Below are 115343 nucleotides of genomic sequence, written 5' to 3'. Positions count from 1 at the left end.
GTGGAACCGATGGCGCACAGCTCAGTTTCAAGGGCTTACCCTGCCCAAACATCTTCGCTGGCGGCGTTAATTTCCACGGCCCTTATGAGTTTGTTTCTATTCAGGTCATGAAAAAGGCGGTCGAGGTTATTGTGAAGATTTGCGAGATAACGGCCCAATACAACGACTAACGCATTTCGTTTTGGCTGCAATCCAGCTTGATATATAAAACAAATCCATTGTAAGAAAGATAAAAACAATTCGATAAAAAGCGGTCTATAACACCCATCGTGTGCTATAGACCGCTTTTATTTATCCATCTTGTCAACGCTGCCGTCATGTTTGAACGTACAAAATTACGTTTCTGCGGCATACTGAAAGTAAGGTTTTATACTCTTAAATCCAGCGCAAATCCAAGATTATTTATTGATTTCAGTAAGATATCGCTCTGCCTCAAGGGCTGCCTGACAGCCTGTTCCCGCAGCTACGACAGCCTGACGATACACGGGATCAGCCACATCACCAGCCGCATACACACCGGGAATCTTCGTCTTTGGCGTACCAGGGATGGTCTTGATGTAACCTGCTTGATTGGTTTCAAGGAAGTCTTTGAACACAGACGAGTTGGGAGTGTGCCCAATAGCTAAGAAGAAACCATCGATAGGCAGGTCGTAATGCTCTTCGTTGGCCTCGCCCAAATGTTTAACCAGGTGAACGCCCTCAACGCCATTCTCGCCATAGAGCCCTGTGGCGTTGTGCTTATAGAGTATCTCTATCTTCTCGTTCTCTTCCACACGTTGTTGCATCACATCAGAGGCACGCAGATAATCTTTGCGCACAATCATGTACACCTTACTGCAAAGGCCAGCCAAATAGGTTGCTTCTTCGCAAGCTGTGTCGCCACCACCCACGACAGCCACCACCTTGCCGCGATAGAAAAATCCATCACAGGTGGCACAGGCACTCACACCTTGCCCCTTATACTTCTCCTCATCCTCCAAGCCAAGATACTTGGCAGATGCTCCTGTGGCAATAATCACGGTCTCTGCCTGAAGCTCATCGCCACTATCGGTGAACAGCTTGTAAGGCACTTTAGTCAAGTCAGCCTTGACAATCTCACCGTCTCGGATGTCCGTTCCATAGCGTTCGGCCTGCTGACGCAAATCCATCATCATTTGATTGCCGTCGACACCCTCGGGATAACCGGGAAAATTCTCCACCTCAGTGGTTTGAGTGAGCTGGCCGCCTGTCTGCAATCCGCAATAAAGAACGGGATTGAGATTGGCACGAGCCGCATAGATGGCAGCCGTATAGCCTGCCGGTCCGCTACCAACAATGAGGCAGCGGGTATATTGTTTCTGTTGTTCCATCATGTAAGATATGAAATAAGCGTCGTGAACGCTGTAACGAAAATTGGGAAAGATGAAACGAAAAAGGTGAAACACACATACGGATGCATGCGGGTTTCACCTATTTCATCTTTCATTATAACAGTTCCTCGATTTGCTGAGCGATGTGTTCTAACTTCTCTGTGGGTTCGAAGCGTGCGACAACCTGTCCCTGTTTGTTGATAAGGAACTTGGTGAAATTCCATTTGATGTCGGGCTTCTGCTCGTAATCGGGATCTTCTTTTGACAGGATGTCAACGAGGATCGGAGCGATGGGGTGACTCATATCCCAGCCTGCAAAGCCTTTCTGTTCTTTGAGGAACTTGTAAAGTGGGTCGGCATCGTCACCGTTTACTTTAATTTTCTTGAAGCGTGGGAATTCGGTACCGTATGTCAGTTTGCAGAACTCGTGGATGCTCTCGTCCGTTCCTGGTGCCTGCTGTCCAAATTGGTTGCAAGGGAAATCAAGAATCTCGAAACCTTTTGCATGGTATTTCTCGTAGAGCTTCTCCAGCTCTTCGTATTGAGGAGTGAAACCACATTTTGTCGCTGTGTTGACAATCAACAGCACTTCGTTGGCATACTCCTTGAGAGATACATCGTTACCTTTTCTGTCTTTTACTGAAAAATCATAAATTGTTTTCATTTTCTTCTGTTTATTATAAATGAATATGTTACAATGTCGTAGTTGTGTTGATGGTAAAGACAACTCAATCACCATTGACATCTCAGCCATCTTGCTCTCGCAAAGATAGCGAATAAAATCGACATTCCGACGGTACGGAATGCGAATAAATATTAATTTATAACCCAGAAGAAGGAAAACATCGAATCGAAGACGGCAAGAGGTGCATCATGAAACCATTTCGACTCACGCCTCCGCACAGTTCATGGGTCAACTTAAATTCATCAGCACCAGGCGCTCGACATATTTACAGAGGATGTCAATGCCCTTGAGATTCTCCCCTCCTTGCGGGATAATCACGTCGGCAAAACGCTTGGTGGGTTCGATAAATTGCTCGTGCATAGGCTTCAGCACGTCCAAATATCGCTGAACCACCATGTTAACATCCCGCCCCCGCTCGATGGTATCGCGCTGGATGTTGCGAATGAGCCGCTCGTCTGGATCGCAATCAACAAACACCTTCAGATCCATCATCTCACGCAGTCGCTTGTTGAGCAGCGTCATGATGCCCTCGATGATAATCACCGGCCGGGGTTCCACATGGATGGTTTCAGGCAGGCGGTTGCACTTTAAATAAGAATAGGTGGGCTGCTCGATGGGTTCACCCTCGCGCAATTCGTTCACCTGCTTGATGAGCAGCTTCCAATCAAAGGCATCGGGATGGTCAAAGTTGATGGCGTGGCGCTCCTCCTCGGTCATTTCAGAGGTATCGTTGTAATACGAGTCGAGCGGCACCACGGCCACATGATTAGGTGGCAGGGCCTCAACAATCTTCCTAACCACCGTGGTCTTTCCCGATCCGGTGCCGCCTGCGATGCCAATGACGGTCACTTCATGATTTCGTTCTTTATCTGTCATCATATTTGTTTGTTTTATTCAGTCTTTTTAGGGGGCAGTCCCAGCACGTCTTCGAACATCACCCGATAGCTTTCTGCCTTCTTCTCCAGCTTCATGGGATAGGCTCGCGAAGAGCTGGGCATGCGGTATAACCGCATCGGTCGACCGTCGAAACTGAACGTGACGTAGGCTCCCATCGCCGGCGCAGTGATGCCAAAATGGCTGGTGAAGATGGCCGTAGCCTTCTGACCGGCCGTGAGTATGGCTGTACAATGCGGCAAAGCCCGCAGCAACCCATCGAGATCGGCCGGCTCGATGATTTCCAAATCCTTGTCAGATGCGGTGTTTTTGGTTCGGTGTACACGCAGGGCAGTATCGAAAAGAGCCACACCTTTTTCTTCGAGAAAGGCTTTCAGTGCTTCTAAATGGAACGTTTTTTCCCGCTGATTCACAAAATGTTGCTTGTCACCGAAAAACAAATAACCGAAGATGCGCCACATGTCATTCTGGAAGTTGGGGTAATAAAACGGCATGCACCACCGCTTGGGGGCCGGCGGAAACGTGCCCAACATCAGCAGGGTGGCATTCTTGGGCAAGAATGGTTCAAAGGGATGAGTTTCTATCATTGTGGGTAGTGCAGCCTATCTCCCCAGAAAGCCTCCCCCAACCCCTCCAAAGGAGGGGAGATACAAGAGGGGAGAGAGGGGTTGATGGTTGTGCATGTATGAGTTGACAGGTTTAAAAGTTCAAAAGTTGACAAGTTCACAAGTTGACGAGTTCACAAGTTTATATGTTTACGAGTTTGAAATTTACATGTTTACGAGTTAATTGCTTTTATCTTCCCTCGTCAGCGGATTATTCCTATTAGATTTCCTATGAGGAAGCACACAAAATCATCCACCGTTCTAAACTCATTGACTTTGGGGTGCAAACTCATTGAGATTGGAGGGCAAACTCAATGACTTTGAAGGGGAAAGTCATTGAGATTAAAGCCTCTCCCCAGAAAGCCTCCCCCGTCCCCTCCTAAGGAGGGGAGAAACAAAGAGGGAGGGGAGTAGGTGGGGGTGCATGTATGAGTTGATTGGTTGATGAGTAGATGTGTTCACAAGTTCACAAATTGACGAGTTAATAGCTTTGCTAACCATAAAGTTCAAAGTTCAAACCTCAAAGTTCAACGTGCTAACCATAAAGTTCAAAGTTCAAACCTCAAAGTTCAAAGTTATCTCTGTTGTTGTTTCACCAAGTACACCACTACCGGTAGGTGGTCACTGTAACCATTGAGCCACACACCTCCGGCCGTCGTACGCTTGGGTGCACCCTTGTATTTGCCGGTGGTTTGGATGAGATAGTCGCGGTGTTGAATCTGGTGTTTCCAATATTTGAGTGACGAGAAGTCCTTTACACCTTTCTTATTTAGCATGTTCGGCGAGAGAACAATCTGGTCAAAAAGATTCCATGAGCCGTTATACATCAACGTTCCCTTACCCTGCTTGGCCAGTACGTTGTACCAAGGATTGTACATATCGCCATCCCCCACGTCGTCAATCTCGGCCTTGGCGGAAAGCACCTCGGCCATGCTCTTGTTCACGGGGTCATCGTTCATGTCACCCATGACCATGACTTTGGTGGCTGGGTCGAGATGCAAAAGCGAGTCCTTGATAGCTTTCACCTGTGCAGCAGCCACCTCCCGGTAAAACGACCCGCTGTAACGACTGGGCCAGTGGCACACGATGGCTGCCACACGGTCGCCACCCATCGTACCCGTGACGGTGAGGAATCCACGGGTGAAGAAGGCACTATCTTTTTCAAGCGGTTGAACATACGGCACCAGTTTGACAGACGCGGGTTTGAAGAGCTGCGGATTGTACAACACGGCGCAATCGATGCCACGTCTATCGGGCCCCTCTACGTGGATGTAACGATAGCCGCGGGCCGCCAAGGGCTCTTGGGCAACCAGCGCATCGAGCACCCGCGCGTTCTCCACTTCGCTTAGTCCGATGAGGGCGCAGCCTACGTTTGGCAGTACGTCCGTACCCATATCAGCCAAGGCACGCGCCATATTGCGCAGTTTGTGCGTGTACTTCAATCCATCCCATTTGTACGATCCGTTGGGCAGAAAGTCGTAATCGTTCTTTCCCTCGTCATGACAAGTGTCAAAGAGGTTTTCCTGATTGTAGAATCCCACGGCGTACACCGAATATTTGTCCTGCCCTGAAATAGCCATGAGGCCTACCATCAGCAGCCCCAGAAGCATGAATAGTTTTTTCATCTTAATATTCTTGTTTTTTACATGACGCATGTTATCTTTTGCAAAGATAAGTCATTTATTTCGAATAAAATAAGGTGGAAAGAGAAAAAATACGACATGAAAATTTCATTCATCAAAATATATTTTGTTACTTTGTAGCTGAAAATCATTCACACAGAAAATCTTCCATTATGCAGAATAAGCTAACGCTTGCCGTTCTTGCCTTGTGTTTCGCATCGTTGGTTCATGCCCAAAACGACAAAACCGACCAGCAGAAGGCGCCCCTCGTGGACGAATCGGCTTTCACTTTCACGGAAGCACAATTGGGCGAGGATGACAACATGACCCAAAACGTGACCATCCTCAACTCGAACACCAATGCCTATGCTTCCGGAGTAGGCTATCTATTCTCCCCCGTTCGCTTTCGTTACCGCGGACTGAATCAGAAGTACAATGACGTGTACATCAACGGTGCGCCAATGAACGACATGGAGTCGGGACAGTTCAGGTACTCCATGATTGGCGGGTTGAACCAACAAACCCGCAACGTTGACTTCGCCCTGCCGTTTGAAAGTAACAGCTTTGCGGTGAACGGCATGGCCGGCAGCAACAATTATGACTTCCGTGCGGGCAGCATGCCGGCTGGCCATCGCTTCTCGTTGGGTGCCGCCAACCGCAACTACACCGCGAGAGGCATGTACACCTACGCGTCGGGATTCGACGCTAAGGGATGGGCCGTGGCCGCCAACCTTACCTACCGATGGGCCAACAGAGGCTATGTGGAGGGCACGTTCTACAACGCACTCTCCTATTTCCTCGGCGTACAGAAGAAATGGAGCAACGGCCATTCGCTGGCATTGTCTACCTGGGGCAACCCCACCGAGCGTGCGTCGCAGGGCGCATCCACCGATGAGGCCTACTGGTTGGCTAACGACTATCTGTACAACCCGTACTGGGGATATCAGAATGGGAAGAAACGCAACTCGCGCGTGGTCAACGATTTCGCACCATCAGCACTGATGACTTGGGACTGGGACATCAACAAGGACATGCAGCTCACCACTTCTCTTTTCGGCAAATACAGCATGTACAAGAGCACCAAGCTGAACTACAGCAACGCAGAGAACCCACAGCCCGACTATTGGAAGAACTTTCCGAGTAACCACTACGATGTGTGGGGCGAAGATGCAGATCCACGGAACAGAAGTCATGAGGCTTTCTTAGACTGGAGCGATACGTACAATTACTGGACAGCCTCGAAGGCCAACCGACAAATTAACTGGGATCGACTGTACTGGTCCAACCGACAGGCTGGCGAGAGCGGTGCCGATGCCATGTATTATGTGCAGGCTCGACACAACGACAACTTGGTGATGAATCTGGCATCAACGTTCACTCAGAAGTTGAGCAAGGACCAAACATGGAACTTGGGACTTGTACTGGGACGCAACCAGGGCAGACATTATCAAACCATGGAAGACCTATTGGGTGCCAAGAGCTACCACAATATCAACACTTACGCACTGGGTAAATATCCTGCCGGCAGCGATGCGGTGCAGTATGACCTGAATACCATGGGGGCAGACCGTGCCGGAAGACTGGTTGGCAAAGGCGACAAGTTTGGCTACGACTACGACATCATCGTCAACAAAGCACAGGCTTGGACCAATTATTTGGCCACATTGGGACACTGGCACTTGATGGTGGCTGGAAAAATCGGCGCAACCGACATGCAACGAGAAGGCTATATGCGCAACGGCATGTTTGCCAACAACTCGTATGGCAAGAGCGGAAGGGCCAAATTCTTGGACGGTGGCGGTAAAGCCGGACTCACCTTAGATGCCGGCAGGGGCAACGTGCTGTCTATTGGAGCAGGATATGAATGGCGTGCACCCGTGGCACGCACCGCATTTGCTTCGCCCGAAATGAACAACGACTTTGTACAAGACTTGAAGAACGAGCGCATCTTCAGCAGCGAATTGGGCTATCAGTACCAAAACGCATGGCTGCATGCCAACGTAAATGCCTACTACAACAGGATGAATCACGTCACCGAATGGCAGAATTTCTACTTAGATGACATCAACTCGTTCTCGTACGTTTCCATGACAGGTATCGAGAAAGAGGCATACGGCATAGAGCTGGGCGCACGATTCAAGTTGGCATCGTACCTGGACCTGAAGACCATCGGTACCTGGAGCGAGGCCAAGAACATCAACAATGCTAAGGTACGCTACCTCAACTCAACGCGGGCAACCTATACCGACGACATCGTATTGAATAAGAACATGCGCGAAGCAGGAACACCCTTGACGGCCGCAAGCATCGGACTGAGCTATCACCAGAACGGATGGTACGTCGATTTGAATGGAAACTACTACGACCGAATCTACCTGTCCTACTCACCAAGCTCCCGATATAAGAACATACCACGCGAGAGAAAAAACATGGTCAACGAAAGTAATCACCTCGTTCCGGACCAAGCGAAAGGCAATGGTGGTTTCATGTTGGACGGCAGCATCGGCAAGAGTTTCCGCCTGAAGAAGGGACAGTTGAACTTCAACCTCATGGTGACCAACATCTTGAACAACCGGCGCATCGTCACAGGCGGCTACGAGCAGAGCCGGTCAAGCTTCTACACAACCGAAGATGGAAAAGACGTGAGAAGAACTTACAAGTTCCAACACAATCCCAAAAAGTATTACGCATACGGAACCAACGGCATGTTCCAGATTTCATACAGATTCTAACATAACGACAAAGACATGAAAGAGCTCAAACATATCATCATGGTGCTGGCTTGCACCCTCTTGGCTTCGTGCATGGGTGACGACTATGACGCCCCCAACCTAAATGAACCGCCCTACGGGAACAAGGAACTCACGGAGACCAACGTACTCACCATCAAACAGTTGAAAGCCAAGTACAACAGCACAATTGCATCGAACGGCATGGAAGAGATAACCGAAGACATGCAAATCAAAGGCTGGGTGACTGGCAATGACATCGAAGGAAACCTCTACAACCAGTTTGCTTTGCAGGATGAGACAGGGGCTATTATCATCTCTGTGGCACAAGGTGCCCTGTACGGCTACCTGCCCGTGGGCCAGGAAGTGCTCATTTCACTAAAAGGATTAAAGATAGGTGGCAATGGCAACCAAGGACAAATAGGCGGTGTATACACCAACAAGAGAACAGGACAACTGCAGGTAGGTCGCTTAAACCGCTATGTTTGGGAACGCCATTACAAGCTTATTGGCTCCGTTCAACCAGGTAAGATAGAGCCTACGGTGTTCGATGTCAGCAAGATCAGCAACAGGCAGTACATGGCAGAACACTGTGGAAAGCTCATGACCTTGAAAAACGTCAGGCTGAAAGAGGCAGACGGCAAGGCTGTCTTCGCACCCAATGACCGCAGTGCCGAAATAAGAGCCAATGCGGTGAACCGCACTCTGACTGGCATCAGCAGTTCAAAGATGGTAATACATACCAACACCTTTGCTGACTTTGCCAACCAGCCCATGCCAACAGGCTCCGTGGACATCACGGGCATCTTTACCAGATACCGTGACACCTGGCAAATCCTGCTGCGCTCGGCCAACGACATCAAGCCGATCAAATAGGCTAAGGCTACTGTCGGAGATTCGGAAACTAATGGCACTCTTGACTGAAAGCCAAGAACCAAAACCCAAAAGAACAACTATCAATAAAAGAAATAATGATGAAAAAGCTATTTTATTCATTCCTTTCGCTGGCCATTGCGGCACTGAGCCTTTCCAGCTGTGAGGACGTTCCCGCACCCTACGAATACCCCAAAGACAATGGCGGTGGCGAGATTGTCGCCCCAACCGACCCCAAGGGAACAGGAACACTGGAAGATCCATACAACGTAGCTGGTGCTATCAAAATGATCAAAGGTCTGAAAAAAGGCGCCAACTCGGCCGAAGTCTACGTCAAGGGCAAGATTGTCTCCATCAAGGAAATCAAAACAACCGATTACGGCAACGCCACCTATTATATATCTGACGATGGCACAAGCAAGGGACAGCTCTACATCTACCGCAGCTTAGGATTGGGAAATAAGAAGTTCACCTCAGAGAATATCAAAGTAGGCGACGAAGTTGTGGTTTGCGGACAGTTCACAAACTACATGGGGAACACGCCGGAAACCGTTACCAACAAGAGCTATCTCTACTCTGTTAATGGCAAGACGAGCGACAACTCGCAACCGCAGGAGCCAGGAACCTCCGTCAATCCCACCGGTGAGGGCACAGAGGCATCACCCTTCAACGTAGCATCAGCGATGAAAAAGGACAAGGTTGCCAAGGTTTTCGTCAAGGGATACATCGTAGGATTCATTCCTGGAAAGGACAGAAACGAGGCCAAGTTCACCGCAGAGGGCTGCGAAACGGAGACCAACCTCCTTATTGCCGACAAGGCCGATGAAACAAACATCGCCAACTGCATGCCTATACAACTGCCAAAAGGCAACATTAGGGCTGGACTCAACCTGAATCAAAACAAGGACTTGTACAAGAAAGAGATCAAGCTCTATGGAGACATAGAGACATACTTTACCATCACGGGACTGAAAAACGTATCGTATGCCTTGGTCGGCACAAAGAGTTTCGGGACAAAACCCGGTCAGCCAGTAACGCCTTCAACCGACATCTTGAACGAAACGTTCGCCGAGAGCCTGGGCTCCTTTACCATTGCCAACGAGAAAGACATGCCACAAGGTCTTAAATACGTATGGTTTGTGGACAAAAAACACCACCAGGTGAAGGCCAGTGCCTTTTTCCAGAGCAAAAAATACGAAACGGAGAGTTGGCTCATCTCACCCGCCCTCGACCTGAGCGGTAAGACTACTGTCACGCTTTCTGTTGAGCAAGCCGCAAACTTCTTCACCTCTCGGAAAGATGAGATTTTCATCAAGATATCTACGAACTACAAGAGCGGCAAGCCCTCAACAGCCACATGGGAGGTTCTTACGCCCAACAAATGGCCATTGAACGACTGGTTCTTCGTCAACTCAACCATTGACCTCAGCGCCTACGCAGGCAAGAAAGACGTAAGAATCGCCTTCCAGTACAAAAGCACAACACAGTCGGCCGGCACTTGGGAACTGAAGAACTTAGTCGTGAAATAACAAAAAAGCATTGATACGTTTGGCTGTTTGCGAAATTCTTCGTACTTTTGCAGCCCATATAGCTTAGTTAATTCAATTATATTCAATAAGAAATCAAAATGAAAAAAGGAATTCATCCAGAAAACTATCGCCCCGTCGTATTCAAGGATATGTCCAACGGCGATATGTTCCTTACAAAGTCTACATGCAAGAGTAACGAGACAGTAGAATTTGAAGGCGAAACTTACCCAGTGGTAAAAGTGGAAATCTCAAGTAGCTCACACCCTTTCTATACCGGTAAGAGCAAACTTGTTGACACGGCAGGTCGCGTAGACCGCTTCATGAACCGTTACGGTAAGATTCAGAAATAAGATACAAAACTTTTTTTGACGACAAGAAAGTGCGTTCGGGCGTAGTTGCATATACGGTCGGTCGCACTTTTTTCATTCCACCACACGCCGATGAACAAACTAAACCACTTTCTCTTCCCACTCTTCGCCATCCTCGCACTGGCATCATGCAGTGACGACAATGGTTCAAAAGAGTCTGCTGAAGCCAACGTCAACGCCAACCAATATATCGGCATGTCCACCGTTGGCAACCCCATGATGCCTCCTGAGGTCAGCCGTTTGGAGTTTCCAAAAGTGAAAGGAGGTAGCAGCATGATCATCGTGCACAAGGCTCTACTCAACAAACGCACAGGCGAACGTGGCGTGAACTTTTGCACCGAGTGGGACACCAGCAAGAAATCACTACGCTGGAGCTGCTACCAGATGTACCGAGGCATTCGCAAACCCCATACCAACCGCTACCGATCGGATACCAACCAATATCCACGCGACGAGAACATTCCCACAGCCTACCAATTTAACAGGGATCCTTTCTGGCGTACAGGCTACGACCACGGCCACATCTGTCCCTCGGCCGACCGTCTGGGATCAAGAGAAGCCAATATCCAGACCTTCTATCTCTCCAACATGATGCCACAAGTACATGCCTTCAATGATGGAGTTTGGAAGAACATGGAAGAACAAATAAGGTCATGGAATCAAGACAGTTTTCGTGACACCTTGTACGTCTGCAAAGGCGGAACCATAGACAATCCCAACCAAATACTGACCACCCTCGGTCAAGGGCTCATCGTACCCAAATACTTCTTCATGGCCGTGCTTTGCAAGAACAAGATGGGTTACAAAGCACTCGGCTTCTGGGTGGAACACGAGAACAATGGTGACACTTCGCTCAGCAAATACGTTGTCAACATCCACGAACTGGAACAGAAGACTGGCATCGACTTTTTCTGCAACCTACCCGACGCCATTGAGCGCCGAGTAGAAACATTACCAGTAGAGAAAGTGCAACGAGCCTGGGGGTTGCCATAATCATCAGCGATGGCAACCGGCCCTGACTCATCTTCATCACTCCTCAAAATCCATCATCACCTTCTTGGCATACGTATAGCGAGTGTAGGAAAACTCATCCGACTCACCAGTGCCAACCATCACGCCAGAGAACGTGTGATCATCGAGCTTCATGTCGTCAAAATCGATAATCATCTGGAATTTTTTCCCATTTTCACCATCATAGGTAATAATGATGTCTCCAGATCGAGAATCGATAGCCCAAGAGAACGTTCTATCGTAGGCCACTTCCCCATTGAAATAATCCACCTGGCGCCCACGACCATTGCGCGACTTAGAATCGTACATATCAAATTCTATGTCTGTGTCGTACACCTCTTCCCGCAATAGTCCATCGGGGTCTTTAAAACGAGCAGCCGTCTTTCCCGTCCAATGTCCACGCAGGGTCTGTGCCATCTCATACAGCACGTCCTGAGAGTTATCGTAAGGGTCTTCATAATAATAATCATTGTCGTCGCTACATGAGGTAACGCTGACTGTAAAGAGTGCCATTAACACGATTGGTAATAATTTCATCATCTTTTTCATCGTCGTATATTTTTAAGTTTCATAATTTTATCTATTGCAAATGTACACAATAGATCCAGTATACCTAAAGATGTTTTCACTATTGCTGCGTAGGGTTTTTCCTACCTTGTTGGGGGAAATACCCGTATATTCCACATCGCCTACCTGTAAATCATAGCGCCAGTTTGTTGAAAAGATGGCTCAATTCACACGGCTTTTTCATGAAACAAAGGTGCTTATTGTTTCTAAACAAACGGTACGTTTTTCAGTGATATCTCGTATGGCACAACGTTTTTTTAACACAAATGCCGGGCGTTTTTTCAACTAACATGTTCATACGTGGGAAATATGCTCATCGTGAAAGAGTGTTGTTATCTATTTGATTATTAGTATCTTATATGATTTTTAAGACTTAAACGAAATCAAAAAGCATCGTGTTTGGGTCAAAAGACCTCTTTTTTTGTGCGAAAAACGCCCTCTATATGATGTATATTGGGGCGCAAAAGCATGCATATTGAACTGCAAAAGCATGCTAATTGGCGATTTAACCCATGTGAATAGCGTACAAAATGATGAGTTTAAGGCAGACAACGCCTTAAAACACTCTCCATTATTTCTATTTTACAATTTTATTTTGTCAAAGAAAATGAACTGATTTAACAAACGAAAGGTTTGTTAACAAAAGCAAGTTCCATTGGTTTTCATCCACCACGATGTCCGCATCGTGGTGTAAATGGTAGTTTTATTCTTCATTCATGCAAAAGGTTATAATTGTCGGTTTACACCGAACAACCATCTTAAATGTGAGTTCCGTGGCCCAATAGACCAACCGAAAGGCAAGAATATATGCTTTTTTTATTATATTTGTAACCACAAAAAGAGAAGATGAAACAAAAGATTATCCTATCCACCCATTTGCAAGCTGACCTGTCCAAGGCGATTGCAGCATGCCAACCCGACCGCATGTTCGTCGTTGCGGACGACACGACCGCCGAACACTGTTGGCCGAAGATTCGCGAGTTTTACACGTTGATGGGTGCGCACCTCATCACCATCCCCGCTTCTGACGTTCACAAAGACTTGCGGTCGGTGGAAAAGATATGGGCGGCACTGCAAGAACATCGAGCTACCCGCCACTCATGCGTCATCAACCTGGGAGGCGGCATGGTGACAGACCTTGGGGGATTCGCCGCCTCCACCTTCAAACGCGGCATTCGCTTCATCAACATCCCCACCACCCTTCTGGCCATGGTCGACGCTTCCGTGGGTGGCAAGACGGGCATCAACTACGGGGGACTGAAGAATGAGATAGGGGTGTTCAATGACGCTAATTTCGTCATCCTGCACGCAGCATTCCTGCAAACGCTTGACCTGGAAAACCTGCGCAGCGGCTATGCGGAGATGTTGAAGCACGGCTTGATCAGCAACGACAAGATGATGGGCGAATTGCTGACGTTCGACTTGAGCGGCGACGTTGACATCCAACAGCTGCAAGGAATGATTGCTGCCTCGGTTGACGTGAAAGAAGAGGTGGTGACACGAGACCCTTTTGAGCAGAACATACGCAAGGCTTTGAACCTCGGACACACCTTCGGCCATGCGTTCGAGTCGTGGTCGCTGAAACGGAAACCTATACTACATGGTTATGCGGTGGCATGGGGCCTGGTTTGCGAGTTGTACCTGAGCTGCGTCAAGTGCAGCTTCCCAACGGAGAAGATGCGACAAACGGTCAGGTTCGTTAAAGAGTGGTATGGACAATTGCCGTTTACATGCGACGACTACGACGAACTCATCGCCTTGATGCGCCACGACAAGAAGAATCTTGGTGACGAGATAAACTTCACGTTGCTTGCCGACGTGGGCGACATCAAGATTAACCAGACGGCGACAATGGAGGAGATTAAAAACGCCTTCGACTTTTTTCGCGAAGGTGAGTAGCGCATATCAGTGGCGTGGCCGACCGCAACATCCTACTTGCCGTCGGCTGTTACCGCACTCATTCGTCATCCACCGCAAAGACGCGGCTGCAAGGTAAGTCAGGTTTCTCGGCCATTTGCTGAGCCAAAGCCCGATTGGGTTTCCCCGTTTCGGTCATCGGAATGCGGTCTACCGACAGATACAGGCGCGGCTCCCAATAACGAGGCAAGGCCCGATGCAGCAGTTTGTGGATGGCCCGCAGCATGGGCAACTCAGATTTTTCCTCAACGGTTGCTCCCTCGTCATCACCCTCTCTCTCCACCATCAGCACTACTATTTCGCCAAACTTCTCGCTCTTGCGCTTGGTCACCATGTAAGGCATGGTGAGGAAAGGCCGCATCAGGCGTTCCAACTCTTCCATCTGAATCTTCACGCCGCCACTGTTGATGACGTTGTCGCGGCGGCCAATGATGCGAAAAGCAAGGGTGTTTTGCCCCTCAGACGTGCTTGTCGATCGGATTTCGGCCATATCATTCGTCACAATCGGCGTGTCACAAAGCTTCGGAGCATCAATGACCAAACAGTCATCAGCATTCGTTGATACCTTTATTCCTTGTAGGGGCGTGTACCAACTCGAAGACTCGCAACCGTTCAATCTGCGTAAGGCAATGTGCGACAGGGTTTCAGTCATGCCGTATGTACTCCATACCGCATGAGGAAAGTCGTGCAGTTGGGCTGCCAAGACATCGTCAATAGCCCCTCCACCAATGATAAGATGTTTGATTTGGCGTAATTTTTCCCGTTCTTCGGGTACTTGCAGCGAGTTAAATACTTGCAGAGGAACCATGGCGGCAAAGGTAATTGGAACATCAACCGTTGCCAACGGATGACCGGAGGGGGCTACCTGTATCAAACGGAGTTGCCTGACAAGTGAACGAACCACCATCATCTTGGCGCCAATATAGTCGAGATTCATGCACAACAATGCGGTGTCACCCTGCTGTAATCCAAGGAAGTCACACGTCATCTTGGCACTTTCAATCATTCTGTCCTTCCGTACATTCATCTTCTTCGGTGCGCCTGTCGACCCACTGGTTTGCACATGGATGGTCTGTGCATTATTATTCCATTCGCTGATAAATTCTTGATAAGTCATTTTTTCATCCATTTAATGTCTTTGCGGGCATGAACCACAACCGATCTCCTCTCACTTCCAACGGCATAGGTACGTTGTCCGTAAACAGAAGTCCTGTTCCCAAGCCCTGCGGAAAGGTGACATGCGGTCCATAAAACTTTGCGGCAAGGTGTGCAATGGCGTTCAATCCCACATTACTCTCCAATGCACTGGTGAGCCACGAGTCTATGTTTCGTTGCCTTGCTAATGTTATCCATTCTTCTGTTCCACGCATGCCACCATGCAACGAAGGCTTCAAAATGATGTATTGTGGGCGTATGGCATTGAGCAACTCTTCTTTTTCATGTCGCTGGTTCACCCCAATGAGTTCTTCATCAAGTGCGATAGGAATGGGCGACTCACGGCACAAGCGTGCCATTTGCTGCCACTGATGTTGCTTGATGGGTTGCTCTATCGAATGAATGTCATACTTAGCCAACTGTTCCAACTTTGCAAGAGCCTCATCGGGTGCGAAACCACCATTGGCATCAAGGCGCAACTGAACTTGCTCTGAGGTGAAATGCGAACGGATAGCGCGTACCAGTTCTAATTCTTTCTCAAAGTTGATAGCTCCTATCTTCAACTTCACACAGCGAAAGCCTTGCTCCAATTTTTCCTGCATCCTACGCACCATTTCCTCGAATGTACCCATCCACACCAAGCCGTTGATGGTGATTCCCTCCTCTCCTCGTGCGAAAGGGGTGTTAAACAAGGCAGCACTTCCGTTTGCCTTTATTTGCGCTAACGCCGTTTCCAACCCAAAGAGTATTGACGGATAAGGTCGCAAACGCTCGTAGTTGATACGCCCCTCATGCGCCACCTCATGGCACGCTTCGGTTAAAATTTGCTCATAATCAGGACAAACGTCACAACTTAGATCAGGCAAGGTGGCACACTCGCCCACCCCTTTGATGGAAGGACGGTCTTCACGCCAAAGGGTTACATAGTAACTCGTGCGTGTTTGGTACACTCCCCGTGAGGTAGTGGCAGGATTTTTGAAGTGCAGTGTGCGCTTACAGATAGAATAACAATATTTCATTTGCGTGCTCTCAGGGAAACTGCGGATACTTGTCAAAGTCGGGCTTGCGTTTCTCCAAGAATGCTTTTCCACCCTCTTGTGCCTCGTCCATGGTGTAATACAGCATGGTAGCATCGCCTGCCAACTCCTGAATACCGGCTTGTCCGTCTAACTCGGCATTCAGTCCAGCCTTGATCATGCGTAACGCCAAGGGCGAACGTTGCATCATTGTCTCCGCCCATGACACGCATTCATCCTCCAATTCATCGAATGGCACCACCTTGTTCACCATGCCCATACGCTCTGCCTCGTGTGCCGAGTACTGCTTGCACATGAACCAAATCTCCCTGGCACGCTTCTGTCCCACCATTCGAGCTAAATACGAAGCGCCGAAACCTGCATCAAAAGACCCAACCTTTGGTCCCGTTTGGCCGAAGATGGCATTCTCACTGGCAATCGTCAGGTCACACATGACATGCAACACATGCCCTCCTCCGATAGCATAGCCATTCACCATGGCAATCACAGGTTTGGGTAAGCGCCGAATTTGCATCTGTACGTCCAGCACATTGAGCCGTGGCACGCCATCTGTTCCTACATATCCGCCTCGTCCTTTCACGTGCATGTCGCCCCCAGAGCAGAACGCTTTGTCTCCCGCTCCTGTGAGAATAACCACACGAATGCCCGCACACTCTCGGCAATAGGCAAAGGCTTGCGACATTTCCCATGTGGTGAGCGGCGTAAAAGCGTTGCGATAACGCTCACGATTGATTGTTATCTTCGCAATTCTGTTATACTCCTCGAAGAGGATTTCCTTAAAGTTGAAGCCGTCAATAGACTTCCATTGTCTTTTTTCCATATCAAATTAAACTTGTTTGTATTCGTTCATTGCCTGTTCATCTTGCTGTTGCGAGGTAAACACCTCAAAGACTACGGGGCGGTCAAAGTTGTCATTCACAAAGTGATTCATGTTATTTTCAAGTTCTTCCTCATCATGTGCCGAAAGATAAGCCACGTTGTTTTGCTGGCAAATCCCACAAGCCGATGTATGATGTTGGGCAGAAATCAATGTCTGATGAGCCGTACTATCTTTCAAACCTGGCAAACTTTGGAAGATAACCCCACCCCCATTGTTCAGCAACAGCACTCTGAAATTGCCCCCTAAGCTATGCCACAGGGCGTTTTGGTCGTAAAAGAAGCTCAAATCACCGATGACGCAATACACGTTTTGAGTTGTCACCAGCGAGCAACCTGCTGCCGTTGACAAACTCCCATCAATGCCGTTGACACCCCGATTGCAAAAAACATAATCGCTGGCAAAGTGGTTAACCAACCTAACGGACATGCTGTTGGCGGCATGCAGCAAATAATCAGACGAAAAAGAAAGATTGTGAAACAATGTTTTTACTGCCAAAAACTGCGAATAGGGCACGTTCATTTTACTGAAAGCCACTGCTGCCGACTGAATGCTTTGTTGCCAACGATGATAAAAATCTCGTTGAAAGTTCAGGCTCTCTTGTTGCTTCATGAGCTGAACGCGTGCATTGAGCTGCTGCAACAGATAGACAGGATTTCCCTCAACAACGCCTTGCAGATTTTGAAACGTATCGTACAATCGCCCTTCACTGCTCACTATCCATGTGTCGGCGTGCGTGCACCGGCGCAAAAACTGCTTGATTTTTTTGCTCACCAACGTACCTCCTATATAGATAATGGTATCGGGCATATAGTCAGACTCGTGGTCTTTGATGTGTTGCAACACCGTATCTATCTGTTGCGATTGCCCCACTGACAAACATTCGTGCAGCACTACCACCTCTATTTGCAACTGTTGGAGGGTGTTTCTCAGTATCTTAGCCACTTCATACGTCAGCTGTCCCACTACAATCATAGGGCGACGCGCCGCCATCAGTCTCTCTTCCAGACATCTACGGCAGGCCTCATCTTCGGTTGCCGCAACCTGTCGAATCACACGTTCGGTTGGCAACGCTGGTACATTGAATGTAAACAAGGGTTCTGAAATGGGTACATTCAAGTGTACCGGACTGCCGCCATGCCGCTGACAACAAAGTAATGCTTCGTTTACCAATCGATTACAGTACCACCGTTCATCATCAGTAGAAGGCTCGGGTAACGAGAACGCCTTACTGACAAAACGCCCTAAAGCATCCAACTGCGGCAAGGTTTGTCCATCTTGCTGGTCAATCCACATCGCAGGTCTGTCAGCCGAAATTACCACCAAAGGCACATGTTGATAATAAGCCTCTGCCGTAGCTGGCAAAAGATTGAGCAACGCTGTACCCGAGGTGACACAAACGGCAACAGGATGGCTTAAGATTTGAGCCATACCCAAGGCATAAAATCCAGCCGACCGCTCGTCTGTCACCGGGTGGCATGTGATGTTGGGGCATTCGTTGAGATTATGTACAATGGGTGCATTGCGCGAACCGGGACACACCACAGCGTGCCTAATGCCATGAGCCACCAGCAACGCCGTCAATATATTTACATTTTCTTTGTCTGAATACATCACTTTGTTTCCGCTATAAGGTGCTTCATGGTTTCCATTTTCGCCACAGTTTCTTCCCACTCCTGTTGCTCTACGCTGTCAAGGAGCAGTCCTCCACCGGCATAGAGCCGATAACTATTCTCTAAAATTTGCATACATCGAAGTGAAACATAAAGATGAGTTTCGCCATTTGGATTGAGTAAGCCTGCAAATCCACTATAATAACTGCGATCGGCATGCTCGTTCTCCAGAATGAACCGCTGCGCCTCAGCCTTTGGCAGTCCACACACAGCAGGTGTAGGATGCAAAGCCTCGAGTAGAGAACCCAAGGACTTGGTATCATGAAGACTGAACATAAAATCACTGCGCAGATGCACCAAGTCACCTGCCTGAACGGTATAAGGTCCTCGCTGGGTAAGTTGAGCGGCGAAAGGCGACAGACATTGTTGGATATAAGTCGCAACCAACTGCTGCTCGTGCTTGTTCTTAGCCGACCAATCACGCATGCCGTTGTCATCCACCCACGGCGTACTGGCAGAAGAGCAGTCAGCATCGGGTGCCAATTCTCTTGCTTTCATCGTGCCAGCCAAAGCCATGGTGCGCCATGTTTCTCCGTCACCGTCCAGCAACACCTCTGGTGTAGCCATGAGCCATGTGCCAGTCTGGGGCGTTGACACCAACATGATGCAGAGATGAGGATATACTCGGCAAGCTTCCATAAACAAAGTTTCCGCATCCACCAGTGCCGAGTGCGGCATTTCTTCACGACGAGCCAGCACGATTTTCGCCAACTTTTCGTCTTTCAACTGTTGATGAAAACAACGGAAAACCTCACCATACCGTTCCCTGTCATCAAAAGATGAATCCAATACCGCCGCGCCGCATCCATTGCGCAGCCTTGCAGAACATTTGCTGACACGCACCCTTTCTTTCTTTTCAGGATGAATCAACACGACAGGATGTGCCTTATCTATCTTGAAAGGAGCAAGCACGAAGCCCTCTTTTCCATTCAAATCTGTTAATGAAAAGTATGTCTTTGGCTCTCCATTCTTTTGGATAAGTTTTATAAAATGCCTTGCATCGGGCAGTCTATAATACGCAAAACTAATCATTCTTGGGCCTGTTCATCACATAATTGGTAACCTGTACGGTTGAGATGAGTTCTTCTTGCTCGTTTTTTATCTCGATGTGCCATTGGTGCAACGTTGCCCCTTGATGTTGTAGTCGGCCAAACGCCGTTACTGTTTCGCCCTCCATCACCGTTCGCACATGGTTGCCGCTCACGTTGATGCCTACGCAAATGTTGTCGGGGCAAAGAGCCATGCTCCCCACTCCAGCCAGATTTTCAGCCAAAGCCAAGGTGGCCCCACCACTTAGGAACCCAAATATTTGCTTGTTTTTGTCTGTCACTTTCATTCGCGCCATACAAGTATCTGGCTCGGGAGTGGACACAAACTCCATACCAAGCGTATTTGACAGTCCGTCGCGACACGCCATCATATCTTTCATTTTTTCTATATCCATGGTCGCATTCGTTTCTTATTTATTCCAAAATTACAAAAAATGACAGAGCTGACAAAATATCAGGCAACGTTTTTAACAAAAATGCTGCGCATTTTAGCAACGCCGCAACCTCATCAGCTAAAATATGGGAAGCATTTGAGCATTTTCTTATCTTCTTATCAATCAATTCGTTATAGTGAAAAGCCATAATAACACCTTCCCAAAATGAGCATAAAACACGACCTTTTTGATGCTCAAACCTCCATTTTTGGTGCAAATAAGCACGCAAAAGCATGTAGATAACACGGCAAACTCAATGCAATAACCGCTCTATTCCATTGACATAACACGACAAAGAGATAGAGATAAGCAGAAAAGGCTTTGTTTTTGCACCAAAACAGGCAACTTGTTTTTCTATTTTGAGAATTATTTTTGTAAAATAAAACGAATCTAATTAACATGTTTAAGAATTATTAACTGTACTTTTCTTTTAAGATCAAGACCCTATCGGTAAGCCACTTCTCGTTGCCAAATCTGCCTCTTTGCCTGTAAAAATTACAAGATATAATTTTTTCTTCCGACGCATTTCATTAACTTTGCAGAAACAACATTACAACTCTTACTTCTTATTATAAAAATCAATGGATATTACTAAGCGTAACGGCTCAACCGAGCAATATGACAAAGAGAAGATTGCTACGGCCATCAAGAAGAGCTTTATCAGTACGAAACACGAGATAGACGATGCCACTATCTACCAAATGGTACAATCGGTAGAAGATATTGTTTGTACCAATCATATCAAGCAAAATGTGGAGAGCATTCAGGATGAGGTGGAAAAGGCGCTGATGAAAAACGGTTATTACGCCGAAGCAAAGAGTTTTATCCTGTTCAGATGGCAGCGAACCGAGATACGTCGTACCTATAGGCGCATCGCCGAGGATTTGCAAGACGAACACATTACAGAGGTATTGAGACATATTGCCGCTGACTTTACAGACAAAGAATATAGTATATTGCTGCTCATCGACAAGTATGCCAGCTTCAGCAAAGCTGGTATGACTGCCACCGAACGCATGAACGCGCTTATCAAGGCAGCGGTGGAGCTTACCACGCAAGAGGCTCCCGAATGGGAATTCATCGCGGCCCGACTGCTCAATTACCAACTCAACAAACGCATCGCACGCTTTGAAGACAGCGAGGGACTGATGTCTCTGTATGACAAGCTGAAGTTCTTGACAGACAGGAATCTTTATGGCGCATATATCTTGCAACAATACAGCAAAGCCGAAATAGAACAAGCGGCAACATTTATGGATGCCAGTCGCAACCACTTGCTCAACTATTCGGGACTGGAACTGCTCATTAAACGCTATGTGATTCGTAATTTTGACAACAATCCCATTGAAAGTGTGCAAGAAATGTTCTTGGGAATAGCCTTGCATCTGGCAATGAACGAGCCACAAGACCGCATGATGTGGGTGCAACGCTTTTACAACATGCTGAGCAAGCTGCAAGTAACCATGGCAACCCCCACCCTTTCCAATGCGCGCAAGCCGTTTCACCAACTGTCAAGTTGTTTCATTGATACCGTTCCCGACAGTTTGGAAGGCATCTACCGAAGCATTGACAACTTTGCGCAAGTGAGCAAGTTTGGCGGTGGCATGGGACTCTACTTTGGTAAGGTGCGCGCTGCAGGCGGCAGGATAAGAGGCTTTAAGGGTGCTGCCGGTGGCGTTATTCGCTGGATGAAACTGGTAAACGACACGGCCGTTGCCGTCGATCAGTTAGGCGTTAGACAGGGTGCGGTGGCTGTATATCTGGATGTATGGCATAAGGATTTACCCGAATTCCTACAACTTCGCACCAACAATGGCGATGACAGGATGAAGGCACACGACATCTTTCCCGCCATCTGTTACCCCGACTTGTTTTGGAAAATGGCAGAAGAAAACCTCAACCAAGACTGGTATATGTTCTGTCCCAATGAGGTGATGACCGCTAAAGGGTATAACTTGGAAGACTATTATGGTGAGGAATGGGAGAAACGCTATTGGGATTGCGTGCATGACAGCAACATTTCACGAAGAGTTATGTCTATAAAAGAGATTGTCAGACTTATCCTTAAATCGGCTGTGGAGACGGGTACTCCCTTCACCTTTAACAGAGACACGGTGAACAGGGCCAACCCCAACCACCACAAAGGCATCATTTACTGCTCTAACCTCTGCACGGAGATAGCACAAAACATGTCGCAGATAGAGGAAGTGTCTAACGAGATACGCACCGAAGAGGGCGACACCGTAGTGGTAAGGACCGTGAAACCGGGCGACTTCGTGGTGTGCAACCTTGCCAGCTTGTCGTTGGGACACCTAAAACTGGAAGACGAAACAGAGATGAGAGAGGTGGTATCAAGCGTGGTAAGAGCCTTGGATAATGTGATAGACTTGAACTTTTACCCTCTTCCTTTCGCAAAAATCACCAACCGCACCTATCGAAGCATCGGCTTGGGCGTGAGTGGTTATCATCATGCACTGGCCATAAGGGGCATCAAATGGGAAAGCGAAGAGCATCTGTCGTTCGTAGACAAAGTGTTTGAGCGCATCAATCGTCTGGCTATTGAAGCCAGTTCGGACATTGCAAAACAAAAGGGAAGCTACAAATACTTTGAAGGTAGCGACTGGCAAACAGGCGAATACTTCACCAAGCGACAATATACATCGCCCCAATGGAAAGCACTTGCCAAGAAAGTAAGTCAGCAGGGCATGCGCAACGCCTACCTCTTAGCCATCGCACCAACCAGCAGCACAAGCATCATCGCAGCCACCACGGCAGGCGTAGACCCTGTAATGAAACGGTTCTTCTTGGAAGAAAAGAAAGGTGCCATGTTGCCCCGAGTAGCTCCAAGCCTATCAGATAAAACCTATTGGGTATACAAAAGCGCATACCTGATAGACCAATCGTGGAGCATGAGAGCCGCAGGAATAAGACAGAAGCATATTGACCAAGCACAAAGTGTCAACCTATACATCACCAATAATTATACCATGCGGCAACTGTTGGGACTGTACACCTTGGCATGGCACTGCGGTGTGAAAACCATCTACTATATCCGAAGCAAATCGTTAGAGGTGGAAGAGTGTGAAAGCTGCGCCTCATAAGGCCGAAAAAGATTGATGTGATGACAATTGGTGAGGTAAAAAGCAAGCCAAAACTCATAAACTAAAAAACTAAAAAACTCATAAACTAATAAAAACATGACACAATTAAAGCGCAATTCGCTATTTAATCCAAACGGAGATACAGACCTACGATTGAGAAGGATGATTGGGGGAAACACCACCAACCTCAATGATTTCAACAACATGAAATACCAATGGGCAAGCGACTGGTACAGGCAGGCGATGAACAACTTTTGGATTCCAGAAGAAATCAACCTCACCCAAGACACAAAAGACTATCCACGACTGGACAAAGCCGAGCGCACTGCCTACGACAAGATATTGAGTTTCCTCGTTTTTCTCGATTCCCTGCAAAGCAACAACCTGCCTTCACTGTGCGAATACATCACAGCCAACGAGGTAAACCTATGCCTGCACATACAGGCTTTTCAAGAGTGTGTGCACAGTCAGAGTTACAGTTACATGCTCGACACGATATGCAGCCCCGAGCAACGCAATGACATTCTGTATCAATGGAAGACAGATGAGCATCTGTTAAGGCGCAACACCTTCATCGGCAATTGCTATAATGAGTTTCATGAAAAGCAAGATTTGTATGCACTGATGAAGACCTGTATTGCTAATTTCATCTTGGAAGGCATCTACTTTTACAGTGGTTTTATGTTTTTCTACAATCTCAGTCGCAACGGAAAGATGTCTGGATCGGCACAAGAGATACGCTACATCAACCGTGACGAGAACACTCACCTGTGGTTGTTCAGAAACATTATCAAAGAATTGAAAAAAGAAGAGCCCGAAATGTTTACGCCCGAAAAGGTGAAAGTGTACGAAGAGATGATGCGAGAGGGCGTTCGTCAGGAGATTGCATGGGGACAATATGTGATTGGAAACGACATTCAAGGACTCAATGCGCAAATGGTGACAGACTACATTCATTATCTGGGCAACCTGCGTTGGCACAGCTTGGGCTTTGATTATCTGTATGAGGACAATCAAAAAGAACCCGAAGACATGAAATGGGTAGCGCAATATTCTGACCCGAACATGGTAAAGACCGACTTCTTTGAGGCGAAAAGTACGGCATACGCTAAGAGTACAGCCATTGAAGACGACCTATAAGTGCGAATAAACATGCTCAGTATTGCCGTTATTGGTGGTGGGGCAGCTGGCTTCATGGCTGCCATCACCGCCAAAAGACAAATGCCGAATGCCAACGTCTGCATCTTTGAGAAAGGGAAAAAGGTGTTGGCGAAAGTGGCTGTGACAGGTGGTGGGCGTTGCAACATCACAAACTCGTTCGCACAAGTAACCGACTTGAAGCAGGCATATCCACGTGGTGACAAACTCATGAAACGCTTGTTTAAGGTCTTTAGCTATCAAGATGCTTATCAATGGTTTGAGGATAATGGGGTTAAACTCACCACACAGGCTGACCAATGCGTGTTTCCACAATCACAAACATCACAATCTGTCATCGATTGCTTGGTGGGATTGGCGCATCAATGGGGCGTGAACATCTATACAGAGCATTGTGTAAAGAAGATTACTCCATTGGAAAATGGAGACATCAAGTTGTATTTCGCACGGCAAGAGCCATTGGTTTTTAACCGTGTAGCTATCACGGCAGGAGGCTCACCGCATGCGGAACAACTGCAATATCTGTCGGACATTGGACACAAAATAGAACCGCCATGTGCTTCACTGTTTACATTCAGCATTAAAGAGCAACGCCTTACAGAACTAATGGGAACCTGTGTAGCCCCCGTCTATCTATCCATTCCCGGCACAAAACTGCGAAGTGAAGGCACACTACTTATCACGCATTGGGGATTGAGCGGACCATCAACGCTCAAATTGTCGGCTTATGCCGCCCGAATACTCAACGAATGCGACTATCAGTTTCATGTTTCAGTAAACTGGATTCACACCACCAACACTCAAATTGTTGCAGACACGCTACGTCAAACCGCCATGGCGAATGCACAAAAGCAACTGAGCTCCGTCCGCCCTTACATGTTGTCCGCACGCTTGTGGAACTATTTGATTGAGCGAGCAGGATTCTCCGTTCAGCAAAAGTGGAATGAGTTGGGAAGCAAAAGTATCCATAAGTTGACTGAAACTCTCACCAACGACACATACACCGTAGCAGGAAAAGGTACTTGGAAAGAAGAGTTTGTTACCTGTGGCGGTATCAGTTTGAAGAGCATCAACCTTACTACGTTAGAGAGCAAGGCATGTCCAAATTTGTTTTTTGCAGGCGAAGTGGTTGATGTCGACGGCATCACGGGGGGATTTAACCTACAAGCGGCATGGACAATGGGCTATGTCGTGGGACTAAGTTTGGCGAAAGAGCCATCAAATCATCAAAACACATCAAATCATGTCTATTGAGAAATGGAAAACATTAAAGTCTGATTACATCATCAAGCGACCGTGGCTCACGGCTCGTCGAGACGAGGTAAAACTGCCAAACGGCATTATTCATGACGAATACTATGTGCTGGAATATCCCGATTGGGTAAATGTTATAGCAGAAGACAGCGAGGGAAACTTGATTATTGAACGCCAATGGCGACACGGATTGGGCATTGTGTCGAATGAAATTTGTGCTGGCGTGATAGAAAAAGACGAAGAACCGCTCAACGCTGCCAAGCGAGAACTGCAAGAAGAGACAGGCTTTGGTGGAGGAACATGGAGCAAACTCATGACCATCTCTCCCAATCCCAGCACCATGAACAACCTTTGCCACTGCTTTTTAGCAAAGGGTGTAGAACCAATCAGCAGCCAACACTTGGACAAGACCGAAGACATCGAGTTTCAGTTACTGCCTAAAACCAAAGTCTTCGAAATGCTCAAGAATGGCGATTTCATGCAGGCACTGATGATAGCTCCTTTGTGGAAATACTTTTCTGAACAATTGTAAGGAGCATTCATCTATCACATAGATGCGCTGCCCTCTATCTCTCTAAGTATCTTCACGCCCTCTTCAACACTCGAAACGTTGCTCACATGCAGCATTCGCCTGCCCTTCACCTCCTTTAAGTCGCAGCGACGGGCATGCTGGGCAATGTAGTTGAGCACGCTATCAAACGCCTTGCTCTTGTAATATGCACTCATGGGATTGCTGACAAACTGCAAAATCATTCTGCCTTGTTTTAGCATAAGCTTCTCACATCCCAAGCGTTTGCCCACGCGGCGCAAGGCAACAACATTCATGAGTTCTTCTCCTTCGTGGGGAATGGGACCAAAACGATCGATCAACCGCTGCCGATAGGCCGCCAGTTCGTTATCATCTTCAATACTATCCAACTCGCGATACAACAACATGCGCTCACTGCTTCCCGGCACATAACTATCGGGGAAATACATTTCCAAATCACTCTCCACGGCACAATCATCCACGAAATCGGCTCCCGATACCACTTCTCCACGTGCAATAGATTCTTCGTACAGATCGCTGAACTCGTCATTACGCAATTCGGTAACTGCTTGTGAGAGGATTTTTTGATACGTTTCGTACCCCAAATCCTCCATGAAACCGCTCTGTTCTGCTCCTAACAGATTTCCTGCCCCACGAATATCCAAGTCTTGCATGGCGATGTTGAACCCGCTACCCAATTCAGAAAACGTTTCCAAAGCTTCGAGTCGTCGGCGCGCTTCGGGCGTAAGAACCGATTTAGGAGGTGCCAACAGGTAGCAAAAGGCTTTGCGATTGCTTCGCCCCACACGTCCCCTCATTTGATGAAGGTCTGACAATCCGACGCGATGAGCATTGTTGATGATGATGGTATTGGCATTACTGATGTCAATACCATTCTCGATAATAGAGGTTGAGAGCAACACATCGTAATCATGATTCATGAAATCTATCAAGATATTCTCCAACTGTTCGGGCGGCATCTGTCCATGCCCAATCGCCACGCGGCAATCGGGTACATATTTTAGAATCATCTTCTCAATCTCGGACAGCGTAGAGATGCGGTCGTTCACAAAATACACTTGTCCGTTTCGGCTCATCTCAAAGTTGATGGCATCGGTGATGATTTCGTGTCCAAACGTACCTATCTCCGTGTGAATGGGATAGCGATTGGGAGGCGGCGTGCGCATAATACTCATGTCGCGCGCACCCATTAACGAGAATTGCAGGGTGCGAGGAATGGGCGTTGCCGACATGGTAAGCGTGTCAACGTTGGTCTTCAGCTTGCGAAGTTTCTCCTTTGTGGACACTCCGAACTTCTGTTCTTCATCGATGATGAGCAGACCTAAATCGTGCCACTTCACCGACTTGCCCAACAACTTATGCGTTCCGATGATGATGTCGATGCGCCCTGCCGCCAAATCCTCCAACACCCGATGAGACTGTTTCGCCGTTCGAGCACGGGAAAGATAGTCCACATTCACGGGCATGCCCTGTAATCGTTCCTTGAAAGTCTTATAGTGTTGGAAAGCAAGCACCGTGGTTGGCACCAGCACTGCCACCTGCTTGGAGTCGCAAGCTGCCTTGAACGCCGCACGAATGGCAACCTCTGTCTTGCCAAACCCTACGTCGCCACACACCAAACGGTCCATGGGACGTGCTTTCTCCATGTCGCCTTTCACCTCTGCCGTTGCCTTCACTTGGTCTGGAGTTTCCTCGTATAAGAAGCTGGCTTCCAATTCTTGTTGCATAAAGGTATCCGCACTAAACGAAAAACCCTTTTCATGTCGACGCTTAGCGTAGAGCTTGATGAGGTCGCGCGCGATGTCCTTGATGCGCTTCTTCGCCTTCTCTTTGAGCCGTTCCCACGCACCCGTTCCCAATGTAGACAAGCGAGGAGGTTCGCCAGTGTCGCTACGACGATACTTGGAGATTTTGTACAGCGAGTGGATGGACACGTCTACGATGTCATTGCGCTGATAGATGATGCGAATCATCTCTTGATACGTATTGCCTGTAGGAACTCTCACCAAACCTCCAAACTTACCAATACCAAAGTCAACATGCACGATGAAGTCGCCCGGCTGCATCTCCTGAAGCTCCTTGAGCGTGAGTGCCATCTTGCCAGCCCGCGCCTTGTCCGACTTGAGGTTGTACTTATGGAAGCGTTCAAATATCTGGTGATCAGTGAAACAGCATATCTTCAGGTTGTTATCTACAAACCCTTCGTGCAGCGAGGCATCGCCCGTGCCCTTCAAGGAGAGCGGTTCTTGGAGCCGCGATGATGCTCTTGGGGCGCCATTGTCGTCACGCAGGGCAGCATCGGATGTGGCTTCCAGAATCTCGCGAAGACGCTCCACCTGCTTCTTGCTATCGGCAAAGATGTACAAAACATACCCTTGGAGCGCATAGTCTTCAAAAGTTTTGCGCAGTAAGTCAAAATTCTTATGAAACAAGGGTTGCGGCGTGATGCTGAAGGTGATGGTGGCCTGTGGCGCAATGGATGGCTGCGTCCCGAACTGGATACATTGAAAGCCAGCCACATCGTGTGCGAATTGTCGTGCCGTAATCAGTTGCTGTTCTCTTCGCAGCGTGCGAATAATCTCCTGCTGCTCCACCTCTGTGGCTCCTTCCATGCGCTCTTGAACCACCTGCGATGCGAAACCTTCATTGTAAACGCGGTCGATAGTGTCATGAACGTAGGTGAAATCTTTCATCACCAACAGCGCGTTGGCGGGCAAGAAGTGCAGGAACGACACCTTATCACTATCCGCATTGGCCAGTTGGGGTACAATTTCTATTGCCGTTTGCTTGTCCTTAGACAGCTGGTCTTGTACGTCAAAGGTGCGAATAGTATCTATCTCATCTCCAAAGAAGTCGATTCGCAAAGGCCATTCACTACTGAATGAATAGACGTCTACAATGCTTCCGCGCACGGCAAACTGCCCAGGTTCGTACACATAGTCCACCTCTTGAAACCCAAATGTCAGCAAGTTTTTTTTCAGTTGCATGGGGTCGACTGTCTGTCCCACGTTCAGCTTGATGGTACCCTCGTCCAGTTTTTGCTTTGACACCACCAGTTCGCACAGCGATTCGGGTGAGGCGACGATGTAAAGGGGCTTGCCCGCCGCCAGCTTGGACAACACCTCGGTGCGCAATATCTCGTTGGCGGCATCCCGTTGCCCATACTTCACGGCCCTACGGTATGACGATGGGAAATACAGCACCTGCTGATTGCCAAGCGTCTGCGTCAGGTCGTGATAGAAATAGCCAGCCTCATCGGCATCCTGAAGAATGAAAAGAATGGTTTTGGACAGCTGCCTGGCCATTCCGGCGAACAGCATGGGGGCGGCAGAAGCCATGAGCCCCTGCAGGAAAACGGTCTTCACCGACTTGTCTTCCAGTGCCTTCCGGAGCGCTCCGGCCTGTGGCGACGCTCCATACAGTTGTTGAATGTCTTGTATATTCATCGCAAATGCGTTGAGCATACAAAGGTAATGAAATAAGCTGGAATAATGGACAAAAGCATGGGTTATATCCAACCAGTAGCTGCAACTTCGTTATTACAACAGCGGTTGCCACTGATAAGAGCAACAATTAAAACAGAAAACTATAACTGATATTCTGCGAAGCATTGAACCGCTCAATCTCCAATGAGAGCGATTTCTTTAACTGCCCAGCCATAAAGTCGAGGAACGGCTGATTTACATCTTCCTCCCGTGACTGCCGCAAGGCCGAAATATATGCTTCTCTATCTTCCTTGAATATCTTAGTTGGAAAAAGGTTGTAGCAAAACTGAATGTAATTCATCAACAGGCGTGCTGTTCTTCCATTTCCATCAACCCACGGATGAATGGTCGCTAAGTTAAAATGGGCATTGAAACTTAACTCGTATTGTTCCCGAAATGTAACCGTTTTCTTCTGCTTTTCTTGCAACAAAGCGCAAAGCTCGTTCACTTTGGCAGGCACTTTCTGATAACTCATATAAGAACGCCCACCCATTCCAGCCGTAACGCCACACAAGCGGAACTCACCTTTGGATGCATCGAAAGAGCCTCCCATCACATGATAAACACTGCCTGTCGTACGCATCAATGTCGCATTCAGCTTTTGCAAGAACGAAGCGTCTACAGGCACACGGCTTTTGGCTTCTGCTTTGGCAAGCTCATACGCCTTCTTCAGGTCTTCGTTCATCAAATGATGCACCAAAGGTTTGCCTTTCGCAGTCAATCCCTCATCGAAAAGCAGCTGCGCCTCCGTTTCGGTGAGTGTTGAACCCTCAATCGCTGTAGAGTGGGCAATCAACGAATAGAGGTAGTACTTCTCATAGTCTACCGCTTCACTGATACCAAGTTGCTGAAACTTCTGGTACAAGTGTTCAATCTCTTGCCAAAATCCTGGTTGCATGGACTTTTGCTTAATCAAATTTATTTCTGTTCAAAGATAGTGTATTTGTAGGTTGCAACCAAAGAAAACGATGGGTAAATTTAATTTGAAAAAAAATGCAGCAACTTTCCATTGACCATGCACTCGCCTTCCAATCCCATTGACTTTGGACCTCAAAGTCAATGAGATTGGGGGGCAAAGTCAATGCTTTTGGTGACCAAAGTCAATGCTATTCATTCATGATCTGCATCGAGCTGTAAACCAACAGGTTACCATCATGCGAGTCAGCTCAATCCATGGGCATGGGTGGATATTTGCGCAACCAGCCATCCAAGCGCAAACGCATCACGCCAAAAAAGGCCTCGCCAAAGATACCACCACTCATTTTGCTCACGCCCTCACGACGATTGACGAAGACCACCGGCACCTCTTTTATTTTGAACCCTATTTTGTAGGCGGTGTATTTCATCTCAATCTGGAAGCCATAGCCCTTGAAACGAACCTCATCCAATGGGATTGTTTCAAGAACACGGCGTTTGTAGCACTTGAATCCGGCCGTTGTATCATGCACGTTGAAGCCCGTCATCAACCGGACGTACTTGGAGGCGAAGTAGCTCATCAGCACTCTTCCGATGGGCCAGTTCACTACATTAACACCACTGACGTAGCGTGAGCCAATGGAAAGGTCGTATCCCTCGTCGTGACAGGCGGCGTACAGGCGCGGAAGGTCATTGGGGTCGTGACTGAAGTCGGCATCCATCTCGAAGATGTAGTCATATTGATGTTGCAGTGCCCACTTGAATCCAGTGATGTAAGCCGTGCCCAACCCCAGCTTACCCGATCGTTCGATGATAAACAATCGGTCGGCGAACTCGGCTTGCATCAGCCTATGAACGATGGCTGCGGTGCCGTCCGGACTGCCGTCATCGATGACCAGAATATGAAAACACTTGTCCAACGCGAAGACGGCACGGATGATTTTCTCCATGTTCTCTTTCTCATTGTACGTCGGAATGATGACGATGCTGTCGGTTTTGTTCATAGTTTTGTTATTTTATGGGTTCAAGAAGTGGTGAAAAATGAGTGCGAACCGAACGCAATCAAGCTGGCTTGCAATTGCGGAGGCGATGCCTGTCTTATGCAAAGGTAGTGGAATTAGTGAGATATGCAAAAACATTTCACGGCATTTTTACAGTCGACAGCTGTTGTCGCGCATGCAGTTTACTGATCAGGATTCTCGACAAAACCCTGATATTCGGGAACCAAGGCACTCATGATGGCTTGATAGCTCTCATCGATGGTCTGACTGATATGCCCGGCATCACATGCCTTTGGCGCGATAGGTTCGTGAATGGTCAGTTGCAAGGGGTGCCAGGATACCCATTTCATATCACGCATGCGAGGCATGACATTGAAAGATCCGTTGATGGTCAATGGCACAACGGGCAGTTGAAGGTCGTTGGCCAGCATGAAAGCCCCCCGCTTAAAAGTAGCCATGTGACCCGTGAACGTGCGCGAACCCTCTGGGAAAACCACAAGCGACATGCCATCTTGCAGCGTCTCGTGTGCCTTGTCATAGGTTTCTTTGACCTTACTGGGACTGCGTTTGTCCACAAAAATATGGTGTGCCGCTGCACAAGCGCGTCCGATGAAGGGCATCTTGCGCAGCTGATGCTTCATCATCCACTTGAAATTGCGCCCTAAGAATCCATAAATCAGGAAGATGTCGAAAGCTCCTTGATGGTTGCTAACGAAGACATAAGAACGTTTCGGCTCCAGATGTTCACGTCCTTCTACCTTCACGGGCAACAGCAGCACACGAACAACCAGCTGCCCCCACCATCGTCCAGGATAATAACCCCAGAAATGTCCGTCACCAAGCGTGCACCCAATGGTGACGACCAATGCCGTGAGCAGGGTGAAGACAGCGATGATGGGTGCTGCGATGAACAATTGATAGATGCGGTACAAATACTTCATACGTCATGTTTTTTCTGATTATTTCTGTCGATGCAGGGTGACGACTACAATTTCTGCCGGCACACCAAAGCGAAAAGGAATAAGTCCACCCAGTCCGGCTGTCACATAAAGGAAACGGTTTCCCTCATGGTAAAGCCCCCAGTCTTCGGCATACTTGAACTTGGAGGGGCGGATGCCCAACACGCTTATCTGTCCGCCATGGGTGTGTCCGCTGAGCGTGAGTTGTGCTTTCGACTCGGGTAGGATGTGCCGTCGCCATGCCGATGGATCGTGCTGAAGCATCACAACAAAGGCATCATCGCCCACACCACGCAAGGTTTGGTGGATGTTGCCACGTGCCGGATGCGGTGGAAGTCCATCGTTCTCCTCACCAGCGATGACGATGGAATCGCGACCTCTGTAGATGGAACGATTCTCATTCAGCAAGACAGTCCATCCACATTGCCGCTGACGAGAAATGGTTTCACGCTCATTGGCCACCTTGACGGCGGCATCGGCATGGATATATCCACTGTAATCATGGTTTCCCAGAACGGAATAAACGCCATCTTTCGCCTTAATGGATTTGAAAAGTCCGACAAACGGATAGAGTTCTGAGGGTTGAATGTTTTGCAAGTCACCCGTGAAGACCACCATGTCGGCTTGCTGTGCCTGAATACTGTCAACGGCTCGTTCCAAGATAGGGCGGCGTGATTTGAGATAACTCCCCACATGCGCATCGGACCAATGCACGATGCGATAGCCGTCAAACGATGCGGGCAGATCCTTGAAGGTGACCTCTACATGTTTCACTTTCAGCTTTCTGAAGCCGAAGGTAGACCCATAAACAAAAATATAGATGAGCAACAAACTCAGAACGAGCCCCACCAGGTTGCCCCAGTTGCGACGTGTTTTGCGCAATCGGCAAAAGAACAGTCCGATAACCGAACAGATGGAAAACATCGCTTTTGGCACAATGAGCAGGCAAAGCAGCAACAGATAGTTGTCAATCCAAGCCGGATTGTCGGGGATGAAGTTAGGTTCGATGGCCATCTTGATGGTGTAAGCCAGCATCAAGAGAGCGGGAAGCCACCATAAAAGACGCTTCCACCAGGTGTATTTTTTCTTCTTCCGCAGGTAATGCAGGTCAAGATACACATCCGGAAGGATAATGAGAAAGAGAAGAAAGATGAATATTCTTGCAATCATAGGGTCGATGTGGCAACAGATAAGCTATTGAGTGAGTGGACTGCGGACGAAAGTTATCGTCGGAAACACAGGGCCTCACCCCGATAATCCTCGTCAAACACGCCATCATCATAGACCAGATGACCATTGCAGAAGGTCTGCATAACCTTCCATTGATAGGTGTGTCCCGTCATTGGACTCCACTTACACTTGCTCTGAATCACGGATTCGGTCACCGTCCAAGGCGTGTTTGGCTTGACGATGGTGATGTCGGCTTTGTAATTTTCGCGCAAGAAACCCCGTTCGTTCACGTCGAACAACAGGGCTGGATGATGACACATCAACGTGACCAAACGCTCAATAGTGAGCACGCCTGCATCTACCAACTCCAACATCGTGGGCAAAGAGAATTGTACCATGGGCATGCCAGAAGCGGCAGTGCATGCTCCTCCCTGCTTATCGGGCAGCAAATGCGGTGCGTGATCGGTCGCTACGGTATGAATTTCTCCTGTGGTGAGCGCCCTTCTTAGTGCCTCACGGTCGGCTTTTGTCTTGATGGCAGGGTTGCATTTGATTAGACTTTTCAGGGTTTTATAATCATCATCATAGAACATCAAATGCGGTATCACGGCTTCGGCGGTGATGTTGTCATCGCTACCAAAGAACGTTAGTTCCTTCGCAGTGGTGAGATGAGCCACATGCAAGCGTGTTCCATACTTTTTGGCCAATGTCACTGCCAAGGCAGCCGACTTGTAACATGCTGCCTCACTGCGTATGAAGGGATGCAAAGAGATATCCACCTGCTCCCCCAACCGCTGTTTGTAGGCCTGCATGTTGGCGTTGATGAGCGTTGAATCCTCGCAATGTGCAATGATGGGGAATGGACAAGTACGGAAGATTTGCTCCAATGTTTCCCGTCTGTCTACCAACATATTGCCAGTACTGGCACCCATGAACAGCTTGATGGCCGGCACTTGATGGGGGTTGAGTGTTGGAATGAGGTCGGCATTCTGATTGGTCGCACCGAAGATAAAGGTATAATTGACGTGGCTATGCTGCCGTCCCAACTCGTGTTTAGCCTGCAAAGTTTCCAGCGAAGTGGTTTGGGGAACCGTGTTGGGCATGTCGAAAAAAGACGTGACACCACCGTAAGCCGCTGCCCGGCTCTCACTGTCAATGTCGGCTTTTGCCGTCAATCCCGGTTCACGAAAGTGCACATGTTCGTCGATGATGCCTGGTAATACGAAACACCCTGTGGCATCTACATGCTTATCGTAGTGGCCACAGGGAGCATTTTTTCCTTCAATGATTTCAGTGATACGGTCATCTTTAATCAGCACAGAGCCTTCGAAAGCCCTACCTTCATTCACGATTGTTCCACCGTATATTGCTATTGTCATGGTTATGGTTTGTTTCTACTCTGTCTTTTCCGAAGGCTTCGCCAAATCAGCAGGTGATGCCGGAGGTGGAAGCTGCTGTGCATTCGGTACCGATTGACTGGCTGCAGCAGGCACATCCTTCAAACCATTCATGATTTGTTCGTTCTCCTGCGCCTTTTGATAGTAATCTTTAACGTACGGATTGTTCTTGAATTGGTTGGTAGCCTTGCTCATGATGTCCTCAATCCATGGGGTCAGCTCGGGATATTGATTACCGATAGTCATCATGAAGAACACGCCTGGCCCCAACACATTATCGAAATTATCTGTCACGAAGGTAGTAACCAGATGGTCTTCCCGCTGACTTAATCTTTCTGCTTCAGCATTGAGCTGCGCGTTAACCATATCCATGTTGCTTCCATTCATGATGGCTTGGTCATGTCGATGCACCAGTTCGGCCTGCTGACTCTTCAACTGATTGTACTCATTGAAGAACTTAAACAGCTTGTCATTCAAGGGTGTGCCGCTCACAATCTGCTGGGTGTTGTTGATTTTGATATTGATGTCCCCCTCTTCCAACACGAAGGTAAGCACGCTCCTGTCATCCATGAAGATGTTGGCCATGCGAGCCGAGTCCAATGTTCCTGCGAACTGAAACTGCCCATGTACCACTTCACTGGAGTCGATCTTTTTGAAATCGTTATCTTGCAGCACCTTGAGGTACAACATTCTGCCATCCAAATCGGTCACGTTGGATGACCCTTGCACATGATAGCTGTTCGCACATGACGTGAACGCCACAAGAGAAATAAGCAGGTATAATATCTTATTCATATACGTATTCTTGTTCTGTTTCTTTCAGGGCACCTTGTCAGCATTCTCTGGGAAATCTCATTCACACACAATCCTAACCGCCCATCTTCTGCAAAGATGGCGCAAGCCGAAAGCAATCAAGCTTGTTTGAAATTGCTGAGGCACCGCCCATCTTCTGCAAAGATAATATGTATTGTCTGTGAACAAAATTATTTAATGCTATTTAATTTGTTTACAGGCTCCTTTTAGCATTTTTTTGGAATACAGAGCCTCATCTATTCCTCTTTTGACAACTCATGTTCAATGCGGTGCATGGTGTACATTTCCAGGATGGCCGCAATGAGCAGCAGAACCACCCACTTGTTATAAATGGTGTTATAGTACGTCAGGTAGTTGTCAAAGGCCGATTGCAGAAAGCGATAGACCATGTCCACCATCAGGAAACCAGACAGGATGAAGAAGATGTCGGCTAAGCTCATGATGCGTTTCAGCCGCTTCACGATGAAGTTATTGCCTTGGTATTCCTGCATCATCTGCATAACGCCAAACATCAAAGCGCCCGCAAGATAAATCCAACAAGCGATTTTCTGCTGCCACATCAGGGCGAAGCATCCGGCACCAACCACCATCATAGTCCCACCGGTAAGGAATATCAGGGTCTGCAGTTTATTGAGTTGTTTCATTTGTCGATTGTGGTTGTTCTGTTTTAGGGTCATCACTCAAAACGAAAATGTCTTCATCATCGGCCTTCATGAAATAGTTCTCTCGGGCTATCTTCTTGATGGCGCTGGGGTTACGCTTTAGTTCTCTTAGCTTCTTCGTGTTGATTTCATTCAGCGATTTATACTTGTTGATATCTTCTTTCAAATCACTGATTTGCCATTCCAGTTGGACACGTTTCATGAAACTGTTCTCATCAAGGACTCCAACAATAAGGAATCCGCCAACAATCACGATAAGGTATTTATAGTGATTGACGAAGCTCAGTATGACATTGACACGTTTCAAGAGTGGTAGGATTTAATGATTGCAAAAATAAACATTATAATTGAAAACGAAAAATGCACCTGTCATAATTTCATCTTATTAACAAATAATCAAACAGGGCAGTCCAAGGAAGTCTAATCTTTTTGCTATCTTTGCAAAACAAATTCATCTACAATGAAAGATTACATTGTTTCAGCGCGCAAATACCGGCCGATGACCTTTGACGCTGTCGTTGGCCAATCCGCGCTTATCACAACCCTTAAAAACGCCGTAAAGAGCGGGAAGCTGGCTCACGCCTACCTGTTCTGCGGCCCGCGCGGTGTCGGCAAGACCACCTGCGCACGCATCTTTGCCAAAGCCATCAACTGCCTGAACCCCACAGCAGATGGTGAAGCCTGCAACGAGTGCGAGAGCTGTCAGGCCTTCAACGAGCAAAGGTCGTACAACATCTTTGAACTTGACGCCGCCAGCAACAACTCGGTGGAGAACATCAAGTCGCTGATGGATCAAACACGCATACCGCCACAGGTAGGCAAGTACAAGGTATTCATCATCGACGAGGTGCACATGCTCTCCACATCGGCCTTCAACGCCTTTCTCAAAACGCTGGAAGAGCCGCCCGCACACGTCATTTTCATCCTGGCAACGACCGAGAAACACAAGATTTTGCCTACCATCCTCTCGCGTTGTCAGATATATGATTTCGAGCGGATGGCTACTGCAGACATCATCAACCACTTGAAAAACGTGGCTCAACAAGAGGGCATCACCTACGAAGACGCTGCCCTGAACATCATCGCAGAGAAGGCTGACGGCGGCATGCGCGACGCCTTGTCGGTCTTCGATCAGGCTGCCAGCTTCTGCCAAGGCAACATCACGTACGACAAAGTGCTGCAAGACCTCAACGTGCTGGACGCAGACAATTATTTCAAGATGGTGGACTTGTGCCTCGAGAACAAGGTGAGCGACGTGATGGTGCTGCTCAACTCCATTCTCGCAAGAGGCTTCGACGGCGGACATCTCACCAACGGACTGGCCTCGCACATACGCAACGTGCTCATGGCGAAGGACGCGCAGACACTGCCTTTGCTGGAGGTGAGCGAGCAACAACGACAGAAATACCAGCAACAGGCGCAGAAATGCCCGACCAAATTCTTATACCAAGCGTTGAAAATACTGAACCGCTGCGACGTGAACTACCGCCAGAGCAGCAACAAACGCCTGTTGGTGGAGCTCACGCTCATCGAAGTGGCGCAAGCGACACAGGCGGATGACGCTTCCGACGGGGCGGGGCGCAGCCCCAAACGCTTAAAACCCTTGTTCAAAAAGTTGGCTCCCGCGATGGGCGGCGAGACCAATCAACATGTGGCGAGCTCAGAGACAGGCAAGGTGTCTCCAGCAAATGCCCGCCACACCCCCATCACAACAGCACAACAACCATCGACTTCAACACCGGCTGCAACAAGTAAGTCAGCCGCTCAAAGGCCGCGACTGACACTCTCGGACATAGGAATGAGCTTCAACGACCTGCGTAACGGCGGCAAAAAACCATCTTACCAAACTAAACCCGAACAGAAAGTAACCGCACAAAACACGGCCTTCAGCGAGCAAGAACTGATGATACAGTGGAAGGTGATGTGCAACCGAATGCCCCAAGAGAAGATAGGTTTGGCGCAACGCATGAAGAACTTGACGCCCCGTATCACCAACTTCCCGAACATAGAAGTGGTCATCGACAACGACATTCTGCTCAAACAGCTGCAAGATGACAAGGAAAACATCTTGGCAGAGATGCGCACACTGCTGAAAAACGCGCAACTCAACATCAACCTGCGCCTTGCTGAAGCCCAGGAAGTGACCAAGATTTACTCGAAACGCGAAATCTTTGAAATGCTCAAAAAGGAGAATCCACAGTTCTCCAAACTATGCCAAAGCTTAAAATTGCAGTTGGGATAAATCTGTTTTCATTTCATTCTTCACAGCTTTTGCGCACCCTGAAATGGGTCATTGGACGATGTCCAACAAGTAAATTTATTTAACACGAGTTTTCTGTAAAATAGGATTTTCCAGCACGGAAAAAAGCTCTTTTCATCCCCCAAAATTGCACTTTCACGCCTACTGTCATGCTTTTACCCTTCAAAAGCATTGCTCTTGCACCTCAAGACAGCTATCAAAATGTATCTAATTGAAAATAAAGAAGTTACATTGTTAGTATAACTAAATAGGTAACGATTTAGAAACGAGCGAACTACTTGGCTTCGCTGTTTTCTGCCTAACAAAGAACGCTTGTTATTCTGTTTGCAAAGATAATACTTTGTTACCGAATAGCAAGCGTTTTTGATGAGATATTCTTTATTATGCACTTTTTGTATGCTATGCGCTATATTCCCCTTCCACGTTTCTTCTTTCTGTTAGCTTGGTATCTGAGTTTGCGCTGCCATGCAGCTTCGGTTAAGTCATTGCCTTGTGTACTTGGTGTAATTAAATCGCCTAACCCTTCCACCGCTTCATCGGCTGCACTAACGATGGTGTCTGCCACTGCACCAATGGGATTCTGCACTTGTGAGGTATCATTGTCTCGTGAGATAGAGGAGCGGCTTGGAGATACAAGTTGGTAGCCTGTATCAGATTGTTCTTTCTTTTCTGTAGGCTCTTGTACTGTTAGATGTGGTTTCCTTGATTCTTCCTTGTTGGTTGTTTCAAAGTTCTTCTGCAAGGAATGGTAGCCGAACTCCCTGCCGATTTCGGAAGCCTTGAAGGATTGCCCTGCGTATGAGAACTTCAAACCATAGACCTTGTCCTGCTTGTTCTTCATGCGCTCTATTGCGATACCGTTCTTGTTCAAATCGTAAAGGAACATGGAATGCCCAGTAATACCCATACCTTTGTACTTGTCAAGCAGGGCATAGCAGATTTGTTGTACTTGCTGTTTTGTCTGCTCTCTTATTGGATTGGCTTTTGGCTCCTGATGCTGCTTTTTCGCCTTGACCTCCTTTGCGATAGTCAAGTTTTTCTCCCTGCTGATTTCCTCTGCCACCCTTACAGCCCTATTGCTCACAAAGGTGGTATCATAGACTTCTCCATACAGACTGATGCGGTTGGCGATGATGTGAATATGCCTATTGTCGGTGTCCTTGTGCGTTACTGCCACCCATTGGTGGTTGTCAAGTCCTATTCGTTTGGCAAACAAATGGGCTATCCGCATAAGTTCTGACACAGGTAGCTTTCTTTCGTCTTGTGGTGCGATACCGATTTCAATGCGGAGAAACTTGTTCCTGCAACGGCTGTTGTAGTCACTGACCACTTTCATTTCCTCATAGATTGTCTTTGGCTCCCTGCTGCAAAGATTGTGGAAGGCAAGCCGATAGCCGAGCTTGCCCTCTCTGAAGATATAGTCCAGAGCCGTGCTGCCGTGTGCTATCGCCTTACATTTTCCTATCATTTCTTGTTAGATTTAAGACCTTATATACCTCATCGTCCACACGAAAATGCGGGTCGTAAAATCGCTTAAATGCTTCTTTGGCACATAGAGAAAGATTCTTTGTAATATGTACCCAATCCTTGTCCTTGAGCTTGATGAGATTGGAAATCTGCCCATAGAGCCTTCCTGTATGTTGGAGAATGGCAATGGCTTCCCTCTCATTGTCTGTCACCTTGGGAACGGCTGCCACCTCTCCATTTAGGAGTATCTCACGACAGTAATCGGAGAATTTACGCCCCGCACTTTCTGCCTTTGACTTAATACGCTGCTTTTCCTCTAAGGTGCATCTTACCTTGATGAACTCTGTCTTGTTCATCTTCTGCTCTTCCTTATCCTGTTGCTGCCATCGGGCAGCTTTTCCTTTATATCTGTTCATATAAGTTTCCTTGAAAGTTTATCATTGTAGATGGTTTGTTATTTCTTAATTCCTGAATGCTGACCGATGAGAACGGAGTGATTACGGTCTAATCTCCCCGACAGTCTAACGAGGGGAGCAAGGGCAGTTTGTGGGTACAAACTGACGTCTTGCAATGCTACCAAATAGACAGTTTACGCACAAGGCGTTTTGTAGTCAAAAAGTGAATGCCGTGCATTCCGTGTTTAACTGTGTTCGTGGTGTTCTCATCATTCAGTATGTTTGACAAATGTCTGTTGATATGTTCTCTAAAAAAGGGTTGAGGGTTTTGAGTGGAATAATAGCCCCTTTTCCCAAAAGTCCTCGCTCCCTTTTCCTGTGCCTCACAGCTTTCTCCACTTCTCTATGTCCTCACCATACTCCTCCAAATGAATGCGCACGATGTTCTCCACGAAACTTGAAAGGTTGCTGCCCTTGTCGCCCAATCTGCGCACGATGAAGTCGGCACGCTCATGCGTTTCTAGGCTTAGATAGACCGCCTTTCGGTTGCTCAGTCTTGTTGGGACAAGGTAGGTTTGCTTGTAGGCTTCGAGCGTTTCCCGTTTCATCTTGGCACTGATGCGCCTTTGAACGGTTGCGTTCTCTGTATGCTGCGCAGGTTCAGAGTGCGTAGTGTTCTCTGTGTCCTGTTCGTTAGGCTCTTGAATAAGTCTTGCTTTCCTTGCCCGAAGTTCGGCAATGATATGTTCAGACGAATTTTCTATCTGATTTAGTCCAAAATACTGCTTGTCGGAATGGATTGTATTCTCCATTCCCTCGTTACTGACTTTTTGCTTTTCCATGTTTTTATCTCATTTTATGTTTGACTTGTTTTGATTCCTTGTTTTGATTTTGTTCTGTAACCAACATCCGTGTTCTGTTCCTGCACTTTCTGCTGCTCCTGCTTACGCATACGGCTGACATGAAACTCGTTGAGGTCTTTGAAGCCTTTGTAATGTACGGACATATCCTCCACCTTGAAACCTACCTTTACAAAATCTTGCACGGTTCTCCGCCCTGCATCGTCATTGTCAAGGAAGGCACGGATATGGGACAGGTGTCGGTCGTTCAGACAGCGGACAGTCCTTGCCACATTGCTTACGGAGTTCATCACAAGGCAGTGGCTGGCTATCTCCTCTTTCATTGAAAGAAAAGAAAGGAAATCCATAAATCCCTCAAACACGCATACTGGCAGCGGTTTGTCTATTGCGTGTTCTGTCTGTTTGTCTGTAAATATCAGAGTAATATCCTTCGGAGCTATCGTTCCCTTGAACGAACCATTATCCCGAAGTTCATACCCTCCTGATTGATTGGCAAAGCCGATGGCTTGATAGCGCCTTCCCCTTATCTCATAGCTGATACATTTAAGGAAAGGCTTTGCCTTTTCCAAATCAATGCAGCGTACCTTTGTAAGATACTCCTGCAAATGTGGCGGCAGGGTGTCTGATATGCTTATCAGTCTCCTTGTCTCGCTTGCTTGTTTTGTGGATGTCTGATTGAAACCGATACGAGGTTCGCTGCTTGGAAGGCTGTACGTTTCATCAGCGGAAGCGGTCTGTTGTCCCAAACGGCAAATGGCTTCCGATAGCGTGCAGCCCTCCAATCGCATACAGAGGTCGATGATACTTCCGCCCCTGCCTTCGGCATAGTCTATCCAAAGGTTCTTCTCTGTGTCCACCTTGAAACTCGGATGTGTTTCTGCACGCAGCGGTGAGCGGTACAACGCATAGACTCGTGTTCTACGTACAGGCTTGATGCCTTTCCTTTCAAGATACTCCACGATGGGATATCGCTTGATAAGTGATAAATCTTCTTCTTTCATTGTGATATGTTTTAATAAAACTGATTGTATAATTTTTATTTGAATGACAATAGTGTGTTTGAATGATATTTGAATGGTAGTTGAAAGAAAAACTCTTTTCTGAAGTTTTTCCTCTCCAAACTTTTTCATCTTTCTTCTTACTACATACTGTTTTAAGTTAAGTAATTGATTTACAATATATTTTTGTAGTACCAAGTCATACTACGAACTTACAACATACGGCTACTACATTTGGTTGCTGCAATAACTTGGCAAGGGACAGGGGAGAATCTTCCTTACCTTATATACATAGATGGGACTGCCACCCTCTCGCCTCTTGCTCACTTTCTCAAAGCCTGCCCTTTTCAGGGCTTCGCCCATGTGCTTTAAGGACAAGGGATGATGCGTGTAAAGTCCCAAGTAGGTGATTATCTCTGTGGTGGTCATATAGGTACAGTTGGGATTATCCTCCGTAGGTTTCTCAAAACAGCGGAGCAGCAGTTCCATTTCTGCCGTCTGTACTTGGAAATCCTCACTCGCTTTATAAAGCTCCGCTATCTCATCATCGTCAAACCAATAGCGGAAACCTGATTTTAACAGGGCTTTGGCTTCGGTATAGACGGTATCCATAGAGATAGCCTTTGCCTTGTTGATGTCTATGGACAACACTTCAATGGGCAGAAAACGTCTGCTGCCTGTCGGGTCTGTCAGAAAGTCGTTGCCGTTCACTGATGCCACGAAACTTGCCAAGTGGAGATGTTCCTCGACATACTTGTCGTAGGGCATACGGTACTTGACCATCGGGCAGGTGATGAGGTTCTTCAACTCGTTTTCGTCACGCTTGTTGAGGGCTTTGAGCTGGTCGTCGATATTTACGATGAAGTTCTGCCCAATATAGGTAAGCGTGTCCTTCTCCTGCGCATATATCTTGCCCGTGTAACTGTAACCATGTAGGGCAGGTGGACAGAACAGGTCAAGGAACGTGGTCTTGAACTTGCCCTGCTCGCCTGTGAGCACAAGACAGGTGTGGTTACGGCACTCACGGTCGTCCATGGCATTGGCGACCACTGCCACGAGCCATTTGGTGAGGTATGGCAGCCATTTGTCGGAGTTGCGCACCACAACGCAACTTGCCAGTTCAGGAATGGCTTTCAGTGAAAGGGAAACATCATTTCCACAATCACGGTTACTATTGCCTATATCCGTAGCAGACAACCTTTTGAAATATTCCTGTATGGGGTTGATACGTGGCGAAAAACTGCTCTCGATGATAGAATATAGATTATCGGAAGAAGTAACAATCCCGATGTCGTTGTCTATCTCCCTTCGGAGCGTGTTGATTTCATAGCGACCCACCTTTGAGAACAGAGCATCGTTTTTGCCACGATACTCGGTTCTTCCCAACACCGTGTTGTATCTGAACTGGTAATAAGAGGAGAGATAGGTTTCTATCTCACCGTTTTTTGAGGAGGTCTTCCTTTGCTTGGGCATATTGTTTCCGCCCTCCGATTTGCTTTTATCTGCATTCTTTTTCATTATATGCTTGGTTTGGTTTCTGAGAGTGAAGTTATGAAGAGAATAGGAAAGTGCCAAGCATTCGGAGAGTGCTTGCATAATGTTGCGCACATTGGCAATGAATTTCTCACGGATTTCAGGTAGGAAACTGTCGGAAAGCATGGATTTAAGCCCCAAACAAGAGGACAAGTATAGAAATGATGCAAGAAAGGAATGTGTTTATTTGCTCCAATCTGAATAGCATTGCGTCAGATAAGACGGATATGATAAAATGGAGTATGGAGGCAAAGAAAGAGAGCGACAATCCTTTTGACTTTTCCTTGTTTTTCCCTGCATTTCCTTGCTGCTCTCTCGTGCTTTGAAGTATGGCAAACACTCCCTACTTTTGCAGGCAGAAATGTGCGATGAAGCGCAAGACGGACAAAGGTATTATCGATACCAATAAGACAGAATTACAAACAAAATAATAATAAAACTATGGGATATTTTATCATTACGGATTCAAATTGGGCAAAACTAAGAAATGAGATTCTCAGCCTTGCCGAGACATGCCACAAGGCTTTCGGAGAAAAGAGCAAGCACACCGATTGGCTACACAATGGTGATGTGTGCAGGCTGCTTAACATCAGCAAGCGCACTTTACAGCACTATCGTGATACGGGTGTGTTGCCCTTTGCCCAAATCGGGCATAAGTGCTATTACAAGCGTGAGGACGTGGAACAATTATTGGAGACCAAATCAGAGAAAACAAAAATGGAAAGACCTTAAATCAACAAATAAATTCGAAGATTATGGAACAGGTAAGAGATTTGAACATGGAAGTGGATGATATGCAGGTAGTGCTGTCCGCTATCAGCGGTGTAAGCAAAAGAATTAAGGAAGTGGCACAGACACACAAACCGCTGTTTGGCGGTGAGCATTTCCTTACAGGTAAGGAGGTGTGCGAGCGGCTGTATATCAGCCCCCGCACCTTGCAGGACTATCGGGACAGGAGGATTATTCCCTACACGCAGTTTGCAGGGAAGATACTTTATAAGGTGTCGGATTTGGAGAGATTATTAGAGGATAGCCATAAGAACTTTCTCTAAGTATTAGAATATAGCTTCCCATTTATAAAAATAAGCCTGCTTTGAAACAATAACCAAAGTGGGCTTATTTTTGAAGAATGTGAACTCAAACTACCTAAAGGAATTGCACTTCTATCTTGAATGTTTATAGCCTTCTTTGATATGATTATCAAAAAGGGCTGAAATCACGATAAAGACGCACTTTATAGAATGTTATGTTTTTGTCTTTTGCTATTCAATCAGTTTTTCAAATCTCTGGTAAACTCAATTCAGACTTAAGCACTACTCTTTCCTTTTTATTCAGAGTTAGATTGATCAGCCCATTGAAAGCTATATCAGACTCTTCATATTTCATATTCGGTCTGGCATAGTAAACCTTAAGTTTATAATTACCAGCCGGCAATTTGCTCATCTTAAAACGAACATCGTATTTGCAAATACAATCGGCAAGCGCGTCAAGGACATTATGATACACAACAAGGGTAATCTGATCATCTTGATTAACAATGTTCACATAGATATTTCTTACGGCACAGTTGGCTTTCACGTCTTCCAGCACACATTGAGCTATACCGTCTTTACCCAATTCTATGCTTAAAGTTGTCCGTACCGCGTCATTCTCCAAGTAAAAATCAGGACGTGTATCTGTCGGAGAGATGCTTAATTTACAATTAGAATTTGCAACATCATAAATTCTTAATGGCTCAAGAGCTACCTTCTCTGAGGAACATGCAGATAATCCACAGAAAAGGATTAGGCTGTAAAATACTTTTTTCATAATTACAAGGATTTTATATGTTGATATTTATATAAACATAATTACAAGTTATTTCTTGCTTATATTATTACGTATTTCTGTTTACTATTCAATCAACTTCCCGTGTTTTTTGAGTATTGAGAGAAACTCTCACCATTCTGCCGCTCTTTTTTCTTTTGCTTTTTGAATGGCCTTGTTCTCTTTAACATATTGACTATTGTCCTCAATATTGCGTGGGTAACAGTCACTCAAATAAAACTTGCCAGATTCTGAAACTAATGATAAGTCTGTGAAGATTTGACTATTGAAAGATGACACAAACGTTGAGATATGGAGTAGAACCTTACCATACGAATGTATTTCTATGTTACGATAAATGGGAAAGAGCAGACTTGTCGGCTCAAAATCTTGAAAAATAATCTCACGGGTCTGCGCGTTGAAAGACTTGATGTTGTCAAGTGTAAAGAGATAGGGGCTTGAAGCGGCTCTTGTCATTCGGGCTGTCCCTATAGCAAACAATTCCGTTTTCGATGCTTGCACTGTGGGAGTTGAAGCAGACTCATCTTCATTGCTGCAACCAATAAACAGCAACGAGAAGATGAACGCCTGTAATACACAAAAGTACCTTTTCATAATTTGTTGGATTTAATTTGTTATTATAATATGTGGTCGTCAATTATGTTCATATACTTCTTTATTTCTGCCATTAAGGAATAAACATGCTTGACACTTTCCAAGCAAAAGGCATGATTATCCTCGCATCTGTTTTCAACCATATCGGCAAACGCTTGAATTTCCGAGAAGAACCCTTGTGACACAATTTGATTATTCCCAACCGTTGGTACAAAGCCGTTTCTTCCGTATAGGCTGACAACGGTTGCATTATTTTGGAAGACCTTTTCCAAAGGGATTCCCCATATAGCAGAGTGTCTTGGGGAAAAATCGAGTCTTTCCATTCTGTCCAATACATATTGTCCTTTGTCCGTACTAATACTTAATTGTTCCTGTGCATCCTGCCAAGAGTAATCTGTTGATAGTTCCAGCATCCCCGTTATATCTTGGTGCTCCAATACAAGAAATAAGGTTTGTCCACCATCTCTACTGCGAATAATATCCCAACTCTTTATCTTTGCCTCTCCGAAAAGGAATGTTGCATAGTCAAGAGGATGGATGAACAGGTCAAGCAGGGCATCACCCTCTGGGTATAGCCCCGTAAGATAGCGATAATGATAATGTCGTTTGCCATCACCTTTCAATCGCTTTTGCAGAATTTGAGTGGCAGGAGCAAAACGTCTTTGCAGTCCGACGACGACATGTTGTGAGCCATATAGTTTGACGGTATCGGTCAAAGACTTTAGTTTTCTTTCATTCTCACACGGTGGTTTTTCTATAAATAAGGATTTCCCAGCTTTGATGACTTCGGTTGCTATGTGGAAATGTGAATGTGGATGAGTTGCCACAAAGACTCCTGTAACCGTATTATCAAGCAGAATGTCCTGTAACGAAGTCGTACCTTTGACTCCCTTATACTTTTGAGAAATCAGCTCGGCTTTCTTCTCAGAGGTACAGCAGATATATTTCAAGGGTAATTGAAGATACTGTATGACGGGCAACAGGTTATTTGCACTATGATTGCCGAGACCTACCAGCGCATACTGCTGCGTGTAGGTATAGCTCAGTTCCCTCATACTGCGCATGCTCTTGTATCTGCCTATGATGTTATCTAAATATCCCATTTTAGCTATACTGTTATTTGCTTGAAATGTTTCTTATAGGTGGTTTGTCTGTCGCTGGTCCATTGATATTTCCCATAAAACAACTCTATCAGTCGCTTAGGAAACATTTTCTCCAGATTTCTCAACAGGATAATATCGTACTTACGATGATAGTTGATCCAGCATTGATTACATTCCATGGAGTGTTGGCATTGAATTTTGCAAGTTTTCCTTGAATTGAATATCTCGTCAAGCGTGTTCTCATGGATATTGCCTAATATCACATCCAAGTTTTGACACAGGGGAACATCGCCATTAGAATGGACAACTAATTCGCTGAAAATGCTATGACACCGCAGCTTCAGTCTGTTGTTCTTCCAATCGTCATACAGGGCGACGAAGTCAAAGTTTTCGTCCGTTTGATGTATGGAAGATGGTATCTGACGTATGTAATCCGCATCATTGGCTTCCATCAAGTTCTTGGTCGTATCGAAAAACGACATCGTGCTGTATATGCCAATACGAACATCAATGTCATATTTCTTGGCGATGCCTATAACAAATTCCATATCATTAAACGAGTTCCACGGAGAAAGGCAAAACATCAGGGAGGTGGACACGATGTCTTTACATGCCTCTATAACCTCGATAACCTTGTCGTATCCATCCCGTCCACGCATATAGCGATAGGTTTCCCGATTGCCGTCAAGTGAAATGTATAGATGTTTGGGGTGATGATTTTTTACGGCAGCTATTACCTTGTTAGTTGCAAGGCAGTTGGACAGCAATGTATAGTTGGGATGGTTGGTGTCAAACCATCCCAATATCTTGTCGGCTTCGGGATGGAGGATAAACTCACCTCCTTCCAAGCCGACCATCGTGCGCTTTGTTACACATTTGCTATTCATTATTTTGATGATGTCATCTAAACTTAGGTTTTCTACAGGTTTCTTCCAAATGGAGCAGTGCTTGCAACGTGACTGGCAGCTAGTTGTGGAATATATCATCAGGGATGTGAGTTCCTTGTGCTGCTTGCGTACTACATTGTTGACAAACGCTATTCCGTTGTGCATGTAGTCATAAATACTGTACATTCTTTTTCTTTTGAGGTTTGCCTTTTATTGTTAAGAGCAGAAAACTACGGAAAGACTGCACAATATTTATAACTTTTCCTTATCTATTCATTTCCTATCATTTACCAAGTAAGCCTCAGTCCGAATGGCACCGTTATGATGAACGGATGTTCCGTGCGGTAGGTTTCAAGCCCACTGCCGTTACCGAAGTAATAGAACATATTGGGTTCCAAATACAGGCTGAATGGCTTGAATATCTTGTATTGCACACCGATACCCAAGTTAACGGACCACTGATAACGTGGCTTGATGTCACCCTTTAACGTGTAGGACGAGTCAGACGTTATGATATACTTCTTATCAAGTGAACTGTGAACAGGCATCTCGAATGTCACTCCACCGGTCGTATAGGCATTGAATCGTCCCTTGCTCCATATACGATAGGTCAATTGCAATGGTATGCCCACATAATCAATCTTCTGGGTCTTCAACAAAGTCGCACCATGAAACTCACTCTCAAAATCAGACTTCATTCTTGTGTAAGTCAATCCCGTGCCAAAAGTCCAATGGGAACTTAGTTGCTTGTTGAGCGACAAACTAAAGGTTTTGGGGCGGTAGTGGTGCGCCTTCTCACCTAAGGATGCGTTGCCTTCTGTTGCATTATTCTGTGCTATCCATGACATTTTTGCCCTCTCGACAGAATCCATCAGTGCATTGTTCCGAACCAAATAATTTACATAATCATCCCATGTATATAATTTGGCCGAAGCCCCACCGTTAGCATAATCTATTACTGATAGGTAGTTCAAATTGGACATGGCTCCATTTGCTCCGGCATTAGATGAATAGCCGAAGTTAAATGTCCATGGGTATTTCTTCTTATTGCTGACACTAGGCGACATACTTTCATTCAATGCCATCATTTTTTCTTCGGTAATTTGTGGTATACGGAGCATGGAATCTTCTACGCCGATAGTCCCTGTAGCCAGATATTTCTGCAAGGAATCCACATGGAATGGTACCGTCTGCTGTCCGAATTCCACACTGTCTGTTATTATCTGCGATGAAATCTTTTCAGTAGAAATAGTCTTTTCTGCCAAAATACGCCTATCATTGTCAATGGCGCTTGATGGTATAGAATACCATGGCTGCCCAACCTTTTGAGAGGCTGTTCCTTTCTGCCGAACTCGTTTTTGCAGCTCATGATGAGCGTCTAAAGCCGTTGGCCTATTATCAGATGTGTCAACAGACTTCTCCCTCGTTACGAAATAGATATAGACAGGTATCAGGATGGGAAGCAAGAACAGCATCCAATAGTTAATCAGTATGGCACGCAGCGTTTTCTTTGCCCGAGCCAACTGGGAAGAAGAACTGTGTGGGTTGATACCAAGCAAATCTCCTATTTCTTTATGTGAAAGACCATCCAGCACAGAGAGCTTGAAAATCTCCCGATTCCCCTCAGGTAACAACTCTATCGCCGACAGCAACAGTTCCAACTCTATATTTTTTTCTTCTTCTTCGTCTTCTTCACTCAATACTTCTATTCCCAGACTGGATAAAGGAATATCGTCTTTTTCTGTACTTTGCAGGTATCTCAACGAAAGGTTTCTTACAATTGTTATCATCCATCCCTCCAATTTTGAGTTGTCTTTCAGCGATTTGATGGAGGTGAAGATGATGATGAACGCATCATGCAAAATATCTTCCGCCGTACTTTCATCTGTCACATAGTGCAGGCATATCCTCTTTAATCTATCGGAATATGCCTTATATAAATTTCCGAGAGCCTCGCGCTCTCCCTGTTTGCATGCATCTATATTAACATCTACTTTCATAGATATACCATACCTTTTTATTAAAGGGAGTATGTTTTGTTTAAAAGACTGCACGGATTTAGGAACTTTTTTTGAGAAACTTGGAAAAAGATTAAAAATCTATGATTACAGACATATTCTTAATGACAGATTCGTTATCTGCATGAGATTATTGCAAACTTTTTATAGAAAAACTTCATGCTGTATCGAAATACCCATAACAAGCAAAAACTACTCTTGCCCTAAGAAATTACAATTTGCCGGAAGTCTTGAAGTAATTTCTCCATTCTTTTCATCAATTCATCGAAGGATTTTGCTTCGCCATATATATAGCCGTCCACCATATTCGATTCGTAATCAAGACGATAAGCATTCATAACCTTATTTTGGGGGATAAAATCAATCTTGGCCGGGTAGTCTTTGTCATAGTCCACATATCCCAAATGATAAAAACGGCGACGATGTTCCACGATGGCCTTGTAGAGTTTTCCATCATTCAGTGCTTTCTGACCAAACTCCGTATCCATCAATCTATCCAAATCATAAAGATGTCTGGACATACGTAGGGATCTCGGTTCTTCTTTTTGAAGTTCCTCACTGAGTAGCAGTGCCTTTTCCAGGAATGTCCTTGATGGCGTTACTGTATTAATTGATGCGGCTATTTCATCATCCTCTTCTGGGAACTTATCAAAGACAAGAGAACGAATTTCACACTGTTCATAAGGTTCTGACATAGACAGACAACTGATTTCTATTTTAACTCTCGCATCAATAAGTCTCATGCTGGATGGCAAAATGCTCTCATAATTGACGAATATTATAGTCGGGTCGCTATCATGGTCTATAGGCCTTGGAGGTTCCCCTGTCACCGTTTCATTCATTATAGTATACCCTTTAACTCCCATTTTAAGGAGTTCTGCATCCAGTTCTGCAGAGAGAGTCCCATGAATATAATCCCGTGATGCTTTTCTTAGTTTCTTCACCTGATTGTTGTTCTCGCACTTTGCAAATGGCAAGTTAAGGACGTCCCCAAAGAAGTTCCTGCCAATGGAAATGTCTATATCTTCACTGAATCGATTGATGAGATTCCATCCTTTACTCAACGAAGTTCCCCCCTTGAAAAGAAGCCATTTCCCACAAGATGTATTGAACAATGCTTTGAGAACTACCGTCACCCACCAATCTTTCTCTACGGCATTATCTTCGATATTATGATCCTGGGCTACAGCTTGTATCATTGCTATTCGTTCGTCACTACTATGATTTTGCCAACTACTCATGATTGTTTTTGCTTAAAATTTTTATTATGTTTCGCCGTATCCATGTAGGCATGACCTTTAGATCATCAGACATGGTCTCGTCCTCTGGATATTTGCTAAGTATTGCACTAATTGCACTTTCCCACTCTTCGTTATAGTTTCGCTCCCCAATAGCCTTCATGGCTTGTACCAAAAGGCGTGTGACCTTTCCTTTCAAGGTGAAGTTTTTAGGTACTCCTCTTTTAAATGTGAGGATTCTATTACCACACTTGATTTTTCTTGCAGACCCACTGGTAAGAAAAACAGGGGTCATAGTTACTTGTTCGGATAATCCAAGCATATTCAACGCTGTACTACCAGTAGGGAGAATTTCAGCATTGTCTCTCTCTGCAATTGCATGGGCTATCTCTTCGGTAGTTGGATAAACTATACCAAATTTAGTTTTCTTCGCTTTAAGGTATATGCCACGAGATAATCTTAACAACAAATCCTGTCGGACAAAATCTGATAAAATCTTGCCCACATACTCATCGTCGTATTCTGGGAAACTATTATTAAAAAACAGAGTACCGGTGTTTGCTTTTTCAATACAGTTCCTAAGAATATCAACAACCTTCTTCTCTTCCTTGTTTATTAACATACATTAAGTCGGTTATTTTCGCAAAAATACCGAGTATTTTCCAAACACCCAAATTCTTTGAAGCTATTTTTATTTGGGTTGATCATTTCCATTCCATTTCAGAATATCATTTTGTAAGTGATACGAATATAATGGCAAGCAGTGTGTGTTCTTACTGGAAGATTACCAATAGAAGTAGTATGTAGTTTTTAAGTAGTAACTGCATGTTTCTCTTACTAACTACGCTACAAGATTTTTTCTTTCACCGTATTATACCCTATTGTAGTTATGTAGTAAGATATAATCAGTGAAAGAAAAAAGCGTATTACCATCAGTTATCCATGTTGCCTATCAGGAATATCGGTGTTATTATGGATGCTGGTTTCTGCAGCTTCTGACAGATGTACTTTCTGAACAAATGCGCTTCCGTGCTATCTAACAGGAAAGATAAGGCGATAATCATAGGAAGCGAATAGAGCGGAGCATAACCTTTGAGCTGTCCATTGATAACGACTTCTTCCTCGTCTGCAACTCTTTCTTCGGGATGCAGGTTGGAAGATTTCATAATTGTCTGAAGCCTATAGTTGAGTTTCCTCCATGTTATCCCGAAGAACCTCACAAGTTCACTCTCTGTCATGGCTATCTCTCCGTTTCCTTTGCGAATGACTTGCATTTTGCTGCCCCAATCAAAATAGCTGCGATGATTGGCAGTGTTTGTTCTTATTTTTAGGTTGTTGTTTGTCTTCATGCCGTTTCTTCCATTTTACAGGTTACAATATCCGAAGATTCACAAGCCTCTCTCTCCGAAGTTTCCTTTTCTTTTGCCGATTGCTTGGCAATGAGCCTGTCCATATCCTCTGATATCTTTTTGTCCGTCACCTGCGCATAAACTTGAGTGCTTGATATGGAGGCGTGCCCCATCATCTTGGCTATGCTTTCAATAGGTATTCCTGCGCTTAGGCTCATCGTGCCGAATGTATGTCTTGCCATGTGGAAGGAAGGTCTTTGGCGGATACCGCAAGCCTTTCCCACGATGCTCAGTTTGGTATCCATGACACTACGGCTGCAATCACGGTGAAAGACAAGGTTGTCGTCTTTTTCTTTCACAGTCTGCTGTTCCTCGCTTCTCCTCTTCTCACTCCTGCAATGGTTGATGATGGCTTCAGCTATGGGATGTAACGGCACGATGAACTCAACCTTGGTCTTCTGACGTTCCTTTCTTATATACATCTGTCCGTCCGCTTTCGTTTGGATATGCTTGTTTTCTAAATTCTCCATGTCTGAGATAGCCAAGCCTGTGAAGCAGGAAAAGATGAACATCAGTCTTGCCAGCTCCGCTTCCTTGTCGTTCATCTTCATTGCCATAAGTTTCATTACATCGCTCTTTTGCAGAAAGCGTATCTTCTTTTCCTCTTTCTCATACTTAGCATTCTCAAACGGATTACAGCGGATAATTCTCTTGCTGACCGCACGGAACATCAGTCGGCTCAGCCAGCAGAGGTTGCTGTTGACGGTAGATGCTTTAAGTCCACGCTTTTTCAGAAAGAAACGGTATTCCTCGAACAAGTCCTCTGTAATGGTTCCGATGGGTATGTCCTGCACTCCTTTGTTTTCGACAAATTCACGGAGATTTCTGTCAGAATAGAACAGATTCAGATAAGTTCCCTCTGCCCTTGACTTGCCTACGCTCTCCTTGACGGGTTGCAATTCTGCCTTACTCATGGCAAGGAGCGTTGTCGGATTAGTGGCAATACCCTGTAAGCGGTTCTTTACAAGTTCCACGCTTACCACTCCATCCTTTACAAGAATGTCCCGATAGGCCTTTTCCGACAAATCCCTGAACTCATTGATTCTTTGATTAGTCTTCCTGTTAGTTGGCAAACCTTGCTTGGTGTTCCACTCGGAAAATTTACACTCTTCTCCTGTGGTAATGGCTGCGTTCTTTCCGTCTATGGTGATACGGCAGAGAATGGCGGTATTGCCATCTGCCTTTGTTTTCTGTCTGTTGATATAGAATAATATCTTGAATGTACTTCTCATTGTCTTGGTGGTTTTGAATAATAAAAATGATAAGATAGAAAAAAATAGGAATCAGATTGTTAACTGCATATCTTCAGTGAAAGAAAGGAAACGGTCAAATTCCTCAAAGAGTTTCTGCGGTGTTACCTTTGCATAACGCTCGGTCATGCTCACCTTGGAATGCCCCAGCATCTTGCTTACCGTTTCAATAGGCACACCCTGTTCAAGCGTGATGAGCGTGGCAAATGTGTGCCTTGCCGTATGTGTGGTAAAAGGAAACGAGATGCCTGCACGAAGCCGCAGGGCTTTCAAATAAGATTGGTAAGTGGCATATCCCATGAAAGGGAACAATGTGTCCCTTTCATCGCTGTGGAGCTTCTCCATCAGCCGTATGGCTTCGGGCAGCAGTTTGACACGGCAAGGCACACTTGTCTTCTGACGGTTGAACTTCAGCCAAAGGCTACCCTCGTCATCACGCACAAGATGGGACTTGTCCAGTTCCATCAAATCACAATACGCAGCACCCGTATAACAGGCAAAGAGGAAAATATCCCTTGCCGTTTCCATTTTCTCCTCCAAGTCCTCAAAGTGGAGAGTCTTTAACTTCTCAAATGCCCCTCTGTCAAGTGCTTTGGGGAGTTTCTTGTTACCCTTGCTGATTTTTACTTTGTCAAAAAGCAGGATGTCTGCCAACCCCTCACGGTAAGCCAGCCTGCAAACTGTTTTCAAATGGGTGGCGACATTGTAGAATGAGCTTTCCTGAAATCCACACTCCCCTAAGAAGTACTGCTGAAACTCATGGATGAAGTTCTCTGTCAGTTGTGAGAAGGCTAAGTCAGAAACCTTATACTTCTTTTGGATGAACTCCTGCAAGTGGATTCTCGTGGAGTGATAGCTTGCCATTGACTCTTTTCTGATGTCTATACCGATATGACTTTCTTTTTCTTTTATGAGCACATCAAGCCTCTCGATGAGCATGCACCGTGTCTGCACACTGCCTTGAAACTGTTCCTTCACGTCGGTTGCGTCAAATGGGCAACCTCTTGTAAGCAAAGATTGATAAGCTGACTGAATGGACAGCAGCAAGTTCTCCAACCTGCCATTCACTTCCACCGCCTCACGACTTTTTCCGTCCATTCTGCTCTCACGAGGATTCCACAAGTCAGGATTACAGGAGAGCTTGCAACTGAACTGTGCGATGGAACGCCCAATGGTAATGCGTCCCATAATCGGAGCCTTGCCCGACTTGACAAGACCGCTCTTTTTAAGGTAGAGCAACACCTTCATTTTCTCTTGTTTCATACGCTTTAATTTTTATGGGCAAAGTTACCCGAATTAAAGCGTTCCTCACTTATGCAGAAAACTGCCGACCGTAGCAAAAGCCACACTAGAGATAATAATTCAGTTACCGGACATTACTCCATCGTTACCTATCCCAAAATCAGGTAATGCTTTGGTAACTGAACTTTTGCCTAAATCTGCATATTCCTGCCCTTTTTGAAAAGAGCACTTCTATGCAAATCGTTCTGTTTCTTCCTCATTATCAATTAGTTTACGCCAACTTCGATTTCTCTTCATTTTCGTTGATTAGTTACCATCCTATTTACATGAGTTTGGACTCCAATAGATGACCTCTAACCGCCCAAAAACAGCGTTTTTCAGTGCATCCGAACAGACTAAAATAAGACAAACGCTTAATTATCAACTTTTTACATTTTAAGCGTATTTCAGACAGAAGATTATTTTTTTTAGAAATACGCGAGTTACGAAGGGGGTAAAACCGCAAAGTTTTCTATTTTTAACACTTTCGACATCCCATCACATGCATATATAATAAAGTACTTAACTACGTTTGATAGTCTTTTTTGAAACAGATGCCAACCTAAGAAAAAACATTCTTGAAAAAAGCAAGAGAAGATTGAAATTTTATGACTACTTTTGCAAAAAGATTGTAAATATAACACTAATTCACACAAATTATGAGGAAATTATTACTTGTGATGTCTTTGCTCATCAACACTATTGCATTATGTGCACAAGAGAGTGAAGTGGTTCTCCAATCGAACATGGAGTATGGAAAAGCGCTGGAGTTCTCCGTTGACATGGTGCAAGGCAGCACCGTGAAAATAGATTGGGGTGACGGAAACGTCAAGGAACACAACACCAAGACAGCATGGGGCACCCCGGCCGGCATTACCGGCAAGTCGTTGGGCGGAACCATCCACATTAACGGCAACCTAAAGAAACTAACCGTCAGCAAAAGCAAGCTCACTTCCTTACAGCTGATCAACCAAAACGGATTGACACTGTTGGATGCCAGTGACAACGAACTGACGTTCGAGAATTTGGATTTGAGTGGCGCACCCAACCTGCAGAACCTCAATTTGGACAACAACGACATCGTAAGGCTTAACCTGATGCCCTTTGAGAAGCTGCAATTGTTCTCAATCAACAACAACCACAGGTTCACCACGGCCGTCTTTGCCGATAAGAACGTCTTGCAAAACATCAGCATCAACAATGGCGACTTGGCTCACTTCTATCCGAAGCCCATGCCAGAATTGCTGTATCTGACGCTCGACAATGGTGATTTGACCGAACTTGAGCTGAATGACAACTACCCCAAACTGCAAAAACTGTCATTGGCCGGCCACAAAAATCTTGAGCGGTTGGACATCACCACCCTGCCCCAGCTGGAAGAGTTGAACATTTCTCATACGGCCATCTCTGTGATCAACACCACGCGGAACAAACAACTCACCACCCTAAAGGCTGCCCACACACAACTAAGAAACCTGTCGCTTACCTATAACACGAACGTTCAAAACATCGATGTTGCATGTACAAAGATATCAAGACTGGATGTCAGCAAGCTCAGCAGATTGAGAAACATCACGATTGACAGCACCGACATCGCCCGTCTTGACCTGACCGGCAAAATTTATCTCAACACCATCTATGCGCGAAACACGAAGATAGAATTTCTCGACATGCACGATGAAATGGGCTATAACGGCTTAAGGTGGCTCGATCTTCGTGACAACAAGAACATGACGCCACAATCACTCAACTTTACGTTCAAGATGATGCCGTACCATCGTGGCACGTCATGGTCGCCCAATGTGTTGATCAGTGGTATTCCCGGAGCTGAAACAGCAGACACCGGTTTGCTGTCTTACGACGAAGACAATAGCTACAAGTCAGATGTCAAGGGTGACGGATCGGCTTCGATGGTACCCGTCAACATCACAATCAACAACGCTTCTGGGGGTTCGATAGCGTTGACACAGATGCAAGACGACAACTCTTGGAAGGCTGTCTCGACAAAGGCTACACCCGGTTACCCCATCTCTATTAAGGCAACTCCACAAGCGGGTTACAATTTTGTAGGCTTTAAGGTGAACGGCAAGCAATATGAAGACACCATATTCGTTACCGCTACCGACGCAACCGTAGAACCGATATTCCGATTATCAGCAAATGACGAGGTCATTAAACTGACGGTAGAACCAGGAAGCAAACAACAATATTTCTTGGGTTGTGACCAGCTAAGCAGTGTCATATTCATTGATTGGGGTGATGGAGAAAAGAAGCCTTATTTTATCAACAATGGAATGACAACGATAGCAAACGAGACGGGAGCAGCCGGCAACACCATCACGATTAGCGGACCGGTGACACGCGTCGACTTCGGAAGCTTTCCCAACTATGGCATTAACAACAACATCACAGCCATTGACTTAACCAAGGCGAACAAATTGCGTACCATAAGCCTGTATTTCAATGACATCAAGAAAATTGATGTTAGCAATCTAAGTCAATTAGAGGATCTTGACTTGGCCTACACAGGCATATCAACTCTTGACATCAGCCACAATCCGAAGCTGAGAAAGCTGCGCGCCTACGGTAACAACTTGAGTACACTGGACATCACACAGACTCCTGAGCTGACTTATCTGGACGTAAAATCGAACAAACTCGAAGAGCTGAACACAACCAACAACAATAGGTTGCAAACGCTTCTGGTTCAAAACAACCAGCTTACAGCATTAGACGTATCAGCCATGAGCGACCTCATTGAATTGGATTTTTCACACAACCAAATCTCAAATGTGAACGTCACGAATGCGGAAAACCTGAAGAAACTTGGAGGCAGCAACAACAAACTGACCTCGGTTGACTTGAGCAAGAACACGAATTTGCAAACCGTCCTTCTGGATAAAAACCAACTTGAAACACTCGACTTGAGCCATCAAAACAGCTTGACACTTGTTCAGGTTGGTGGAAATGGCTGGGATGCATGTACTTTGAACGACTTGTACTACTCTTTGAACGAATATCCCGAACTTCAAGATCATAGCACACCTACTGGCAGCACCTTGTGGATGACTGACACACAGTCTACACACGAGAACGATGCGGAACATGCCGAGAGTGACATTGCCGCCAGCAAAGGTTGGAAACTGAATCAAGCAGGCGACGGAACTGGATGCAATATGGCATACATCACTGTCTTGGAAACGACCAATGGCACCGTGAAACTGAAGGATGCCAAAGGCAACGAAGTGAAAAGTGGCGACAAGGTTGAAAAGAACAGCATTGTCACCGTTGAGGCTAAACCAGCCAACGGATATGCTGTGGCATCGAGCAGGGCCAACGGCAAGAATATTGAAAACAACCAATTCACCGTGACCAGGGCTACCGATGTAATGGTAAGGTTCACTATCTCCAACGGCATTGAAACCACAGAGACAGGTTCAGTGACTGTTACCGCAGCTCAACAGGCCGTAATCATCAAGACTGACAACGCTGCAAAAGTGGCTATCTTTACGGCAAACGGACAGCAGGTACACGAAGCAACCATTGATGGAACACAGACGGTACAACTCATTCCTGGCTTGTACATCGTGAAAGTGGGCAACGTGAGGAAAACCATTCTGGTGCGATAAAACCTGGTAACAGCAATTGTTACACATTTTAAAAGAACCCCAGCTTGCACGTATGCAGGCTGGGGTTCTTGTGTATGAAGCTCCGTTCGGGGCATAAAAAAAGGCATCGCCACATGTGACATTGCCTCTTTACCATATTTTTAAATAAAATAAATTCTCCTTTCAAAAGATGAAAGGCAAGATTTTACTTGCTGTTCAAGTTAATCTTGCTTCCCAAATGAATGGCCTGTGCTATAGATATAGCCACAACAGCCAAAGTCATAATTGTTACCATAATCTTTTTACCTTTCTTTTAAATTTGTTATCCTTTTGTCTTAATGACGATGCAAAGATACAACCATTGCGCTGTGTGCGCAAACATTTTCACTCATAAGTCGCATTTTATGCTGTTTTGTTGATACAAATCAAAGAAAGCAGTCATTGAGCTACTTCAAAAAACCCATTTATTTATTTGGATATCCACTAATATTACGCTACATTTGCATAGTATATTTCACATACCAGTATATCAAACAAACAATATAACAAACGGCTCTCCATGAAACAAGCCACCCATCAAATCTTGAAGGTAGCACTGTCTTTACTCCTTGGCAGTGCCATTCTATACTGGATGTACCGCGACTTTGATTTTCAACTCATCAAGAACGTGGTGCTACATGAGATGGATTGGACCTGGATGTGGCTGTCGTTTCCCTTCGGAATATTGGCTGAAGCCTTTCGAGGTTGGCGCTGGAAACAAACGTTACAGCCTATGGGTGAGCGTTCCAGGGCATCGGTGAGGGTTCATTCTGTATTCCTATCGTATGCCGTCAGCTTGTTGATTCCGCGCATAGGCGAGTTCGCCCGTTGTGGCATTTTAAGCAGATTTGACGACGTTTCGTTTCCCAAGGCATTGGGAACCGTGGTGACCGAGCGCATCATCGACTCTCTCTTGGTGCTGCTCATCACCGCACTCACGCTGACAGCTCAAATCAAGATATTCGATACTTTTTTCGTTCACACGGGCACCAGCATTGACGCGATACTGCGACAATTCTCCACAGCCGGCTACATTGTCACGGCCATCTGCGCCGTAGCCGTGTTGGTGTTGGCATTTTTCCTACTGAAACGTTTGTCTATATATAATAAGGTGAAAATCACCTTGCATGACATCGGACAAGGTATCGCTTCACTTCGACAGGTAAAAAGCGTGCCTTTGTTCATTGCTCTCACCTTATTAATATGGCTATGCTACTTTCTGCACTACTATCTTACCTTCTTTTGCTTTGATGCCACCGCCCACTTAGGACTGTCATGCGCATTGGTAACGTTCATCGTAGGCTCCATTGCCGTTATCGTACCAACGCCAAACGGAGCCGGCCCTTGGCATTTTGCCGTCAAGACGATGCTGATTTTATACGGAGTAGCTGAAACAGATGCCCTATACTTTGTGCTGATTGTACACTCAGTGCAAACTCTTTTAGTGGCCGTGCTGGGCATATACGCATGGATTGCCCTGTCGTTCACAAAGAAAAAACTTACTCGCGTGAAGGCAGGAAAAATCATTCTGCCTGCGCAAGAATAATTGAAAAAGCAATTTATTCACCACGAGTTGGAAGCAATGTGTATCAAAATCCACGAGCAACAACTCTACAAAAAACAAAATACTATGAGTGAAATTAAAGATCTGAAACCGACCTGTGTATGGCGAAACTTTGACGCACTGACGCAAGTGCCACGTCCTTCTGGACATCTTGACAAAGTTCACCAATTCTTACTCGACTTTGCAAAGCGTGCAGGTGTTGAGGCTTATGTGGACAAAGCTAAGAATGTAGTGATGAAGAAGCCCGCCTCCGAAGGCATGGAGAACAGAAAGACGGTGATTTTGCAAGCACACATGGACATGGTTCCACAAAAAGCACCGGAGAGCAACCACAACTTTGAGACCGATCCGATAGAGACTTGGATTGACGGCGAATGGGTGAAAGCAAAGAATACCACCCTGGGTGCCGACAATGGAATGGGCGTAGCCGCCATCTTGGCTGTCATGGAAGACAAGAATTTGAAGCATGGTCCGATAGAAGGTCTCATCACCGCCGACGAAGAAACGGGTATGTTTGGTGCCAACGACTTACCCGAAGGCGAATTGGATGGTGACATTCTCATGAACTTAGACTCTGAAACGTGGGGTAAATTCGTCATTGGTAGTGCTGGTGGTGTAGATATCACCGCCGAATTGGATTACAAAGAGGCAGCGACTGACGCTTCAGACAAGGCCGTAAAGGTAACACTTTCGGGTCTTCGTGGCGGACACTCTGGCTTGGAAATACATGAGGGTCGTGGCAATGCCAACAAACTGATGGTTAGATTGGTACACGAAGCAATATGCGAACTCGATGCTCGGTTGGCCACATGGCATGGTGGCAACATGCGCAATGCCATTCCATTCAAGGCCGAAGTGGTGCTCACGCTGCCGAAAGAAAACGTTCCTGCGCTGCAAGAAATGGTAGCCGACTGGAAAGAAGAGTTCATACAAGAATACAAGGACATTGAGAGTGGCATCGAATTGACAGCCGAAGAGGTAGACACGCCGGCCACACAGGTTCCCGAAGCCATACAAGACAACCTCATTGATGCCATCTATGCTTGCCACAATGGCGTGATGCGCATGATTCCTTCCATCCCAACTGTGGTGGAAACCTCATCCAACTTGGCCATCATTGACATAGAATCAGGCAAAGCTTCATTTAAGATTTTGGCTCGTTCATCCAATGAGTCTATGAAAGCTTACATCGGTGAAACCCTGCAAAGCTGTTTCAACATGGCTGGAATGAAGGTAACGTTCAGCGGAAGTTATGGCGGATGGGATCCAAATCCTGACAGTGAGGTGCTCGATTTGCTGATGAAACTGTACAAAGAGCAAAACAATGAAGAAGGTATCGTGCAGGTAGACCACGCCGGTTTGGAGTGTTCCATCATCTTAGGTAAATACCCTCACCTGGACGTTGTATCATTCGGCCCCACCATTCGCAGTCCGCACACTTCAACAGAGCGTTGCCTTATCAGCACGGTAGAGCCTTTTTGGAACCTGTTGAAGCAAGTGTTGGAAGAGGTTCCGACGAAGTAACAAAATTAAAACTGATTCATAATAACAATTAGATTCATGGAAGAATCCACATTCTTCCATGACACAGAATCTCTTAGAGAGCCGATGTGCAAGCCAAAAGCCCTGCACATCGGCTTTTGATGTTTACTAACTTGAATGCCTATAAATCTTAAAAAAGCAACGAGGTCATGGAAAAATTGATTTTTTTTGCGTAATTTTGCAACACCTTGTAAAGGTTGATAAGGAGAAAATTATGAAGAAAAAAATACAGTTTAGTCTCATTTATAGAGACATGTGGCAATCTTCCGGAAAGTTTCAGCCACGCAAAGATCAATTAGAACGCATTGCTCCAGTCATTATAGAGATGGGCTGTTTTGCTCGTGTTGAAACTAATGGAGGTGCTTTCGAACAAGTAAATTTATTGGCAGGCGAGAACCCTAACGATGCTGTCCGTGCCTTCTGCGCGCCCTTTAACAAGGTAGGCATCAAGACACACATGCTCGATCGTGGACTGAATGCATTGCGCATGTATCCCGTACCCGATGATGTACGTGCCATGATGTACAAGGTAAAGCATGCCCAAGGTGTGGACATCCCGCGCATTTTCGATGGTTTGAACGATGTTCGCAACATCATTCCAAGCATCAAGTGGGCGAAAGAGGCCGGCATGACACCACAGGGAACACTGTGCATCACCACCTCTCCCATCCATACGCTGGAATATTACACCAAAATTGCCGACACTTTGATTGAGGCAGGCGCAGAAGAAATCTGCTTAAAAGACATGGCCGGCATCGGTCAGCCTACTTTCTTGGGACAATTAACCAAGATAATCAAGGATAAACATCCAGAGATTATCCTCGAATATCACGGTCACTCGGGTCCCGGACTGTCGATGGCATCGATGTTAGAGGTAGCTGAAAATGGCATTGACATCTTGGATGTTGCCATCGAACCCCTATCATGGGGCAAGGTACATCCTGACGTTATCTCGGTGCAGAGCATGCTGAAGACGGCTGGTTTCGATGTTCCCGACATCAATATGGATGCTTACATGAAGGCTCGTGCATTGACTCAAGAGTTTATCGACGACTGGTTGGGCTATTTCATCAATCCACAAAACAAGTTCATGAGCTCACTCTTGCTGGGCTGTGGCTTGCCTGGCGGCATGATGGGCAGTATGATGGCCGACTTGGCTGGCATTCATGGCACCATTAACAACATCCGCAAGAAGAAGGGAGAGGAAGAACTTTCCACCGACGACATGCTCATCAAGCTGTTCAACGAGGTGGCATATGTATGGCCTCGTGTGGGTTATCCACCCTTGGTGACACCTTTCTCACAGTATACCAAGAACATAGCTCTGATGAACCTGTTGACCATGGAACAAGGAAAGGGTAGATTCGTGATGATGGACGATTCGATGTGGGGCATGATTCTGGGCAAGAGCGGCAAGGTACCTGGCAAGGTAGACCAAGTATTAGTTGACCTTGCGAAGGAAAAGGGATACGAGTTTACGGACGCAGACCCTCATACTTTGTTGGAAAACAACTTGGATGACTTCAAGAAAGAAATGAAGGAAAACGGTTGGGACTTTGGCAAAGACGACGAAGAGCTGTTCGAATTGGCCATGCACCCCGAGCAATACCGCAATTACAAGAGCGGACAAGCCAGGAAAAACTTCTTGGCTGACCTGCAAAAGGCGAAGGATGCGAAACTTGGTAGCAAGGTGTCGAAAGAAGAGCTCACCGCGTTCAAGCACGCAAAAGCTGACGCTATCGTGGCTCCAGTCAAGGGACAAGTGTTCTGGGAGTTCAATGGCGAGGGCGAATGCGCTCCTTCCGTTGAGCCGTATATCGGCAAAGAGTACGCCGAAGGCGATAAACTGTGTTACATACAAGCGCCTTGGGGCGAGTTCGTGGAGATACCCGCGGCCTTAGGAGGCAAGCTGGTTGAAATCAACGCCAAGCAGGGAAGCAAGCTGAACAAGGGCGACGTGATTGCTTACATCGAGCGCCCGCAAGCTTGATAATTTGGTTTTTACGCCAAGCAACATACAACTCATCTTCGGGTACTTTCATGCCTGAAGATGAGTTTTTTTAATGATTAAAACACTTTTTCATGGACTATTTAGCCATCATCAATCAGTATTACCCGCAAGGAAGCAAGGTTCGGGACATCCTCTTGACGCACAGCGAAAGCGTAACCCGCAAGGCATTGCAAATTGTCGACAAGCATCCGGAGCTGAAACTCGACTGCACCTTCATCCAAGAGGCGGCCATGTTGCACGACATTGGCATTATAAAATGCGATGCACCGGGCATCCAATGCTTTGGCACCGAACCGTATATCAAGCATGGCATCATTGGAGCAGACATGCTGCGCGCGGCCGGTTACCCCAAACACGCGCGGGTTTGCGAACGCCATACGGGTGCCGGAATCGCCTTGCAGGACATCATTGACCAGCACCTGCCCCTACCTCATCAAGACTTTTTGCCCGAGACCATGGAGGAACAGGTGATTTGTTATGCCGACAAGTTCTACTCTAAAACGCACCTTGACCGTGTACGAACGCCCGAACAGGCGCTAAAGAGCCTCGAGAGATTCGGCAAGGAGGGTGTGAAGAGATTTACCAGATGGATGCAACTGTTTGAATAATCGCCAGCCACTCCACACATCATCGAGCATCGCACTTACTGTCATTTTCTTTTACAACACACGCTTAAATACGGCCGTTTTTTCAAACAAGCATGGTGATGGCTGCAAATACGCGAGCTACGCGTTAGTTTTGTATCTAATTAATGGTCATACATTTACAGTAATATAGTCATTCTTTGCACATTTTCCGCATACTATTTCATGCCAATAGCATTGCTTTTGATTGGCAATAGATATGCTATTGATTGGTTAACCGTATGCTTTTGATGCCCAATTACAAAGAGATAGTGGCGTAAAGTGACGTGAAAAGGGCCATTATCACCCTGTTTTTAGCAGAAAAAGTCTGCTTGGCAGCTCTCCCGACACGCTTTTTCGGCCTGAAAACATGACTGATTTTTCTATTTCACAACTTTTCAATCATCGTTTTTTTATCATTTTTTTGAACAGAAGCCAACAAGAGGTTGCGCACAAGAAGAAAAGCAACCAAAGCGCAAGTTTAGCATGATGTGTTAAGTTAAAAATAAAAAATTGTATATCAATTCGTTGTTATTTGTGTAATTTTGCACATTAAATGAGAACTCCGTCGGTTATAGTTCTGCTGCTGTTCATCTTTGTCTTCGTCATGGCAGACATGAACAGGTTTGATTCATACGCCAGGCAACAAACGCAACAACGTGACACGCTGGGTGTGGGCGACACCTTGTTACCAATCAAGCGCGATTCTACACTCGACAAACTCCCTGACTCCGTTGCCACCGACACCACCACATTAGACTCACTGCAGTTGGCCATTCGCAAGCATAATCAACTGATTGACGACTCGATTCGGCTCGATTCGCTCAACAGAAGGAGGGCGAACGGCATTGACGCACCGGTAGAATATACCGCAGAAGATTCGCTGATTTATGATGCGAAGAGCAAAACCACACACCTCTACGGCTCGGCTACCGTGAAATACGAGAACATGGATCTCAAGAGTGAGAAGATATACATGAGCATGGACAGCAACCTGGTGCACGCAACTGGTGCCATCAAGGACACTACAACCAAAGCGTTGGAAGGCACTCCCGTGTTCAAATTGGGGCAAGATTCGTACGAAAGCGACACCATGGCGTTCAACTTCAAGACCAAGAAGGGTCTTATCAACAACGTTTACACCCAACAAGAAGAGGGATTCTTGCGTAGTGAGCGGTCAAAGCGCGATTCTTCGGGCGTGGTGTACATGGAACACGGTCGATATACCACCTGCGATAAAAAACATCCCGACTTCTATATCGCGCTGTCAAGGGGCAAAGTGCGCCCGGGAAAGGACGTGGTTTTTGGTCCTGCCCATCTGGTAGTGGCCGACGTTCCGCTGCCTCTTGCCGTTCCATACGGTTTCTTTCCCTTCACTAAGAGCTATTCATCAGGCTTCATCATGCCGTCTTACGGCGATGAGATGGATCGTGGTTTTTATCTTAGAGACGGCGGATATTATTTCGCCATCAGTGACAAAATCGACCTGAAGGTGATTGGCGAGGTCTATACCAAGGGTTCTTGGGGCATTTCATTGGCCAGCAATTACAATAAAAGGTATCGCTATGGCGGTAGTATATTTCTCAGTTACCAGGATTCCAAGATGGGCGACAAGGGCCTACCTGACTTTTCCCGCCAACAAAGTTACAAGATACAATGGAGCCACCGACAAGACAAAAAAGCCAACCCCTACAGCTCGTTGGCGGCCAGCGTCAACTTTGCCTCCTCCAGTTACGAGCGCAACAACCTCACGAGCCTGTATAATCCGCAGGCACTCACGCAAAGCACCCGTACATCTTCCGTGAATTGGAGCACCACTTTCTCAAGCATTGGCATGTCACTGAGTAGCTCGATGAACCTATCTCAGAACATGCGCGACTCATCCGTCGCCATGACATTGCCCGATTTAAATATCAGCATCAGCCGGTTCTATCCGTTCAAGCGCAAGCATGTCGTTGGCGACGAGCGCTGGTACGAGAAGATTGCCGTAAGCTACACGGGTCGCTTCTCCAACTCTATCCAGACAAAAGAGGACAAGTTGTTCAAGTCGAACCTAATCAAAGACTGGAGAAACGGTTTCCAGCACGACATTCCTGTCAATGCCAACTTCACCCTGTTCGACTACTTCAACGTCAACCCCTCCTTCAACTTCACCGACCGCATGTACTCCAGCAAGATCCATCGGTCATGGGATGCAGCCTCTCAAAAGGTTGTGAACGACACAACGTATGGCTTTCACAACGTCTACAACTGGTCACTCAACCTGGGTGTGTCCACCAAGATCTATGGAAAGTTCATCCCCAACCGCAAACTCTTTGGCGACAAGGTGCAGGCCATCCGCCACGTCTTGACCCCTTCCGTGTCGTTCAGCTATGCTCCTGACTTCGGTGCACGCCGCTATGGCTATTACGATTACTATCAAAAGACCGACGCCGACGGCAATGTATCGCTCGTAGGATATTCTCCTTACGAGAACGGCATGTACTCCGTACCGGGCAGAGGACGCAGCGGAAACATATCATTCGACTTGGGCAACAACGTCGAAATGAAGGTCAAGAGCGACAAAGACTCAACAGGAATGAAGAAAGTGAGCATCATCGACGAGCTGGGATTATCGATGTCGTACAACATGGCGGCCAAAGAAAAGCCGTTGAGCGACCTGAATATGCGCATCAGACTGAAGTGGTGGAAGAACTACACCTTCAACCTCAACGCGCGATTTGCATCGTATGCCTACGAATTGGATGAAAAAGGCAGGCCCTACGAGGGCAACCATACGGAATGGGGAATGGGCCGTTTCGGTCGTTTCCAAGGCATGTCGCAGAACATCTCCTACACGCTGACGCCTGAAAAGCTGAAAAAACTCTTCACCGGCAGTCATGATGACGAGGATGAAGACGAACAAAACAAGAACGATAATGAAGGACGTCACACCGATATTGAGAGCAACATTGATGACAACATGATTGAGGGACAGCGCGGAGCAAAGAAGAAAACAAAGGCTGGCAAGGCCGAAACGGATGACGATGGCTACATGGCGTTCAAGTTACCTTGGTCAATTACCTTCGGTTATGGTATCACCATGAGTGAGAACAAAGACATCAACAAGTTCAATTATAAAACCATGCGCTATCCATACAAGTTCACTCAGACCCTCAATGTCAGCGGTAATGTTCGCATCAGTGATGGATGGAATATCAGCTTCTCATCGGGTTACGACTTTGAGAACCATGCCATGTCCATGACAACAGCATCACTTCAGCGTGATCTCCACTGCTTCAACATGAGTTGCTCCGTGGTGTTGGCCCCTTATACCAGCTACAATTTCACGTTCAGGGCCAACGCTGCCACCTTGACCGACGCACTGAAATACGATAAACGCAGCGGCTACAGCAATGCAGTGCAGTGGTATTGAGTGATAGTTGACAAGTTTACAAGTTGACGAGTTTACGAGTTGATAGTTCATAAACTCACATTTTGCAACCTTAAAGTTCAATGTTCAAAGCTCAAAGTTCAAAGTTTGATGGCTCACAAGCTCCCACATTGCAACATCAATTTTCATAAGTTGAAACCTCAAAGTTCAATGTTCAAATCTCAAAGTTCAAAGTACATCTTTCTTTCTCGTTACATACAATCCTACAAAGGTGAGCAAACCGTTGAGCAAGAGCAACTCATAGCCAAAATGATAGTGCCATAAATGCTGCGCAATCACATCCAACACATAGCACAACATGGGTGCGGCAATGGCTAAGTAGGGTACCCATCTGTCGTTTACATGGTACTTCGTGAGCAGTCCAAACGCAAACAATCCCAACAAAGGTCCATAAGTATACGATACCAATATATAGATAGCATCAATCAGGTTGGTAGAGTTGAACGTCTTGAACATCAGGATGAACAAGACAAACACCACGCCCATGGCGGCGTGAACACGATGTCTGAGCCGCTCATCGGCAGGTTTTTGACAAATGTCCACACAGTAAGTGGTGGTCAAAGCCGTCAAGGCAGAGTCGGCACTACTGAACGATGCCGCCACAATGCCAATGGTAAAGAACACCACCACCATGGTTCCTAACTCGCCCGTCGCTGCAAACATGGGCAACAACTCATCGCCGGCGGACGGCAGAGGCACACCCTGTTGCGCGGCCAACATAGACAACAGCACACCTAACGCCAAGAGCAACAAGTTGACAGGCACGAAGGCTAGTCCGTAGGTACACATGTCTTTCTGTGCCTCTCGCAAGGTCTTGCACGTCAAATTCTTCTGCATCATGTCCTGATCGAGCCCCGTCATCACGATAACGATAAAGATACCACTCACAAATTGCTTCCAAAAATTCTGTTTAGACAGCCAATCATCAAACACGAAGATACGACTTCTGTCATCCTGCGCAATAGCTTTCACGGCCTCAACCACATTCATATCAAGCATGGACATCACCTGTACAATGATGAAGATGAGCGCTGTGAACATGCAAAAAGTTTGAAACGTATCCGTCCACACCAAGGTCTTGATGCCTCCGCGCCGCGTATACAGCCAGATAAGTGACACCAACACCAAAGCAGTGACCATGAAAGGCACCCCGATGGCATCGAGTACAAACCGCTGTAAGAGCATGCACACCACATAAAACTTAACCGCCGAACCCGACATTTTGGATAACAAAAAGAACCAAGCACCCGTTTTATACGAACGAGTTCCCAAGCGTTGTTGCAGATAAGTGTAGATGGTGGTGAGATTCAGACGATAGTAAATGGGCAACAAAACAAAGGCCACCGCCACATAGCCCAGCACAAAGCCCAGACAGGTTTGTAGGTAAGTCATACCAATGGTGTTGACCATGCCCGGCACGGACACGAAGGTAACACCCGAAACCGACGCACCTATCATGCCAAAGGCCACCAAATACCAAGGCGACTGTCGGTTTCCGCGATAAAAAGTATCATTTGTGGCATGCCTTGTCGTCATCCTACTCAGTAACAACAAGGCCGCAAAATAGCCTAATAACGTAAGAACAATCGTCATATTTTTCATGCAAAGTTAACAAATCTCGCATGTATTGACCCACAAATGCAATCTTTTTCTTACCTTTGTTGGTGATAAAACCAGGCTTATCGGCCTATTTCGGGCCATCTGAATCATCAACCTAACAAAAAAAAGACAACAATGCTGAGCAAACAAAAGAAATTCATACTTCAGGAAAACGACATTCCAACACAGTGGTACAACATACAAGCCGACATGGTGAACAAGCCTTTGCCGCCGCTAAACCCAAAGACCAAGCAGCCTGTTTCGGCAGAAGACTTGTCGCACATCTTCAGCTTAGAATGTTCCAAGCAAGAACTTGACACCGAACACCGATGGATTGACATTCCCGAAGCGGTGCTGGACAAGTACAAATACTACCGATCCACCCCACTGGTTCGTGCCTATGCGCTGGAGAAAGCCTTGGACACACCGGCACATATCTATTTCAAAAACGAGAGTGTGAACCCGCTTGGATCGCACAAAATCAACTCGGCGCTGGCCCAATGCTACTACTGTAAGCAAGAAGGTACCACGAACGTTACCACCGAGACGGGTGCCGGACAATGGGGAGCAGCCCTGAGTTATGCGGCAAAGATCTTCGGATTAGAAGCTGCCGTGTACCAAGTGAAGATTTCGATGCAGCAAAAACCCTACCGCAGTAGTATCATGCGCACCTTCGGAGCCACCGTGGAAGGCTCGCCATCGATGTCAACACGCGCCGGAAAGGACATCATCACGCGCGATCCACACCATCAGGGAAGCCTCGGAACAGCCATCTCTGAAGCCATCGAGCTGGCTACTACCACGCCTAACTGCAAGTACACGCTCGGGTCGGTGCTCAATCATGTGGCGCTACATCAAACTGTTATCGGCTTGGAAGCAGAGAAACAAATGGAGATGGCGGGCGAGTATCCTGACATCGTGATTGCTTGTTTCGGTGGAGGAAGCAACTTTGGCGGCATGGCATTCCCCTTTATGCGCCATACTATCTTGGAAGGAAAACAGACAGAATACATTGCTGCCGAGCCCAGCAGCTGCCCGAAACTTACCCGTGGCAAGTTTGAATACGATTTTGGTGACGAGGCTGGCTACACGCCTCTGTTGCCCATGTACACGCTGGGACACGACTTCAAGCCCGCAAACATTCATGCCGGCGGTTTACGTTATCATGGTGCGGGCATGATAATCTCACAACTGGCAAAAGACAAGCTGATGCATGGCGTGGACATTCCACAGCTGGAGGCATTCGATGCCGGTATTCTTTTCTCTCGAACCGAAGGCATCATCCCGGCACCAGAGAGCTGCCACGCCATCGCTGCCACCATTCGTGAGGCACAAAAGTGCAAAGAGAGTGGTGAAGAGAAGGTGATTCTCTTTAATCTATCGGGCCATGGACTCATCGATATGACGGCATACGACAGTTATCTGAGTGGCGACTTGCGCAATTACAACATCACCGATGAAGAAATTGCGAACAGCCTCAAAGATGTTCCCGAGGTGTAATTTTCTTAACAACACACCGCTTCATATTTGGCGTATTTCCAAACCAACCTACCTATTGGTGCAAATACGCCAAATATAAGCAACTTTCATAAACAACTACCTCACAGTGAGTTATAGCCTTTACAGCTACTTTTAGCATTCTATTTCAAGACAATTTCTAGCCAAGAGCATTGCTTTTAGTGCACAATTCACATGCTTTTGAAGCACAAACTCATGTAGATTGATTGCCAAAGTGATACAGATTGACCACCAAAGTCATTGCTTTGAACGTAAAACTGGATATTGATGGTAGATCAATCGAATGTTTGCTTCCTTCCTGCCTATCGATTTTTTCTATTTCATCACTTTTCAAGTGCCTTTTTAAGGGCTTAAAACGATGAAAATATCCAATATTTTTTGGTGTGTAATGGCACGAATTTTCACCTGGCAAGCTGCTCCTTTGATTTGTTGACTCCTTAAATTCGTTGTTGAAAACAATGGCGGCGGAGCGTGTGTAGCGACACAAAACAGCAACCTGCTTGTCACGCAATTATAAAAAATATGAAAAGGTAGGCACATTCAGATTAATTTCGTACTTTTGCATAAAATAGGCTGCGCCTTAACAAAGCAAACGGTTGTGAGTGCTTTTGGCGGGCTCTATCCATCAGAATCAGGAAAAAATAGCTATTTTATCATATATGAACATCTTAGAATTAAGTGAACAGGAGATTGGTCGCAGACAAAGTCTCCAAGAGTTACGAAATATGGGCATCGACCCTTATCCTGCCGCAGAGTTTCCTACCAACGCGTACAGCACAGAGATAAAGGCTGACTATCAAGACAGCGAGGAAAAGCGAGAAGTGGTGATCGCAGGCCGCATGATGACGCGACGCGTGATGGGCAAGGCCAGTTTTGTTGAATTGCAAGATTCCAAAGGGCGAATACAAGTGTACGTTACGCGCGATGACATCTGTCCGGATGAGAACAAAGATTTGTACAACGTGGTGTTCAAACGCCTGTTAGACATTGGCGATGTCATTGGTATCAAGGGTTTTGTGTTCAAAACTCAAACTGGTGAAATATCGGTACACGCACAAAGTTTAACTCTGTTGAGCAAGGCCTTAAAGCCTCTGCCTATCGTGAAATACAAAGACGGAGTGGCCTACGACAAGTTTGACGACCCCGAATTGCGCTATCGCCAACGCTATGTCGACCTGATTGTGAACGACGGTGTGAAAGATACATTCCTCCAACGCGCTACGGTGTTACGCACGATACGCAAGGTACTGGACGAGGCTGGCTACACAGAGGTGGAAACTCCTACCCTGCAGGCCATTGCCGGTGGTGCCAGCGCACGCCCATTTATCACACACTTCAATGCGCTGAACACCGACATGTACATGCGCATCGCCACCGAACTGTACTTAAAACGACTGATAGTGGGCGGTTTTGAAGGCGTGTATGAAATCGGCAAGAACTTCCGTAACGAGGGAATGGATCGCAATCACAATCCTGAATTCACTTGCATGGAATTGTATGTGCAGTACAAAGACTACAACTGGATGATGTCGTTTACCGAAAAACTGCTGGAAACCATCTGCATAGCCGTCAACGGTAGTGCCGAACGGGAGGTTGACGGACAGATGATTAGCTTCAAAGCTCCTTACCGACGCTTGCCCATTCTTGACGCCATCAAAGAAAAGACGGGCCATGACCTCAACGGAAAGAATGAAGACGAGATAAGAGCAATCTGCAAGAAGCTCGGCATGGAGGTGGATGAGAGCATGGGTAAAGGCAAGTTGATTGACGAAATATTTGGCGAGTTCTGCGAAGGAACCTTCATTCAACCCACGTTCATCACAGATTACCCCGTGGAAATGTCACCGCTCACCAAGATGCACCGAAGCAAACCGGGACTGACAGAGCGCTTTGAACTGATGGTGAACGGCAAGGAGTTGGCGAACGCTTACTCTGAATTGAACGACCCCATCGACCAGGAAGAGCGCTTCAGGGAACAGATGAAATTGGCCGACAAGGGTGACGACGAGGCCATGATCATCGACCAGGACTTCCTGCGCGCGCTGCAATATGGCATGCCTCCCACATCGGGTATCGGCATTGGCATCGACCGTTTGGTGATGTTGATGACCGGAAAGACGTTCATACAGGAGGTGCTGTTCTTCCCACAAATGAAACCTGAGAAGAAAATACCGCAGAGCACGGTGGAAGAATGGGCAGCCATCGGCGTTCCGGAGCAGTGGGTACCCGTGTTCAGAAAGGCAGGATACAACCTGATTTCGGACATCGCGCAGGTGAAGGCGCAGGCCTTGCAGATGAATGTTTGCGGGGTGAACAAGAAATATAAATTGGGCTACGACAATCCGAAGGTTGAACAATTTCAACAATGGATTGACAACAGCCAGAAATAATTCATCATGCACAATTCATGATTCACACGCTTCTCGCTAACTATCCAGTGGATTGAGAAAAGAAGAATCATGGCTTGTGAGCAATCAGGATGAATTATGAATGAAGAATTATGAATTACAACTGCGGGAAGATAGCAATCATCGGGGGCGGAAGCTGGGCGACAGCGATCGCCAAAATCGTGGTGAGCCACGCTCATCACATTGGCTGGTACATGCGAAGAGACGACCGCATCGAGGATTTCAAGCGTCTGGGGCACAATCCCGCCTATCTGACCAGTGTGCATTTCAACACCGATGAGATTTTTTTCTCGTCAGACATCAACACCATCACCAGTGCTTACGACACGCTGGTCTTCGTGACACCGTCACCCTACTTCAAGAGTCATCTGCGGAAACTCAAGAACCGTCTGTGCGACAAGTTCGTCATCACCGCCATCAAAGGCATCGTTCCCGACGAAAACTTAGTGTGCTCGGAGTATTTCCACCAAGTGTTTGACGTGCCGTACGAGAACTTAGCCGTGATTGGAGGACCGTCGCACGCAGAGGAAGTGGCCATGGATCGTCTGTCTTACCTTACCATCGGCTGCGCCGACATACAGAAAGCGGAGGCGTTCGCCGAGTTCATTGCCAGCGATGTCATCAAGACCAAAACATCTACGGACGTGATTGGCATCGAATATTCTTCGGTTCTGAAGAACGTGTACGCCATCGCTTCGGGCATCTGCAGCGGTCTGAAATACGGCGACAACTTCCAAGCCGTGCTCACTGCGAACGCCGTTCAGGAGATGTTCCGCTTCCTCACGGCCGTACATCCCATCGAACGCAGTGCGTACGACTCCGTTTATTTGGGCGATTTGCTGGTGACGTCATACTCCAACTTCTCGCGCAACCGCACCTTCGGCACCATGATTGGCAAGGGATATTCAGTGAAAAGCGCGCAGATTGAAATGGAGATGATCGCCGAAGGATACTTCGGAACCAAGTGCATGAAAGAGATCAACCGGCACATGCACGTGAACATGCCGATCTTGGATGCCGTATACAACATCTTGTACGAACACATCAGTCCGCAAATAGAAATCAAATTATTAACAGATTCATTTAGATAACAATAAGATGAAAAGAATTAGTTTAGACATCACGAAGGCCACTCAGTTCTTGAAACCGGGAACAGTAGAGGCCTATGAGGGTAAGGTAAAATCCGTACAAGAAGCACTTGAAAACGGTACTTGTCCAGGAAACGATTTCTTAGGATGGTTACATTTGCCCTCCTCCATCACACCTGCATTTCTTGACGAAGTGCAAGCATGCGCCAACACCTTACGCGAAAAGTGCGAAGTGGTGGTGGTTGCCGGTATTGGCGGAAGCTACTTAGGGGCTCGTGCCGTGATAGAGGCCTTGGGAAATTCATTCGCTTGGCTGGTGAACGACAAGAAGAATCCTACCATTCTCTTTGCAGGAAACAACATTGGCGAGGACTATTTGGCAGAACTCACCTACTACTTGAAGGATAAGAAGTTTGGTGTCATCAACATATCTAAATCGGGTACCACCACTGAAACGGCTCTTACCTTCCGCTTGTTGAAGAAACAATGCGAGGCACAACGTGGCAAAGAAGAGGCTAAAGACGTGATTGTGGCCATCACTGATGCGAAAAAAGGTGCCGCACGCACATGCGCCGACAAAGAGGGATACAAGAGTTTTGTCATTCCCGACAATGTAGGCGGACGCTTCTCCGTACTCACTCCCGTTGGATTACTGCCCATTGCCTGCGCTGGTTTCGACATCAAAGCCTTGGTACAGGGCGCTGCCGACATGGAAAAGGCAACGGGGAAAGACGTGGCTTTGCAGGACAACATAGCCGCTCAGTACGCTGTTGTGCGCAATGCGCTGTATCGCGAAACGGGTAAGAAGATTGAGATTATCGTCAACTTCCAGCCCAAACTTCACTTCATCGGTGAATGGTGGAAACAACTTTACGGTGAGAGTGAAGGAAAAGACCATCTGGGTATTTATCCTGCCGCATGCGATTTCACCACCGATTTGCACTCCATGGGACAGTGGATACAAGAGGGCGAGCGTTCAATCTTCGAAACTGTAATCAGTGTTGAGCAGCCTAACAAGAAGATGCTGTTCCCCAAAGATGAGGAAAATCTTGACGGTTTGAACTTCTTGGCAGGCAAACGGGTGGACGAAGTGAACAAGATGGCTGAGCTGGGTACACGACTGGCGCACGTTGACGGTGGCGTTCCCAATATCCACGTCAGTCTTCCGGAACTGAACGAGTATTACATCGGACAGCTGCTTTACTTCTTCGAGAAGGCCTGCGGCATCAGCGGAAACCTCTTGGGCGTGAATCCTTTCAACCAACCGGGTGTGGAAGCGTACAAGAAGAACATGTTCGCCCTGCTCAACAAGCCTGGCTACGAGGCTGAAAGCAAAGCCATACAAGAGCGTTTGGCAAACGAAAAATAAGATTGAATGTTTGAAAACGAAATACAAGATTATTTGAGAAAGCATGACTTTGCGGCGTTCCAACCCAAAGTCGTGCTTTTTGATATGGACGGTGTGCTGTACAATTCAATGCCGCATCACGCCGTTGCGTGGAAAGAATCGATGAAGAGTTTCGGTCTTGATATGACCGAAGCGGATGTCTATGCCACTGAAGGAATGAAGGGTGTAGACACCATCAGGATGATGGTTAAGCAACAACAAGGGCATGACATATCGGAAGAAGAGGCGCAAAAGATGTACGATGAGAAAGGTAGACTGTTTCATCAAATGCCCGAAGCGCCTATCTTTGACGGGGTACTCGACCTCATGAGCAAGATAAAGAAGAGCGGAATGAGCATTGGGATTGTTACAGGTAGTGCACAAAAGCAGTTGATTAAACGACTTGTAAACGATTTCCACCAATTCTTATCTGAAGAGAATATTGTCACAGCCTATAACATCAAACACGGAAAACCTGCGCCCGACCCATATTTGAAGGGCTTACAATTGACGGGAAACTACCAGCCTTGGGAAGGAATCGTGGTGGAGAATGCTCCTATGGGCATACGGGCTGGCGTGGCGGCTCAAATCTTTACGGTAGCCATCAACAGTGGTCCCCTACCCGACAGCACCCTTAGAAAAGAAGGTGCCGACCTACTTTTTCATCAAATGACCGAGTTCTGTGCGATCTGGGAACAGCTTCTGGAGGCAGCCAAACACGCTTAAATCCAGCTTCAATCAACGGTCAAGAACGGTAAAATGTTTGATGAAAACCAACAAAATGTAAGATGATCACCAACATTTACTTATCACATACCATCATTCTGCGGCGAATCTTTGTTTTAGCCACCGTACTATTGCTTAGCGGAATGAAGCTCCAAGCACAGCAATGTCTGGTGTGTGACGCCATTACCCGTGTCCCCATCCGCGACGTAGAGGTGCATGCAAACGGAAAATTTGTTGGAAAAACCACCTACAGAGGACTAATATCCTTACCTTACAACACAAAGAGTGCCACGTTCTACAAACGCAACTATCTGAAAGAAACACTCTCTGCAGAAGAAATTAGGAAAGACACTGTCTTCCTCTTCCCTGCAGAATACAGCCTTGGAGAAGTGATTATCTGGGGAAAACACATGCAAAATATTGACAGTCTGAAAGCCAATCGCCCCTACATGCCACCAGACCATGACGCATCCCATGGATTCTTTGAGTTCGATTTAGCCAAGATGCTCGACTTTAGGAAGAAGAGAGACATGAAACACCTCAGGCAGTTGAAGGAGGCTTTTCGCAAGATAGATGCCGCAGAAGACCCCATAGAAAAGGCCTACCGCGAAACGTTATGCGAGCAAGAGAGGCAAGAACAGCGGGGAAAGCGGCGCTAAATGAGCACCGCTGTTCCGCTTACTGCCACCATTAGCATACTCCCAGACTGTCCAATGGTTTCATAATCGATGTCAATACCCACGACAGCATTCGCACCCAATGCCTCTGCACGTTCTTGCATCTCGTGCAAAGAAGTATCCTTCGCCTCACGAAGAACCTTCTCATAAGCATTGCTACGGCCGCCAATGACGTCGCGTATACCAGCAAAGAAATCCTTCAAAACATTGGCGCCGATAATGGTTTCGCCCGTTACAACGCCCTTATACTCCAAGATTTTTCTTCCTTCAACGGAAGGAGTTGTTGTCAGCAGCATTTATTTTGATTTTCTAAACAGCGATACAAGCCAAAGTAATAAGACAGCACCCACTACAGCTGTTCCTAAAGAGCCAATGGTTCCACCCCAAGAGATGTTCAACAGGCTCAGCGTCCAGCCACCTACAACACCGCCAACGATACCCAGCAGCAGGTTCATCCAGAAGCCAAAACCACCACCACGCATAATCTTACCGGCAATAAAGCCAGCCAAACAACCAATAATAATTGATCCAATAAGTCCAAACATAATCTTTATTTTTAAATTGACACAAAATTCTTTCAGCCCCAATCCGCTCTACTATCACGTTCAGAGCATGCAGTTGGGGCAAAAACAAGGTACAGACATCTTGCAAGATGAATGAAACGCTGTTTCCACAACAACATTCATCCCATGTAGTACACGTCCCTTCAGGGAAGAACAGGTTTGCCTGCGTCTTCCCAACCCATGATTCCGTCACGGAGATTAACCACCTTAAAGCCAGCCTTGACTAGTTTTTGAGCGGCCAACATACTGCGTTTGCCCGAACGACAATAGACATACACCGGATTGGCATGATCCAACTTTGCCTGCGCCTTGTCAATAAAGTCAGGCTGCTGCACGTCTATATTTTCGGCATTGGCGATATGTCCTTGCGCATATTCTTCTACTGAACGTACATCCAGCAATTGTACATGTCCGTCGTAGAGAGCGTTTTCAAACTCGTCTGCTGTAACAGACTCGATTCCTTGATGACTGGAACAGCTTGCAAATAGCGTACTTAAAATCACGATAATAAAACCTTTTAATATGTTGTTCATCCGTTTAGTTGCTCTTAATCATCTCAAAATTACAAAAAAAAGTTGAATCTATCAAATAAATCTTACAAAAGTTCACTACTTACGCCATATTTGTCGTTATCTATGGCCGCAGCTATCTCCTTTTGAAGAATGCGTCTAAGACAACACACGAATGCCATTTTTTTCCCTGGTTGTGGCTTTTTGTGTTCCAAACATAAAAACTTTTCTCAGTAAATATGTCTCGATTTGTTTTTTTTCTCTACTTTTGCGAAGTAACAACATTAAACGGAAAGCGATGAAAACCAAGACTTTTATTCTATTATTGTTTCTTACCGTCTTGTCCTTAGGCGCATCGGCACAAGGCCGAATGATGCCCAACCTCGACAAGGTAACCATCTTTTCAAAAGGCGCACAGGTATACCGTCACAAACAAGTGGCCCTACAAGCCGGCGAACAGACACTCAGTTTTACTGGAGTATCGCCCTACATAGACATCAACAGCATACAAGTCAAGGCCGGAGGCAACGTGACAATACTGGGTGTCAGTCAGCGATTCATTCGTCCCGACAGTGCCATGCTTTCCGGACAGCTGCGTGCTGCCGAAGCTGCACTAAAGAAGGCACGCAACCGCCTGGCTGAGGTGAAAGCCAAGCGAACGGTGATGAAGTCGCAACTGGAGATGGTGAAAACCAACAGTTCCACAGCTGCACGCACTGTTGCGACACCCCTTGAAGCCATCAAACAGCTCAACCAATATTATTATGACGAAACCATGGCCATCAACAAGCGGCTCATCGATTTCGACGAAGAAGAGCAGCAGGCCAACCACAATGTGGAAAAGCAACAAGAAGTTATAGACTCCCTCGCTGGACTCAATACCAAACGGCTCACCGTGATTGATGTCAAGGTTGACGCTCCGCGAGTTTCTAATGCCAACTTCACCTTTGTCTACTACGTCAATGGGGCATCATGGTACCCCACCTACGAACTCCGTTCCGCCAGCACTGCGGCTCCCCTGCAACTCACCTACAAGGCCAACATCACGCAACAAACCAATGAAGACTGGCGCAACGTGCCCGTCACACTGTCGTCGGCCAATCCCAACCGCAGCAATGTGTCGCCTGAGCTAAAGACTTATTGGCTCGACTACGGGCTCGCCGCGCCCACCTACGACTTTGGTATAGATAACAATCGCATCTCTGGCACTATCACCGACGAGGAAGACAATCCCGTCATCGGCGCCACCATCCAAGTGAAAGGCACCACCATCGGCACCGTAAGCGACATCGACGGACACTACACGCTCACGCTGCCCAATGGCAATCGCAACGTGGAAGCGAGCTATATTGGCATGGTAACACAAGTGAAGCAAGCCACAGGAAACCGCCTCGACTTCCGCATGGAGAATAGCAAACTGGCATTGGAAGAAGTGGTGGTCACGGGATTTGCAAGCAAAAACACAAAGTCGAACGTGAAATTTACAGCTCCAGTGATAAAGGCCGACAGGGAGGTGAAGGCCGAAAGCATCGCTGATGAAAACAGCATGGATGTCAGTTCCACTGCCGCCAAGTTTGGATATGAGTTTGAGATAGGGCATCCGCTGACCATTCTCTCCGACAACAAGCCCGTGAATTGCCAGATAGGCAAATACCAGTTACCCACCACCTATGCTTACAAGGGCGTTCCCAAGATTGACAAGAGCGCTTTCCTCGTGGCTGATGTTACCGGCTGGAACGAGCTGAACCTTATTCAGGGAGAAGCCACCGTGTTCTTCGACAACAGCTATGTGGGCAAAACCATCCTCAATCCCGACCAGCAGAGCGATACCCTCCACCTCGCCATGGGGCGCGACAACGGCATCCACATCGAGCGGAAACTCATCAAGAACAACACCTCCCGCAGACTGCTGGGTAGCAGCAGAGTGCAAACCATGGATTGGGAAATCAGCTTACGCAATGCCCGAGCCGAACAAGTGGTCATCAGTATTTACGACCAACTGCCCGTTTCGAGAAATTCAAGCATCACCGTCACGCCTCAGGAACTTAGTGGTGGACAACTTGACAAGCTGAACGGGCAGGTAGTCTGGAAGCTGACACTTGCACCAGGTGAAGTTAAAAAACTGTCGCTTGGCTATCAGGTAAAGTATGACAAATACCGTCGTCTCACTATAGAATAAGGAGAAAATTGGAGTACTTGATTTTTAAGGCTCATCTATTCATTGCGCCCATGCCGGCTGTGTAGGGCAAAGAGTTTTAGAATTAGCAACTCATCGCTTCAACAGTCACATACCTGTCGCTTTACGACCTTGAACTCTTGATTGATGATGGGTACCCCCTGAAAGCTTTATTACATTTCACAATGAAGGCTGAATTCCTCACTCGAAATTCAGCCTCCATTGTGTTTCTTTGTATTCACTAAACCACAACCTCTTCCATCATGGTGGAATATCTTACGCTGTACCATTTACGAATGGAGGATTTGCCAAACACAACACGACCTCTCTGATGCCAACGCAAGTCGGTGGGATGTCATCTTCGGAGTTGGTTTTGCACTGCTATTAGCATGAAGTTCGGAAAAAAACATGTAATTTTGCACGCAAAAGACCCAAAAAGATGAGATCCATCCTACTTTCATGCTTACTGATTGCAACGACAATAGCCCATGCCATCCCTGCAAAAAAAATGTGGAGAACCTACATCCAACGTGATGGTTCGACCATACGCGTACTCATGGTGGGCGATGAGCATCTGCATTATTTCCTGACAGACGACCAGGTTCCACTGGTCCAGCGTGACAACAACTTCTTCTATGCGAAGATTGAGAAGGACAAATTGATTTCCTCCAACATCCTGGCACACGAAGCTTCCCTGAGAACAGCCTTTGAAAAAAAGAACATCCGCACCGTTCAAGAGATAGAACCGCTGCGCGAGAAGGCTCCTACCCGACTGTACCAATTAAACAAACTGCCGGCTATGCGCAAAGGTCAGTATACAGGAAAGAAAAAAGGGCTCATCATCTTGGTGAATTTCAGCGACAACTCTTTCAGGGACGATGACCCGCAGAAAGTGTTTGACGAAATCGTTAACAAGTCGGGATACAAAGACTATGGAGGCGTTGGCAGCGTCCATGATTATTTTTATGACCAAAGCAACGGACGGTTCGACCTCACTTTTGATGTCATGGGGCCGGTGCAACTCAAGCATCCCCTCGCCTATTATGGCGGAGATAAAGACGGTCAAAAAGACGTGAGGGTTTCGGAAATGATTGTCGAAGCCTGCCAAGCGGTCAACGATAAAGTTGACTTTCGGGATTACGACTGGAATAATGACGGTGTTGTAGACCAAATAGTCGTGATCTATGCCGGCTATGGACAGGCCACATCAGCGAAGCCAGAAACCATCTGGCCACACGAATTCAACATCAAAAGCAAGAACCTGGTGCTGGATGGCGTAAGAATCAACACCTACGCATGCAGCAACGAGCTGTACGAATATTACACCGGAACGGGCATAGGGCGCGTGCGCAACACCCTCATGGGCATCGGTGTCATCTGTCACGAGTTTTCCCATTGTCTGGGATTACCCGACTTTTACGATACCGGAAAGTCAAACAACTATGGCATGGGCAAGTGGGACATCATGGCAAGTGGCAGCTACAACGGCCCTTTAGGTATCGGATGGGTACCACCTGCCTATACCAGTTATGAGAAAAACTTTGCTGGCTGGTTGGATTATACCGTCTTAGGGAATGAACCCCAGAATGTTACCGGCATGAAACCTCTGCTGGAAGGGGGTGAGGCATACGCCATTTACAATCCACGGAACCAGGATGAATACTATTTATTAGAGAACAAAGGACGTAGTAAATGGGACTCTTATCTACCCCAAAACGGGCTGCTGGTGCTTCATGTTGATTATGACGCTTCGCTTTGGGCGTACAACATAGTGAACAATACCGAACAGAAACAACACAACACGCACCAACGACTGACCATTGTTCCGGCCGATGCCAGCTACGGCAACGACGACCGCGACACCTATCCCCTGGGAGAGCGCGACAGCTTGACGGCAAACAGCACTTCTGCGCTGACGCTTTACAACGCCAACTGGGACAACAATTATGTACTATATAATAAGGTGTTGAACATCAGGAAAGACGCCAACGGCCTCATCAGCTTCAACTATTTACCCGACCCGCATTTCAACACGGCAGGAATAGATCCAACGTTTAACGGCAACACCACTGCAACAATCGTTTCCATTTATAACATGCGGGGGCAGCGAATGCCCACAACGCTGCTCAACGGTCTGCCCCACGGCCTGTATCTCCTGAATTTATCGGATGGCACCACGCGCAAAGTCGTGGTAAAATAACAAGAAGTTCGTATGCAGCACCCCGTCTTTTTGGGATTAGGCGTAAAGATGATGGAAGAATCATCAGCCATTCAAGAAAAGACGGGGTGGCGTTTTTTGTCCAATAAGATGACAATAAAACCAGTCATGATGAATGGGCCTTCTAGAAAAAATCAATAGGCTTACAGGGAGCATAAACGTTAATTCTTGACTAAAAAATCACTATTTTCTCCCAAAAACATCGAGATAATGGTACAAGAAACACACATTTGAACGGCAAGATACATGACGTTGAGCTTTAAAAGCATGCTTATTGCGGTACAATAGCAATGCTTTAATAAACAAAACTGGCAACTATGAGGGCTAAAAATCACCGTAACACATTTAATACATTGTAAAACAATAAATTACAAAACTCATTCATTTTGAGCGTATTTGCGACTGGTTGCCAGTTTATTGATAAATATCGCAAACACAACGAGGTGTTTGTCAAGAAAAAAGATGAACGTCACAGGAGTGCGAAGACCTCATCTGCGATGCGTAGTAGTACGATTCGTCATGGTATGCAAATAGCGGAATACCGTTGGAACATGGCTCCTTTATTTAAGTAAGATTGTTTGCTGAAAAAACGAACCATTTCTTTTGTTTCAATAACGATTCTAACTCTAAGTTTGATATTCAACAACATACCATTAAAATAAAAGTGCCGTGCTGTTGATAAATAATTTTATGTCACGCAACAGCTTTTATCATTTTTTTTGTTTATCTTTGCAAACACTTCATTGTTCGACGGCAGATTCCATTTCCCTTAACATGAGTTTGGTCACCTGCCAGGACAGGTAAAAGTTTATTATTAACAACAATTTATGGACGACTATCATTCGGAAAAAAGTAACGAAAGGTAGAAGAGTAGTCTTCAGGAGGCTAATCTTCGACCCCATGAACCATGGAGATTAGCGAAAATGAGAACTTACTGGAACATCAACGAAATACTTAGGCCCATTGAGGAATGGCAGCCTAATTGCTGGATTCAGGTGACCTGTCCAACAGAGGAAGACCAACAAGAATTGGAAGAACGCTTCCAAATACCCGATTATTTCTTGCAAGACGTCAGCGATACCGACGAGCGTGCCCGCTACGAATATGACGATGGCTGGATGCTCATCATCCTGCGTATCCCCTACGTCAAAGAGATACGCTCGCGCACGCCCTACACAACGGTTCCTCTGGGCATCATCCACAAGCGCGACGTGACCATCACGGTGTGCTATTACGAGACCAACATGATGATAGACTTTGTGAGCTATCAGCAAAAGCGAGGCTCGGGCTTCACCGACTATGTTGACTTGACTTTCCGTTTGTTCCTCTCCAGCGCCGTTTGGTACTTGAAACGGCTGAAGCAGATTAACACACTCATCGAGAAAGCCAAGCACAACTTAGATCACGAGGTGAACAACGAAAGCCTCATCGGACTGAGCAGATTACAGGACTCGCTCACCTATTTTATCACCTCCATACGCGGCAACGAAAACTTGTTGGCCAAGCTGAAGTTCAAGTTGCAGGTAGACGAGCTGGATGCAGATCTGATAGAAGATGTCAACATCGAGATGACGCAGGCCCGAGAGACCACCAGCATTTACGCCAACATCCTCGAATCGACCATGGACACGTACTCGAGCATTATCAACAACAACGTGAACACGGTGATGAAAACCCTTACTTCGGTTTCCATTCTGATGATGTCAACTACCCTGGTGGCATCACTCTACGGCATGAACGTCATCAACGGCATGGAAACCTACAAGTACGGATTCATAGTAGCCTTTGGCATTTCCATCCTCGTGGCCGTACTCTCATGGGCCATCATGCGCCACAAACGACTGCTGTAGACCGAGCATGGACAGACTCTAAAACAGACAAAACAATAAAAAAAATCACTATTGTTTAGGAAATTAGCATATTTTTATATAAGTTTGCAACATCTAATGCCCTTACTATCGGCATGACAATCATCTACATAGACGAAGTGAAGGCAAACAAGTGACACATCCTGGATGTGTCAAAGCACCGGAAAACCAAATCATAAACTTAAAACAGTGAACTGATGGACTCTCAAGAAAGCACCCCGAAGCAGGGTAATTTAGAAAGCGAGAAACAAGTTGTAGGCACCGAAAGCACGGTTGAACCAGCAAGCAGTGAAGCATCTGAAGAAGAAAAGGTAACGAATGCGGAACCGCAACAAGCAATCGTGGAAGAGGCTGAGCCGCAAGACGGCAAGGCCGAAGGTGAACCTGTGAGCGAAACTACCGAAGAGCAAACAGAGCAACCTGAGGCGACAAAACAAGAAGAAGAAACGCCAAAGGAGGAAGTGACTCCCAAGATTTACGCAACGAAACAAGAGATTCTGGACAGACTGAAGGAGATTGCCAACAGCGATGAATACCCACAGAAGAATGAACTTGACCTTCTCAAGACCACTTTCTACAAGCTGCATCTGGCCGAACGAGAGGCACAGCAGAAGGAATACCTTGACAATGGTGGTGATCCGGAGCATTATCAGGTACTGCCAGACAAGCTTGAAGAAAGCCTTAAAGCAGAGATGGCCATCATCAAAGAGAAGCGGGCTAAAATATTTCAACAGCAAGAAGCTGAGAAAGAGGAGAACCTGAAAAAGAAACTTGAGATTATTGACAAAATCAAGGCGATGGCCACATCGCCCGACGAAGCCAACAAATCGTTCCAAGAGTTCAAGTTACTACAACAGCAGTGGAAAGAAATCAATGCCGTACCCGCACAGAACGCCAGCGAACTATGGCGCAACTACCAGCTGTATGTTGAGCAATTCTACGACTTGTTGAACCTCAATCGGGAAGCCCGCGAATATGATTTCAAGAAGAACCTGGAACTGAAGACGAAACTTTGCGAAACGGCTGAGAACCTTGCCAACGAAGAAGACGTGATTAGTGCATTCCACCAATTGCAGGAGTTGCATCAGCAATACCGGGAAATTGGACCGGTGGCCAAAGAACTACGCGAAGAGATTTGGGCTCGTTTTAAGGCTGCGTCTACCGTCATCAACAAGCGTCACCAGCAACATTTCGAGACACTGCGCCAGGAGGAAGAAGAAAACCTGACGAAAAAGACAGCACTTTGCGAGAAAGTAGAAGGTATCGTCGCACAGGAATACAAGACGGCAGGCGAATGGGAAAAGCATACAAAGGAGATCATCGCCATTCAGGCAGAATGGAAGACGATTGGGTTTGCCCCGCAAAAAATGAACGTCAAGATATTCGAACGTTTCCGCTCAGCCTGCGATCGGTTCTTCCAAAACAAGGCAGAGTTCTTCAAGCAGATGAAACAACGTTTCGCTGAGAACGCCGAAAAGAAGAAAGCACTCGTGGAGAAAGCACAGGCTTTGACCGACAGCACGGATTGGAAATCGACGAGCGACAAACTCATTGCTTTGCAGAAAGAATGGAAAACCATTGGTATGGTGCCCAGGAAACAAGGTGACCAACTATGGAACGATTTCATCACGGCTTGCAACACCTTCTTCGAGGCTCGCAATAAAACCAATGCAAGCACAAAAAATACCGAGCACGAGAACCTGGATAAGAAACGAGCCATCATCACCCAACTGAAAGAGTTGGCTGAAAAAGCTGACGAGAACACCAAGGAAAAGGTGCAGGAACTGGTGGACGAGTACAGCAAGATAGGACACGTTCCGTACAAAGAGAAAGATAACGTTTATCAGGAGTACCACGACATCTTGGACAAGCTGTATAAGGACTTGCACATTTCGTTTGCTCGCCGACACCTTGACAACTTCAAAAACAACTTGAAGAACATGGCCAAGATGGGCGAAGATGCGCTGGACAACGAGCGTGGCAGACTGATGCACCGCTATGAACAGCTGAAGTCGGAGATTACAACTTATGAAAATAACCTCGGCTTTCTCAACGCATCGAGCAAAAAAGGCAACAACCTGCTGGACGAAATGAACCGGAAAGTGGAGAAATTGAAGGATGACTGCAAGATGATTCGTGAGAAGATCAAGGCCATCGACGCTGAGAATAAGAATGCTGAATAACGCTAAAATAGCGATTTACATTAATTAAATAAATCCCAGTTGGCTTGACGCCTTCTGGGATTTATTCTGTATTGTCACTCGCAATACACGATGTTTAAGCCTACGCAGACAGCTGGCAAATTAGCAATTCATCAACTTACCAGCCATCTACTCGTCAACTCGTAAACTTGTCAACTCGTTAACTATCACACTTGATGGTACACTTGCTCGAAAGGAAGGCGGTAGCGTTCGGATCGAACACCGTCAGGCAGACGAATGCCACACGTGATAACCATGTTGATTTCCGTGTGGTAAGGAAGTCCTAAAGCCTTCTTGACCAGCCAACTGTCAAATCCCTCAACAGGACATGTGTCGTATCCTTCTTCGCTCATGGCCAACATGAACGTCTGAACGACAAGGGCACAACTCTTATGAACCGTGATACGCGTATCGCCTTCGGTCACTTGTTTCACAATAGGGCGGAACAATCCGATGGTTTGCGCCAGCAATTTGCGAAACAAGCCCAGCAACCAAAAGAAGCGAGTGTAAAACAGTGGCATCACAAAATCGTAATACAACTGCCATTTTTTGATGCGTTTGGCTTGTTTCTCCTTCGGACTGTTTTGCATGACATTCTCAATTTCAAACGTCTTCACAGCCTTGGCATTCGCCCGATATTTGTCCCTACGAGTGACAAACACCACCATTTGCTGTGCGGTTTCTGCCGTCTGTTGATCTAAAAGAGCATGGGTCAGCTTTTTGAGAACCTTCGGTTGGGTGACATGATAACACTCCCAAAGTTGCATGTTCGAACTGGTTGGTGCCAAAGCAGCTAACTCCAGGCAATGACGTACACGCGCGGTGTCAAGTGGTTTGGCAGGGTCGAAATGACGGATGGCACGTCGGTGATTCAAAATATCTTGTAAACTCATATCTATTGATTTTAGTTCTTGTTTTAGAGGAAATACCCTATCGTTTCCAAAGCAATGCTTGAAAGACCATCATCCCATTGACTAAAGTCCATTAATCCAACGGAACTACCCGTCTTTCTCAATGCTCCAGCAAAATAAGATACTTTTCGTATCCTTGCGCTTTCATTTCCTCTCTGGGTACAAAGCGCAAAGAAGCACTGTTAATACAGTATCGCAAGCCGCCTCGATCTTTAGGACCATCATTAAAAACATGGCCCAAATGGGCTTGACCCTTTGCACTTCGCACCTCAGTACGTTGCATCCCGTGAGACAAATCTTGCTTTTCTTCCAAGAAATGTGGGTCAATTGGCTTGCTGAACGCAGGCCATCCACAGCCAGACTCAAACTTATCGGTACTCAAAAACAGCGGCTCGCCAGTAGTTACATCAACATAGATGCCAGGTCTAAATTCATCATTGTATTCATTATCATAAGGACGCTCGGTGGCGGCATGCTGGGTAACCTCGTATTGTAAAGATGTCAACTGCTGCTTCAGTTCTGCATCCGTTTTCTTCACATAACGTGAAGATTCGCTTGCATCCTTGTTGGCTGCACGCGCATACTGCATCAAAGCCTGTGGAACATGGCAATATCCTCCGGGATTTTTATCCAAGTAATCTTGGTGATAATCTTCTGCTGCATAGAAATTCCGAAGTGGCTGTACTTCTATTTGTATCTTCTTCGAATATTCTTTGCTCAACTTAGCCATCTCAGCTTGAATCATGGGCAAGTCATGTGCATCAGTATAATAAATACCGGTGCGATACTGTGTACCAACATCCCCACCCTGTCTATTTAAAGAGGTAGGGTCTATCGTCTTAAAATACAATTTTAAAAGTAGAGAAATAGGTAATACTTGAGGATTATAAACAACGTGTACAGCCTCTGCAAAACCTGTTTGATCTGTACAAACCTCCTCATAAGTGGGATTTTGTCCTCGCCCATTTGCATATCCAACTTCGGTACTGAGAACTCCATTGATTTGCTTCAAAAAGTGTTCTGTACCCCAAAAGCATCCACCTGCCAAGTATAATTCAGCCTGTTCGTTCATATCTAATTCTTTTTCTGCAGCTACTTGTGCTCGTCCAAGACAACCCATTAAAAGGAAAGCCCATAACAAACAAAGTATTTGACAATTAACTATTTTCATTCCTTTTATGGTCTGATGATTAACAAAACTATAGAAAAAATTGAGTTTCTACGAATTCATACACTTAAAAAAGATGAAAAATAGCCGTCTACTGACACGTTTCGTGCATGAACAAAATTAGCATGTAGCACTTAGGGAATCAAAAAAAAGTGCCTTCTATGATAAGAAAACACTTTTTTAGTGGTTGGGATACTCGGACTCGAACCAAGAATGACAGGACCAGAATCTGTAGTGTTACCATTACACCATATCCCAAAATCAAATACGGTCATTGCCTATTTGCGTTTGCAAAATTACTATTTTTTTTTGATAACGCAATAATAAGTGGTGCTTTTTTCTTAAAAAAACAAATTTATTCCATATTTTATGTCTTTTGTAGTTATTTAGCACTAACTTTGTAGAATAATAGTACCACATCTTATACATCATTTTTTAGAGGATGAAACAATCAAAACAATTAGTCGACATCATCACAAAAGGAATACAAGAAAAGAAAGGTCAGGACATCGTCATTGCTGACTTAAGCAACATTGAAGGGGCGATAGCCAATTACTTTGTCATCTGTCAAGGAAACTCTCCCACACAAGTGGAGGCGATTTCCGAATCAATTGGCGACACAGTCCGTGAGGATTTGAAGGAGAAACCGGTCAACGTTATCGGCCTTGGAGCGAATCAATGGGTGGCCATCGATTTCACTGACGTGCTGGTACACGTCTTCTTGCCTGAAACAAGAGCTTTCTATGACCTGGAGAACCTTTGGGAAGACGCCAAACTGACGAGGATTCCTGACCAAGATTAAATTGGCATGGCATTTGATAGTCCTATACTATTACAACAGAATTCATTTATATGGACAATAAAAACAACTCCTACAAAAATAACAACGACAACCAACCCAAGATGCCCAAGTTCAATATGAACTGGATTTACGCAATTGTTGCCATTACACTGGCCGTATTTTTCATGACCGGAGGTGGTAACTCCTTGGGCAACGCAAGCGCCAGTCAGAAAGCCACTTATTCGAGATTCAAGCAGTACATCGCAAAAGGTTACGCCAAGAATGTGGTCATCAACAAAGAGCAGAATAAACTGAAGATGTACGTTAAGCCCGAACACATCCGCGATGTCTTCAACATGACGGCCAAGCAGACGGGCACTTCTCCATACGTTGAAGTGGAATTTGGATCGGTTGACGAACTGGAAAAATACCTAACAGCAGAACAATCATCTGGTAAAATTGCCGACTTCAGCTATGAGAACGAGAAAGGAAGCGACCTGATGAACATTCTTCTTAACCTCTCATTCCCCATTTTTCTCATCGTCATGTGGATCTTCGTGATGCGACGAATGGGTGGCGGAGGTGCTGGAGGGTCAGGTGGCGTCTTCAATGTTGGTAAGAGTAAGGCCAAGATGTACGAGAAAGGCAACGACCTGGGCATCACCTTCAAGGACGTAGCAGGACAAGCTGGCGCCAAACAAGAAGTGCAAGAGATTGTTGACTTCCTGAAGAATCCACAGAAATACACCGACCTGGGCGGCAAGATACCCAAGGGAGCACTGCTCGTAGGACCTCCAGGTACGGGTAAAACCTTGCTGGCAAAGGCGGTTGCAGGTGAAGCTGGTGTGCCTTTCTTCTCCATGAGTGGCTCCGATTTCGTAGAGATGTTCGTTGGAGTTGGTGCCAGTCGTGTACGCGACTTGTTCCGACAAGCCAAAGAAAAATCACCCTGTATCATCTTCATCGATGAGATTGATGCCGTTGGTAGGGCCCGCAGCAAGAATCCTGCCATGGGCGGAAACGATGAAAGGGAGAACACGTTGAATGCCTTGCTGACCGAAATGGACGGCTTTGGTACCAACAGTGGTGTCATTATTCTGGCTGCCACCAACCGCGCAGACATGCTCGACAATGCCCTGTTACGCGCAGGACGCTTTGACAGACAAATCAGTGTGGACTTGCCTGATCTGCCCGAACGCAAGGAAATATTCCTGGTTCATCTTCGTAGAGTGAAAGTAGCACCTGATTTGGACATCGACTTCCTGTCACGACAAACACCGGGATTCTCGGGTGCCGACATCGCTAACGTCTGCAACGAGGCCGCATTGATTGCCGCAAGACACAATAAGACACAAGTTGGAAAGCAAGATTTCCTGGATGCAGTTGACCGTATCGTGGGTGGACTGGAAAAGAAAACCAAGATTATGACCGCTGGTGAGAAGCGCACCATCGCTCTTCATGAGGCCGGACACGCCACCGTTTCATGGTTCTGCGAGCATGCTCATCCGCTTGTTAAGGTTTCTATTGTGCCTCGTGGAAGAGCCTTAGGCGCCGCATGGTATCTACCCGAAGAGCGACAAATCACCACAAAGGAGCAGATGCTCGACGAGATGTGCGCCTTATTGGGTGGCCGAGCTGCCGAAGAACTGTGCGTAGGACAGATTTCCACTGGTGCCATTAACGACCTGGAACGCGCTACAAAGAGCTCGTATAGCATGATTGCCTACGCCGGTATGAGCGATGTACTGCCTAACATTTGCTACTACAACAACCAAGAATATCAGTTCCAGCGGCCCTACTCGGAGACCACGGCAAAGATTATTGACGACGAGGTGTTGAAGATGATCAACGAACAGTACGACAGAGCCAAGCAAATACTCACTGAACACAAAGAGGGCCATGCCAAGCTGGCAGAACTTTTGCTCACTCGCGAGGTCATCTTCGCTGAAGACGTTGAAAAGATATTCGGCAAACGCCCATGGGTCAGCCGCTCACAAGAAATCATGCAGGACAACGAACCCAAGCTGGAAGACATGCCTGAAGAAGTAAAAGCGGCTGAAGAAGAGCATCAGAGAGCATTGAAAGAGAGCAAACAAGAGTTTTAGTTGACGAGTTTTTAGTTGACAAGTTGACGAGTAAATAGACTTAATGCTTGTCGACTTGTCAACTCCCCACAATCAACTTGTGAACTCATCAACTTGTGAACTCGTCAACTATGAACCATCCATGACACCAAAACTTAAAAATCTCATCACTCGAACCATTACTGGCATCTTGTTCGTTGCCATCATGACAACCTGTTTTTTGCGCCCTGTTGCCATGATATTCGTCTTTACACTCATCACCGGCATGACGATTTGGGAGTTTACAGGACTGGTAAACGACCGTGAGAACGTTACCGTTAACCGATTCATCACAACGGTAGCCGGCGTTTATTTCTTTCTTGCCGTGGCAGGTGTCAACAGCGGTTTCATCCAAACCAATGCGGTATTTGTTCCCTACCTACTCACTATCGTCTACTTATTCATCAGCAATCTGTACACACAAAGCAAGGATGCGGTGAACGACTGGGCATACACCATGCTTTCACAACTGTACATTGCGCTGCCGCTCTCGATGATCAATGTGCTGGCTTTCAGACAATCACCAGACGGTGTGAACCATTTTTACTACTTACTTCCTCTGAGTATCTTCATTTTTCTGTGGACCAATGACACGGGAGCCTACTGCACAGGCTCACTTTTTGGAAAGCACAAACTATTTCCGCGCATCTCGCCTGCTAAAAGTTGGGAAGGCAGCATCGGAGGTGGTATCCTCGTTTTAATCATGGCTTCCATTATATACTATATTGAGTCGCAAGGGGAAAACTTATCTGGACTCAACCTCATAGAATGGCTCGGATTAGGATTAGTTGTAGTCATATTTGGAACTTGGGGCGATTTAGTCGAATCGTTGTTCAAACGTACATTAGGCATTAAAGACAGTGGTAACATCCTACCCGGCCACGGAGGCATGCTCGACCGCTTCGACTCCTCCCTGATGGCCATCCCGGCAGCCGTAATTTATCTTTATTCCATCACCTTGTTGTAAGGTTTCCACATACACAAAACCAATACAGGCGATTCATATCAAGAATCATCTGCACCACATTTCGCCTCTGTTTGCTTGCATAAACATTTTTCATGCCTTTTGTTTGTGCTTTATACTTTAATTTCCTAAATTTGCTAGACACAATGAGTTAACATGAAAAAACTACATACCAATAACATTAATCTCATACTTATGCGTCATTTCAAAGTCATTTTTTTCCTCCTGGCCTTATTGTCACCTACCCTTGTGTTTTCACAAATCACCTACTACAACGCCGATCAGTTTCCGGTTATTGGAAAGATATCCAATGATACCGAAACCAGATATGAGCGTTTGCCGCGTGAATTAAAAAACACCTGCCGACCTCCTGTTTGGCATTTGGGCAAACACACATCAGGCCTCGCCGTGAGGTTCAAGACCAACAGCACCACGATTGCGGCCAGATGGGAAACCTTGAACGATGCCTACATGAACCACATGTCGCCAACGGGAACCAAAGGACTTGACTTATATACCTGGGATCAGGACAAATGGGTATTCATGAAAACAGGCAAACCTACGGCGAAAGTTTCCACGCAAGTCATCATCGATCACATGAAACCCATCGAGCGAGAATACATGCTCTACCTTCCCTTGTATGACGGAATTGTTTCACTTGAGATTGGAATCGACTCTACCAAGACCATCACCCAACCCACACTGCCATTTCCAAGGACAGAAGCACCCATCGTTGTGTATGGAACGAGCATCACACAAGGAGGCTGTGCGGCCCGACCGGGAATGAGTTTTACCAATATATTAGAACGCTGGCTCAACACCGAGGTAATCAATCTTGGATTCAGCGGCAACGGCAGACTGGACATGGATGTGGCTGAAGTCATTGCCAAAAAGAAGAATGCGCAGATGTTCATCCTTGATTTTGCACCGAACAACGGCCCAGAGGATGTCAAGGACAAAACAATTCCTTTCGTCAACATCATCAGAAAAGAAAGTCCAATTACACCTATCGTGCTCATCGAAAACCCCATATTTCCCCATGGTACCTACGATCAAGAGATTAGTAAAGTTGTCCACGACAAGAATATCGAACTGAAAAAATGTTTTCAGGCACTCAAGGCCAAAGGAGACAACAATCTCTATTACATCAACAGCGACAACCTCATCGGAAACGACGGTGAGGCAACGGTCGACGGCATTCATTTTACAGATCTTGGTTTCATGAGAATGTCGGATGTAGTGTTGCAAGAAATGAAAAAGATGGGGATTGTGAAATAAACCGAAACACAACCTTGATGCCACGGCATAGACCGTGCTAAAAGAGGCAGTCGCCATGTTCCATCCTTCGGTCAATTACGAATTGAATTGCGTAACCCGTGATTCGACATTCTTCTCTGACGGAACATGAAAAAGCATGCCATTATCCTCACATATTAATAGCATTGAGTTTGCTCGCAAAAGTCTATGGGTTTGGCGGGCAAAGTCAATGACTTTACGGGGTAAGCTCATAGACTTTAGAGCAAAGCCGTAAAGCACTGATAAACAAGGAGTAAACAGACTCTTCAAAAAGAGCGTACACCACTCGTTTACTTCCGTTCACCCTTCAACAATGAAACCATAATTTTTGCGGCATTCTCTGGTGCTACATGATCGCCCAACTGATGACGCACCTCGACATAATCGGCGAGCATTTTCTGGCGTTCTCCGCCACCCGGCAAGATAAGTCCCAGTTCTTTGACGATGTTTGCAAGGGTAAAGCGGTCGGCAAACGGCTCTCGCACCACTTCCCGATCAGCGATGAGATTGACCAAAGAGATGTACTTTACCTTAATAATATGCTCGAACGCAAAGCGTATGAGTCGAGGTACAGGCGTCTTGTAACACACCACTTGCGGCACATCAAACAAAGCCGTTTCGAGCGTTGCCGTGCCACTGGTCACCAAGGCAGCCGCAGCATGGGCCAACAACGGATAAGTCTTGTTTTTAACCAAGGCGACGTTCGTGCCGGTCAGGTACTCTTCGTAATAAGCATCCTCAATAGATGGCGCACCCGCCAGCACGGGTTGGTAGTCTGGATAAGCGTTGGCTGCCTGAATCATGGCAGGCAAATTGTCCTTAATTTCCTGTTTTCTGCTTCCTGCCAGCAAAGCTATGATAGGTTTATTTTTGTCAAGATGATTCGCAAGACAAAACTCCTCGAATCTTTCGCTGTATGAGGTGCGGAACTGACGCACCTCATCAGCCGTCGGATTACCTACGTAATGGATGGGATAATGATGCTTTTGCTCGAAAAAAGGAACCTCGAAAGGCAGGATGGAAAACAGCTCGGCCACATCGCGCTTGATGTTCTTAATGCGGTATTCCTTCCAGGCCCAAAGCTTGGGAGATATGTAATAATAAGCTGGTATATTTGTATTGGTTTTCAAGAACTTAGCAACATTCAGGTTAAACCCGGCATAGTCGACCAAAATCACCACGTCGGGCTGCCACCGAACAATGTCTTCTTTGCACATTTTCATGTTCTTGAAGATGGTTCGCAGATGCAGCAGCACGGGGACAAAACCCATGTACGCCATTTCCTTGAAATGCCTCACCCGCTCTCCTCCGACCGCCGTCATGAGGTCTCCGCCGAAGAATCGAAACCGAGCGTCATTGTCCTGTTTTTTCAAAGCCGTCATCAAGTGAGAAGCATGCAAGTCTCCACTTGCTTCGCCAACAATCAAATAATACTTCATAAGCTCCTGATTTTGGAATATAGTATGGTGCGCACGTTCATCAACATGGAGTGTTCAGCGAGCTGCGAGCGGTTCAAAGAGCCTTCATGGGTTGGTCTTGGGCATTGAATGCCGAAGGGGCAACCGGCTTTTCCCATTCCCTGATTTCATCCATAAACTCGTAAGCGGTGACATCCATCTTAGTGGGCGTAATGGCAACATAGCCATGATTGAGTGCCCATTGGTCGGAGTCCTTGGCATTGGGTTCATCGTTCAGATACTCTCCCACCACCCAATAATAGTCGTAATGTCGTGGATGATGCTGTTTCACAATCTCGTTGACCCACCGACCCATCGTCATTCGGCACACTTTGATGCCCTCAAACACTTGTCGGGCGGGAAAGTTGACGTTCAGGCAGATGCCCTTGGGCAGTCCGTCCGCCAGCACTCTCTTCACCACCATCCGCACGTATGGGCGCAACGGTTCGAGGTTAGCGTCCTCCTCGTAATAACAACTGGAGAATGCCACCGAGGGGATGTACTTCATGCAGCCTTCCAAAGCGATGCCCATGGTACCCGAATAGTGGTTGTTTACAGACGAATTGTCACCGTGGTTGATGCCGCCCAGGATGAGAGCCGGCCTCCTGTTGGGGCACAACTGGTCGAGAGCCAGCTTCACACAGTCGACCGGCGTACCACTGCACGACCACACTTGAGCCGTTCCGATGTCCTTCCTGCGCTTTAACCGCAGATATTCAACAGCCGAAAAAGCACACGAAAAGCCCGAACGAGCCGCCTCAGGGGCGCAGACCAGTACATCTGCCAAATCGGAAACCATGTCTACCAAGGCATGAATGCCGGGTGAATGATAGCCGTCATCGTTTGAAATCAAAATCAAGGGTCGTTCTGTCTGCATGTCTTTTAACGCTTTTAATCAAGCCGAAAAGCTCAAGGAAAACTTTCTGAAGCGAGAAAGTAAATTTGCTTGATTCGGCTGGTAATATTCCTATTAATTCTCATGCAAAAGTACGAAAAAAAGTTTAAATGGGTACTTTGTCATACAAAATATGTAACTTTGCAACAATTTAATGTCTTTAGAAAGATACTGAAAATGGGAAAAATCATAGCTTTAGCGAATCAAAAAGGTGGTGTAGGCAAAACCACCACCACCATCAATCTGGGCGCATCTTTAGCTACGCTCGAGAAATCGGTACTCATCGTCGATGCCGACCCGCAGGCCAACGCCTCCAGTGGTTTGGGCGTAGACATCAAGGAGGTGGACTGTTCGCTATACGAATGCATCATCAACAAGGCTGACGTGCGTGATGCCATCTACACCACAGACATTACCGGACTGGACATCATACCGAGCCACATCGACCTGGTGGGCGCCGAGATTGAGATGTTGAACCTGGACAACCGAGAAAAAGTAATCAAAAACATCTTGGATCCCATCCGCGATGACTACGATTACATACTCATTGATTGCAGTCCGTCACTGGGTTTGATTACGGTGAACGCGCTCACGGCATCCGACTCGGTCATCATTCCCGTGCAATGTGAATATTTCGCCTTGGAAGGTATCAGCAAACTGCTCAATACCATCAAGATTATTAAGAGCAAACTGAACCCAAAATTGGAAATCGAAGGTTTTCTCTTGACGATGTACGACAGTCGTCTGCGACTGGCCAACCAGATTTACGACGAGGTGAAGCGGCACTTCCAGGAGTTGGTCTTCAAGACGGTGATTCAGCGAAACGTGAAGCTCAGCGAAAGTCCGAGCCACGGTTTGCCGGTCATCCTGTACGATGCCGACTCGTCTGGGGCCAAGAATCACCTGAACTTGGCCAGGGAAATCATCAGCAAGAACGCTTGAGTAGTAGACACCAAGACAGCGGAATGTCAGGATTCTACAGCTCTCTTCATCCAGCATTAACACATATCCTCCGTTGTTTTATTTTAAACTAAAACCACCATTTTCCATCTTCCCAATAAGTAAAACAGACACATGGCAGTACGAAAAAAATATAGTCATTCAATAAAGGCTCCAGCTTTAGGACGCGGCCTCGACGCTCTCATTTCGACAGACAACATACAAACGCAAGGCAGTTCGACCATCAACGAAGTGCCTATCGAACAAATTGAAGCCAATCCCAACCAGCCTCGTCGAGAATTTGACCAAGAGGCTTTGGAAGAACTGGCATCGAGCATTCGAGAAATAGGCATCATTCAACCCATCACCCTACGCCAAGTGGCCGCCGACAAATACCAAATCGTAGCTGGTGAGCGTCGTTGGCGCGCCTCGCAAATCGTTGGTTTAGAGGCTATACCCGCCTACATTCGGACCATTGATGACGAAACTGTCATGGAGATGGCATTGGTTGAGAACATTCAGCGCGAAGACCTCAATGCCATAGAAATCGCTCTGGCTTACGAAAAGCTGATGGAAAAGAGTGGCATGACGCAAGAGAAAGTGTCTAAGCACGTGGGAAAGAGCCGCACGGCCATCACTAATTACCTGCGCTTGCTGAAGCTGCCGGCTCAAGTACAGATGGCTTTGCAGAAGAAAGAGATTGACATGGGGCACGCGCGGGCTTTACTTGCCGTAGAAAGCCCGTCGATGCAAATCAAGCTGTTCAAGGAAGTGCAGAAGAATGGTTACCCTGTCAGGAAGGTGGAAGAACTGGCACAACAGCTTAAAAATGGCGGGGAGCTGCGGAAATCAGAGAAACATAGCTCGGCCAAGGGCGGCTTGCCAGAGGAATTTGACGTGCTGAGACTGCGCTTATCAACATTTCTGAAGACAAAAGTCCAAATGACATGTAGTGCCAAGGGAAAAGGCAAAATCAGCATTCCTTTCGCCAATGAACAGGAATTGGAACGTCTGATGAACATCTTTGACAAACTGAAAGACTAAGTTACTTTCGTGAAAACCATGCGTGACAACCTATCATCGTCCCTTCGTATCTGCCTGACGTGCGCCATTCTGCTGTGTGCAGCATGGTGTCAGGCTCAGATTCAAGTGGGCGACAGCATCAAGGATACCGACCCACGCGTCATTATCGGAGAAGACAACGCCAAGGCCATTCCCACAGAAAAGGCCATCAACCCATCAGACACCCTTGTCTTTGCACAAACAGGAAAAGTCGCAAAGAAAATCAAGCGCGACTGGAACACCTGGCGACCCGATGCCAAAAGAGCCATGTGGCTGGCTGTTGTGCTGCCTGGAGCTGGCCAAATCTACAACCGAAAATACTGGAAACTGCCCATTGTCTATGGTGGTTTTGTGGGCTGCTACTATGCCATGCGCTGGAACAACCAGATGTATCACGATTATTCGCAAGCGTACATCGACCTGATGGACAACGATCCGCAATCGCAGAGCTACAAACAGTTTCTGCATTTAGGCAACCAAATCGACGCATCAAACATCGATAGATACAAGGAATTGTTCAGAAAACGCAAGGATCGCTACCGTCGTTGGCGCGACTTGAGTTTCTTCACGCTCATCGGAGTCTACGCTTTGTCGGTAATCGACGCCTACGTTGACGCCTCTTTGTCAGAGTTTGACATCTCTGACGACTTGAGTTTGCGCATTGAACCCACGGTTGTCAACACCAATATGAATAGGAATCCCTTGAAATCAGGCGGTCTGGGCATTCATTGTAGCCTCAGCTTCTGAAACAAAAGATAGCCAAACAAATAAACAGACAAGAAACCAATCATGAAGAAAATTTATTTATTCATAGTCACCCTGCTTGTTGTATTCTCATCATCGTTGCAAGCGCAGGTCGTCGATGACGATACAGAAATCATCGTGACGAATAAAAAAGGTGAAAACGAAACATTTGACTTACCCGAAGCTATGACGTCTGAGATTGACAGTCTGCTTCACCTTTATAACACAAAAACATACCTGAAACGTGATGCTGATTGCAACTTACCAAATGTAAACAAGACTTACGAGCCCGATGTTTACAAGAATCGCCTGCGTCGTTTGCCCACCATCATGGAGATGCCATATAACAACGTGGTGCAGAAGTTCATCGACCGGTACAGTAACGAGCTGCGCAACGCCGTTGGAATCATGTTGGGTGCCTCCAACTTCTATATGCCTATCTTCGAACAGGCCTTGGAAACGTACAATCTACCACTTGAGTTGAAATACCTTCCGGTGATTGAATCGGGGCTCAATCCCAAGGCTGTTTCGCGTGTAGGTGCTACGGGATTGTGGCAATTCATGTTGGCTACCGCCAATAATTACGGTCTGGAAATCAACTCTTTGCTTGACGAGCGATGCGATCCCATCAAGTCTTCGTACGCCGCAGCCAACTACTTGAGCGACCTATACCGTATTTTTGGCGACTGGAACCTGGTTATCGCAGCCTACAACTGTGGTCCAGACAAACTCACACAGGCCATCCATCGTGCCGGTGGTAGCAAGGATTACTGGAAAATATACCCCTACTTGCCACGCGAAACACGAGGCTATGTACCGGCATTCATCGCAGCCAACTACATCATGAACTACTACTGCGAGCACAACATCTGCCCAATGACCACAGACTTGCCAGCCAAGACAGATACCATCCTCGTCAACCGCGACGTTCATTTCAAGCAAATTGCACAAGTATTGAATATGGATGAGGAGCTTGTACGGTCGCTCAACCCACAATATCGCAAGGACATCGTCATCGGATACACCAAGCCATCCACCCTTCGTCTGCCCGTTGACAAAATCAATTCGTTTATCGATCAAGAGGATTCGGTATATGCTTACAACGCCGACGTGCTGCTGACCAAGCGTTCAGAGGTGGAAGTAGCGCAAGGCGCACCTAACTATTCGATCGGCAGAACATCGACATCGAGTTCACGCAAGAGCTACAGCAGAAGCAAAAGCAAACGCAGCAGCCGTAAATCTTCGCGCAGCAACCGAAGAAGACGCTCGTCAAACAAGTCAGTTACCGTTAGAGGAGGAGATACATTATCAGAAATAGCCGCTCGCAACAATACGACTGTTAAGAAGCTCAAAAAGCTCAACGGCCTAAAAGGTAACAACATCAGGAAAGGAAAGAAAATAAGGGTGAGGTAACGCTCAACCGTCATGGGGAGATTTGAGTATGGACAATCAAGAGATTCAAGATAAAGAAAGGAAAGAAGAACTGGAAGACAAGCAGATCCAAGATGCGTTCCAACATCTGCTGGACACCTATCTGGCTTCTCGTCACAGAAAGAAGGTAGACATCATCACCAAGGCCTTCAACTTCGCACGTCAAGCGCACAGAGGCGTAAGACGTCTCTCTGGCGAACCGTACATCATGCACCCCATCGCCGTAGCGCAGATTGCCTGTGAGGAGATGGGACTGGGGTCAACCAGCATCTGCTCGGCACTTCTACACGATGTGGTGGAAGATACCGACTATACCGTTGAGGACATCGAGAACATATTCGGCCCCAAGATTGCACAAATCGTCGATGGACTCACCAAAATTAGTGGAGGAATCTTCGGCGACAGGGCGTCGGCTCAGGCGGAAAACTTCAAGAAGTTGCTGCTCACCATGAGCGATGACATCCGCGTCATCCTTATTAAAATATGCGACCGCCTGCACAACATGCGCACGCTACAGTCGCAACCAGCCAATAAACAGTACAAGATAGCCGGCGAAACCTTATATATATATGCGCCATTGGCGAACCGATTGGGCCTGAACAAGATTAAGACCGAACTGGAAAACCTCAGTTTCCGGTTCGAACATCCTGAAGAATACGCCAACATCACCAACAAGCTTTCTTTCACAAAGGAGCAACGTGACCGGCTGTTCGAGCAGTTCACGGCACCCATCAAAGAGACCCTTGACGCCATGGGCATTGACTATGAGCTGAAAGCAAGGGTCAAAAGTCCATATTCTATATGGAACAAGATGCAGACGAAGCACGTCACCTTCGACGAAATTTACGACATCTTGGCCGTACGAATCATCTTCACGCCAAAGGTAAGGGCCGACGAAATCAACGAATGTTTCAAAATATATGTGGCCATCAGCCGCATCTACAAGTCGCATCCCGACCGACTTCGCGACTGGCTGAGCCACCCAAAGGCCAACGGATACCAAGCTCTCCACGTCACCTTGATGAGCAAACAAGGTCGTTGGATTGAAGTTCAGATACGCAGTGACCGCATGAACGAGGTGGCCGAACAAGGCTTTGCAGCTCACTGGAAATACAAAGATAAAGGTGAATATACCGAAGATGAGAACGAATTGAATGAATGGTTGCGCACCATCAAGGAGATTTTGGACGATCCACAGCCCGATGCCATGGACTTTCTCGATGCCATCAAGCTGAATCTCTTCGCTTCTGAGATATTCGTGTTCACCCCGAAAGGCGAAATCAAGACCATGCCTGCCGGCTGCACCGCGCTCGACTTCGCTTTCCAGATACACACCCTACTGGGCAGTCATTGTATCGGAGCCAAGGTCAATCATAAGTTGGTTCCGCTGAGTCATAAGCTGCAAAGCGGCGATCAGGTAGAGATATTAACCAGCAAGTCGCAACATGTGCAACCCTCCTGGCTCAACTTTGCCACCACTGCCAAGGCTAAAGCAAAGATACAGGCCATCCTCAGGCGCAACAACAGAGAGATACAAAAGCAAGGCGAAGCCTTTCTCAACGCCTGGTTGGAGCGCAATGACATGGAAATGACCACATCTGTCCTCGACAAGTTATGCGAATTTCATAACTTAAAGAAACACGAAAGTCTGTTCTTGTGCATCGGTAACAAGTCGGTTATCTTGACAGAAAAAGACTTAGACGAGCTGAACAAGAAAAAGAAAAGCTCCTCACCCAGCAATTGGCTCAAGTATGTACCCTTCATTGGGCATGACAAGAAAAACGAACAGGATAAGCAGGCCGAGCCATTCACCGTCGATGATTCACTCAACCGGAAGAAGGCCATCGTCATCAACGACGGCAACATCGACACCTATCTCTTCCCCACTTGCTGCCATCCCATCCCCGGCGACGACATACTGGGCTACATTGACAACCAAAACCACGTAGAAATACACAAGCGCAACTGCCCTGTGGCCAGCAAACTGAAGTCCAGTTACGGCAATCGACTGCTGGATGCCAAGTGGGATATGCGCAACATCCGTCTTTTCAACGCCACCATCGAGATCAGAGGCATCGACCGTCAAGGCATGTTGCACGATGTCGTAGATGTCATTTCTGATGAGATGAACGTCAACATGCACAATCTTTCACTGACCAGCAAGGAAGAGATTTTTATGGGGAAAATAGAGGTTCTCGTACATAATCGACAAGAAGTAAAGAACATCATCAACAGCTTAAAAAAGGTAAAAGGCTTGCAAGAGATTCAACAAATTATGTAAGTTTATCTTAGTTTACAAGTTCACGAGTTTACGAGTTGATAAGTGTAATGATTATTAAGCTTTGGATTTGCGAGTTAATAAGCCTTTTTGGGTTTTTTAGGTGAGGCGTTAACGAACGAAAGACCGAACCATACAGTATCCTTGGTCAACTTAAAAACTCGAAAACTCACCAACTTAAAAACTCATCAACTCAAAAACTTATAAACCCAAACCTCACACAATGACATCCAGTTGTTTGCGCAATTCTTGCAACTGATCACGCACAGACAGCAACGTTTCCAGCACTTCCGAACTCTTTTCGGCACCCTTTCTGTTGGCTCCCAGCATCTTTCTGGCCGCCGATAGCTTAAAACCGCGCACCCTAACCAGGTTATAAATCACGCGAATCTCTTCGATATCGGCATCCGTATACTGCCGAACCTTGGTCGAACTTACAGTCTTTGGCTTCAATTGAGGGAACTCTGTTTCCCAGTATCTCAATGTACTTTCATTGATACCAAACTGCTTGGCCACCTCCTTGATGGAGTAGTAAAGCTTCACATTCTTATCGGGATTCAGCGCCATTGTCGTTTGTATTTAAGTCAAAAACCAAATATCAAATGCAAATATACATTATTTTTTTTGAAAAGGCGTGTTTCTCAAAGCCATTCTTTTGAAGAAGCTAAGCACAAAAACGCACATTTCTCATCAACCGATCAGCTCTCACCGTACATCCTTTGACACATCTCCTGAAAACTAAAGGGATTTGCCATGCACAGCATCTTGGCAAACAAAGTTAGACCTATACATCTCAGCAAAACGTCCAACCGCCCCTAACCAACTGAATTTAAGCGATATCTTTGGCGCTTTATCCTTTTTTTTATAATTTTGCCGCTAATTACATCAGGTGCTACACAAGCACTTTACGAAGATTAAAAACAATCATAAACAAGATAAAAACAGATGATGACAGCAAACGAGATACGTGAATCGTTCAAGAAATTCTTTGAGTTGAAAGGACATACCATCGTGGCTTCGGCACCCATGGTGATCAAAGACGACCCCACCCTGATGTTTACCAATGCAGGCATGAACCAATGGAAGGATATCATCCTTGGCAACAAACAACCAGAGCCACGCCGCAGAGCCGACTCGCAGAAATGCCTCCGCGTGAGCGGAAAGCACAATGACCTTGAGGAGGTGGGACGAGACACTTACCACCACACCATGTTCGAGATGCTCGGCAACTGGAGCTTTGGCGACTACTTTAAGGAAGGCGCCATTGATTATGCGTGGGAATATTTGGTGGACGTGCTGCACTTGGATCCAAAAGATTTGTATGTGACGGTGTTTGAGGGCTCACCCGAAGAAAACATCCCACACGACAGCGAGGCAGAGAAGTATTGGCGCAAGCACCTGCCAGCCGACCATATCATCAATGGCAACAAGCACGACAACTTTTGGGAAATGGGCGACACAGGACCTTGCGGTCCTTGTTCGGAGATACATGTAGACTCGCGTTCGGACGAAGAGAAAGCCCAACTACCCGGACGGGAACTGGTGAACAAGGATCATCCACAGGTCATCGAGATTTGGAACATCGTATTCATGCAGTTCAATCGCAAAGCCGATGGTTCTTTGGAGCCTCTCTCCATGAACGTTATCGATACTGGAATGGGATTCGAGCGATTGGTCAGAATGCTGCAAGGAAAGAATTCTAACTACGACACCGACATCTTCCAGCCATTCATCCATGAGATGGAACGCCTGTCGGGCAAGAAATATGGCGAGCAAGAAGATGTAGATGTGGCGATGCGTGTAGTGGCTGACCACCTTAGAGCCGTAGCTTTCTCCATCGCTGACGGACAACTACCCAGCAATGCCAAAGCGGGTTACGTCATTCGCCGCATCCTCCGACGTGCCGTTCGCTATGCTTACACGTTCTTAGGACAGCGCGAAGCCTTTGTATACAAGTTGCTCCCCGTACTCGTAGACGAAATGGGAGGAGCATATCCTGAACTCGTTGCCCAACGTGAGTTGATTGGCAAGGTGATGAAAGAAGAGGAAGACTCGTTCTTGCGAACACTCGAAAAGGGTATCAACCTATTGAGCAATGCCATGGATGAGCTGAAAAAAGCAGGCAAGACGCAAATCGATGGCGAACAAGCCTTCCGTCTTTTCGATACCTATGGCTTTCCGCTCGACCTCACGGAACTGATATGCAGAGAGCATGGATTCAGCGTTGACGAGCAACAGTTCAATGCAGAAATGCAGAAACAGAAAGACCGTGCCCGCAATGCCGCACAAGTAGAAAACAGCGACTGGGTAGAAATAAGACAAGGCGAACAGCAGTTTGTGGGTTACGACTATACCGAATACGAATGCCACATCTTGAAGTATCGCAAGGTAACCCAGAAAAAAAATAGTTTTTACGAGGTTATCTTGGACTTCACACCCTTCTATGGAGAGATGGGAGGACAGGTTGGCGACCAAGGTGTCTTGGTGAGCGAGCACGAGACGGTGGACGTGATAGACACCAAACGCGAGAACAACCAAAGCATTCACATCATCAAGCAACTGCCACAACATCCCGAGGCTGACTTCATGGCTTGCGTGGATACTGACAAACGTGACGCCTGTGCGGCAAACCATACAGCCACTCACCTGCTGGATTATGCGCTCAAGCAGGTGCTTGGCGACCATGTGGAGCAAAAGGGATCGTATGTATCGCCCGACACGCTGCGCTTTGATTTCTCGCATTTCCAAAAGGTGACCGACGAGGAAATCAGACAGGTAGAACGGTTGGTGAACGACCTTATACGTCAAGACATCCCCTTGGACGAACATCGTGACACGCCGATAGAAGAGGCGAAAGAAATGGGAGCCATTGCATTGTTTGGTGAAAAATATGGCGACAAGGTGCGAGTAGTGCGCTTCGGACCGTCATGTGAGTTCTGTGGAGGCATTCACGCCAAGAGTACAGGACGCATCGGACTGTTCAAAATCCTATCCGAAAGTTCGGTAGCTGCTGGTGTTCGCCGCTTCGAAGCCATCACCGGTCGCAAGTGCGAAGAAGCCATGTATGCCATAGAAGACACGGTGAAGGCCATCCGCAGCTTGTTCAATAATGCCAAGGACTTGAAAGGGGTCATCGAAAAGTACATGGACGAACACGACACCATGCGCAAGGAGATAGAACAGTTCCAAGCACAAGCGGTGCAAAGAACCAAAGACGAACTCATCAAACGTGCGGAGAGTGTCAATGGCGTTACCGTTATCAAGGCGGTATTACCTATCGATGGCAACGCTGCCAAGGACTTGGTGTTCAAGATTCGTGAGGCCATACCGTCGCATTTGCTTTGCGTCATCGGTTCTACAGCACAGCAAAAGCCACTTCTGAGCGTCATGTTAAGTGACGATATGGTGAAAGACCACGGATTGAATGCAGGTCAAATGGTTCGTGAAGCAGCCAAACTCATTCAGGGAGGCGGTGGCGGACAACCTCATTTTGCATCGGCTGGCGGCAAGAATGTGGATGGTATCAGGGCTGCAGTCGATAAAGTTATCGAGTTGGCCAAATTGTAATTGTTCGTCAACGGTGGCTCTCTGCCAACCGTACAAGCATGACCATAAAATAAAAACATGTTTCCTTTTGTGTGGACAAACGTTCTGGAAACATGTTTAACTGAAGCGAAATCCCACTCCTTGCGAGTGGGGTTTCGCTTTATTCTTGAGCAAACAAATACCATGTAATTATGGGGATGACGAGGCTGGTCAATGGCCGCGTCTTCATGATCATTTGCACCTGCGAAACAAACTCATTGACTTTAAGTGCCAATCTGTATGCTATTGACCTCCAAACTCAATGACTTTGGGGGCCAATCTCTATGCTATTGAAAGCAAACCATAAAGAACTCGTTTACAATTGGTTACGAGAACACGACAACAAGTCATTTATCAACAGCTCCTCCCTGATGCCCAACCCGTCCGCACACCGTCATTGTATGGCATCAACAAATAATTCACAACCACCATTTTGCTGTTTATACAGAATTCATTATTTTTGCATAGCTGTATAAACAGGCTCATCTGCCAACCCGCAGTTTGTTGCATATAGACAACCCCACATATCGGTTTCATCATGAGAAACATTGGCTCATTACTTTTCTTGCTCGCCATGCACCTTCCTACGCTGGCGCAACAACTCCCCATGCAACTGTGGTACGACAAGCCTGCGCAGTATTTTGAAGAATCAATGCCCATCGGCAATGGGCGGATGGGAGCGCTGGTATATGGCGGTACGCGCGACAACCTGATATACCTCAACGACATCACCCTTTGGACGGGGCAGCCAGTAGACCCGAATCTCGACCAAAACGCACACCAATGGATACCGGCCATCCGCGAGGCCTTGTTCAAAGAAGACTATCGAAAGGCCGACTCGCTGCAACTTCATGTGCAAGGTCCCAACTCGCAGTATTACCAACCCCTGGCCACGCTGCACCTGCTGGACCCTCGGGGAGGGCAAGCAACCAACTACACCCGCACGCTCGACATTGACAAGGCCTTGCTAACAGACAGCTATAGTCTGAACGGTGTGAAAATCAAGCGAGAATATTTCGCATCGCATCCCGACAGCCTCATCGTCATACACATCACAGCCAACAAGCCCAGAATCATCAACCTGGAGGTCAACCTGTCAGCGCAGATACCGCACACCGTCAAGGCTGCGGGCGACCTCATCACGATGAAGGGACATGCCATGGGCGACCCAGAGAACAGCATTCACTTCTGTTCGGTGCTGCGGGCAGTGACCAAGCAAGGAAAGATTGAAGCCACCGACTCTACACTGTTGATTACAGACGCAACCGAAGCCACCCTGTATTTTGTCAACGAAACCAGTTTTAACGGTTTTGACAAGCACCCTGTACGGCAAGGGAAGCCATGCGAGCAGCTGGCACTGGCACATCAAAAGGCCCTGGGAAAGAAAGATTACCAAGCTATCAAGAAACAGCATGTGACCGACTATAGCCACTTTTACGACCGGATGAAATTGTTTCTGGGCGGATCGGTGGCCGATTGCAGTCGCACAACCGAGCAACAACTCAAAGACTATACCGACAAAGGCGGACACAACCCCTATCTGGAAACGCTGTACATGCAGTATGGACGCTACCTGCTGATAGCCAGTTCGCGCACCAAAGGCATTCCCGCCAACCTGCAGGGATTGTGGTCGCACTATCTGCGAGCACCGTGGCGGTCGAACTACACGGTGAACATCAACCTCGAGGAGAACTACTGGCTGGCCGAGGTGGCCAACCTCAGCGAGATGGCAGAACCGCTGTTCACCTTCATGCAGGCACTGGCCGTGAACGGCAGGCATACCGCCAAAAACTATTATGGCATCAAACGGGGATGGTGCTCGAGCCACAACTCGGACGTGTGGGCCATGACCAATCCTGTTGGTGAGAAGCGCGAGAGTCCCGAATGGAGCAACTGGAACATGGGAGGAGCGTGGCTGACGCAGAACTTGTGGGAACATTATCGGTTCAACCCCGATGCCCAATTCCTCAACGACACAGCCCTGCCCCTATTGGAAGGTGATTCCGCCTTCATGTTGGATTGGCTTGTTGAGAACCCAAAGAACCACACTGAGCTGATTACCGCACCCAGCACGTCACCCGAGAACGAATACAAGACGCCCGAGGGCTACCATGGTACCACCTGTTATGGCGGAACAGCCGACCTGGCCATCATCCGCGAGCTGTTCATCAACACGGTGGAGGCCATCAACAAGAAGGGGGCGGACTACGCAAGACAGTCACAATTGTTGAAAGACATTGAGGCATCGCTTAAACGACTGCATCCCTACACCGTAGGACATCTAGGCGATCTCAACGAATGGTACTACGATTGGGACGACTGGGACATCAAGCACCGCCACCAATCGCACCTCATCGGACTTTTCCCCGGCCATCACCTCTCCCTGAAACAAACGCCCCAATTGGCACTGGCTGCTGAAAAAACGCTACAACAGAAAGGCGACCACACCACGGGATGGAGCACGGGATGGCGCATCAACCTGTGGGCCAGACTGAGAAAGGCCAAGGAAGCGTACCACATGTATCAGAAATTGCTGACCTACGTGTCGCCTGATCACTATCAAGGTGCCGACAAACGAAGCAGCGGTGGTACTTATCCCAACTTGATGGATGCACATCCACCTTTCCAGATAGATGGGAATTTCGGTGGTACTGCCGGCGTTTGCGAGATGTTGTTGCAAAGTACCGACAACGAACTGTATCTTCTTCCCGCCCTTCCGGATGCGTGGAAAGACGGAGAAGTGCGGGGCATCAGGGCTCGGGGAGGCTACGAGGTGAGCATGAAATGGAAGAACGGACAAGTGGAATGGGTTCAATTAAAACCATGCACCCAACATCATGTTAAAACCGTAACTGTGTACATGAACGGGAAACAGACAAGAGTTGGGCTGAAACGCAGCAAGGCTACCATGATAAAATGAGCACTAAAACAGGCTAAGCCTCTTGAAGAAAACCTCAAGAGCGCATAGTTTTAAAGCAGAATAGACGATTGATTCATGAGAAAAATAAGTATACTTGCAATGGCAATGTTGTGGACACTGGTTGCCCATGCACAATCTTTCTATACGCATTGGATTGCCGCTCAGCAGGTAGACAGCACTTCTGAGATTTGGTTCAGGCAACAGATACAGTTACAAGAGTGCCCAGTATTTGCCTCTGCAACGATAGCCACCACGGGCAAGGTGGACGTGTACATCAACGAGCGCAATGTATCTACCGCCTGCTGGATGCCTTACAGAATGGGCAACGATAATCTTCCGGTGAGCATCAACATGGAGGTAACCAGGTTTCTGCAACCAGGCGTCAACACGATAGCCATCTGGTATTCGCCCACTTTCCCACACATCAACCAGCAACAGATGGCTTTCTCACTGTACGGAAGAATGAAGAATGGGGAGAATAGGGCCTTCTGTTCGGACGATGGATGGCTGACGAGGCGAGCAAACATATCACTTACCAGAGAGGGTGGTGAGCGGTATGACGCCAACGCCTACATGTTGAAATGGAACTCAGATGATGTTGACTGGGGTTTGTGGCAACCTGCCCGCAACACCAATAGGCCTGCCATTGCTTCGAGCTATCATCTGACGGGCTACCCCGCAGTAAAAAGAAACATGACCTATACGCCCCGCTATTTCGACTTGGTAGATAACGGCGTGTATTATCAATTTGACAAAGCGTTCAAAGGCCAACTAAGAATCACGTTGCGCGATGCCAAACGTGGACAAAAAATATACATCGACGGTTTGGAATACACCTGCACGGGTGAAATTGACGAGCAAGCATGTCGGAAATTTACCGTGGCTGATCATCGAAGAGTGTTGATTTATGGCGACCAAAACTTCAAAAACGAACAGATTCAATCGGTAGAAGGCATAGAAATTGTTCCATATTTCCATGAAAGCTTGCAATATTAACATCTGTTTTCATAGATTGTTGTATTTTTCCCCTACCTTTGCAAGGAGAACAACAAAGCTCATTCATCTTCTTTGAAAAAACCAGATGGAATTCAGAACGTATAAGAATTAAAAAGTAAAAAGAATATGCAGGACAAGACTATGAAAGAAGTGACGATTGAACATATCAAGTCTGTCACAGGAGAAAGCTGTTACATAGATGACGACTTGATACTGTTTGAACACTTTGAGGATTTGCCCTTACCGCTAGAACCGCACAAAATGAGCTGTCTGCTGATTGGAATGTGTATCCAAGGACGTGCAGAATATCTGGTAGACACCAAGAAATGTACGATTCAGGCGAACGACATGATTGTCCTGAGCGAGGGACAAGTGATCAGTGATTACATGCTGAGTCGCGACTGTAAAGGCATCGCCCTCCTGGCATCGGAGAACTTTTTACAAGACACGGTTCGCGGAATCCATGAGATGTCATCGCTCTTTATCTTTACAAAGACGCATCCCGTGCTACACTTAACGAGCAATGAAGCCAAAGCGTTTGATGAATTTTTCCAGATAACCAAACGGAAAGTTGACGACAAATCACACCACTTCCGTCGCGAAAGCGCATGTGCCATGCTGGGAACCTTGGTATACGACATGGGTAACCACATCTGGCGCACCCAACAAATAGGAGGTGATGCCCGCCTGAGTCGTGGTGAAAAAATATTCACCGATTTCATTAAGCTGGTCGAACAGAACTACCGGGAGATAAGAAGAGTAAGCTGGTATGCCGAGAAGCTGTGCATTACGCCTAAATATCTTTCGGAAACGGTAAAGAAAGTGAGCAAGGAAACTCCAAATAGCTGGATAGACAGTTATGTTACGAAAGAGCTTCGATTGCTACTGAAGAATTCTTCCAAAAGCATAAAGGAAATAGCTGTAGAGATGAACTTTCCCAACCAGAGCTTCTTAGGAAAGTATTTTAAAGACCGAACAGGTCAGTCGCCGTCTGATTATAGAAAATCTTGACAACTCAACTGTTCGGCCACCACACACAATTCGTCATACCATTGCTGTCCAAAGCGGCGTATCAAAGGCTCTTTGAGAAATTGGTAAAGTGGCAAATTGAGCTCTTTACCTTTCTCTACTCCACATTGGCAAATTTTCCAACGGTGGTAATTCAGTCCAACAAGTCCATTTCCCAACGCCTTTTCCCGAATGGGATATAAAGCACAGGAGATGGGCTTACAAAAATCAATATCTGCCTTTCGATAAGCTCTTTCTAACACACAAAGGCAACAACCTTCTTGGTAACAAGTAAAAACACAATCCTTGCGACCAACGATGCTGGTTACCATGTCGCCCTCTCTATCGATATAAGCCACGCCTTGTTGGTCAATTACCGATTGAGCCGAAGCAGAAAGCTCGTTCCACACAGCATCCACGTTATCTTCGATGCTTGCAATTTCCTCAATAGTGACAGGAGCTCCTGCATCGCCTTCAATGCAACAAGCGCCATGACACACCTCTAAATCACAACAAAACTTTTGCGTGAAAACATCTGGAGACACCAAGACGTTGCCTACTTGTATAATGGGAGGATATGAATGGTTCATACATTGAGGAGTTTTTACCATTTCACGGGTTCAATGCCCTGCTGTATTAAGTATTCATTACAACGCGAGAAATGATGATTACCAAACCAACCACCTCGATTGGCAGATAGCGGTGAGGGATGTACGCTTTCCAAAACACAATGTTTGTGCTTGTCAATAAGATAGGATTTTGAACGCGCATAACCGCCCCACAACAAGAACACCAAGTGCTCTTTATGGTCGCTCAACACCTTAATGACAGCATCTGTAAACGTTTCCCACCCTCTTCGCTGGTGGCTTCCTGCTGCATGCGCCCTCACGGTGAGTGTGGCATTGAGAAGCATCACGCCCTGTTGCGCCCAGCGAGTCAAGTTACCTGTTGTGGGAATAGGCATTCCCATATCGGCTTGTATCTCCTTAAAGATGTTTTGCAACGAAGGTGGAAACGGCACACCGTCGTTAACTGAGAAACTCAAACCGTGCGCCTGACCCTGTTCATGATAAGGGTCTTGCCCGATAATCACTACTTTCACTTGATTGAATGGACAGAGATTAAAGGCATTGAAGATGAGTTTTCCGGGAGGATAGCACGCAAATTGGCTGTACTCGGCATGCACAAACTCGGTCAGTTTGGCAAAGTAAGGTTTGTCAAACTCTTGCTGCAAATGCGCTTTCCAACTTTCTTCTATCTGTACTTCCATATCCTCAAGATTGATACCGCTTGACTGCCATATTCAAAAGAGACGAGAATTGAACCAACAAGTGGTTCAATTCTGGCGCTCTTATGTGCTTAAAAATTCAGCGATCAGTCGGTTATCAGATTTTCACCTGTCATGGCTTCTGGTTGTTCCAAGCCCATGATGTGCAGTATTGACGGTGCCACGTCAGCCAATCTTCCGTCCTTCACGGTGGCACTGTTGTTGTCTGTCACATAAATAAATGGTACCGGATTGAGCGAGTGTGCCGTATTGGGCGTGCCATCCTCATTAATTGCATGATCAGCATTACCGTGATCGGCAATGATAATCGCCTCATAATCGTTGGCTTTGGCAGTCTCTATCACCTCTTTCACACAATGGTCGATGGCCCAAACCGCCTTGGCAATGGCGTTATACACACCCGTATGTCCCACCATATCACCGTTGGCAAAGTTCACCACAATGAAATCGTACTGCTGTGTACCAATCGCATCCACCAGTTTGTCTTTCACTTCGTAGGCGCTCATCTCGGGCTTTAGGTCGTAAGTCGCTACCTTGGGCGAGTTGACTAAGATACGATCCTCTCCCTTGTAAGGCTCTTCACGTCCTCCATTGAAGAAGAACGTAACGTGTGCATACTTCTCCGTCTCCGCTGTATGCAACTGTCTTTTGCCCAGATTGCTTAGATATTCGCCCAATGTCATCTCCACATTTTCCTTCGGGAACAGCACATGAACATTCTTAAAGTTGGCGTCATAGGGCGTCATCGTGTAATATTGCAAGTCCTTAATGGTGTGCATTCCCTCATCAGGCATATCGGTTTGGGTCAGCACCTGCGTGAGTTCTTTGGCACGGTCGTTACGGAAGTTGATGAAAATCACCACATCACCCTCTTCTATCTGTCCTTGAACTGTAGCGTTGGTGATGGGTTTGATAAATTCGTCGGTCACCTCTTCGGCATAACTCTCATTCATTGCCTGCACCATGTCCGTTGCTTTCTTGCCCACACCACTTACCAGCAAGTCGTAAGCCTCTTTCACTCGATTCCATCGCTTGTCACGATCCATGGCATAAAAGCGTCCTATGATACTGGCAATGTGCGCATCGTTCGTCTCACAAACATGCTGCAAAGCCTCAATAAAGCCAACTCCACTCTTCGGATCTGTGTCACGTCCGTCCATGAAACAATGTACATACGTATTTCTGAGACCGTATTTCTTAGAAATTTCCAACAACTGATATAGATGATCTAAAGAAGAGTGAACACCGCCAGTGCTGGTTAATCCCATTAAATGGAGCTTCTTCCCCATTTTCTGTGCATATGTATAGGCAGAAACGATTTCAGGATTTTGCAAAATTGACCCATCTTTACAGGCTCTGTTAATCTTCACCAAATCCTGATATACCACACGTCCTGCACCAATATTCAAGTGTCCAACTTCCGAATTACCCATTTGTCCATCGGGCAATCCTACATTCTCACCCGAAGCCTGCAACTGCGAATGCGAGCATGTAGCATCCAGATAATCCAAATAAGGTGTAGGCGTATTATTAATCACATCACCTTTACCCTTGTCTCCTATTCCCCATCCATCGAGGATCATCAATAAAGCTTTCTTTGCCATAATTATAGTTACCTGTCTTATATCTAAATTTCTGTTATGCAAAGATAGTGCAAGCCGAAGCCAAAAGAAGTCTACTTATTTTGGTGAGGCGCAGCCTATCTTATGCAAAGGTACTGCAAATTTCTGACTTACGCATCATCTACACCTTATAAATACAAGAATACTCCACAATTTTC

92 protein-coding genes and 1 tRNA gene (1 of these 93 running past the window's edge) are annotated in these 115343 nt (G+C 46.6%); 44 read left to right on the top strand and 49 right to left on the bottom strand.

What is annotated here, in order from left to right:
• Positions 1-170: the 3' end of a peptidase T gene (gene pepT / locus HMPREF1254_RS02535; RefSeq protein WP_023057146.1), read on the top strand. 1054 nt of this gene lie to the left of the window's left edge; the window shows 170 of its 1224 coding nt (coding positions 1055-1224); the start codon falls outside the window, past its left edge; it ends in the stop codon at positions 168-170.
• Between the two features lie 228 nt (positions 171-398).
• Here the strand turns inward: pepT and trxB are convergent, their stop codons facing one another.
• The 5 genes from trxB to HMPREF1254_RS02510 all read right to left on the bottom strand — a co-directional run bounded on the left by trxB (position 399) and on the right by HMPREF1254_RS02510 (position 5158).
• Positions 399-1352, bottom strand: a complete 954-nt coding sequence (gene trxB, locus HMPREF1254_RS02530; RefSeq protein ID WP_023057139.1) for a thioredoxin-disulfide reductase — start codon at positions 1350-1352, stop codon at positions 399-401.
• A gap of 112 nt (positions 1353-1464) precedes the next feature.
• Entirely contained in the window at positions 1465-2013 is a 549-nt protein-coding gene (locus HMPREF1254_RS02525; protein ID WP_023057084.1) for a glutathione peroxidase, read from the bottom strand.
• 249 nt (positions 2014-2262) lie between these two features.
• Complete coding sequence (gene udk, locus HMPREF1254_RS02520) at positions 2263-2913, bottom strand: uridine kinase (RefSeq protein WP_004349409.1); 651 nt, start codon at positions 2911-2913, stop codon at positions 2263-2265.
• 11 nt (positions 2914-2924) lie between these two features.
• Complete coding sequence (locus tag HMPREF1254_RS02515; protein WP_023057087.1) at positions 2925-3515, bottom strand: uracil-DNA glycosylase family protein; 591 nt, start codon at positions 3513-3515, stop codon at positions 2925-2927.
• Positions 3516-4108: 593 nt separating this feature from the next.
• Complete coding sequence (locus tag HMPREF1254_RS02510) at positions 4109-5158, bottom strand: endonuclease/exonuclease/phosphatase family protein (RefSeq protein ID WP_036877949.1); 1050 nt, start codon at positions 5156-5158, stop codon at positions 4109-4111.
• A 170-nt stretch (positions 5159-5328) separates the two neighbouring features.
• Here HMPREF1254_RS02510 and HMPREF1254_RS02505 point away from each other — a divergent pair, with 170 nt between their 5' ends.
• The 5 genes from HMPREF1254_RS02505 (at position 5329) to HMPREF1254_RS02485 (ending at position 11647) form a co-directional block, all read left to right on the top strand.
• Entirely contained in the window at positions 5329-7887 is a 2559-nt protein-coding gene (locus HMPREF1254_RS02505) for a TonB-dependent receptor (RefSeq protein ID WP_023057057.1), read from the top strand.
• 15 nt (positions 7888-7902) lie between these two features.
• Entirely contained in the window at positions 7903-8760 is an 858-nt protein-coding gene (locus HMPREF1254_RS02500; RefSeq protein WP_023057183.1) for a DUF5689 domain-containing protein, read from the top strand.
• Between the two features lie 98 nt (positions 8761-8858).
• On the top strand, positions 8859-10286 hold the full coding sequence (locus HMPREF1254_RS02495) for a DUF6359 domain-containing protein (RefSeq protein ID WP_231385787.1): 1428 nt from the start codon (positions 8859-8861) through the stop codon (positions 10284-10286).
• 98 nt (positions 10287-10384) lie between these two features.
• A complete protein-coding gene (locus HMPREF1254_RS02490; protein ID WP_004349399.1) occupies positions 10385-10636 on the top strand; it encodes a type B 50S ribosomal protein L31 in 252 nt (83 codons plus the stop codon).
• Between the two features lie 90 nt (positions 10637-10726).
• Positions 10727-11647 carry a DNA/RNA non-specific endonuclease gene (locus HMPREF1254_RS02485; RefSeq protein WP_023057179.1) on the top strand — a complete coding sequence of 307 codons (921 nt, stop codon included), beginning with the start codon at positions 10727-10729 and terminating at the stop codon, positions 11645-11647.
• Positions 11648-11683: 36 nt separating this feature from the next.
• On the opposite strand, the gene HMPREF1254_RS02480 is transcribed toward HMPREF1254_RS02485, so the two are convergent.
• Positions 11684-12205, bottom strand: a complete 522-nt coding sequence (locus HMPREF1254_RS02480; RefSeq protein ID WP_231385786.1) for a hypothetical protein — start codon at positions 12203-12205, stop codon at positions 11684-11686.
• Positions 12206-13078: 873 nt separating this feature from the next.
• Here HMPREF1254_RS02480 and aroB point away from each other — a divergent pair.
• Positions 13079-14131: a 3-dehydroquinate synthase gene (aroB, locus tag HMPREF1254_RS02475; RefSeq protein WP_023057123.1), complete on the top strand. Its 1053-nt coding sequence runs from the start codon at positions 13079-13081 to the stop codon at positions 14129-14131.
• A gap of 58 nt (positions 14132-14189) precedes the next feature.
• Here the strand turns inward: aroB and HMPREF1254_RS02470 are convergent, their stop codons facing one another.
• The 6 genes from HMPREF1254_RS02470 to HMPREF1254_RS02445 are packed head-to-tail and all read right to left on the bottom strand — an operon-like array spanning position 14190 to position 20335.
• Positions 14190-15266: an AMP-binding protein gene (locus HMPREF1254_RS02470; protein ID WP_036877946.1), complete on the bottom strand. Its 1077-nt coding sequence runs from the start codon at positions 15264-15266 to the stop codon at positions 14190-14192.
• A 4-nt stretch (positions 15267-15270) separates the two neighbouring features.
• Positions 15271-16323, bottom strand: coding sequence for an o-succinylbenzoate synthase (locus HMPREF1254_RS02465; RefSeq protein ID WP_023057153.1), 1053 nt, complete (start codon positions 16321-16323; stop codon positions 15271-15273).
• 10 nt (positions 16324-16333) lie between these two features.
• The gene (gene menB, locus HMPREF1254_RS02460) at positions 16334-17161 is read right to left on the bottom strand and encodes a 1,4-dihydroxy-2-naphthoyl-CoA synthase (RefSeq protein WP_004349392.1); all 828 of its coding nucleotides are present in this window, start codon (positions 17159-17161) and stop codon (positions 16334-16336) included.
• A 6-nt stretch (positions 17162-17167) separates the two neighbouring features.
• Complete coding sequence (menD, locus tag HMPREF1254_RS02455) at positions 17168-18832, bottom strand: 2-succinyl-5-enolpyruvyl-6-hydroxy-3-cyclohexene-1-carboxylic-acid synthase (protein WP_023057044.1); 1665 nt, start codon at positions 18830-18832, stop codon at positions 17168-17170.
• The gene (locus HMPREF1254_RS02450) at positions 18832-19923 is read right to left on the bottom strand and encodes an isochorismate synthase (protein ID WP_023057050.1); all 1092 of its coding nucleotides are present in this window, start codon (positions 19921-19923) and stop codon (positions 18832-18834) included. The genes menD and HMPREF1254_RS02450 overlap by 1 nt, the downstream gene beginning before the upstream one ends.
• Complete coding sequence (locus tag HMPREF1254_RS02445; RefSeq protein WP_023057170.1) at positions 19916-20335, bottom strand: PaaI family thioesterase; 420 nt, start codon at positions 20333-20335, stop codon at positions 19916-19918. Before HMPREF1254_RS02445 ends, HMPREF1254_RS02450 begins: the two co-directional genes overlap by 8 nt.
• 39 nt (positions 20336-20374) lie before the next feature.
• Between HMPREF1254_RS02445 and HMPREF1254_RS11945 the strand changes: the two genes are divergently transcribed.
• The 5 genes from HMPREF1254_RS11945 (at position 20375) to HMPREF1254_RS02420 (ending at position 26419) form a co-directional block, all read left to right on the top strand.
• A complete protein-coding gene (locus HMPREF1254_RS11945) occupies positions 20375-20524 on the top strand; it encodes a hypothetical protein (protein WP_155945411.1) in 150 nt (49 codons plus the stop codon).
• 431 nt (positions 20525-20955) lie between these two features.
• A complete protein-coding gene (locus tag HMPREF1254_RS02435; protein ID WP_023057177.1) occupies positions 20956-23475 on the top strand; it encodes a ribonucleoside-diphosphate reductase subunit alpha in 2520 nt (839 codons plus the stop codon).
• Positions 23476-23571: 96 nt separating this feature from the next.
• On the top strand, positions 23572-24615 hold the full coding sequence (locus HMPREF1254_RS02430; protein ID WP_004351072.1) for a ribonucleotide-diphosphate reductase subunit beta: 1044 nt from the start codon (positions 23572-23574) through the stop codon (positions 24613-24615).
• A gap of 12 nt (positions 24616-24627) precedes the next feature.
• The gene (locus HMPREF1254_RS02425; RefSeq protein ID WP_036877926.1) at positions 24628-25887 is read left to right on the top strand and encodes an NAD(P)/FAD-dependent oxidoreductase; all 1260 of its coding nucleotides are present in this window, start codon (positions 24628-24630) and stop codon (positions 25885-25887) included.
• Positions 25877-26419 (top strand): NUDIX hydrolase, encoded by a 543-nt coding sequence (locus HMPREF1254_RS02420; RefSeq protein ID WP_023057102.1) that lies wholly within the window; start codon positions 25877-25879, stop codon positions 26417-26419. Before HMPREF1254_RS02425 ends, HMPREF1254_RS02420 begins: the two co-directional genes overlap by 11 nt.
• A 14-nt stretch (positions 26420-26433) precedes the next feature.
• On the opposite strand, the gene mfd is transcribed toward HMPREF1254_RS02420, so the two are convergent.
• From mfd to HMPREF1254_RS02375, 9 genes are all read right to left on the bottom strand, one after another.
• Entirely contained in the window at positions 26434-29883 is a 3450-nt protein-coding gene (gene mfd, locus HMPREF1254_RS02415) for a transcription-repair coupling factor (protein ID WP_036877945.1), read from the bottom strand.
• 127 nt (positions 29884-30010) lie between these two features.
• Positions 30011-30820 (bottom strand): Fic family protein, encoded by an 810-nt coding sequence (locus HMPREF1254_RS02410; RefSeq protein ID WP_023057104.1) that lies wholly within the window; start codon positions 30818-30820, stop codon positions 30011-30013.
• 268 nt (positions 30821-31088) lie between these two features.
• Entirely contained in the window at positions 31089-31841 is a 753-nt protein-coding gene (locus HMPREF1254_RS02405; protein ID WP_023057001.1) for a polyprenol monophosphomannose synthase, read from the bottom strand.
• A gap of 179 nt (positions 31842-32020) precedes the next feature.
• Positions 32021-32779 carry a lysophospholipid acyltransferase family protein gene (locus HMPREF1254_RS02400; RefSeq protein ID WP_023057017.1) on the bottom strand — a complete coding sequence of 253 codons (759 nt, stop codon included), beginning with the start codon at positions 32777-32779 and terminating at the stop codon, positions 32021-32023.
• Between the two features lie 18 nt (positions 32780-32797).
• On the bottom strand, positions 32798-33967 hold the full coding sequence (locus HMPREF1254_RS02395) for a metallophosphoesterase (RefSeq protein WP_023057021.1): 1170 nt from the start codon (positions 33965-33967) through the stop codon (positions 32798-32800).
• 53 nt (positions 33968-34020) lie between these two features.
• On the bottom strand, positions 34021-35346 hold the full coding sequence (locus HMPREF1254_RS02390; protein ID WP_023057076.1) for a dihydroorotase: 1326 nt from the start codon (positions 35344-35346) through the stop codon (positions 34021-34023).
• A gap of 15 nt (positions 35347-35361) precedes the next feature.
• A complete protein-coding gene (locus tag HMPREF1254_RS02385) occupies positions 35362-36159 on the bottom strand; it encodes a DUF4369 domain-containing protein (protein WP_023057151.1) in 798 nt (265 codons plus the stop codon).
• Between the two features lie 254 nt (positions 36160-36413).
• Positions 36414-36821, bottom strand: coding sequence for a hypothetical protein (locus tag HMPREF1254_RS02380; protein ID WP_036877921.1), 408 nt, complete (start codon positions 36819-36821; stop codon positions 36414-36416).
• The gene (locus HMPREF1254_RS02375; protein ID WP_036874787.1) at positions 36805-37146 is read right to left on the bottom strand and encodes an FtsB family cell division protein; all 342 of its coding nucleotides are present in this window, start codon (positions 37144-37146) and stop codon (positions 36805-36807) included. The genes HMPREF1254_RS02380 and HMPREF1254_RS02375 overlap by 17 nt, the downstream gene beginning before the upstream one ends.
• 153 nt (positions 37147-37299) lie before the next feature.
• Between HMPREF1254_RS02375 and HMPREF1254_RS02370 the strand changes: the two genes are divergently transcribed.
• Positions 37300-39081 (top strand): DNA polymerase III subunit gamma/tau, encoded by a 1782-nt coding sequence (locus HMPREF1254_RS02370; RefSeq protein WP_023056995.1) that lies wholly within the window; start codon positions 37300-37302, stop codon positions 39079-39081.
• 424 nt (positions 39082-39505) lie between these two features.
• Here HMPREF1254_RS02370 and HMPREF1254_RS02365 read toward each other — a convergent pair whose 3' ends face one another.
• The 5 genes from HMPREF1254_RS02365 to HMPREF1254_RS02345 all read right to left on the bottom strand — a co-directional run bounded on the left by HMPREF1254_RS02365 (position 39506) and on the right by HMPREF1254_RS02345 (position 44415).
• Positions 39506-40567, bottom strand: a complete 1062-nt coding sequence (locus HMPREF1254_RS02365; protein WP_023057004.1) for a relaxase/mobilization nuclease domain-containing protein — start codon at positions 40565-40567, stop codon at positions 39506-39508.
• Positions 40551-40982 carry a plasmid mobilization protein gene (locus HMPREF1254_RS02360; protein WP_023057159.1) on the bottom strand — a complete coding sequence of 144 codons (432 nt, stop codon included), beginning with the start codon at positions 40980-40982 and terminating at the stop codon, positions 40551-40553. The genes HMPREF1254_RS02365 and HMPREF1254_RS02360 overlap by 17 nt, the downstream gene beginning before the upstream one ends.
• A gap of 362 nt (positions 40983-41344) precedes the next feature.
• The gene (locus HMPREF1254_RS02355; protein WP_036877918.1) at positions 41345-41803 is read right to left on the bottom strand and encodes a DUF3408 domain-containing protein; all 459 of its coding nucleotides are present in this window, start codon (positions 41801-41803) and stop codon (positions 41345-41347) included.
• 14 nt (positions 41804-41817) lie between these two features.
• Entirely contained in the window at positions 41818-42822 is a 1005-nt protein-coding gene (locus tag HMPREF1254_RS02350; RefSeq protein WP_408939360.1) for a toprim domain-containing protein, read from the bottom strand.
• A gap of 225 nt (positions 42823-43047) precedes the next feature.
• Positions 43048-44415: a VapE domain-containing protein gene (locus HMPREF1254_RS02345; protein WP_036877943.1), complete on the bottom strand. Its 1368-nt coding sequence runs from the start codon at positions 44413-44415 to the stop codon at positions 43048-43050.
• A 378-nt stretch (positions 44416-44793) separates the two neighbouring features.
• Between HMPREF1254_RS02345 and HMPREF1254_RS02340 the strand changes: the two genes are divergently transcribed.
• On the top strand, positions 44794-45084 hold the full coding sequence (locus HMPREF1254_RS02340) for a helix-turn-helix domain-containing protein (protein WP_023057040.1): 291 nt from the start codon (positions 44794-44796) through the stop codon (positions 45082-45084).
• Positions 45085-45107: 23 nt separating this feature from the next.
• Complete coding sequence (locus HMPREF1254_RS02335) at positions 45108-45404, top strand: helix-turn-helix domain-containing protein (protein ID WP_023057105.1); 297 nt, start codon at positions 45108-45110, stop codon at positions 45402-45404.
• A gap of 226 nt (positions 45405-45630) precedes the next feature.
• Here the strand turns inward: HMPREF1254_RS02335 and HMPREF1254_RS02330 are convergent, their stop codons facing one another.
• The 10 genes from HMPREF1254_RS02330 to HMPREF1254_RS02285 form a co-directional block, all read right to left on the bottom strand.
• Positions 45631-46161: a hypothetical protein gene (locus HMPREF1254_RS02330; protein WP_036877916.1), complete on the bottom strand. Its 531-nt coding sequence runs from the start codon at positions 46159-46161 to the stop codon at positions 45631-45633.
• Positions 46162-46290: 129 nt separating this feature from the next.
• Positions 46291-46773 carry a hypothetical protein gene (locus HMPREF1254_RS02325; protein ID WP_051331263.1) on the bottom strand — a complete coding sequence of 161 codons (483 nt, stop codon included), beginning with the start codon at positions 46771-46773 and terminating at the stop codon, positions 46291-46293.
• Between the two features lie 23 nt (positions 46774-46796).
• Complete coding sequence (locus tag HMPREF1254_RS02320; RefSeq protein ID WP_023057027.1) at positions 46797-47876, bottom strand: Gfo/Idh/MocA family protein; 1080 nt, start codon at positions 47874-47876, stop codon at positions 46797-46799.
• 5 nt (positions 47877-47881) lie between these two features.
• A complete protein-coding gene (locus HMPREF1254_RS02315) occupies positions 47882-48949 on the bottom strand; it encodes a radical SAM protein (RefSeq protein ID WP_023057041.1) in 1068 nt (355 codons plus the stop codon).
• Between the two features lie 101 nt (positions 48950-49050).
• On the bottom strand, positions 49051-50763 hold the full coding sequence (locus HMPREF1254_RS02310) for a sigma-70 family RNA polymerase sigma factor (protein ID WP_023057154.1): 1713 nt from the start codon (positions 50761-50763) through the stop codon (positions 49051-49053).
• 221 nt (positions 50764-50984) lie between these two features.
• A complete protein-coding gene (locus HMPREF1254_RS02305; RefSeq protein WP_023057077.1) occupies positions 50985-52022 on the bottom strand; it encodes a nucleotidyl transferase AbiEii/AbiGii toxin family protein in 1038 nt (345 codons plus the stop codon).
• Entirely contained in the window at positions 52015-52641 is a 627-nt protein-coding gene (locus HMPREF1254_RS02300) for a DUF6088 family protein (protein ID WP_023057174.1), read from the bottom strand. The genes HMPREF1254_RS02305 and HMPREF1254_RS02300 overlap by 8 nt, the downstream gene beginning before the upstream one ends.
• Positions 52642-52951: 310 nt before the next feature.
• Positions 52952-53368: a hypothetical protein gene (locus tag HMPREF1254_RS02295; protein ID WP_023057083.1), complete on the bottom strand. Its 417-nt coding sequence runs from the start codon at positions 53366-53368 to the stop codon at positions 52952-52954.
• Positions 53365-54660 carry a site-specific integrase gene (locus HMPREF1254_RS02290; protein ID WP_023057010.1) on the bottom strand — a complete coding sequence of 432 codons (1296 nt, stop codon included), beginning with the start codon at positions 54658-54660 and terminating at the stop codon, positions 53365-53367. Before HMPREF1254_RS02290 ends, HMPREF1254_RS02295 begins: the two co-directional genes overlap by 4 nt.
• A gap of 51 nt (positions 54661-54711) precedes the next feature.
• Positions 54712-55941, bottom strand: a complete 1230-nt coding sequence (locus HMPREF1254_RS02285; RefSeq protein WP_023057090.1) for a site-specific integrase — start codon at positions 55939-55941, stop codon at positions 54712-54714.
• Between the two features lie 677 nt (positions 55942-56618).
• Between HMPREF1254_RS02285 and HMPREF1254_RS02280 the strand changes: the two genes are divergently transcribed.
• From HMPREF1254_RS02280 to HMPREF1254_RS02255, 6 genes are all read left to right on the top strand, one after another.
• Positions 56619-59588, top strand: a complete 2970-nt coding sequence (locus tag HMPREF1254_RS02280) for a leucine-rich repeat domain-containing protein (RefSeq protein WP_023057095.1) — start codon at positions 56619-56621, stop codon at positions 59586-59588.
• A 538-nt stretch (positions 59589-60126) separates the two neighbouring features.
• On the top strand, positions 60127-61152 hold the full coding sequence (locus HMPREF1254_RS02275) for a lysylphosphatidylglycerol synthase transmembrane domain-containing protein (protein ID WP_023057016.1): 1026 nt from the start codon (positions 60127-60129) through the stop codon (positions 61150-61152).
• 84 nt (positions 61153-61236) lie between these two features.
• Complete coding sequence (locus HMPREF1254_RS02270; RefSeq protein WP_023057119.1) at positions 61237-62694, top strand: aminoacyl-histidine dipeptidase; 1458 nt, start codon at positions 61237-61239, stop codon at positions 62692-62694.
• A 232-nt stretch (positions 62695-62926) separates the two neighbouring features.
• The gene (locus tag HMPREF1254_RS02265) at positions 62927-64702 is read left to right on the top strand and encodes an oxaloacetate decarboxylase (protein ID WP_036890860.1); all 1776 of its coding nucleotides are present in this window, start codon (positions 62927-62929) and stop codon (positions 64700-64702) included.
• Between the two features lie 92 nt (positions 64703-64794).
• Positions 64795-65331: an HDIG domain-containing metalloprotein gene (locus tag HMPREF1254_RS02260; RefSeq protein ID WP_023057052.1), complete on the top strand. Its 537-nt coding sequence runs from the start codon at positions 64795-64797 to the stop codon at positions 65329-65331.
• A 571-nt stretch (positions 65332-65902) separates the two neighbouring features.
• Positions 65903-68761, top strand: coding sequence for a putative LPS assembly protein LptD (locus HMPREF1254_RS02255; protein ID WP_023057169.1), 2859 nt, complete (start codon positions 65903-65905; stop codon positions 68759-68761).
• 186 nt (positions 68762-68947) lie between these two features.
• Here the strand turns inward: HMPREF1254_RS02255 and HMPREF1254_RS02250 are convergent, their stop codons facing one another.
• Positions 68948-70372, bottom strand: a complete 1425-nt coding sequence (locus tag HMPREF1254_RS02250; RefSeq protein WP_036890859.1) for a sodium:solute symporter — start codon at positions 70370-70372, stop codon at positions 68948-68950.
• 144 nt (positions 70373-70516) lie between these two features.
• Between HMPREF1254_RS02250 and HMPREF1254_RS02245 the strand changes: the two genes are divergently transcribed.
• The 6 genes from HMPREF1254_RS02245 to HMPREF1254_RS02220 all read left to right on the top strand — a co-directional run bounded on the left by HMPREF1254_RS02245 (position 70517) and on the right by HMPREF1254_RS02220 (position 78164).
• Complete coding sequence (locus HMPREF1254_RS02245) at positions 70517-71878, top strand: TrpB-like pyridoxal phosphate-dependent enzyme (protein ID WP_036890891.1); 1362 nt, start codon at positions 70517-70519, stop codon at positions 71876-71878.
• A 677-nt stretch (positions 71879-72555) separates the two neighbouring features.
• Entirely contained in the window at positions 72556-74286 is a 1731-nt protein-coding gene (gene lysS / locus HMPREF1254_RS02240) for a lysine--tRNA ligase (protein ID WP_036890858.1), read from the top strand.
• Positions 74287-74396: 110 nt separating this feature from the next.
• Complete coding sequence (locus HMPREF1254_RS02235; RefSeq protein WP_023057008.1) at positions 74397-75395, top strand: NAD(P)H-dependent glycerol-3-phosphate dehydrogenase; 999 nt, start codon at positions 74397-74399, stop codon at positions 75393-75395.
• Between the two features lie 7 nt (positions 75396-75402).
• Positions 75403-76761 (top strand): glucose-6-phosphate isomerase, encoded by a 1359-nt coding sequence (locus HMPREF1254_RS02230; RefSeq protein WP_023057093.1) that lies wholly within the window; start codon positions 75403-75405, stop codon positions 76759-76761.
• Positions 76762-76767: 6 nt separating this feature from the next.
• Positions 76768-77505, top strand: a complete 738-nt coding sequence (locus HMPREF1254_RS02225; RefSeq protein WP_023057037.1) for an HAD family hydrolase — start codon at positions 76768-76770, stop codon at positions 77503-77505.
• A gap of 62 nt (positions 77506-77567) precedes the next feature.
• Positions 77568-78164 (top strand): hypothetical protein, encoded by a 597-nt coding sequence (locus HMPREF1254_RS02220; protein WP_023057114.1) that lies wholly within the window; start codon positions 77568-77570, stop codon positions 78162-78164.
• Here HMPREF1254_RS02220 and HMPREF1254_RS02215 read toward each other — a convergent pair.
• From HMPREF1254_RS02215 to HMPREF1254_RS02205, 3 genes are all read right to left on the bottom strand, one after another.
• Positions 78161-78478 carry a heavy metal-binding domain-containing protein gene (locus HMPREF1254_RS02215; RefSeq protein ID WP_023057120.1) on the bottom strand — a complete coding sequence of 106 codons (318 nt, stop codon included), beginning with the start codon at positions 78476-78478 and terminating at the stop codon, positions 78161-78163. The two genes, HMPREF1254_RS02220 and HMPREF1254_RS02215, sit on opposite strands and share 4 nt — an antisense overlap.
• Positions 78479-78727 carry a GlsB/YeaQ/YmgE family stress response membrane protein gene (locus tag HMPREF1254_RS02210; RefSeq protein WP_023057023.1) on the bottom strand — a complete coding sequence of 83 codons (249 nt, stop codon included), beginning with the start codon at positions 78725-78727 and terminating at the stop codon, positions 78479-78481.
• A 161-nt stretch (positions 78728-78888) separates the two neighbouring features.
• Entirely contained in the window at positions 78889-79278 is a 390-nt protein-coding gene (locus tag HMPREF1254_RS02205) for a rhodanese-like domain-containing protein (protein ID WP_023057171.1), read from the bottom strand.
• Positions 79279-79552: 274 nt separating this feature from the next.
• On the opposite strand from HMPREF1254_RS02205, the gene HMPREF1254_RS02200 reads away from it, so the two are divergent.
• The 4 genes from HMPREF1254_RS02200 (at position 79553) to HMPREF1254_RS02185 (ending at position 87699) form a co-directional block, all read left to right on the top strand.
• Positions 79553-81433, top strand: coding sequence for a DUF4139 domain-containing protein (locus HMPREF1254_RS02200; protein ID WP_023057069.1), 1881 nt, complete (start codon positions 79553-79555; stop codon positions 81431-81433).
• A 505-nt stretch (positions 81434-81938) separates the two neighbouring features.
• Positions 81939-83630: a M6 family metalloprotease domain-containing protein gene (locus HMPREF1254_RS02195; protein WP_051331260.1), complete on the top strand. Its 1692-nt coding sequence runs from the start codon at positions 81939-81941 to the stop codon at positions 83628-83630.
• Between the two features lie 941 nt (positions 83631-84571).
• Positions 84572-85498 (top strand): magnesium transporter CorA family protein, encoded by a 927-nt coding sequence (locus HMPREF1254_RS02190; RefSeq protein ID WP_023056997.1) that lies wholly within the window; start codon positions 84572-84574, stop codon positions 85496-85498.
• A gap of 215 nt (positions 85499-85713) precedes the next feature.
• Positions 85714-87699, top strand: a complete 1986-nt coding sequence (locus HMPREF1254_RS02185; RefSeq protein ID WP_023057107.1) for a DUF349 domain-containing protein — start codon at positions 85714-85716, stop codon at positions 87697-87699.
• A gap of 185 nt (positions 87700-87884) precedes the next feature.
• Here the strand turns inward: HMPREF1254_RS02185 and HMPREF1254_RS02180 are convergent, their stop codons facing one another.
• The 3 genes from HMPREF1254_RS02180 to HMPREF1254_RS02170 all read right to left on the bottom strand — a co-directional run bounded on the left by HMPREF1254_RS02180 (position 87885) and on the right by HMPREF1254_RS02170 (position 90054).
• Positions 87885-88610 carry a nitroreductase family protein gene (locus HMPREF1254_RS02180; RefSeq protein ID WP_023057003.1) on the bottom strand — a complete coding sequence of 242 codons (726 nt, stop codon included), beginning with the start codon at positions 88608-88610 and terminating at the stop codon, positions 87885-87887.
• Positions 88611-88728: 118 nt separating this feature from the next.
• A complete protein-coding gene (msrB, locus tag HMPREF1254_RS02175; RefSeq protein ID WP_023057100.1) occupies positions 88729-89799 on the bottom strand; it encodes a peptide-methionine (R)-S-oxide reductase MsrB in 1071 nt (356 codons plus the stop codon).
• Positions 89800-89980: 181 nt separating this feature from the next.
• Positions 89981-90054 (bottom strand) — tRNA-Gln (locus HMPREF1254_RS02170).
• 184 nt (positions 90055-90238) lie between these two features.
• Between HMPREF1254_RS02170 and rsfS the strand changes: the two genes are divergently transcribed.
• The 4 genes from rsfS (at position 90239) to HMPREF1254_RS02150 (ending at position 94942) form a co-directional block, all read left to right on the top strand.
• The gene (gene rsfS / locus HMPREF1254_RS02165; RefSeq protein ID WP_004349339.1) at positions 90239-90598 is read left to right on the top strand and encodes a ribosome silencing factor; all 360 of its coding nucleotides are present in this window, start codon (positions 90239-90241) and stop codon (positions 90596-90598) included.
• 50 nt (positions 90599-90648) lie between these two features.
• Complete coding sequence (ftsH, locus tag HMPREF1254_RS02160) at positions 90649-92682, top strand: ATP-dependent zinc metalloprotease FtsH (RefSeq protein WP_023057135.1); 2034 nt, start codon at positions 90649-90651, stop codon at positions 92680-92682.
• Between the two features lie 121 nt (positions 92683-92803).
• Complete coding sequence (locus HMPREF1254_RS02155; RefSeq protein ID WP_036877932.1) at positions 92804-93667, top strand: phosphatidate cytidylyltransferase; 864 nt, start codon at positions 92804-92806, stop codon at positions 93665-93667.
• A 192-nt stretch (positions 93668-93859) separates the two neighbouring features.
• Positions 93860-94942, top strand: coding sequence for an SGNH/GDSL hydrolase family protein (locus HMPREF1254_RS02150; RefSeq protein ID WP_036877930.1), 1083 nt, complete (start codon positions 93860-93862; stop codon positions 94940-94942).
• Between the two features lie 308 nt (positions 94943-95250).
• Here the strand turns inward: HMPREF1254_RS02150 and lpxB are convergent, their stop codons facing one another.
• Positions 95251-96399, bottom strand: coding sequence for a lipid-A-disaccharide synthase (lpxB, locus tag HMPREF1254_RS02145; RefSeq protein ID WP_023057073.1), 1149 nt, complete (start codon positions 96397-96399; stop codon positions 95251-95253).
• Positions 96400-96472: 73 nt separating this feature from the next.
• A complete protein-coding gene (gene surE / locus HMPREF1254_RS02140; protein ID WP_023057155.1) occupies positions 96473-97294 on the bottom strand; it encodes a 5'/3'-nucleotidase SurE in 822 nt (273 codons plus the stop codon).
• 195 nt (positions 97295-97489) lie between these two features.
• On the opposite strand from surE, the gene HMPREF1254_RS02135 reads away from it, so the two are divergent.
• The 5 genes from HMPREF1254_RS02135 (at position 97490) to HMPREF1254_RS02115 (ending at position 103769) form a co-directional block, all read left to right on the top strand.
• The gene (locus HMPREF1254_RS02135) at positions 97490-98254 is read left to right on the top strand and encodes a ParA family protein (protein ID WP_036874738.1); all 765 of its coding nucleotides are present in this window, start codon (positions 97490-97492) and stop codon (positions 98252-98254) included.
• A gap of 132 nt (positions 98255-98386) precedes the next feature.
• On the top strand, positions 98387-99295 hold the full coding sequence (locus HMPREF1254_RS02130) for a ParB/RepB/Spo0J family partition protein (RefSeq protein WP_023057051.1): 909 nt from the start codon (positions 98387-98389) through the stop codon (positions 99293-99295).
• Between the two features lie 18 nt (positions 99296-99313).
• Positions 99314-100060 carry a DUF5683 domain-containing protein gene (locus HMPREF1254_RS02125; protein ID WP_023057014.1) on the top strand — a complete coding sequence of 249 codons (747 nt, stop codon included), beginning with the start codon at positions 99314-99316 and terminating at the stop codon, positions 100058-100060.
• Positions 100061-100102: 42 nt separating this feature from the next.
• Positions 100103-101470 (top strand): lytic transglycosylase domain-containing protein, encoded by a 1368-nt coding sequence (locus HMPREF1254_RS02120; protein WP_023057043.1) that lies wholly within the window; start codon positions 100103-100105, stop codon positions 101468-101470.
• A 28-nt stretch (positions 101471-101498) separates the two neighbouring features.
• Positions 101499-103769 (top strand): RelA/SpoT family protein, encoded by a 2271-nt coding sequence (locus HMPREF1254_RS02115; protein WP_023057103.1) that lies wholly within the window; start codon positions 101499-101501, stop codon positions 103767-103769.
• A gap of 213 nt (positions 103770-103982) precedes the next feature.
• On the opposite strand, the gene HMPREF1254_RS02110 is transcribed toward HMPREF1254_RS02115, so the two are convergent.
• Positions 103983-104333 (bottom strand): MerR family transcriptional regulator, encoded by a 351-nt coding sequence (locus HMPREF1254_RS02110; RefSeq protein WP_023057030.1) that lies wholly within the window; start codon positions 104331-104333, stop codon positions 103983-103985.
• Between the two features lie 378 nt (positions 104334-104711).
• On the opposite strand from HMPREF1254_RS02110, the gene alaS reads away from it, so the two are divergent.
• From alaS to HMPREF1254_RS02090, 4 genes are all read left to right on the top strand, one after another.
• Positions 104712-107333 carry an alanine--tRNA ligase gene (gene alaS / locus HMPREF1254_RS02105; RefSeq protein ID WP_023057137.1) on the top strand — a complete coding sequence of 874 codons (2622 nt, stop codon included), beginning with the start codon at positions 104712-104714 and terminating at the stop codon, positions 107331-107333.
• A gap of 556 nt (positions 107334-107889) precedes the next feature.
• The gene (locus HMPREF1254_RS02100) at positions 107890-110271 is read left to right on the top strand and encodes a glycoside hydrolase family 95 protein (RefSeq protein WP_023057058.1); all 2382 of its coding nucleotides are present in this window, start codon (positions 107890-107892) and stop codon (positions 110269-110271) included.
• A 75-nt stretch (positions 110272-110346) separates the two neighbouring features.
• Positions 110347-111267 (top strand): alpha-L-rhamnosidase N-terminal domain-containing protein, encoded by a 921-nt coding sequence (locus HMPREF1254_RS02095; protein WP_036877881.1) that lies wholly within the window; start codon positions 110347-110349, stop codon positions 111265-111267.
• Positions 111268-111393: 126 nt separating this feature from the next.
• The gene (locus tag HMPREF1254_RS02090) at positions 111394-112278 is read left to right on the top strand and encodes a helix-turn-helix domain-containing protein (protein WP_023057061.1); all 885 of its coding nucleotides are present in this window, start codon (positions 111394-111396) and stop codon (positions 112276-112278) included.
• On the opposite strand, the gene HMPREF1254_RS02085 is transcribed toward HMPREF1254_RS02090, so the two are convergent.
• The 3 genes from HMPREF1254_RS02085 to gpmI form a co-directional block, all read right to left on the bottom strand.
• Positions 112263-112865, bottom strand: coding sequence for a DUF3109 family protein (locus HMPREF1254_RS02085; protein WP_023057145.1), 603 nt, complete (start codon positions 112863-112865; stop codon positions 112263-112265). The two genes, HMPREF1254_RS02090 and HMPREF1254_RS02085, sit on opposite strands and share 16 nt — an antisense overlap.
• 14 nt (positions 112866-112879) lie before the next feature.
• Positions 112880-113545: a uracil-DNA glycosylase gene (ung, locus tag HMPREF1254_RS02080; RefSeq protein ID WP_023057094.1), complete on the bottom strand. Its 666-nt coding sequence runs from the start codon at positions 113543-113545 to the stop codon at positions 112880-112882.
• Between the two features lie 104 nt (positions 113546-113649).
• Positions 113650-115167 (bottom strand): 2,3-bisphosphoglycerate-independent phosphoglycerate mutase, encoded by a 1518-nt coding sequence (gpmI, locus tag HMPREF1254_RS02075; RefSeq protein ID WP_036877878.1) that lies wholly within the window; start codon positions 115165-115167, stop codon positions 113650-113652.
• Positions 115168-115343: the final 176 nt, after the last annotated feature.

It is taken from the genome of Prevotella sp. BV3P1, from assembly GCF_000479005.1.
GTDB lineage: Bacteria > Bacteroidota > Bacteroidia > Bacteroidales > Bacteroidaceae > Prevotella.
The sequence above is the reverse complement of the archived record's forward strand: the minus strand, read 5'-3'. Positions and strand labels throughout refer to the sequence as shown.

What these genes read in the sequence shown, in the direction of transcription:
- aroB (WP_023057123.1), top strand. Translation starts at nt 13,079, where the DNA reads ATGAAACAAAAGATTATCCTATCCACCCATTTGCAAGCTGACCTGTCC.
- HMPREF1254_RS02350 (WP_408939360.1), bottom strand. Translation starts at nt 42,822, where the DNA reads ATGAAAGAAGAAGATTTATCACTTATCAAGCGATATCCCATCGTGGAG.
- udk (WP_004349409.1), bottom strand. Translation starts at nt 2,913, where the DNA reads ATGATGACAGATAAAGAACGAAATCATGAAGTGACCGTCATTGGCATC.
- HMPREF1254_RS02465 (WP_023057153.1), bottom strand. Translation starts at nt 16,323, where the DNA reads ATGAAATATTGTTATTCTATCTGTAAGCGCACACTGCACTTCAAAAAT.
- HMPREF1254_RS02425 (WP_036877926.1), top strand. Translation starts at nt 24,628, where the DNA reads ATGCTCAGTATTGCCGTTATTGGTGGTGGGGCAGCTGGCTTCATGGCT.
- HMPREF1254_RS02110 (WP_023057030.1), bottom strand. Translation starts at nt 104,333, where the DNA reads ATGGCGCTGAATCCCGATAAGAATGTGAAGCTTTACTACTCCATCAAG.
- HMPREF1254_RS02420 (WP_023057102.1), top strand. Translation starts at nt 25,877, where the DNA reads ATGTCTATTGAGAAATGGAAAACATTAAAGTCTGATTACATCATCAAG.
- HMPREF1254_RS02400 (WP_023057017.1), bottom strand. Translation starts at nt 32,779, where the DNA reads ATGAAGTATTTGTACCGCATCTATCAATTGTTCATCGCAGCACCCATC.
- HMPREF1254_RS02355 (WP_036877918.1), bottom strand. Translation starts at nt 41,803, where the DNA reads ATGGAAAAGCAAAAAGTCAGTAACGAGGGAATGGAGAATACAATCCAT.
- ung (WP_023057094.1), bottom strand. Translation starts at nt 113,545, where the DNA reads ATGGAAGTACAGATAGAAGAAAGTTGGAAAGCGCATTTGCAGCAAGAG.
- HMPREF1254_RS02405 (WP_023057001.1), bottom strand. Translation starts at nt 31,841, where the DNA reads ATGAACAAAACCGACAGCATCGTCATCATTCCGACGTACAATGAGAAA.
- HMPREF1254_RS02345 (WP_036877943.1), bottom strand. Translation starts at nt 44,415, where the DNA reads ATGCAAGCACTCTCCGAATGCTTGGCACTTTCCTATTCTCTTCATAAC.
- gpmI (WP_036877878.1), bottom strand. Translation starts at nt 115,167, where the DNA reads ATGGCAAAGAAAGCTTTATTGATGATCCTCGATGGATGGGGAATAGGA.
- HMPREF1254_RS02130 (WP_023057051.1), top strand. Translation starts at nt 98,387, where the DNA reads ATGGCAGTACGAAAAAAATATAGTCATTCAATAAAGGCTCCAGCTTTA.
- HMPREF1254_RS02230 (WP_023057093.1), top strand. Translation starts at nt 75,403, where the DNA reads ATGAAAAGAATTAGTTTAGACATCACGAAGGCCACTCAGTTCTTGAAA.
- HMPREF1254_RS02095 (WP_036877881.1), top strand. Translation starts at nt 110,347, where the DNA reads ATGAGAAAAATAAGTATACTTGCAATGGCAATGTTGTGGACACTGGTT.
- HMPREF1254_RS02135 (WP_036874738.1), top strand. Translation starts at nt 97,490, where the DNA reads ATGGGAAAAATCATAGCTTTAGCGAATCAAAAAGGTGGTGTAGGCAAA.
- HMPREF1254_RS02155 (WP_036877932.1), top strand. Translation starts at nt 92,804, where the DNA reads ATGACACCAAAACTTAAAAATCTCATCACTCGAACCATTACTGGCATC.
- HMPREF1254_RS02450 (WP_023057050.1), bottom strand. Translation starts at nt 19,923, where the DNA reads ATGATTAGTTTTGCGTATTATAGACTGCCCGATGCAAGGCATTTTATA.
- HMPREF1254_RS02340 (WP_023057040.1), top strand. Translation starts at nt 44,794, where the DNA reads ATGGGATATTTTATCATTACGGATTCAAATTGGGCAAAACTAAGAAAT.
- menB (WP_004349392.1), bottom strand. Translation starts at nt 17,161, where the DNA reads ATGGAAAAAAGACAATGGAAGTCTATTGACGGCTTCAACTTTAAGGAA.
- HMPREF1254_RS02365 (WP_023057004.1), bottom strand. Translation starts at nt 40,567, where the DNA reads ATGATAGGAAAATGTAAGGCGATAGCACACGGCAGCACGGCTCTGGAC.
- HMPREF1254_RS02505 (WP_023057057.1), top strand. Translation starts at nt 5,329, where the DNA reads ATGCAGAATAAGCTAACGCTTGCCGTTCTTGCCTTGTGTTTCGCATCG.
- HMPREF1254_RS02370 (WP_023056995.1), top strand. Translation starts at nt 37,300, where the DNA reads ATGAAAGATTACATTGTTTCAGCGCGCAAATACCGGCCGATGACCTTT.
- lysS (WP_036890858.1), top strand. Translation starts at nt 72,556, where the DNA reads ATGAACATCTTAGAATTAAGTGAACAGGAGATTGGTCGCAGACAAAGT.
- HMPREF1254_RS02120 (WP_023057043.1), top strand. Translation starts at nt 100,103, where the DNA reads ATGAAGAAAATTTATTTATTCATAGTCACCCTGCTTGTTGTATTCTCA.
- HMPREF1254_RS02430 (WP_004351072.1), top strand. Translation starts at nt 23,572, where the DNA reads ATGACACAATTAAAGCGCAATTCGCTATTTAATCCAAACGGAGATACA.
- HMPREF1254_RS02190 (WP_023056997.1), top strand. Translation starts at nt 84,572, where the DNA reads ATGAGAACTTACTGGAACATCAACGAAATACTTAGGCCCATTGAGGAA.
- HMPREF1254_RS02300 (WP_023057174.1), bottom strand. Translation starts at nt 52,641, where the DNA reads ATGTTAATAAACAAGGAAGAGAAGAAGGTTGTTGATATTCTTAGGAAC.
- HMPREF1254_RS02445 (WP_023057170.1), bottom strand. Translation starts at nt 20,335, where the DNA reads ATGGATATAGAAAAAATGAAAGATATGATGGCGTGTCGCGACGGACTG.
- HMPREF1254_RS02380 (WP_036877921.1), bottom strand. Translation starts at nt 36,821, where the DNA reads ATGAAACAACTCAATAAACTGCAGACCCTGATATTCCTTACCGGTGGG.
- HMPREF1254_RS02150 (WP_036877930.1), top strand. Translation starts at nt 93,860, where the DNA reads ATGCGTCATTTCAAAGTCATTTTTTTCCTCCTGGCCTTATTGTCACCT.
- HMPREF1254_RS02510 (WP_036877949.1), bottom strand. Translation starts at nt 5,158, where the DNA reads ATGAAAAAACTATTCATGCTTCTGGGGCTGCTGATGGTAGGCCTCATG.
- HMPREF1254_RS02285 (WP_023057090.1), bottom strand. Translation starts at nt 55,941, where the DNA reads ATGAAACAAGAGAAAATGAAGGTGTTGCTCTACCTTAAAAAGAGCGGT.
- HMPREF1254_RS02265 (WP_036890860.1), top strand. Translation starts at nt 62,927, where the DNA reads ATGAAGAAAAAAATACAGTTTAGTCTCATTTATAGAGACATGTGGCAA.
- HMPREF1254_RS02290 (WP_023057010.1), bottom strand. Translation starts at nt 54,660, where the DNA reads ATGAGAAGTACATTCAAGATATTATTCTATATCAACAGACAGAAAACA.
- HMPREF1254_RS02270 (WP_023057119.1), top strand. Translation starts at nt 61,237, where the DNA reads ATGAGTGAAATTAAAGATCTGAAACCGACCTGTGTATGGCGAAACTTT.
- HMPREF1254_RS02185 (WP_023057107.1), top strand. Translation starts at nt 85,714, where the DNA reads ATGGACTCTCAAGAAAGCACCCCGAAGCAGGGTAATTTAGAAAGCGAG.
- HMPREF1254_RS02220 (WP_023057114.1), top strand. Translation starts at nt 77,568, where the DNA reads ATGATCACCAACATTTACTTATCACATACCATCATTCTGCGGCGAATC.
- HMPREF1254_RS02205 (WP_023057171.1), bottom strand. Translation starts at nt 79,278, where the DNA reads ATGAACAACATATTAAAAGGTTTTATTATCGTGATTTTAAGTACGCTA.
- HMPREF1254_RS02115 (WP_023057103.1), top strand. Translation starts at nt 101,499, where the DNA reads ATGGACAATCAAGAGATTCAAGATAAAGAAAGGAAAGAAGAACTGGAA.
- HMPREF1254_RS02225 (WP_023057037.1), top strand. Translation starts at nt 76,768, where the DNA reads ATGTTTGAAAACGAAATACAAGATTATTTGAGAAAGCATGACTTTGCG.
- HMPREF1254_RS02325 (WP_051331263.1), bottom strand. Translation starts at nt 46,773, where the DNA reads ATGAAAAGGTACTTTTGTGTATTACAGGCGTTCATCTTCTCGTTGCTG.
- HMPREF1254_RS02235 (WP_023057008.1), top strand. Translation starts at nt 74,397, where the DNA reads ATGAATTACAACTGCGGGAAGATAGCAATCATCGGGGGCGGAAGCTGG.
- HMPREF1254_RS02250 (WP_036890859.1), bottom strand. Translation starts at nt 70,372, where the DNA reads ATGACGATTGTTCTTACGTTATTAGGCTATTTTGCGGCCTTGTTGTTA.
- HMPREF1254_RS02275 (WP_023057016.1), top strand. Translation starts at nt 60,127, where the DNA reads ATGAAACAAGCCACCCATCAAATCTTGAAGGTAGCACTGTCTTTACTC.
- HMPREF1254_RS02500 (WP_023057183.1), top strand. Translation starts at nt 7,903, where the DNA reads ATGAAAGAGCTCAAACATATCATCATGGTGCTGGCTTGCACCCTCTTG.
- HMPREF1254_RS02200 (WP_023057069.1), top strand. Translation starts at nt 79,553, where the DNA reads ATGAAAACCAAGACTTTTATTCTATTATTGTTTCTTACCGTCTTGTCC.
- ftsH (WP_023057135.1), top strand. Translation starts at nt 90,649, where the DNA reads ATGGACAATAAAAACAACTCCTACAAAAATAACAACGACAACCAACCC.
- HMPREF1254_RS02310 (WP_023057154.1), bottom strand. Translation starts at nt 50,763, where the DNA reads ATGAAAGTAGATGTTAATATAGATGCATGCAAACAGGGAGAGCGCGAG.
- HMPREF1254_RS02100 (WP_023057058.1), top strand. Translation starts at nt 107,890, where the DNA reads ATGAGAAACATTGGCTCATTACTTTTCTTGCTCGCCATGCACCTTCCT.
- HMPREF1254_RS02435 (WP_023057177.1), top strand. Translation starts at nt 20,956, where the DNA reads ATGGATATTACTAAGCGTAACGGCTCAACCGAGCAATATGACAAAGAG.
- HMPREF1254_RS02490 (WP_004349399.1), top strand. Translation starts at nt 10,385, where the DNA reads ATGAAAAAAGGAATTCATCCAGAAAACTATCGCCCCGTCGTATTCAAG.
- HMPREF1254_RS02385 (WP_023057151.1), bottom strand. Translation starts at nt 36,159, where the DNA reads ATGAATAAGATATTATACCTGCTTATTTCTCTTGTGGCGTTCACGTCA.
- HMPREF1254_RS02215 (WP_023057120.1), bottom strand. Translation starts at nt 78,478, where the DNA reads ATGCTGCTGACAACAACTCCTTCCGTTGAAGGAAGAAAAATCTTGGAG.
- HMPREF1254_RS02280 (WP_023057095.1), top strand. Translation starts at nt 56,619, where the DNA reads ATGAGGAAATTATTACTTGTGATGTCTTTGCTCATCAACACTATTGCA.
- HMPREF1254_RS02410 (WP_023057104.1), bottom strand. Translation starts at nt 30,820, where the DNA reads ATGCAACCAGGATTTTGGCAAGAGATTGAACACTTGTACCAGAAGTTT.
- HMPREF1254_RS02515 (WP_023057087.1), bottom strand. Translation starts at nt 3,515, where the DNA reads ATGATAGAAACTCATCCCTTTGAACCATTCTTGCCCAAGAATGCCACC.
- HMPREF1254_RS02125 (WP_023057014.1), top strand. Translation starts at nt 99,314, where the DNA reads ATGCGTGACAACCTATCATCGTCCCTTCGTATCTGCCTGACGTGCGCC.
- HMPREF1254_RS02260 (WP_023057052.1), top strand. Translation starts at nt 64,795, where the DNA reads ATGGACTATTTAGCCATCATCAATCAGTATTACCCGCAAGGAAGCAAG.
- HMPREF1254_RS02315 (WP_023057041.1), bottom strand. Translation starts at nt 48,949, where the DNA reads ATGTACAGTATTTATGACTACATGCACAACGGAATAGCGTTTGTCAAC.
- HMPREF1254_RS02480 (WP_231385786.1), bottom strand. Translation starts at nt 12,205, where the DNA reads ATGATGAAATTATTACCAATCGTGTTAATGGCACTCTTTACAGTCAGC.
- HMPREF1254_RS02210 (WP_023057023.1), bottom strand. Translation starts at nt 78,727, where the DNA reads ATGTTTGGACTTATTGGATCAATTATTATTGGTTGTTTGGCTGGCTTT.
- HMPREF1254_RS02255 (WP_023057169.1), top strand. Translation starts at nt 65,903, where the DNA reads ATGAGAACTCCGTCGGTTATAGTTCTGCTGCTGTTCATCTTTGTCTTC.
- HMPREF1254_RS02330 (WP_036877916.1), bottom strand. Translation starts at nt 46,161, where the DNA reads ATGAAAAAAGTATTTTACAGCCTAATCCTTTTCTGTGGATTATCTGCA.
- rsfS (WP_004349339.1), top strand. Translation starts at nt 90,239, where the DNA reads ATGAAACAATCAAAACAATTAGTCGACATCATCACAAAAGGAATACAA.
- HMPREF1254_RS02195 (WP_051331260.1), top strand. Translation starts at nt 81,939, where the DNA reads ATGTGGAGAACCTACATCCAACGTGATGGTTCGACCATACGCGTACTC.
- mfd (WP_036877945.1), bottom strand. Translation starts at nt 29,883, where the DNA reads ATGAATATACAAGACATTCAACAACTGTATGGAGCGTCGCCACAGGCC.
- HMPREF1254_RS02395 (WP_023057021.1), bottom strand. Translation starts at nt 33,967, where the DNA reads ATGATTGCAAGAATATTCATCTTTCTTCTCTTTCTCATTATCCTTCCG.
- msrB (WP_023057100.1), bottom strand. Translation starts at nt 89,799, where the DNA reads ATGAAAATAGTTAATTGTCAAATACTTTGTTTGTTATGGGCTTTCCTT.
- HMPREF1254_RS11945 (WP_155945411.1), top strand. Translation starts at nt 20,375, where the DNA reads ATGACAGAGCTGACAAAATATCAGGCAACGTTTTTAACAAAAATGCTG.
- HMPREF1254_RS02085 (WP_023057145.1), bottom strand. Translation starts at nt 112,865, where the DNA reads ATGAACCATTCATATCCTCCCATTATACAAGTAGGCAACGTCTTGGTG.
- lpxB (WP_023057073.1), bottom strand. Translation starts at nt 96,399, where the DNA reads ATGAAGTATTATTTGATTGTTGGCGAAGCAAGTGGAGACTTGCATGCT.
- HMPREF1254_RS02470 (WP_036877946.1), bottom strand. Translation starts at nt 15,266, where the DNA reads ATGACTTATCAAGAATTTATCAGCGAATGGAATAATAATGCACAGACC.
- HMPREF1254_RS02390 (WP_023057076.1), bottom strand. Translation starts at nt 35,346, where the DNA reads ATGACAATAGCAATATACGGTGGAACAATCGTGAATGAAGGTAGGGCT.
- HMPREF1254_RS02320 (WP_023057027.1), bottom strand. Translation starts at nt 47,876, where the DNA reads ATGGGATATTTAGATAACATCATAGGCAGATACAAGAGCATGCGCAGT.
- HMPREF1254_RS02495 (WP_231385787.1), top strand. Translation starts at nt 8,859, where the DNA reads ATGAAAAAGCTATTTTATTCATTCCTTTCGCTGGCCATTGCGGCACTG.
- HMPREF1254_RS02335 (WP_023057105.1), top strand. Translation starts at nt 45,108, where the DNA reads ATGGAACAGGTAAGAGATTTGAACATGGAAGTGGATGATATGCAGGTA.
- surE (WP_023057155.1), bottom strand. Translation starts at nt 97,294, where the DNA reads ATGCAGACAGAACGACCCTTGATTTTGATTTCAAACGATGACGGCTAT.
- HMPREF1254_RS02090 (WP_023057061.1), top strand. Translation starts at nt 111,394, where the DNA reads ATGCAGGACAAGACTATGAAAGAAGTGACGATTGAACATATCAAGTCT.
- menD (WP_023057044.1), bottom strand. Translation starts at nt 18,832, where the DNA reads ATGTATTCAGACAAAGAAAATGTAAATATATTGACGGCGTTGCTGGTG.
- HMPREF1254_RS02180 (WP_023057003.1), bottom strand. Translation starts at nt 88,610, where the DNA reads ATGAGTTTACAAGATATTTTGAATCACCGACGTGCCATCCGTCATTTC.
- alaS (WP_023057137.1), top strand. Translation starts at nt 104,712, where the DNA reads ATGATGACAGCAAACGAGATACGTGAATCGTTCAAGAAATTCTTTGAG.
- HMPREF1254_RS02485 (WP_023057179.1), top strand. Translation starts at nt 10,727, where the DNA reads ATGAACAAACTAAACCACTTTCTCTTCCCACTCTTCGCCATCCTCGCA.
- HMPREF1254_RS02525 (WP_023057084.1), bottom strand. Translation starts at nt 2,013, where the DNA reads ATGAAAACAATTTATGATTTTTCAGTAAAAGACAGAAAAGGTAACGAT.
- HMPREF1254_RS02295 (WP_023057083.1), bottom strand. Translation starts at nt 53,368, where the DNA reads ATGAAGACAAACAACAACCTAAAAATAAGAACAAACACTGCCAATCAT.
- trxB (WP_023057139.1), bottom strand. Translation starts at nt 1,352, where the DNA reads ATGATGGAACAACAGAAACAATATACCCGCTGCCTCATTGTTGGTAGC.
- HMPREF1254_RS02360 (WP_023057159.1), bottom strand. Translation starts at nt 40,982, where the DNA reads ATGAACAGATATAAAGGAAAAGCTGCCCGATGGCAGCAACAGGATAAG.
- HMPREF1254_RS02305 (WP_023057077.1), bottom strand. Translation starts at nt 52,022, where the DNA reads ATGAGTAGTTGGCAAAATCATAGTAGTGACGAACGAATAGCAATGATA.